The sequence below is a fragment of the Bacillus massiliigorillae genome (genome assembly GCF_000380245.2).
GTDB lineage: Bacteria > Bacillota > Bacilli > Bacillales > DSM-1321 > Bacillus_AD > Bacillus_AD massiliigorillae.
In genome coordinates this window covers 1,809,432-1,924,774 of sequence record NZ_HG428741.1, presented here as the reverse complement: position 1 = coordinate 1,924,774, position 115,343 = coordinate 1,809,432, and the positions used below count along the sequence as shown (strand labels likewise).

At 33.7% G+C, this 115,343-nt stretch carries 102 protein-coding genes, 1 other RNA gene, 5 pseudogenes and 1 riboswitch (2 of these 109 cut by a window edge); of the genes and pseudogenes, 62 read left to right on the top strand and 46 right to left on the bottom strand.

The features are described 5' to 3' along the window. Positions 1–114, bottom strand: the 5' portion of a protein-coding gene (locus TX86_RS08845) for a YjjI family glycine radical enzyme (protein ID WP_042348124.1). It extends 1,392 nt beyond the left edge of the window; the window shows 114 of its 1,506 coding nt (coding positions 1–114); it begins with the start codon at positions 112–114; its stop codon lies beyond the left edge, outside the window. A gap of 676 nt (positions 115–790) precedes the next feature. Between TX86_RS08845 and TX86_RS08835 the strand changes: the two genes are divergently transcribed. The 3 genes from TX86_RS08835 (at position 791) to TX86_RS08825 (ending at position 3,163) form a co-directional block, all read left to right on the top strand. After that, positions 791–1,228 carry a LytTR family DNA-binding domain-containing protein gene (locus tag TX86_RS08835; RefSeq protein WP_042348121.1) on the top strand — a complete coding sequence of 146 codons (438 nt, stop codon included), beginning with the start codon at positions 791–793 and terminating at the stop codon, positions 1,226–1,228. Between the two features lie 14 nt (positions 1,229–1,242). Then, positions 1,243–1,677 (top strand): DUF3021 family protein, encoded by a 435-nt coding sequence (locus TX86_RS08830; protein WP_042348120.1) that lies wholly within the window; start codon positions 1,243–1,245, stop codon positions 1,675–1,677. A gap of 184 nt (positions 1,678–1,861) precedes the next feature. After that, on the top strand, positions 1,862–3,163 hold the full coding sequence (locus TX86_RS08825) for an alpha/beta hydrolase family protein (protein ID WP_042348117.1): 1,302 nt from the start codon (positions 1,862–1,864) through the stop codon (positions 3,161–3,163). 96 nt (positions 3,164–3,259) lie between these two features. On the opposite strand, the pseudogene TX86_RS08820 reads toward TX86_RS08825, so the two are convergent. Together TX86_RS08820 and TX86_RS27230 are read right to left on the bottom strand one after the other, a co-directional pair. Beyond that, a pseudogene (locus TX86_RS08820) lies at positions 3,260–3,901 on the bottom strand (MFS transporter); the annotation flags it as partial. A 159-nt stretch (positions 3,902–4,060) separates the two neighbouring features. Continuing rightward, positions 4,061–4,223, bottom strand: a pseudogene (locus TX86_RS27230) (IS3-like element ISSwo1 family transposase); the annotation flags it as partial. 594 nt (positions 4,224–4,817) lie between these two features. Between TX86_RS27230 and TX86_RS27900 the strand changes: the two are divergent. From TX86_RS27900 to TX86_RS08805, 3 genes and pseudogenes are all read left to right on the top strand, one after another. Then, positions 4,818–6,005 (top strand): annotated as a pseudogene (locus tag TX86_RS27900) (methyl-accepting chemotaxis protein); the annotation flags it as partial. Between the two features lie 39 nt (positions 6,006–6,044). Next, positions 6,045–6,530 carry a CZB domain-containing protein gene (locus TX86_RS27795; protein WP_439096849.1) on the top strand — a complete coding sequence of 162 codons (486 nt, stop codon included), beginning with the start codon at positions 6,045–6,047 and terminating at the stop codon, positions 6,528–6,530. 683 nt (positions 6,531–7,213) lie between these two features. After that, positions 7,214–9,142: a peptidoglycan D,D-transpeptidase FtsI family protein gene (locus TX86_RS08805; RefSeq protein WP_230203601.1), complete on the top strand. Its 1,929-nt coding sequence runs from the start codon at positions 7,214–7,216 to the stop codon at positions 9,140–9,142. A 126-nt stretch (positions 9,143–9,268) separates the two neighbouring features. Here TX86_RS08805 and TX86_RS08800 read toward each other — a convergent pair whose 3' ends face one another. Further along, positions 9,269–10,186: a DMT family transporter gene (locus TX86_RS08800; RefSeq protein ID WP_042348113.1), complete on the bottom strand. Its 918-nt coding sequence runs from the start codon at positions 10,184–10,186 to the stop codon at positions 9,269–9,271. Next, positions 10,183–10,500 (bottom strand): annotated as a pseudogene (locus TX86_RS08795) (MerR family transcriptional regulator); the annotation flags it as partial. The gene TX86_RS08800 and the pseudogene TX86_RS08795, both read right to left, overlap by 4 nt. A 414-nt stretch (positions 10,501–10,914) precedes the next feature. On the opposite strand from TX86_RS08795, the gene TX86_RS08790 reads away from it, so the two are divergent. Then, positions 10,915–11,553 carry an HD domain-containing protein gene (locus TX86_RS08790; RefSeq protein ID WP_042348111.1) on the top strand — a complete coding sequence of 213 codons (639 nt, stop codon included), beginning with the start codon at positions 10,915–10,917 and terminating at the stop codon, positions 11,551–11,553. Positions 11,554–11,750: 197 nt separating this feature from the next. Here the strand turns inward: TX86_RS08790 and TX86_RS08785 are convergent, their stop codons facing one another. The 3 genes and pseudogenes from TX86_RS08785 to TX86_RS08775 all read right to left on the bottom strand — a co-directional run bounded on the left by TX86_RS08785 (position 11,751) and on the right by TX86_RS08775 (position 14,203). Next, entirely contained in the window at positions 11,751–12,689 is a 939-nt protein-coding gene (locus tag TX86_RS08785) for a LysR family transcriptional regulator (protein WP_042348110.1), read from the bottom strand. 65 nt (positions 12,690–12,754) lie between these two features. Next, a pseudogene (locus TX86_RS08780) lies at positions 12,755–13,082 on the bottom strand (GNAT family N-acetyltransferase); the annotation flags it as partial. Positions 13,083–13,291: 209 nt separating this feature from the next. After that, positions 13,292–14,203 (bottom strand): LysR family transcriptional regulator, encoded by a 912-nt coding sequence (locus TX86_RS08775; protein ID WP_042348109.1) that lies wholly within the window; start codon positions 14,201–14,203, stop codon positions 13,292–13,294. Positions 14,204–14,459: 256 nt separating this feature from the next. Here TX86_RS08775 and TX86_RS08770 point away from each other — a divergent pair, with 256 nt between their 5' ends. The 10 genes from TX86_RS08770 to TX86_RS08730 all read left to right on the top strand — a co-directional run bounded on the left by TX86_RS08770 (position 14,460) and on the right by TX86_RS08730 (position 25,531). Beyond that, positions 14,460–16,460 carry an oxidoreductase gene (locus tag TX86_RS08770; protein WP_042348107.1) on the top strand — a complete coding sequence of 667 codons (2,001 nt, stop codon included), beginning with the start codon at positions 14,460–14,462 and terminating at the stop codon, positions 16,458–16,460. A 277-nt stretch (positions 16,461–16,737) separates the two neighbouring features. Beyond that, on the top strand, positions 16,738–17,625 hold the full coding sequence (locus TX86_RS08765) for a shikimate dehydrogenase (RefSeq protein ID WP_042348105.1): 888 nt from the start codon (positions 16,738–16,740) through the stop codon (positions 17,623–17,625). Positions 17,626–17,655: 30 nt separating this feature from the next. Beyond that, entirely contained in the window at positions 17,656–18,417 is a 762-nt protein-coding gene (gene aroD / locus TX86_RS08760) for a type I 3-dehydroquinate dehydratase (protein ID WP_042348104.1), read from the top strand. A gap of 361 nt (positions 18,418–18,778) precedes the next feature. Further along, entirely contained in the window at positions 18,779–19,657 is an 879-nt protein-coding gene (locus TX86_RS08755) for a shikimate dehydrogenase (RefSeq protein ID WP_042348102.1), read from the top strand. A 90-nt stretch (positions 19,658–19,747) separates the two neighbouring features. Then, positions 19,748–20,968 (top strand): MFS transporter, encoded by a 1,221-nt coding sequence (locus TX86_RS08750; RefSeq protein ID WP_042348101.1) that lies wholly within the window; start codon positions 19,748–19,750, stop codon positions 20,966–20,968. Between the two features lie 181 nt (positions 20,969–21,149). Continuing rightward, a complete protein-coding gene (locus TX86_RS08745; RefSeq protein WP_042348099.1) occupies positions 21,150–22,358 on the top strand; it encodes an MFS transporter in 1,209 nt (402 codons plus the stop codon). A 165-nt stretch (positions 22,359–22,523) separates the two neighbouring features. After that, positions 22,524–23,384 (top strand): ABC transporter ATP-binding protein, encoded by an 861-nt coding sequence (locus TX86_RS08740; protein WP_042348098.1) that lies wholly within the window; start codon positions 22,524–22,526, stop codon positions 23,382–23,384. Positions 23,385–23,387: 3 nt separating this feature from the next. Continuing rightward, positions 23,388–23,708, top strand: coding sequence for a hypothetical protein (locus TX86_RS27225; protein ID WP_230203599.1), 321 nt, complete (start codon positions 23,388–23,390; stop codon positions 23,706–23,708). Positions 23,709–23,711: 3 nt separating this feature from the next. Continuing rightward, positions 23,712–24,104, top strand: a complete 393-nt coding sequence (locus TX86_RS27220; RefSeq protein WP_230203598.1) for an ABC transporter permease — start codon at positions 23,712–23,714, stop codon at positions 24,102–24,104. 383 nt (positions 24,105–24,487) lie between these two features. Beyond that, positions 24,488–25,531, top strand: coding sequence for an HD-GYP domain-containing protein (locus TX86_RS08730; RefSeq protein WP_052343602.1), 1,044 nt, complete (start codon positions 24,488–24,490; stop codon positions 25,529–25,531). 53 nt (positions 25,532–25,584) lie between these two features. Here TX86_RS08730 and TX86_RS27215 read toward each other — a convergent pair whose 3' ends face one another. After that, complete coding sequence (locus TX86_RS27215; RefSeq protein ID WP_230203597.1) at positions 25,585–25,968, bottom strand: CotD family spore coat protein; 384 nt, start codon at positions 25,966–25,968, stop codon at positions 25,585–25,587. Positions 25,969–26,188: 220 nt separating this feature from the next. Between TX86_RS27215 and TX86_RS08720 the strand changes: the two genes are divergently transcribed. The 4 genes from TX86_RS08720 (at position 26,189) to TX86_RS08710 (ending at position 30,013) form a co-directional block, all read left to right on the top strand. Further along, complete coding sequence (locus TX86_RS08720) at positions 26,189–26,377, top strand: hypothetical protein (RefSeq protein WP_042348097.1); 189 nt, start codon at positions 26,189–26,191, stop codon at positions 26,375–26,377. Between the two features lie 135 nt (positions 26,378–26,512). Continuing rightward, entirely contained in the window at positions 26,513–26,647 is a 135-nt protein-coding gene (locus tag TX86_RS27405; protein ID WP_268258241.1) for a hypothetical protein, read from the top strand. A gap of 94 nt (positions 26,648–26,741) precedes the next feature. After that, on the top strand, positions 26,742–27,569 hold the full coding sequence (locus TX86_RS08715) for a formamidopyrimidine-DNA glycosylase (RefSeq protein ID WP_042348096.1): 828 nt from the start codon (positions 26,742–26,744) through the stop codon (positions 27,567–27,569). Positions 27,570–28,000: 431 nt separating this feature from the next. After that, positions 28,001–30,013, top strand: a complete 2,013-nt coding sequence (locus tag TX86_RS08710; RefSeq protein WP_052343601.1) for a bifunctional 2',3'-cyclic-nucleotide 2'-phosphodiesterase/3'-nucleotidase — start codon at positions 28,001–28,003, stop codon at positions 30,011–30,013. 133 nt (positions 30,014–30,146) lie between these two features. Here the strand turns inward: TX86_RS08710 and lepB are convergent, their stop codons facing one another. The 4 genes from lepB to TX86_RS08690 all read right to left on the bottom strand — a co-directional run bounded on the left by lepB (position 30,147) and on the right by TX86_RS08690 (position 33,841). Next, positions 30,147–30,674 (bottom strand): signal peptidase I, encoded by a 528-nt coding sequence (lepB, locus tag TX86_RS08705; RefSeq protein WP_042348095.1) that lies wholly within the window; start codon positions 30,672–30,674, stop codon positions 30,147–30,149. Between the two features lie 203 nt (positions 30,675–30,877). After that, positions 30,878–31,285, bottom strand: a complete 408-nt coding sequence (locus TX86_RS08700; protein WP_042348093.1) for a YuzC family spore coat inner layer protein — start codon at positions 31,283–31,285, stop codon at positions 30,878–30,880. A 194-nt stretch (positions 31,286–31,479) separates the two neighbouring features. Next, a complete protein-coding gene (locus TX86_RS08695) occupies positions 31,480–33,174 on the bottom strand; it encodes an oleate hydratase (RefSeq protein ID WP_042348091.1) in 1,695 nt (564 codons plus the stop codon). A 109-nt stretch (positions 33,175–33,283) separates the two neighbouring features. Next, positions 33,284–33,841: a TetR/AcrR family transcriptional regulator C-terminal domain-containing protein gene (locus tag TX86_RS08690; protein ID WP_042348089.1), complete on the bottom strand. Its 558-nt coding sequence runs from the start codon at positions 33,839–33,841 to the stop codon at positions 33,284–33,286. Positions 33,842–34,040: 199 nt separating this feature from the next. On the opposite strand from TX86_RS08690, the gene TX86_RS08685 reads away from it, so the two are divergent. Beyond that, positions 34,041–34,382 carry a YolD-like family protein gene (locus TX86_RS08685; protein WP_042348087.1) on the top strand — a complete coding sequence of 114 codons (342 nt, stop codon included), beginning with the start codon at positions 34,041–34,043 and terminating at the stop codon, positions 34,380–34,382. A 211-nt stretch (positions 34,383–34,593) separates the two neighbouring features. Then, positions 34,594–35,163 (top strand): hypothetical protein, encoded by a 570-nt coding sequence (locus TX86_RS08680; RefSeq protein ID WP_042348086.1) that lies wholly within the window; start codon positions 34,594–34,596, stop codon positions 35,161–35,163. A gap of 224 nt (positions 35,164–35,387) precedes the next feature. On the opposite strand, the gene TX86_RS08675 is transcribed toward TX86_RS08680, so the two are convergent. Further along, on the bottom strand, positions 35,388–35,984 hold the full coding sequence (locus tag TX86_RS08675; protein WP_042348084.1) for a peroxidase-related enzyme: 597 nt from the start codon (positions 35,982–35,984) through the stop codon (positions 35,388–35,390). A gap of 10 nt (positions 35,985–35,994) precedes the next feature. Continuing rightward, on the bottom strand, positions 35,995–36,747 hold the full coding sequence (locus TX86_RS08670) for a cyclase family protein (RefSeq protein WP_042348083.1): 753 nt from the start codon (positions 36,745–36,747) through the stop codon (positions 35,995–35,997). Positions 36,748–37,023: 276 nt separating this feature from the next. Here TX86_RS08670 and TX86_RS08665 point away from each other — a divergent pair, with 276 nt between their 5' ends. The 11 genes from TX86_RS08665 (at position 37,024) to TX86_RS08620 (ending at position 48,158) form a co-directional block, all read left to right on the top strand. Then, the gene (locus tag TX86_RS08665; protein ID WP_042348081.1) at positions 37,024–38,583 is read left to right on the top strand and encodes a glycoside hydrolase family 10-like protein; all 1,560 of its coding nucleotides are present in this window, start codon (positions 37,024–37,026) and stop codon (positions 38,581–38,583) included. Positions 38,584–38,889: 306 nt separating this feature from the next. Next, complete coding sequence (locus tag TX86_RS08660; RefSeq protein ID WP_042348080.1) at positions 38,890–39,450, top strand: DJ-1/PfpI family protein; 561 nt, start codon at positions 38,890–38,892, stop codon at positions 39,448–39,450. Positions 39,451–39,530: 80 nt separating this feature from the next. Continuing rightward, positions 39,531–40,694 (top strand): CdaR family transcriptional regulator, encoded by a 1,164-nt coding sequence (locus TX86_RS08655; protein ID WP_042348078.1) that lies wholly within the window; start codon positions 39,531–39,533, stop codon positions 40,692–40,694. Positions 40,695–41,083: 389 nt separating this feature from the next. Next, entirely contained in the window at positions 41,084–42,082 is a 999-nt protein-coding gene (locus tag TX86_RS08650; RefSeq protein ID WP_042348075.1) for an inorganic phosphate transporter, read from the top strand. 90 nt (positions 42,083–42,172) lie between these two features. Further along, positions 42,173–42,368: non-coding RNA, 6S RNA (ssrS, locus tag TX86_RS26210), on the top strand. 143 nt (positions 42,369–42,511) lie between these two features. Next, on the top strand, positions 42,512–43,006 hold the full coding sequence (locus TX86_RS08645) for a hypothetical protein (RefSeq protein ID WP_042348073.1): 495 nt from the start codon (positions 42,512–42,514) through the stop codon (positions 43,004–43,006). Between the two features lie 381 nt (positions 43,007–43,387). After that, positions 43,388–44,587 (top strand): ABC transporter substrate-binding protein, encoded by a 1,200-nt coding sequence (locus TX86_RS08640; protein WP_042348070.1) that lies wholly within the window; start codon positions 43,388–43,390, stop codon positions 44,585–44,587. An 89-nt stretch (positions 44,588–44,676) separates the two neighbouring features. Continuing rightward, entirely contained in the window at positions 44,677–45,558 is an 882-nt protein-coding gene (locus tag TX86_RS08635; RefSeq protein WP_042348068.1) for a branched-chain amino acid ABC transporter permease, read from the top strand. A 14-nt stretch (positions 45,559–45,572) separates the two neighbouring features. Then, positions 45,573–46,631: a branched-chain amino acid ABC transporter permease gene (locus TX86_RS08630; RefSeq protein ID WP_042348065.1), complete on the top strand. Its 1,059-nt coding sequence runs from the start codon at positions 45,573–45,575 to the stop codon at positions 46,629–46,631. Continuing rightward, positions 46,628–47,413, top strand: coding sequence for an ABC transporter ATP-binding protein (locus tag TX86_RS08625; RefSeq protein ID WP_042348062.1), 786 nt, complete (start codon positions 46,628–46,630; stop codon positions 47,411–47,413). The genes TX86_RS08630 and TX86_RS08625 overlap by 4 nt, the downstream gene beginning before the upstream one ends. Beyond that, complete coding sequence (locus tag TX86_RS08620) at positions 47,406–48,158, top strand: ABC transporter ATP-binding protein (protein WP_042348060.1); 753 nt, start codon at positions 47,406–47,408, stop codon at positions 48,156–48,158. The genes TX86_RS08625 and TX86_RS08620 overlap by 8 nt, the downstream gene beginning before the upstream one ends. A gap of 884 nt (positions 48,159–49,042) precedes the next feature. Here the strand turns inward: TX86_RS08620 and scpC are convergent. The 4 genes from scpC to codB form a co-directional block, all read right to left on the bottom strand. Continuing rightward, entirely contained in the window at positions 49,043–50,563 is a 1,521-nt protein-coding gene (gene scpC / locus TX86_RS08615; protein ID WP_042348058.1) for a succinyl-CoA:acetate CoA-transferase ScpC, read from the bottom strand. Between the two features lie 126 nt (positions 50,564–50,689). After that, entirely contained in the window at positions 50,690–51,334 is a 645-nt protein-coding gene (locus TX86_RS08610) for a LytTR family DNA-binding domain-containing protein (protein ID WP_042348055.1), read from the bottom strand. A gap of 161 nt (positions 51,335–51,495) precedes the next feature. Continuing rightward, positions 51,496–52,770 carry a cytosine deaminase gene (gene codA / locus TX86_RS08605; RefSeq protein ID WP_042348052.1) on the bottom strand — a complete coding sequence of 425 codons (1,275 nt, stop codon included), beginning with the start codon at positions 52,768–52,770 and terminating at the stop codon, positions 51,496–51,498. Next, positions 52,748–54,025 carry a cytosine permease gene (codB, locus tag TX86_RS08600; protein WP_042348050.1) on the bottom strand — a complete coding sequence of 426 codons (1,278 nt, stop codon included), beginning with the start codon at positions 54,023–54,025 and terminating at the stop codon, positions 52,748–52,750. The genes codA and codB overlap by 23 nt, the downstream gene beginning before the upstream one ends. Before the next feature lie 1,080 nt (positions 54,026–55,105). Here codB and TX86_RS08595 point away from each other — a divergent pair. After that, positions 55,106–56,374, top strand: coding sequence for an MFS transporter (locus tag TX86_RS08595; RefSeq protein WP_042348049.1), 1,269 nt, complete (start codon positions 55,106–55,108; stop codon positions 56,372–56,374). Between the two features lie 330 nt (positions 56,375–56,704). Here the strand turns inward: TX86_RS08595 and TX86_RS08590 are convergent, their stop codons facing one another. From TX86_RS08590 to TX86_RS08580, 3 genes are read right to left on the bottom strand one after another with little or no spacing between them, the layout of a single operon-like run. Beyond that, the gene (locus TX86_RS08590) at positions 56,705–57,298 is read right to left on the bottom strand and encodes a DUF3156 family protein (RefSeq protein WP_042348047.1); all 594 of its coding nucleotides are present in this window, start codon (positions 57,296–57,298) and stop codon (positions 56,705–56,707) included. A gap of 11 nt (positions 57,299–57,309) precedes the next feature. Then, the gene (locus TX86_RS08585) at positions 57,310–58,740 is read right to left on the bottom strand and encodes an APC family permease (protein ID WP_042348044.1); all 1,431 of its coding nucleotides are present in this window, start codon (positions 58,738–58,740) and stop codon (positions 57,310–57,312) included. A gap of 14 nt (positions 58,741–58,754) precedes the next feature. Continuing rightward, on the bottom strand, positions 58,755–59,918 hold the full coding sequence (locus tag TX86_RS08580; RefSeq protein WP_042348041.1) for an iron-containing alcohol dehydrogenase: 1,164 nt from the start codon (positions 59,916–59,918) through the stop codon (positions 58,755–58,757). Positions 59,919–60,410: 492 nt separating this feature from the next. On the opposite strand from TX86_RS08580, the gene TX86_RS08575 reads away from it, so the two are divergent. The 3 genes from TX86_RS08575 to TX86_RS08565 are packed head-to-tail and all read left to right on the top strand — an operon-like array spanning position 60,411 to position 61,497. Then, the gene (locus tag TX86_RS08575) at positions 60,411–60,638 is read left to right on the top strand and encodes a spore coat associated protein CotJA (RefSeq protein WP_042348039.1); all 228 of its coding nucleotides are present in this window, start codon (positions 60,411–60,413) and stop codon (positions 60,636–60,638) included. A 12-nt stretch (positions 60,639–60,650) separates the two neighbouring features. Further along, on the top strand, positions 60,651–60,914 hold the full coding sequence (locus TX86_RS08570) for a spore coat protein CotJB (RefSeq protein WP_042348037.1): 264 nt from the start codon (positions 60,651–60,653) through the stop codon (positions 60,912–60,914). 13 nt (positions 60,915–60,927) lie between these two features. Further along, complete coding sequence (locus TX86_RS08565) at positions 60,928–61,497, top strand: manganese catalase family protein (protein WP_042348034.1); 570 nt, start codon at positions 60,928–60,930, stop codon at positions 61,495–61,497. 76 nt (positions 61,498–61,573) lie between these two features. Here the strand turns inward: TX86_RS08565 and fba are convergent, their stop codons facing one another. The 4 genes from fba to garR form a co-directional block, all read right to left on the bottom strand. Further along, entirely contained in the window at positions 61,574–62,431 is an 858-nt protein-coding gene (fba, locus tag TX86_RS08560) for a class II fructose-1,6-bisphosphate aldolase (protein WP_042348032.1), read from the bottom strand. Between the two features lie 81 nt (positions 62,432–62,512). Further along, a complete protein-coding gene (locus TX86_RS08555) occupies positions 62,513–63,832 on the bottom strand; it encodes a gluconate:H+ symporter (protein ID WP_042348030.1) in 1,320 nt (439 codons plus the stop codon). A 130-nt stretch (positions 63,833–63,962) separates the two neighbouring features. Then, positions 63,963–65,399: a four-carbon acid sugar kinase family protein gene (locus TX86_RS08550; RefSeq protein WP_042348029.1), complete on the bottom strand. Its 1,437-nt coding sequence runs from the start codon at positions 65,397–65,399 to the stop codon at positions 63,963–63,965. After that, positions 65,396–66,295, bottom strand: coding sequence for a 2-hydroxy-3-oxopropionate reductase (gene garR / locus TX86_RS08545; RefSeq protein WP_042348028.1), 900 nt, complete (start codon positions 66,293–66,295; stop codon positions 65,396–65,398). Before garR ends, TX86_RS08550 begins: the two co-directional genes overlap by 4 nt. 388 nt (positions 66,296–66,683) lie before the next feature. On the opposite strand from garR, the gene TX86_RS08540 reads away from it, so the two are divergent. The 5 genes from TX86_RS08540 (at position 66,684) to TX86_RS08520 (ending at position 72,170) form a co-directional block, all read left to right on the top strand. Beyond that, complete coding sequence (locus TX86_RS08540; RefSeq protein ID WP_042348027.1) at positions 66,684–67,301, top strand: GntR family transcriptional regulator; 618 nt, start codon at positions 66,684–66,686, stop codon at positions 67,299–67,301. Between the two features lie 352 nt (positions 67,302–67,653). Then, entirely contained in the window at positions 67,654–68,862 is a 1,209-nt protein-coding gene (locus tag TX86_RS08535; RefSeq protein WP_042348025.1) for an ankyrin repeat domain-containing protein, read from the top strand. 206 nt (positions 68,863–69,068) lie between these two features. Next, a complete protein-coding gene (locus TX86_RS08530; RefSeq protein ID WP_042348023.1) occupies positions 69,069–69,395 on the top strand; it encodes a hypothetical protein in 327 nt (108 codons plus the stop codon). Positions 69,396–69,887: 492 nt separating this feature from the next. Continuing rightward, positions 69,888–70,796 carry a VOC family protein gene (locus TX86_RS08525; RefSeq protein WP_042348021.1) on the top strand — a complete coding sequence of 303 codons (909 nt, stop codon included), beginning with the start codon at positions 69,888–69,890 and terminating at the stop codon, positions 70,794–70,796. Positions 70,797–70,805: 9 nt separating this feature from the next. Then, positions 70,806–72,170, top strand: a complete 1,365-nt coding sequence (locus TX86_RS08520) for an Asp-tRNA(Asn)/Glu-tRNA(Gln) amidotransferase GatCAB subunit A (protein ID WP_042348019.1) — start codon at positions 70,806–70,808, stop codon at positions 72,168–72,170. 268 nt (positions 72,171–72,438) lie between these two features. On the opposite strand, the gene TX86_RS08515 is transcribed toward TX86_RS08520, so the two are convergent. Further along, positions 72,439–73,863, bottom strand: coding sequence for a purine-cytosine permease family protein (locus tag TX86_RS08515; RefSeq protein WP_042348016.1), 1,425 nt, complete (start codon positions 73,861–73,863; stop codon positions 72,439–72,441). Positions 73,864–74,548: 685 nt separating this feature from the next. Here TX86_RS08515 and TX86_RS08510 point away from each other — a divergent pair. From TX86_RS08510 to TX86_RS08490, 5 genes are all read left to right on the top strand, one after another. Beyond that, the gene (locus tag TX86_RS08510; protein WP_042348014.1) at positions 74,549–76,045 is read left to right on the top strand and encodes an aldehyde dehydrogenase family protein; all 1,497 of its coding nucleotides are present in this window, start codon (positions 74,549–74,551) and stop codon (positions 76,043–76,045) included. 271 nt (positions 76,046–76,316) lie between these two features. After that, a complete protein-coding gene (locus TX86_RS08505) occupies positions 76,317–77,438 on the top strand; it encodes an LLM class flavin-dependent oxidoreductase (protein WP_042348013.1) in 1,122 nt (373 codons plus the stop codon). 381 nt (positions 77,439–77,819) lie between these two features. Beyond that, the gene (locus TX86_RS08500) at positions 77,820–78,587 is read left to right on the top strand and encodes an IclR family transcriptional regulator (protein WP_042348011.1); all 768 of its coding nucleotides are present in this window, start codon (positions 77,820–77,822) and stop codon (positions 78,585–78,587) included. A gap of 90 nt (positions 78,588–78,677) precedes the next feature. Then, positions 78,678–79,280 (top strand): Crp/Fnr family transcriptional regulator, encoded by a 603-nt coding sequence (locus TX86_RS08495; RefSeq protein WP_042348008.1) that lies wholly within the window; start codon positions 78,678–78,680, stop codon positions 79,278–79,280. Between the two features lie 58 nt (positions 79,281–79,338). Next, positions 79,339–79,962 (top strand): Crp/Fnr family transcriptional regulator, encoded by a 624-nt coding sequence (locus tag TX86_RS08490; RefSeq protein ID WP_052343600.1) that lies wholly within the window; start codon positions 79,339–79,341, stop codon positions 79,960–79,962. A 138-nt stretch (positions 79,963–80,100) separates the two neighbouring features. Here the strand turns inward: TX86_RS08490 and TX86_RS08485 are convergent, their stop codons facing one another. Together TX86_RS08485 and TX86_RS08480 are read right to left on the bottom strand one after the other, a co-directional pair. Beyond that, positions 80,101–80,892: a cyclase family protein gene (locus tag TX86_RS08485; RefSeq protein WP_042348006.1), complete on the bottom strand. Its 792-nt coding sequence runs from the start codon at positions 80,890–80,892 to the stop codon at positions 80,101–80,103. After that, complete coding sequence (locus tag TX86_RS08480; RefSeq protein WP_042348004.1) at positions 80,889–82,646, bottom strand: thiamine pyrophosphate-requiring protein; 1,758 nt, start codon at positions 82,644–82,646, stop codon at positions 80,889–80,891. Before TX86_RS08480 ends, TX86_RS08485 begins: the two co-directional genes overlap by 4 nt. Before the next feature lie 234 nt (positions 82,647–82,880). Here TX86_RS08480 and TX86_RS08475 point away from each other — a divergent pair, with 234 nt between their 5' ends. From TX86_RS08475 to TX86_RS08465, 3 genes are all read left to right on the top strand, one after another. Further along, positions 82,881–84,443 (top strand): phytoene desaturase family protein, encoded by a 1,563-nt coding sequence (locus TX86_RS08475; RefSeq protein WP_042348001.1) that lies wholly within the window; start codon positions 82,881–82,883, stop codon positions 84,441–84,443. An 18-nt stretch (positions 84,444–84,461) separates the two neighbouring features. Then, positions 84,462–84,974: a flavin reductase family protein gene (locus TX86_RS08470; RefSeq protein WP_042347999.1), complete on the top strand. Its 513-nt coding sequence runs from the start codon at positions 84,462–84,464 to the stop codon at positions 84,972–84,974. A 108-nt stretch (positions 84,975–85,082) separates the two neighbouring features. Then, a complete protein-coding gene (locus TX86_RS08465) occupies positions 85,083–85,949 on the top strand; it encodes a fumarylacetoacetate hydrolase family protein (RefSeq protein ID WP_042347997.1) in 867 nt (288 codons plus the stop codon). Between the two features lie 107 nt (positions 85,950–86,056). Here TX86_RS08465 and TX86_RS08460 read toward each other — a convergent pair whose 3' ends face one another. Further along, positions 86,057–86,491 (bottom strand): DUF2871 domain-containing protein, encoded by a 435-nt coding sequence (locus tag TX86_RS08460; RefSeq protein ID WP_195892877.1) that lies wholly within the window; start codon positions 86,489–86,491, stop codon positions 86,057–86,059. A 250-nt stretch (positions 86,492–86,741) separates the two neighbouring features. Here TX86_RS08460 and TX86_RS25710 point away from each other — a divergent pair, with 250 nt between their 5' ends. Next, positions 86,742–87,938: a DUF5050 domain-containing protein gene (locus TX86_RS25710; protein WP_052343599.1), complete on the top strand. Its 1,197-nt coding sequence runs from the start codon at positions 86,742–86,744 to the stop codon at positions 87,936–87,938. A 61-nt stretch (positions 87,939–87,999) separates the two neighbouring features. Here the strand turns inward: TX86_RS25710 and TX86_RS08450 are convergent, their stop codons facing one another. The 3 genes from TX86_RS08450 to TX86_RS08440 form a co-directional block, all read right to left on the bottom strand. Then, positions 88,000–88,197 (bottom strand): hypothetical protein, encoded by a 198-nt coding sequence (locus TX86_RS08450; RefSeq protein ID WP_042347993.1) that lies wholly within the window; start codon positions 88,195–88,197, stop codon positions 88,000–88,002. Positions 88,198–88,309: 112 nt separating this feature from the next. Further along, the gene (locus TX86_RS08445) at positions 88,310–88,732 is read right to left on the bottom strand and encodes a PaaI family thioesterase (protein WP_081707614.1); all 423 of its coding nucleotides are present in this window, start codon (positions 88,730–88,732) and stop codon (positions 88,310–88,312) included. Between the two features lie 88 nt (positions 88,733–88,820). Further along, entirely contained in the window at positions 88,821–89,594 is a 774-nt protein-coding gene (locus TX86_RS08440) for an SDR family NAD(P)-dependent oxidoreductase (protein ID WP_042347991.1), read from the bottom strand. Positions 89,595–89,875: 281 nt separating this feature from the next. Between TX86_RS08440 and mprF the strand changes: the two genes are divergently transcribed. The 4 genes from mprF to TX86_RS08425 all read left to right on the top strand — a co-directional run bounded on the left by mprF (position 89,876) and on the right by TX86_RS08425 (position 94,406). Then, on the top strand, positions 89,876–92,461 hold the full coding sequence (gene mprF, locus TX86_RS08435) for a bifunctional lysylphosphatidylglycerol flippase/synthetase MprF (RefSeq protein WP_052343597.1): 2,586 nt from the start codon (positions 89,876–89,878) through the stop codon (positions 92,459–92,461). An 83-nt stretch (positions 92,462–92,544) separates the two neighbouring features. After that, positions 92,545–92,919: a nucleotide excision repair endonuclease gene (locus TX86_RS08430; protein ID WP_042347988.1), complete on the top strand. Its 375-nt coding sequence runs from the start codon at positions 92,545–92,547 to the stop codon at positions 92,917–92,919. A 308-nt stretch (positions 92,920–93,227) separates the two neighbouring features. Further along, complete coding sequence (locus tag TX86_RS27400; protein WP_268258261.1) at positions 93,228–93,359, top strand: hypothetical protein; 132 nt, start codon at positions 93,228–93,230, stop codon at positions 93,357–93,359. 93 nt (positions 93,360–93,452) lie between these two features. Beyond that, positions 93,453–94,406: a DMT family transporter gene (locus TX86_RS08425; protein ID WP_042347986.1), complete on the top strand. Its 954-nt coding sequence runs from the start codon at positions 93,453–93,455 to the stop codon at positions 94,404–94,406. A gap of 32 nt (positions 94,407–94,438) precedes the next feature. Here the strand turns inward: TX86_RS08425 and TX86_RS08420 are convergent, their stop codons facing one another. Then, on the bottom strand, positions 94,439–95,461 hold the full coding sequence (locus TX86_RS08420) for a hypothetical protein (protein ID WP_042347984.1): 1,023 nt from the start codon (positions 95,459–95,461) through the stop codon (positions 94,439–94,441). Positions 95,462–95,659: 198 nt separating this feature from the next. Here TX86_RS08420 and TX86_RS08415 point away from each other — a divergent pair, with 198 nt between their 5' ends. Next, positions 95,660–96,124, top strand: coding sequence for a hypothetical protein (locus TX86_RS08415; protein WP_042347983.1), 465 nt, complete (start codon positions 95,660–95,662; stop codon positions 96,122–96,124). A 51-nt stretch (positions 96,125–96,175) separates the two neighbouring features. On the opposite strand, the gene TX86_RS08410 is transcribed toward TX86_RS08415, so the two are convergent. Continuing rightward, positions 96,176–96,490 carry a DUF6509 family protein gene (locus TX86_RS08410; protein ID WP_336469854.1) on the bottom strand — a complete coding sequence of 105 codons (315 nt, stop codon included), beginning with the start codon at positions 96,488–96,490 and terminating at the stop codon, positions 96,176–96,178. Positions 96,491–96,670: 180 nt separating this feature from the next. Continuing rightward, a riboswitch (Lysine riboswitch) is annotated at positions 96,671–96,850 on the top strand. A gap of 150 nt (positions 96,851–97,000) precedes the next feature. On the opposite strand from TX86_RS08410, the gene TX86_RS08405 reads away from it, so the two are divergent. Both TX86_RS08405 and TX86_RS08400 read left to right on the top strand, forming a co-directional pair. Further along, complete coding sequence (locus TX86_RS08405) at positions 97,001–98,434, top strand: amino acid permease (protein ID WP_042347979.1); 1,434 nt, start codon at positions 97,001–97,003, stop codon at positions 98,432–98,434. Between the two features lie 234 nt (positions 98,435–98,668). Beyond that, positions 98,669–99,325 carry a hypothetical protein gene (locus tag TX86_RS08400; RefSeq protein WP_042347977.1) on the top strand — a complete coding sequence of 219 codons (657 nt, stop codon included), beginning with the start codon at positions 98,669–98,671 and terminating at the stop codon, positions 99,323–99,325. A 659-nt stretch (positions 99,326–99,984) separates the two neighbouring features. Here TX86_RS08400 and TX86_RS27205 read toward each other — a convergent pair. Further along, the gene (locus tag TX86_RS27205; RefSeq protein ID WP_230203595.1) at positions 99,985–100,221 is read right to left on the bottom strand and encodes a hypothetical protein; all 237 of its coding nucleotides are present in this window, start codon (positions 100,219–100,221) and stop codon (positions 99,985–99,987) included. A gap of 870 nt (positions 100,222–101,091) precedes the next feature. On the opposite strand from TX86_RS27205, the gene TX86_RS08390 reads away from it, so the two are divergent. Beyond that, positions 101,092–101,379, top strand: a complete 288-nt coding sequence (locus TX86_RS08390; RefSeq protein WP_042347973.1) for a hypothetical protein — start codon at positions 101,092–101,094, stop codon at positions 101,377–101,379. Between the two features lie 202 nt (positions 101,380–101,581). Here the strand turns inward: TX86_RS08390 and TX86_RS08385 are convergent, their stop codons facing one another. After that, on the bottom strand, positions 101,582–102,451 hold the full coding sequence (locus TX86_RS08385) for a carbon-nitrogen hydrolase (RefSeq protein WP_042347971.1): 870 nt from the start codon (positions 102,449–102,451) through the stop codon (positions 101,582–101,584). A gap of 223 nt (positions 102,452–102,674) precedes the next feature. Here TX86_RS08385 and TX86_RS08380 point away from each other — a divergent pair, with 223 nt between their 5' ends. After that, positions 102,675–102,887: a hypothetical protein gene (locus TX86_RS08380; protein WP_154663084.1), complete on the top strand. Its 213-nt coding sequence runs from the start codon at positions 102,675–102,677 to the stop codon at positions 102,885–102,887. Positions 102,888–102,917: 30 nt separating this feature from the next. Here the strand turns inward: TX86_RS08380 and TX86_RS27600 are convergent, their stop codons facing one another. From TX86_RS27600 to TX86_RS08360, 5 genes are all read right to left on the bottom strand, one after another. Next, positions 102,918–103,013: a CoA transferase gene (locus TX86_RS27600; protein ID WP_369126215.1), complete on the bottom strand. Its 96-nt coding sequence runs from the start codon at positions 103,011–103,013 to the stop codon at positions 102,918–102,920. Positions 103,014–103,342: 329 nt separating this feature from the next. Continuing rightward, positions 103,343–103,891: a GNAT family N-acetyltransferase gene (locus tag TX86_RS08375; RefSeq protein ID WP_042347968.1), complete on the bottom strand. Its 549-nt coding sequence runs from the start codon at positions 103,889–103,891 to the stop codon at positions 103,343–103,345. Between the two features lie 153 nt (positions 103,892–104,044). Beyond that, the gene (locus TX86_RS08370) at positions 104,045–104,476 is read right to left on the bottom strand and encodes an immunoglobulin-like domain-containing protein (RefSeq protein ID WP_042347966.1); all 432 of its coding nucleotides are present in this window, start codon (positions 104,474–104,476) and stop codon (positions 104,045–104,047) included. A 272-nt stretch (positions 104,477–104,748) separates the two neighbouring features. Continuing rightward, entirely contained in the window at positions 104,749–105,000 is a 252-nt protein-coding gene (locus TX86_RS08365) for a DUF3006 family protein (RefSeq protein ID WP_042347964.1), read from the bottom strand. Then, a complete protein-coding gene (locus tag TX86_RS08360) occupies positions 105,000–106,667 on the bottom strand; it encodes an S-layer homology domain-containing protein (protein ID WP_052343596.1) in 1,668 nt (555 codons plus the stop codon). Before TX86_RS08360 ends, TX86_RS08365 begins: the two co-directional genes overlap by 1 nt. A gap of 346 nt (positions 106,668–107,013) precedes the next feature. On the opposite strand from TX86_RS08360, the gene TX86_RS08355 reads away from it, so the two are divergent. Next, positions 107,014–109,062: an alkaline phosphatase family protein gene (locus TX86_RS08355; RefSeq protein ID WP_052343595.1), complete on the top strand. Its 2,049-nt coding sequence runs from the start codon at positions 107,014–107,016 to the stop codon at positions 109,060–109,062. Between the two features lie 676 nt (positions 109,063–109,738). On the opposite strand, the gene TX86_RS08350 is transcribed toward TX86_RS08355, so the two are convergent. From TX86_RS08350 to TX86_RS08335, 4 genes are all read right to left on the bottom strand, one after another. Further along, positions 109,739–110,824, bottom strand: coding sequence for a Ger(x)C family spore germination protein (locus TX86_RS08350; RefSeq protein ID WP_042347963.1), 1,086 nt, complete (start codon positions 110,822–110,824; stop codon positions 109,739–109,741). Next, a complete protein-coding gene (locus tag TX86_RS08345) occupies positions 110,821–111,915 on the bottom strand; it encodes a GerAB/ArcD/ProY family transporter (RefSeq protein WP_042347962.1) in 1,095 nt (364 codons plus the stop codon). Before TX86_RS08345 ends, TX86_RS08350 begins: the two co-directional genes overlap by 4 nt. 18 nt (positions 111,916–111,933) lie before the next feature. Further along, positions 111,934–113,424 carry a spore germination protein gene (locus TX86_RS08340; RefSeq protein ID WP_439096848.1) on the bottom strand — a complete coding sequence of 497 codons (1,491 nt, stop codon included), beginning with the start codon at positions 113,422–113,424 and terminating at the stop codon, positions 111,934–111,936. A 727-nt stretch (positions 113,425–114,151) separates the two neighbouring features. Continuing rightward, on the bottom strand, positions 114,152–115,343 hold the 3' portion of the coding sequence (locus TX86_RS08335) for a hypothetical protein (RefSeq protein WP_042347961.1). It continues 1,073 nt past the right edge of the window; the window shows 1,192 of its 2,265 coding nt (coding positions 1,074–2,265); the start codon falls outside the window, past its right edge; its stop codon occupies positions 114,152–114,154.

The following is a 115,343-nucleotide window of genomic DNA, read 5'->3' as shown; positions in this document are numbered from 1 at the left end:
GATCTTCAATATATCCAAACCATTTTCAGCTATTCTAGCTAGATTCATCAGTTTCTGTTCATGTGTTAATTTGGTAGATGTTAGTACATCATAAGCTGCTTTTTTATCAAACATCTAAATTCTCTCCTTTGAGTTCGTGTAGTAGGTCTATCATGTTGTTTAGAAGATTAATTGAAAATGAAAGTTATCAAAGAAATATAACTTGTGAAAAATTCACGGTAATTATTATTTGTAAACTATTGAATGTAATTGGAATATTGTTTATTCAAATTACAAATCATTATATTGATATACCAATAGGAAATACGTTCAGTGTAACATATCCATTTTTCGTTATGTTAAATTCCACAATATTGTCACGAACCTTTGAGGGTGTATGAACTTAGTTTATTTAGAGGTACTTTAAACATTTAATTTACACTCACTTGTCTCTACTAATATATCTCTTTTTTTGATGAAGATTACGTGCTTCGAAGAAAAACTGGTTATCTCATGAATACTATGTATTTGGTACAAAAATATCTAAGGCTTTCATATGCATTAACTAAATTCTCAATGTTTTTTACTGAAGTATATAATTATTCAACGAACAAAGTTGTAAAACATGGTAAAATTACAAAAATAAGGGTATTTGGTATGTGAGAAAAATATCGATTTATAGAGTAAAGAAGAAGTGAATCGTATTCTTTCATGGACACAAGACCTACCATTCATATGCATGGTGCTAAACTATAATAAAAAGAAAGGATTAATAAGACCTAAGATCATTTGAATTGTCGTGGGTGATAATATGAAAATTTCTATAGAGGAAATAAGCAAAGAACGGGAAGAAGAAATTCTCATTAGGTGTCATGAGGTAGATGACGAAATATATGAAATCATAAACAAGTTGGAAAATGAAAATCTTATTGTACTCGGACATCAAAAAGATAAAGTTCACCGAATTAAGCTTAGTGAGATTTATTATTTTGAAGCAGTTGATGGAAAGGTTTTTGTTTACTGTAAGGACAACGTTTTTGAGGTAAAACAAAAGCTATATGAATTAGAGGCATTATGCAAAGAAAAGAACTGTTTTCGTGCATCCAAATCTACAATTTTGAACATAGCTAAAATTTCATACATAAATCCGTCCATAAGTGGCCGATTCGAAGCGGTGCTTGATAACGGGGAACGTACAGTTGTCTCAAGGCAGTATGTGCCTGTCCTTAAAAAAATGCTTGGATTGTAAAAGGAGAGATAAGCATGAAGATGTCTGAATTTGTACGAGAGATGATTAAGGATTTCTTGATTATCTTTGCATTCATCATCATTATGATTACAATTTTACGACAGATATATTATCCCAATATGGCCTTTGATTTGAAGTCGATTTATATCATTATGGCATTTTCATTTTTAAGTGCATTAACTGGGTTTATTGTGTATTCTCCTAATGATATAAGTGAAAAGAAAATGCGTATGAAAATTATCATTCATTTTTTGACTTTGGAGATTCTATTGATTGCCCTTAGTTTAATTTTGGGGATTGTGAATAGTGCATTAGATGTAATCATTCTTGCACTGGAAATTGCAGTAATCTATATCCTAGTTCGTCTGCTGTCATGGCAAAATGATAAAAAAGAAGCCCAAAAAATCAACGAAAAACTAAAGTCGTTTAAGAAAGACATTTATGAATAGTCAATAAGATCATAAAGCAGCAGTTATCTGCAACATAATATTATACGGTAAGTTTTATAGCTTACCGCTTTTTTTGCATCTTATTTGCTTGTGGATACAACTTACTGATTTTCTATGTACTTCTTTTTCAATAGTTTATTATGATGAGTTCATAAAAATATTCGAAAGAGAAGGAGTAACTAAAATGGATACTTTACTATTATTTATTACTTTGATTTTTGAGATTTCTTTTGCAATCTATTGCATGGTAACAAAGCAAAACCATAAAAAAATAAAGAATTGGATTAGGATTGCTATATTTATAGCATTTGTAATGTTCACACTTTCATCGGTGATTGTGTGGAGTTTACGCTGGGTAATGCTTGCCATACTACTTTTCATATTAGCGGTAAAGGGAACAGTTTCTCTTATTCGTAACAAAACAAATACCGACAAATACAAAACTTTTAAAATTGTGTGGAAATCGATTATTATGATATTGGCATTTGTAGTTGTACTTGCACCTGCAATTGTTTTTCCACAGCATAAATCACCAAAAGTGACAGGTGAATATGATGTCGCAACAGCTACTTACACATATGTTGATAAAAAACGTATGGAGGAATTTGCCGACACGGGGCAAAACAGATTTGTTAATGTGGAATTTTGGTATCCAAAAAACGCAGATGGAAGATACCCTCTTTTGGTGTTCTCACATGGAGCATATGGCATTAAGGCAAGTAATACCTCTACTTATATGGAGCTTGCAAGCCACGGTTATGTAGTCGTTTCAATCGATCATCCCTATCATTCTTTTTATACCCGTTCAGAGGACGGAACAGTGGTATTACTCAATACAGATTATAAGCGTGAAATTGATAATATGAATAAAGGAGCTTACACGAAGGAAAAACTCTTCGAACTCAATCAAAAATGGATGAAACTACGAACAGACGATATGAATTTTGTAATTAATACGATTCTTGAAAAAGCCAAAAGTGACAATAAACCTACTTATCAATGTATCAATACAGAGAAAATTGGTGTGTTCGGGCACTCAATGGGTGGTGCAGCAAGTGTTTGGCTAGGTAGAGAGCGTAATGATATACGTGCAGTTGTAAATATTGATGCTCCGTTCTTTAGTGAGCTTATTTATAAAAAAGAAATTGATGATTATGTAGCAAGCAGTGAAGCTTACACGACCCCACTTCTTAACATTTATTCTGACGATGTTTGGAGACAGCTCGAAAGCAACTCTACTTATGTAGCGAACAAACCGAATAATGAACAATTAAAAGAAGCATATACTGTTCATTTTAAAGGGGCAAAACATTTAAGTTTGACCGATTTACCACTTTTTTCTCCTATACTTGCAAATATTCTGCAAGGTGGAAAAGCCGACATTGATCCATATTACTGTATTGAAACTGAAAATGAACTAATTCTTAAATTTTTCGACTACGAATTAAAGGGAATTGGTCATTTCACTCCAAAAGGAACATATTAAATATAGTTCAGTCTTTTTTATTTTATCTAATTAAACAATATAACTGAAAATATCCATATTAAAGAACCTGAGCTCAAATAATTAAGCGAAGGTTCTTTAATATGGATTCTTTTTATTTGTCAGGAATAGACTTGGGATGAAGATTAACAAAAGAACAATCGTGGATACTAAAAATCCACCATGGTAACCTTTCAAACCATTGGAAATCGTTGGTTGCAATCCTTGTATGACAGTTGCGACAGTAGTTGCGATAATAGCCGAACCAAAACTTGCACCAAGGTTTTCTATAATATTAATACCGACACCTGCCTCTGGAAGTTGTTTACTGTCCAGTCCTGTATAAGCGTCACTCGTCAACGGAAGCATAATACCTCCAACACTGGTACCACGGATGAACAATACGATGGAAATCCAAATCATACTTGTTTTATCCGTGATAAAGATAAGCGGTATAGAACAGATAAGCGAAAGAACAAGGCTGACTATAACCACGTATTTTGCACCAATCTTATCAATCATTTTACCAATAAGTGATCGAGTAACGAGCATTCCAATTCCTTGAGGAATTAATGCAAACGCTGCTTCTATTGCTGTGAAATGACGGAAGTTTTGAAAGAACAATGGAAGTATTAACATAGGTCCTATGATGGCAATATTTGCCAGGAACAATCCGATGCTAGATGCTAAGAAGCTCTTGTGTGTAAATAAATTCATAGGAAGTACGGTTTGATTCTTTCTAACTATTTTTTGTATGTGAGATTATAGTTAATGAATGGAATAAATCTGACTATGGAGGTGGCTCGTCAACATAAAACTAGACAACTTTTTTGGACGTTCAAGTTTGTACTGAATAGGAGTCATGTAATCTAGTGTCTCATGAATCCGAATAAAGATTTACCAATGTACGTAATCAGCTAACTCTTGCTTTTTATTTTCTACTGCACTATAATCGATGATTTTTCTATTAAAGGAAATCGACAAATACGCATATATAATGCCATCTTTTATGGACTCTTACGCATGTCAGATCACTAACAACCACGGCTAATTCTTTATCTTGTTAACACACTCGATTTAAGTTGAGTAATCCATCGATCTCTAAAGCAGGAGCTGTTAACTCGTATTAACGAATAATGTCTTTACGTGGCTTTCCATTTAAATACAACTGTACCATTTGGTTTTTGAATTCGTCTATGGAATGTTCTTCTTTGTCTTTAGTCATGTAGATTCGCCTCTTTACCTAGTAGTTTTATTATTCTACTAGACTTTAAATTTTTATCTGAAATAGTGTAACCTATCAGACATTCTTACGTATTTCAAAAAGTTATTGGCAGAACGAATGCTATAAAAAAGGGGAGATAGAAAATGACAAAAAATTATCTATCTAAAGGATTCATATTGTCTGTGATGAGCGAGTTTATCTCAAAATTTAACTAAAAAAGATTTGAAGAGAATGGTTGTAAGATAGAGATTAAGGGTATATGTAAAGTAAGATTCATAGGTTGAGTTAAGGTGTAGAGGTATAAGAAGGTTCAAGTTTCATGATTGAATATACATTCTGCAAGATAGCGGTACATAATTTATTAACGATACTTTATATTCAAATTTTCACAATTATAATAGTGTAAAACTCGATAAAGGTGGAGGGAAATTAATGAGTATTTTTAGTAAGTTAAAACCAGTTGCTAGTACAGAATCAATGTTAGTTCACGAATCAGATTTATCTTGTGGTAGTCATCAAGAGGTACTATCATTTCACTCGTTCCAAAAAAGTGATATGGATAACTTCAAAGAAATTGCGACTCTTTTAGATAATTCAGTTGATGAAGGTGTAGCATTATTGGTACGCTATTTTGACCAAATAAATGATGATAAGGGGAGCGGTTTAAGTCAGAGGGAACTTAGTGACTATGTGAAAACGTTCTTACATTCTAAGAGAGATGAAAAGTACTTTGATAAGTTGTACAAGTTTATTGATAAGCTGTTAAACATGGAGGCTCCTATTTGCAAAGTGAATATAGCTTTTAATCAGTTGAATTTCTTTTTCACGACTGTACTGCTGTCTAAGGTAGGGTTGCATCCGAATAAATGTTTATTATTATTAACAAGTATACAGAAGGCGTTTAATATCGACCAACAGTTATTAATTAGGGAATCACATCTTCGATTATATGAAAATACTGCTATTAACATAACGAAGATAATCAATCAAAATACTGAAATCATGTTTATGAAAGATTTCTTGGATATGTTGCGACAAGAGGAGGGGGAAATTCAAAGTATAAAAGCGGCTAGTGAAGAATTAGCTGTGTCGGTTGATGATGTAGCGAACCATGCTGTATCAGTTGCTGAATCTACCGAGGAAGCGGTGGAGATGTCTAAGAAGGGGCAAAGTGTTGTTGGTACTGCTATAGGTGAAATTGTAACGACTAGCAAAGAATACGAGCAAGTTGTTGATAAAGTAAATGAACTTCAAGGTGCGGTAAGTCAGATCGAAGAAGTAGTTGAAGTGATTAATGGTATAGCTGACCAAACGAATCTATTAGCTTTGAATGCTGCAATTGAGGCGGCAAGAGCTGGAGAGGCAGGACGAGGATTTGCTGTAGTAGCAGATGAAGTTCGTAAGTTAAGTGATAATAATGTCCAGTCTCTCAAAAAAGTAATAGCCAATGTTGAAACGTTACAAACGGTTTCGAATGACATCTATAGACTTACGAATCATACGAAAGAAGTAATAGATAAGAGTGTGGAAGATGCTCAGGAAACAATTCCGATGATTTCCCGTATTATTACCAAAATGCAGGATATAAACGAACAAACGAATGGAACTGCGGCAACTGCAGAAGAACAATCAGCCGGAGTAAATGAAGTAGCTAATCGAATGACGAGTATTGCTGATATTTCTGTGTCTCTTAACAACTTAAGCCATGAAACCATTAATGCAATTCATAAATTAAGTGTAATGATAAATGATTATCGTAATAGCATTTTCTCTAGTAGAAGTAGCTTGACTACCCGAACAGTGCTTGAGTTAGCAAAGTCTGATCATGTACTATGGAAGTGGCGAATCTATAACATGTTACTTGGGGTAGAGACAGTTCGACCTACTGATGTGAATACACATATGGAATGTCGATTAGGTAAATGGTACTTTGCTCCTGAGACTCGGGAAGCTCTGAAACGGAATGAAAGTTACGTACAATTGGATGAGTACCATAAGAAAGTACATGATTATGCAAAAGAAGCTAGTAAAGCATATTTGGAAGGTGACGTGCACAAAGCAGAAGCCTTCTTTGAAGAGTTGGAAATTGCTTCCCATAAGGTTATCGAGTTAATTGATAAGATAATTAAAGAAACATGTGAATAAAGATGTAAATAACGTGTAGAAGAGATGGAGTACTCCCTAAAGACTTATAAGGGATACTCCATCTTTTTTAAAAAGATAAGAATGTATATAATTTTCATGGTGTCTAACCTTACACCTGCTATCTCGGAAATAAGCTAATCTGTTTTGAAAACCAAGTGCGGGTTTTCAAGAACAAATCGTCTTATTTCTGCCGCATAGTTCTTTCTAAAATGGGCGTAAAACAAGGAGCATAGACATTAATCAAAAAAGAACGGTGACAGTATTTCTCATGCCGAAGGGTTAAGACTGAAAAAAATAAAGTTGGAAGAAGCCTCTTTACAATGAATCCCTGATATGTAATTTAAAGAGACAGAAATAGGTATTATAGCTATGCTTAAATTAAACAATAAATCCAATTACGTTCATTATTTATGAAAGCTACGCATATAGGATGACAGTGCTTTTTCCTAGCTATATATTAATAGAATAGTAGAGAAAGACGCTCTTGTTCTGTACTATGAGAGCGTCTTTTTTTATATCTTCAACAAGGGTGGGGAGAGATTGGACAAAAAAGAAAAAAGAAAAACAAGCAACTACCCGTGCGAGTAACAATCCTTTTCTTTGCTATTTTCTTACTATTCACAACATTGGTCCTTCGTTTAGGAATCGTGCAGATTATCCATGGGGATGATTACAAACGTGAAGTGGAACGTACAGAAGATATTGAAGTCAGCAGCGGGATGCCTCGAGGTCGAATGTACGATAGATACGGTAGGGTAGTCGTTGATAACGTTGCTTTGGATTCTATCACCTTCACACGCGAGCAGAATACAACGACCGACGACATGCTTAAACTTGCTAGAAAGCTATCAGAGATGATCAAGGTTTCGACAGACAAAATTAGAGAGCGCGACAAGAAAGATTATTGGCTTTTGACGCATGAGAAAGCAGCTAAGAAGAAGATTACAAAAGAAGATGATAAGCAATTCAAAGCTGGCGAAATCGACGATATGGATATTTATCATCGTCAATTAGATCGAATTACGAAAGAAGAACTCAATTCACTCAGCAATAAGGATCTTCAGGTTCTTGCTATTTTCCGTGAGATGAACAGCGCTACTATTTTGACACCACAGCCCATTAAGAATAAAAATGTGACACGAGATGAAGTCGCTGAAGTAAGCGAACATTTGTCATCACTACCAGGCATCGACGTCATCGCGGATTGGGAACGAATGTATCCGTTTGATAAAACGCTTCGTACCGTTCTCGGCAATGTCAGCAAGCCGGGCCAAGGTATTCCTGCGGATAAACTAGACTACTATCTATCCCGTGACTACAGTCGGAACGATCGGGTAGGGACAAGCTACATCGAGGCCCAGTACGAAGATATGCTGAAAGGCCAAAAAGAAAAAGTCAAAAAAGTTACCGATAGAAGCGGGAATGTCGTCGATTCCGAAGTGGTTTCCACCGGACAGCCGGGGAACGATCTGGTGCTGACAATCGACATGGGTTTGCAAACAGCTGTTGATAAAATCGTAACCGACGAAATGATGAAAAAGAGAAATTTCATAATGGACAGGGCATTCGTCGTCATGATGAACCCAAACACGGGCGAAATCTTAGCCATGTCAGGTAAGCAGTTCGTGAAAGACAATGGTAAAACAGAGTTGCAGGACTATGCATTAGGTACTTTCACCTCTGCCTATGTAAGTGGGTCTGTCGTGAAAGGCGCCACCGTGCTAACAGGGTACCAGACGGGCGCGTTGCATATGGGCGATGTGAAGTACGATACACCTATTAAGATAAAGGGCACGCAAGTCAAGAAGTCGTGGAAGAACATGGGTAGCATTAGCGATCTTCAAGCACTCAAGCAATCGTCAAACGTGTACATGTTCAGAACGGCGATGGATATCGCAGGGGCCAATTATCGGCCGGGAGCTCCTCTGAACGTTGACCCGAAAACATTCGATACGATGCGGCGTTCTTACAATGCATTCGGTCTTGGGGTTCCAACGGGAATCGATTTGCCTAATGAAGCAACAGGGTATGTTGGCCACGATCTTGGACCTGGTAAATTGTTGGATTTCTCCATCGGGCAATTCGACACGTACACGCCTCTCCAACTGGTGCAATACGTCTCAACGATTGCTAACGGTGGGAAGCGCATCCAGCCGCATATCATGAGGGAGATTCGCGAGTCGAGTCATGATTCAAAGGAATCCGGAGCGGTATTGGAGAGCAACAATCCGAAAGTGTTGAATACGTTGGACATGAAAAAAAGCTGGATTGAGCGCGTCCAAAAGGGATTTGAAATGGTTATGCAACAGCCAGGTGGGACTGGCTACAATGCTTTTCATTCTGCGCCTTATAAAATGGCCGGTAAGACGGGAACCGCTCAAACGATGTATGCTGGACCGGATAAAAGTATCAATAAACGATTCGGTCCTTCGGATATCATGAACCTATCCATGATTGGATATGCTCCTGCGGATAACCCGGAAATTGCTATTTCCGTTGTTGTTCCATGGGCTTACGTGGGAAGTTCAGGACATAGCATGAACTTGGATATCGCTCGAAAAGCGATGGGTAAATACTTTGAATTGAAAAAAAGTAGAACTGATAATCAATAAAAAGGTGGGGTATTTGCTCCACCTTTTTATTGATATATTAATGATAGCTTTTGAATCAAACTTGATTAGTAATAACAAACACCATTATTTTTCAATTAATATAAACGTTCTCGATTGCGAAAGATATTACGTTATTAAATGTTTTTTTATATTTATTATTTGGTGTTTTATTATTCCCGAGGATAATAAAACACCAAATATCACTAAAATTGCTCCACTAATTTGAATAAATGTTATTTGTGAGCCTGTGACATATGAAATAATCATAGTAACTATGGGAACTAGGTTGAAAAATATAGAAGTATTACTTGCCCCAATAACTTTAATACCTTGGTTCCACCATAGATAACCTAAAACACTAGTAAAGATAGCCATAAATGCAATTGCTCCCCAAGTTTGAATCGGAATGTTATGTATTGGAACAGGGTTTTGAGTGGTTAAAGATACAATAATTAGACAAACAGCACCTACAATCATTGTATAGGTAGTTGTAGACAATGGACTTACATCCTTTATATATCGGCGTCCAAGTACACCATATAGAGCCCAGCAAGTATTACCAGCTAAAATGAATAAATCTCCAACAGAAATTGATAGGTTTTTAATAGTCTCAATATATCCCTGTGTTATGACTATTAACACACCGATGAAAGCAAAAAGAATACCAGCCAATTGCTTTTTTGAAATTTTATCTTTTAAAATAATTCTAGATAGTATAGTAGTTAATAAAGGATTCAGCCCCATAATTAAGGCACCGTTAACAGGAGAAGTATATTTTAATCCTACAAAAAATAAAGTGTTAAACCCAAAAATTCCTACCATTCCAAGAAAAATGTATATTAGGACATTTTGTTTTAAGACATTCTTCTTTATACCCTCTGTATATAATAAGATTATCAACATAATCACCGAAGCGATTCCGAATCTCCAAGCAGCAGCTGAAGCTGGTGAAAAATAGTCAACAGTATATTTTGCAAGGTTAAAGGTAGCACCAGTAAAAATAGAGAATCCAAGAAGCATTAGGTATATCTTTAAGTGCTTCATTTGTATTCCCCATCCTCTCTTAAAATCGAATAATAGGTATTCAATTTTGTCTTGGTTGTAGAAATTACTTCATCTAATTCCTTCTTTTTTCTTTCCATTTCTTCAAGATGCTTTTTTAAAATCTCAATGCGTTTATTTAATGAAGGTATTAACTTTGATGATTCAAGTCCTATATGTAATTTTTCTAAAATACAACCATCTTTTACAATCTCACTGATATCTTCTAATGACATACCTGTTTCTTTTAAGGTTTTTAGAAATTTCATAAATTGAATATCTGATTCTAAATAAAAACGGTTTCCATTCATTTTTCGGCTGCTTCACTTATTGACAACATTAACATCATCCTTTTCTTTAGAATAAAGCTAGTTTACAACTTAGAGATAACTCTAAGTCAATATTTTTTAAATATTTAATAATTTAATGTTAGTTTTGATATTTGAATGGGTACTAAAGGAGCAGTGGAGTTCAATAACAAGTGGGGGAAGTATGTTAAGATTAACAATTGTACGATAGTTATTTACTACATATTACAAAATCGTTCATCGATAATATAAGCGAACAAAGTCTTTTCTATTTTCGAACCAGAGGTGAAAGCATAGCAAAATCATTGATAAAATCTATCGTTATTATAGAAATCATTTAATTGATAAATAATCTGAATTGTTAATATAATTATAACAACCCATTGTAGTAGCTTTATTTTGGGTACATGAGGAGGGATTTGAATGTCTAACGAAATTGCTGGGATTATCATTCCTGATAGTCGCTTAGCTTTAGATGCACAGGATATTTTAAAAGAATACGGATCAGAACTATTGTGGAATCACTCAAATCGAGTGTATTTATTTGGGGCAATACAAGGAAAAAAAGTTAACAAAGCATATGATGAGGAACTTTTATATGTTAGTGCTTTATTTCACGATATGGGATTAACAAAGAAATTTAGTAGCAACGACCTTCGTTTTGAGGTAGATGGGGCGAATGCAGCTCGACAGTTTTTATCAACTTATAATATTGGAGAGGCATCCATGCAGCTTGTTTGGGATGCCATAGCTTTACACACTACACTTGGTATTGCTGAGCATAAAGAAAATGAAGTCGCTTTACTCTATGCAGGTGTTGGGTTAGACGTTATGGGAGATGGGTACCATGATTTATCGGATGCTGAGCGTGAGGCTATTGTACAAGCCTTTCCTCGTAATCAGTTTAAACAAGACATCTTACCTGCATTTTTTGAGGGCTTTAAGCATAAACCTGAAACGACTTTTGGAAATATTAAATCGGATGTATGCGCTCGTTATATCCCAAATTATAAACCTAAAAATTTCTGTGATTGTGTTTTACATTCGCCTTGGAAGGAGTAATAACAACTAGATGTTAGAGTAAGAAAAGATAAGAATAAGGCATCATGATTAATAGAAAATAATTGTAACAGCTGATGAAGCTGCTTTATGGATTAAAGATGGAATGGTGTCAGTTGAATAGAATAATAAATTTCGAATGTTGAAAAAAGTGTAAGAGGGTGTTCAAAAATGATTGAAAATCACTTTTGAACATCCTTTTATAACAATTGCAGTTGTTTCATACTAGTAGCAGGAACCTCTATTTTTAATTCTTTCAAATAAAGGATGAAAATAGGCATATATGCTTTCACACGCTTACTCATGAATTTATCTTTGCGATAAAGCAAAACAATCTGGCGTGTTAATTTATTATGATTAATAGAACGTGCACTAATTTCCTCACTTTTATGTAACTGATATAGTGTATTAGAAATAATGGTCACGCCTAAATGATTCTTTACAAAGTTAAAAATAGCTTCGATGCTTGAGGTTTCAAATATAGGCTGTAATGAAATCTTCTCCTGACGTGCCGCTGAATCAAGTGTTTGCCGACATTGTTGAATATCTGGAAAAGTTACTAATGGTTGCTCTAACACTTGCTGTAAGGTAATGGTTTCTAGCTGCATCAATGGATGCTCACGATGCGCTACGAGAAGCAGTTCCTCGGTGTATAGTGGAATTTCAATCAATTGCTCATCATTACTTTGCTTGTATTCACGGGCGAATGATATCGCAAAGTCGATTTTATTATCTTTCAATGGACCAAATAAATCATCTAAACTTAAAACAGCTACATGAACCTGAGGAAATTGTTTATGGTATTTTACTAAATTATTAGAGACTAGATTGGTTAATTCTCCTGGTAGGGCACCAATGTTCAGTGCTCCTCCTTGCATCATATCTAGATCATTTATCTGTACCTTTGTATTTTCAATGGCTCGAAAAATATGAAGACCTTGTTCATACAATATATGTCCGGCTTCAGTTAGCGATATTTTTTTCCCGATGCGATCAAACAAAAGACAGCCCATTTCTCCCTCTAATACCTTGATTTGATGGCTTAATGTGGGTTGAGAGATATGTAATTGTTCCGCAGCACGAGTAAAGTGCAAATCTTCACTCAACTTCATAAAGTACTCCAATTGTCTTAATTCCATCTACCATCCTCCACTCTTTATGTATATGCCTAGTATATCATTTTCAGAAAAATATAATTGTCACCAAGGGCTTCCGTTGCAAATCCATTACCCCAATATTCTTTACTAATTTCATAACCGATTTCTGTTTTTGAATTCTCATAATCTAATGAATTATAACCACAAGAGCCGATAATTTGCTTTGATTCTAAATGAACAATTGAATAGCGAATAGCTTTATTTTCTTGAGATAAATTATCAAGCATTTCAATCATCTGTATTGCCTGACTTTCATCAGTAAAACTATCGATATTCATAAATTTTGTAACTTCAGGTTCTGACCAAATTTTAAATATGCTAGGGGAGTCTGATACTTCCTTTTTTTAGCGTTAATCTTTCTGTTTGTAGTTCAGTCCCTTCACATTTTAAGAAGAATTATTATATACAATAGTAAAAGAATATCAAGTCATTTTAAAGATAGAGATTTGATTATGTCGTATCCTAGGTATGTAAATAATTGCATTAGAATGTAACTTAATAAAGGAGGGCAATTATATAAATGAGTACACCACTTTATCAAGTGATGTACTACATATTATGTATGACATTATGCTTTTTTTAAATTATATCAAGCTTTTAGAATGTGAATATTGCTCTTTTGCATATGAAATGACAAAATCACGGAAGTGACATACGGCTGGGGACAAGTAATGATTTTTGACACTAGCAAGGTATATATAGCGATGATAAGCGGGTTCTTCGATTTCAAGAATCTTTACATTATGGTGTTCCAGCGAGACAATTCGTGGCATGACAGCAATCCCGTAATTTACTGAAACTAAACCTGCAATAGCACTATCTTCTTCAACTTCACATACAATCTTCGGTTTAACATTCACTTGTTCAAATAAGTTATTAATAATAGGACGAATACCACTATCTGGATTAAAGAAAACAAAAGGATAAGGTGCTGTATCTTTTAAATTTACTGAATCATAATCAGCTAGTGGATGATTCTCTGGAACAATTAATACAAGTTCTTGCTGTGCAATTGGAGTGAACTCAATATCAGGTTCATTGTCGACCATTGAACAGAATGCTAAATCATATTTTTCATCTTTCAAACCCTGAATAATATTTTTTGTAATGCCCTGACTAAATGAAAAAGAAATATTTTTATATTGTTCTATATTTGAAAACGCTTGAATAATGTTCGGAATAAAACGAGATCCCAGAGTATAGATAAAGGCTAAGTCAATAACTCCTTCGGTGGGACTAGCTAGCTTTTTCATTTTTCTCTCGCCTTTTTCCAGTTCTTCTAATGCATTTTCAACGTATGTAAGAAAGTAACGACCGTATTTCGTTAAGCGCACGTTCCTTCCGTGCTTTTCAAATAAGTAAATTCCTAACTCTTTCTCTAATTCAGATATGGCATGACTTAAGCTTGGTTGGGTTATAGAAAGGTGGGAAGCGGCTTGTGTATAATGTTCCAACTTGGCAAGGGTTTTAAAATAGTACAGTTGTCTTAAATTCATCAATTATGTTCCTTTCTATAGAAAATACCTATAAATATAATGGTAAAAACCAATTAGATTATTAGTATAGTTGGGTCGTATAATTTTAAAGTGTAAGGCAGTAATGAAAGATAAGGAGAATGACTATTAAAGTTTGTGAAAAAAATCACATAAATTAATATGAACCATCGACCTAAATGAATAGGGAACTGAATTTACTGTATCAAATTTTTTTTTATTTTTCATTGGAAAAATTAGCTATAGGAAGGATATACACATGACTACTTATCAACATATTTTTGAACCACTAACTATAAAAAGCATGATGTTAAAAAACCGTATCGTTATGCCACCTATGGGAACGAACTTTGGTGGACAGCATGGAGAATTTAACGAGGATCATATTAGTTATTATGAGCAACGAGCTAAAGGAGGAACAGGATTAATTATCATTGAGAATGCGAATGTTGATTTTCCCCTAGGTTCTAATGGAACGACTCAAATCCGAATTGACCATGATAAATATATTCCTGGTTTATTTAACTTAACTGAAAGATTACATAAACATGGTGCGAATGTTTCCATTCAGATTAACCATGCTGGAGCATCGGCTATTCCAGATCGAATAGAAGGTTTAACTCCAGTATCGGCATCAAATATTCCTTCAAAAACAGGTGGCGTAACGCCAAGACCGCTAAGTAAGGAGGAGATTTTAGAAATCGTCGAGAAGTATGGGAAAGCAGCAAGACGTGCTCAAACAGCGGGATTTGATGCTGTTGAAATTCACGCAGGTCATTCTTATTTAATCTGCCAATTCTTATCACCACTATATAATAATCGTACAGATGAATTTGGTGGTAGCTATGAAAATAGAGCTCGCTTTGCACGTATGGTTATCGACCGTGTTCGTGCGGAAGTAGGTCCATTCTTCCCAATTAGTCTTCGTTTCAGTGCGGATGATTTTCTTGCAGGTGGAAATACATTAGAAGATACGTTGCAAATTCTTGAATATTTACATGAAGAAATAGATATTTTCAACGTATCCGCAGCTGTTAACGATTCTGTACAATATCAAATTGACCAAATGAATTTACCAGATGGTTGGCGTACATATATGGCGAAAGCAGTGAAAGAGAAGTTCGGAAAAGTGACAATGACAACTGGTAATATTCGTAACCCGCAAATCGCTGAGCAAGTATTAGCGGAAGGTCATGCTGATTTAATCGGTATGGGGCGTGGTCTTATTGCTGATCCTTATTGGGTGAAGAAAGTAGGAGAAGCAAATGAAGAGATGATTCGAAAATGTATCTCTTGTAATATTGGTTGTGCTGGACATCGTATTGGTTTAAATCGTCCAATTAGATGTACCATTAATCCTAACTTAATGGATGAAGAGGGATACAAAGAGAAGAAAGTAGCAGAAACAACAAATGTAGTAGTCATCGGTGGAGGTACAGCTGGTTTAGAAGCAGCATGTACAGCAGCTGAAGTGGGATGTACAACTTATTTATTTGAGCAAAAGCCATACTTAGGTGGTCTTGCACGAGAAATTGCTACTTTACCAGCGAAAAATAGAATTTCGGATTTTCCAGATTACTTAGTGAGAAGAGCAGATCAATTAAAGAACTTAATAACATTTACAAATACAAGAGCTGACATTGAAACTATTGAACAGTTCAAGCCAGATGTTGTTATTAATGCAACAGGTTCACAGCCATTATTACCACCTATACCTGGTTTATTAGAGCGTATTGATAAAGAAGAATCAAATCTTTATTCAATCAGGGGCTTATTAAATAATCTAGATGAATTTAACGAATTAGATGTAAAAGGCAAAAAGATTGCTGTTATTGGTGGAGGCGCTGTAGGCCTTGATGTCGTTGAATACTTCTCTGAAAAAGGAGCAGACGTTACAATCGTTGAGAGATTGCCTATGTTAGGTCGTGATTTAGATCATATTACTAAAATTTCAATGATGAGTATGATTAAAGAAAAAGATGTAACTGTTCATACAAATACGTCATTAATGCAAGTCGAGTCTAGTCACTTTAAGCTACAGTTTGAGGGTCAAGATTCAAATCTTGAATTTGATTATGGATTTGTTTGCTTAGGTATGAAACCAGTCAATGACCATGTTCAGTTATTACACAAACATTTTACAAAACAAGGAGTAGAATTTGTAAATATTGGAGACAGTCAACGTGCACGTAAAATCCTAGATGGTATTCGTGAAGGTAGAAATATTACAGATACATTGAAAAAAATCGGTGTCATTTAATAGAAATGATTCTATAGGTAAGTCAATAAATAATTTTGACTTACCTACTTAAAAGTATAGATGAAATCTATTAATATCAGTTGAATTTTCAATTAGATTTAATGATGAGTCTCTTTTATAATCAAGTAGTCATGAAAGATTATATTTATTTGTGAATAAGTTCACAAATGATATTGCTTAGAATAAAGTGGAACGTATTTGAGTTAGTCCCATTGAATTCTAATGCAAAAATCATTCATAATATGAACAACTATAAGTGATTGTGGGAGGGTTATTCATGTCAGATTCAGGTCGTATCGATGGGAGAACAAAGCTATTAGGTCTTTTAGCGACACCCATTGGACATTCGTTATCACCAGCTATGCATAATATGTCTCTGAAAAAGCTTGGATTAAACTATGTCTATATGGCATTTGAAGTTGGTAATCGAGAGTTAACAGATGTCGTAACAGGTATGCGGGCGCTTCAAATTCGGGGTTTTAATGTTTCAATGCCAAATAAAACAAAAATTCTTCCATTATTAGATGATCTTTCGCCGGCAGCACGCTTTGCAGGAGCAGTTAACACAGTGGTCAATGAAAAGGGTAAGTTAATTGGTCATAATACAGACGGCATTGGTTATATGTATGCTTTGAAAGAAGCGGGTATCGATGTTGTTGGTAAAAAAATGACGATAATAGGTGCAGGAGGAGCTGCGACGGCTATTGCCATTCAAGCAGCGTTAGATGGTGTTGCAGAAATTTCAATCTTTAATAATAATGATGAGTTCTTTGAAAGAGCCGTACATAATGCGCGCATTATTAATGAAGAAATGAAGGATTTACAATGCAAAGCAACGGCTTACACCCTTGAAGATGAATCAACATTTAAGGCTGAAATCGCCAGCAGCGATATTTTGACGAATGCAACAGGAGTTGGGATGAAGCCTTTAGAAAATAGTTGTTTAATTCCAGACCCTACATGTTTACGCTCTGATTTAATTGTATCTGATATTGTTTATATTCCCCGTAAAACGAAAATGTTAGAGATGGCTGAAAGTGCTGGCTGTCAAACAATTAACGGCTTAGGTATGATGCTTCATCAAGGAGCTAAAGCATTTGAAATTTGGACAGGTCAAAAAATGCCTGTTGAATATGTAAAGCAACAAATGTTTTCAAACATATAGATAGAATTTTTGATAAAGAGGAGAAATACAATGAGCATTTTAAAAATTAAAGATGTAACAATTGGCGAAGGAGCTTCGAAAATTATCGTTCCACTTGTTGGGAAGACAGAAGCTGAAATTCTACAAGAAGCTGAAATGGTAAAAGCACTTACTCCAGATGTAGTTGAATGGCGTGTAGATATTTACGAGCATGTAGAAAATCTTCAAGCTGTTACACAACTTATTGCGAAACTTAGAAAAGTATTTGCAGAAGAGTTATTGCTATTCACATTTAGAAGTCATAAAGAAGGCGGAAACAAAGAAATTAGCGATGCGTTCTATTTAGAGCTTAATCAAACGGCTATACGTACAAAGAATATTGATTTAGTAGACGTAGAGCTATTTAATGAAGAAGAAAATGTGAAAACATTATTAGCGACAGCAAAGGAAAATGGTGTATTTGTTATTATGTCAAATCATGATTTCTTCAAAACGCCCGCTAAAGAAGAAATTATTAATCGTCTTCGTAAAATGCAAGAGTTTGGTGCTGATATTCCAAAGATTGCTGTTATGCCAACAAGTGTAGCCGATGTTATTACATTATTAGATGCAACAAATACAATGAAAACGAAATATGCTGATCGTCCGATTATTACTATGTCAATGGGTGGTACAGGTGTAATCAGCCGCTTAGCTGGAGAAGTATTCGGTTCTGCATTCACATTTGGTGCTGGAAAAGAAGCTTCAGCTCCAGGACAAATTCCGGTTGAAGAACTTCGCACAGTGTTAAACATCTTACATAAGAGCCTGTAAGACTTCATACATTTAAGAAGGTAAAATGATTTTGTTTTGCCTTCTAATCGTACTTCACGATTTAAAATTACAGAAAAAACGATGTATAATCACGCTTTATATATAGAAAAAAACTATAAATAAGCATGATTAATTCAATTAGACGTAATAGGATAAAGCCTTTTATAATCAAGTGGTCAGGAAAAAACAGACGAAATACATAGTAGCAAAGATTAAGAGATTAATTTTCTATTTTAATGTGAAGTATTTCACATTATTAAGGCTGTTACATAGATGAATCAAATCAAAAGGTAACTATTGTTTGATCAGGCTACCTTTTTGTAAATCATTCTGACAGAGAAAAACAATTGGAGGTATTACAATGACAGATTTAGGACGCATCGATGGAAGAACGAAATTATTAGGATTATTGGCAACACCAATTGGTCATTCATTATCGCCAGCTATGCATAATATGTCACTTAGAAAACTAGGATTAAATTATGCTTACATGGCATTTGAAGTTGGTAATGAACAATTAGCGGATGTTGTAACAGGTATGCGTGCATTAGAGGTTCGTGGATTTAACGTTTCAATGCCAAATAAAACAAAAATTCTATCTTTACTTGATGAATTATCACCAGCTGCACAGTTTGCAGGAGCTGTTAATACAGTTGTTAATGAAAATGGCAAACTAATTGGTCATATTACAGATGGAACTGGTTATATGCGTGGGCTAAAAGAAGCTGGCGTAGATGTTATCGGTAAGAAAATGGTTCTAATGGGTGCGGGTGGAGCAGCAACCGCTATCGCAATTCAAGCAGCACTTGATGGAGTAGCTGAAATTTCCATCTTTAACCGTGATGATGAGTTCTATGCTCGTGCAGAGAAAAATGTTCAAATCATTAACGAAGAAATGAAAGATGTAAACTGTAAAGCAACCGTTCATAAGCTTAAAGATCTTGATGCATTGAAAGCAGCAATTGCTGAAGCAGATATTTTAACAAATGGTACAGGAGTTGGAATGAAGCCACTTCAAGATGAATGTCTAATTCCGGATGCTTCATGGCTTCGTCCAGAATTAATTGTGTCTGATGTTGTATACATTCCACGTAAAACAAAGATGCTAGAAATGGCTGAAGGTGCTGGATGTAAAACAATTAATGGCTTAGGCATGATGCTTTATCAAGGGGCAAAAGCATTTGAAATTTGGACAGGGGAAGAAATGCCTGTTAATTATGTGAAAGAGCAAATGTTTTAAAAATATGTAAAATCATCCGTTTAGCTCTGAAAGTATATGAAGAGCTAAACGGCAAACTAAATAAATAATGGCTGAAACGGAGTAATCATAATGAAAAATAAGTATTTGCCAACCGCAATGGCAATGTATATTAACTACTTTGTTCATGGTATGGGGGCTATCATTTTAGCTCAAAACATGACATTTTTAACTGGACAGTTACATACGGATAAAGCAGGTGTAGCTTATGTAATCTCTGCGCTTGGAATTGGACGTTTAATAGCTTTAGCAATCTCTGGCGTTCTATCTGATAAATTTGGCAGAAAACCAACTATTCTTGTGGGTATGATAGTATATGTTGCATTCTTTGTTTCGATTTTATTTGCACCAAATGTTCAGATCGCATTTGTATTTGCTTTGTTAGCAGGGATTGCAAATTCTGTATTAGATGCAGGTACTTATCCAGCATTAATGGAGTCATTCCCAACAGCAGCGGGTACTGCAAATATCATTATTAAAGCGTTTATTTCTGCAGGTCAGTTCTTATTACCAGTAATCATTGGTTTAGTTATTACAAACAATTGGTATTGGGGCGTGTCATTCCTAATCCCAGTTGCATTATTAGTACTAAATGCAATCTTTATTCTTAAATCACCGTTCCCAAATCACGTTGTGTCAAAAGTAAAAGATGGAAAAGAAGAAGGACAAGCGACAAAAGTATTTGCTTCAAAGCCTAAGTTCTGGGTTGAAGGTCTAGCTGTTATTATGATCGCTTTTACAGCAACAGCAACATTCTTAATCGTTCAAACTTGGTTACCGACTTATGGTGAAGAAGTAGTAGGTATGACAAACACTTCAGCTTTAAAATTAGTTTCTTATTATAGTGCAGGTTCTTTAGCATCTGTTTTCTTAACATCATACTTAGTTAAGAGTTTAATTAAGCCAGTATATGTTGTGTTCGTTTATCCATTAATGTCACTGTTTGTATTACTGGGAGTAGCGTTTATTCAAACACCGATTATGGTTGTTGCAGGTGCATTCTTAATTGGCTTCTTCGCAGCTGGTGGAGTACTTCAATTAGGATTAGTAGTAATGACTGAATTCTTTAATGGTAAAAAAGGAACAATGACAGGTATCTTCATGACAATGTCAAGTGTTGCTAGTGCAGTAATTCCAGCGGTTACAGGAATGCTTGCAGAATCAAATGTAACAAATATCATTTATTTTGGTGCAGCAGTAACTTTCGTTGGGGTATTGTTATCTGTAGTTGTACTAATCAGATACCGTATTGTTATGAAAGTGGAAAATACTAAGGGTAGTGTAGCTGCCTAGCAAAAGTTATAATATAGAAATAAATTATGGGGTTGTGCTAAAAGTGATTGAAATTCACTTTTGGTACGCCTTCAACGGCTTTATCATTTTTCGTAATAATTTATGTGAAATATTTCACTAATTGTAGAGTTTTGAAATAGCCTCATAATTTTTTCATTTATGTTAGTTGGAGGTAGGATTAATGAGAAGTAAATTTGCTGCATTAGGTTGTTATATCAATTATTTTGCATTTGGTATGGCATACATAATGATTGCTCAAAATATGTCATTTCTTTCGGAAAAATTGAATACTGATAATGCGGGTGTTTCATTTCTCATATCTGCATTTGGTGTTGGTAGGCTTCTTTCATTATATATAGCGGGAACATTATCTGATAGAATCGGTCGAAAGCCTTTCGTTATATTAGGAGCATTATTTTGTGCGCTTTTCTTAGTAGGGATCCCACTAAGCCCTAGTTATGAAGTTGCACTTATATTTGCCGTTTTAGGTGGATTATCAAATGCCTTTTTAGATGCAGGAACATATCCTACATTAATGGAATCATTTCCGAAATACGCTGGAGCAGCTACTGTTTCTCTTAAAGCGTTCATTTCTGTTGGATCGTTAATTCTACCATTTATGATAGCTTTCTTTCTTAATAATAATATCTTTTTTGGATGGTCTTTCTTTGTACCAGCTATTATTCTAATTATCAGTGCTGTGTCATTAATGACAGTTAAGTTCCCTTCTTTTAGGGTATCAAACGATGAGAAGAAAAATGAAATAGTTTCTTCTACTATTGTTGGTAAGCCTAAATTCAAACTGGAAGGAATGGCTCTTGTTGGAATTGGATTTACGGCACCTGCATTATTATATTTAATGCAAATTTGGATGCCAACATATGCGCAAGAAGTTATCGGTATGTCATTAACAAGCTCGTTAAAATTAATTAGCTATTATAATGTTGGTGCCTTTGTATCTGTAATCGCTGTTGCAATTGCACTACGAAAATGGGTGAAGGCAGTAGAGGTATTACTTGTGTACCCAATCATTACATTGGTTGCTACATTAGTTCTTATGTTTATTCAAGTACCAAGCGTTACTGTTGTGGCAGCTTTTATTATTGGTTTTTCATTAGCAGGTGTTATGCAATTAGCATTATCAGTTATGTGTGAAATGTTTTGGAAGAATAAAGGTAGAATGACTGGTATTCTATGTACAGCAACTAGTGCTGCAACGGCTGGTATTCCATTTGTCACGGGTCTTATTACAAGATTTACGGATGTTAGCGGCGTATTTATTTTTTCTTTAATGATTAATATCACAGGTATTTTGTTAGCGGTATTAGTAAATTATCGTTATCGAATGCTTACGAAAAAGACTGCAAATGTTCAACAAATGGCAGCGTAATTTGTTGTATAAAACAAATTTTCTGTAACTCTCTCTTTTGAATGATAAGAGAGAGTTTTTTTGTCATATTTTATTATTTTTATTGTGTTTATAGCCGCTTTTCGAAGGGTATTTGATTAAATCTATCGTTTTAAGAGAAATAGGTATGAATTGGGGGCAGGCAAAATGATTATAGCTCTTCAAGTTGAACAATTAACAAAAAGCTATGGTAATAATCAGGTTATTAAAGGAATATCATTTGAGGTAGAACGGGGTGAAATCTTTGGGCTTCTTGGTACAAATGGGGCAGGTAAAACGACCACGTTAGAATGCATTGAAGGGATTCGTAAGTATGATAGTGGAACAATTACTGTCTCAGGGAAAATGGGCGTTCAATTACAGTCTTCCTCCCTTCCTATTAATATACGAGTAATAGAAGCTATTACACTATTTTGTAAATGGAATAAGACTTCCTTTGATATGGCGTCTCTTCATAAATTTGGATTAGAGGAATTGAAAAACCGACAATACAAGGAATTGTCAACAGGTCAAAAACGACGGCTACATTTAGCACTTGCTTTAATTGGTGATCCAGATGTGTTGTTTCTTGATGAACCAACAGCGGGACTTGATGTTGAAGGAAAAGTATCTCTACATAATGAAATTCGAAAATTAAAACAGCAAGGCAAAACAATTATATTAGCAAGTCATGATATGGCAGAGGTAGAAAGTCTTTGCGACCGAATTGCTATATTAAAGGATGGGAGAATCGCATTTACAGGATCAGCTAATGAATTAACGCTGAAGATAGGGGGACAATGTAAGATTCATATAAAGACCACTCAACCGTTGAATATAAAAGGATTAGTTAATTGTTCTTATGCAGGAGAGAAGCATGGATACGCTATGTTTAACGGAACTAGCATAAGTGATGCACTACTAGAATTACTCACACTTGCTAAGCGACAAGAAAATATTATTCTTGATATAAAATTGGAGAGAGCTTCTTTAGAACAACGATTTATGGATATTGCGAAGGAGGGATAAAAGATGCGTGCTTTTTTATATGGTGTTTCATTACAATGGAAGCTTGATTTACGTAATAAAGGTGTATTACTAACCTATTATGTGGTTCCGTTAGTGTTTTTCTTTTTTATGGGAGGGGTATTCACTTCAATTGATCCATTAGCTAAGGAAACGCTAATTCAATCTATGACTATATTTGGAGTAACGATGGGTGCTTTCCTAGGAAGTCCTACACCGCTAATTGAGTTATTTGGGAGTGAAATAAAAAAAGCCTATAAGGTAGGCGGTATTCCTTTATGGACAGCAATTGTAAATAATTTTATATCAGCATTTATTCATTTATAAATAATGAGTCTAATCATTTTTTTTCTTGCTCCTATTACTTTTGATGCAAGTATTCCTAAAATATTACCAGTTTATTTTGTAATGCTTGCTATCTTTACTTTAACATGTTTAGCTGTTGGAAGTGTTCTCGGCTTGATGATTCAAAATATATCAAAACAAACAATGATTGCACAATTTATCTTTCTTCCTTCTATTATGTTATCAGGAATTATGTTTCCTGCTAATTTGCTTCCTAATTTTCTTCAAGGATTAGGGAAAATATTTCCAGTGACATGGGGATATGTGCTGATGAAACAAAATCACTTTGACTTTTCTAATCTTTTACCGCTTTTAGTTATCATGATTTGTTCTTTATGTATAGTAGCTTGGCGTATCCCTAATTTAGAACTCGACTAATATATATTTTTCGTAAAATCCACCTTGATTTTTATTGGTGGGTTTTAAAATTAGTCAATAATACAATGGAATTAAGAAAATGTACATGATTCTTCATATATTAACGCAATAAAAGGTATTTTGGACTATTTTGTATATATTACAATAAATGTTAAATTATTCAATATATACAACTTACAAAAATTATTTTTATTGAGGTGAGTGCGTATTGAAACATTCCGATAATGTATTAATCATAGAATTTTTAAATATAAGTAAAAATGATCATCTAGCTCTCATTCGTTATTGTTTTGAAAAACAAGTAGAATGTCGGGAGCAGCTATTGTATAGGTAACATTGTCAATTAAGCAACTGAAAAAAATAGAACATTGGAGGCAGTGATTATGATTACTAGTCTTAGAGATGTCAAAGATGGTTATATATTAGCTAAAGATGTAGAAGTAAAATCTAGTCGTCTAATCATGTTTAAAGATACCGTCTTAACGAAAGCAAAAATAGATTTATTACGCGCATTTTTAGTAGAAAGTGTGGATGTCATTATCCCAGCATCTAATCAAATGGATTCTATTAATGCAAGTAATAAAAAAAACTTTATTGAATTCTATTTACACTCTGTGAATGAATACAAGAAACTATTTTTAAATTGGCAATCAGGATTATCGACAAATGTTTCTGATGTAAGGGCTATTATTGTTCCTTTATTAGAACAAGCAATGAAAAATAATGAAGATGTTTTTAATCTACACACTTATTCTAGTTCAGACGATTATATGTATCATCACGCAGTATCGGTGGGACTATATAGTGGCATATTAGCTAAACATTTAGGATTAGCTAAAGGTGAAATATTGCAAATTGCTTTAGCAGGATGTCTATGTGATGTGGGAATGGCTAAAATGGCAGAAGGAATATTACAAAAAGAATCTAAATTATCAGCGGAAGAATACGGTGATGTAAAAAAACATCCGATATTAGGTTATCAAATGTTACAAGGCATGATGACCTTAAAGAAAGATGCACAAGTTGCCATTATTCAACATCATGAGAGGTTAGACGGTTCGGGTTATCCGTTGGGAGACAAAACGAATCATATACATTTTTATGCTAGGATTATTGCTGTGGCAGATACATATCACGCTATGACGACAGATAAAAATTATCAAGCTAGACAGTCACCTTTCAAAGTGCTGGACATAATTAAGTATGATCAATTTGGAAAATTTGATTTGAATGTTACCAATGCTTTAACTAGTAAAATCGCTAATATAGGAATTGGAAGTAAAGTAATACTTTCTAATTTATTATCAGGGGAGATTGTTTTCATGAATCCTCAATTTATAACTCGACCCATTGTGAAAATATTTGAGACGGGTGAGCTAATTGATTTGGATCGGGTTCGCTCCATATATATTGAGGAAGTTTATTGATGAAAAAAATGAATTGAAAGAAAAAAACCCCTTAATAAAAGGGGTTTTTCATGTTACCAGTAGTGTCCATGAGGTTTATGACAAGGATTTGGTGGACACATCATAGTAGGCTGTTGACAAAAAACATTTTCAGATTTACAAGTATTCACGACAGATTGTGAATGTGGGAAGAAATGTTGATTTTGAATAATGTGTTCATTTACAGTTGTTGTATGTGTTGGATGAACGTGAGGAACGATGTGTTTATAAATATTTTTGTTTACAACATTTTGTGTTGGACTTACTTGAGCTGGCATTACTTGTGTTGGGCAAACATTAACATTACCAGGTTTCATTTGAGCAGGCATCATTTGATTTGGAAATACATTTGCATGATGTGAAGTATGACTTGCGCCATGATGTTGTTGATGACAGCCGCAATTTCTTTGATTATACATGAAATCACCTCCTGTAACTTTTCTTAATACAGTGTATGACAACCTAATGATACTTGTACTGGTTGTATACCTAAATTATTTCACTAAATTTTTTTATGTCGAGGTCATGATAAAAAAATGTCTATAGTTAACCTTATTTGAAGTTAACCTTGTTCATTTTTCCTTGTCATATTTCCTCAACAAATGATATACTACCTTGAATATAAAGGAGAATGAAAACATGACGAAAGAACAGAATCAGACTGAAAAGAAAAAGCTCAGCTTACAAGAATTGATGAAACAACAGCTTGCAGCAAAAAAACAAGGTCAGAATAAGAATAATAAATCTAATTATTCCACAGCGACTAAAGGTCTTAAAAGTCAGCTAACAAAAAAAGCAAATAATCAGCGTAAAAGAACAGGCGTTTAATTAAACTAATTTATTATTCAAGAATTTTACAAGGAGTCTTGTGGATTCGATAACCAAAGCCACAGAATGGATTTCCGATTCATTCTGTGGCTTTTTCTATTAGTAATCAACATTCAGATTGAGGGGGAGATACATATGGATTTTATTAAAATGGCGGTTGAAAAAACAATTGATGGAATGAATCATAAATTTGGAGGACCATTTAAAATACAAAAGGGTAGGAATTCTAAGAGAATTTTTACCCTTTTTCTTTTGTGTCTACATTATTAAGAAGTATCTATAAAAAAGAGTGAGAATAATGTTTGTAATATGATTTTTAGGAAATAGAGAATAGGGAAATATACAAAGAGTAGAGGTGAATATTGTGTTAGAAATTCCAGAAAGTAATCATATAGCAAGGCAATTAACACAAATCATAAAAGGGAAAAAGTTGAAGAATGTATATGCAAATTCTTCAGCTCATCGTTTTGCGTTCTTTTTTGGTGATCCAAATCATTATCATAGCTTACTAGTAAATAAAACAGTAGATGATATTCAAGCGTATGGTGGTCTTATTGAAATGTCAATGAATGATACGAAACTAGTATTTGGTGACGGTGTGAATATAAGATATTTCGAACAAGGAGAGCAACTTCCAGAAAAACATCAACTTCATATAGAATTTGAAGATTTATCTTCTATTATATGTACAGTACAAATGTATGGAGGAATGTGGGCATTTGTTGATGGTGAAAATGATAATTTTTACTATCAGGTGGCTAAAGAAAAACCATCACCTTTAGTTGGTAAATTTGATATAACTTATTTTGAGAGTTTAATGCTTACCGTAAAAGAAAATGCGTGTGTCAAGGCATTTCTTGCAACAGAACAGCGTATACCAGGTTTAGGAAATGGAGTATTACAAGACATATTATTCAACGCAAGAATTAACCCGAAAAGAAAGTTAAAAACTTTAAATGAGATTGAGAATGAAAAGCTTTTTCATAGTATAAAAAACACGCTTATTGAAATGATAGAAAAGGGCGGAAGAGATACTGAAAAAGATATATTCAGTAGTTATGGAGATTATAGGACCATATTATCTAAAAAAACGTGGAAGAATCCATGTATTAATTGTGGAGATGATATTGTTAAACAGACTTATATGGGAGGGACTGTATATTATTGTCCTACTTGCCAACCAATTCTTTAAATTATTCATTTCTTAATTATGTACATCCATAAATGATTATTTGTTTTAGAAAAATTAACCGTTAAAATTTAGTTGAATACTTAATAGTTGGTAGATTTCAGCTTAATTTTAACGGTATATAAATATATGAGTTATCGATTCGAATAATTGCTATCATTAAATGAAAAATTGAACAACAGAGATTGTAAGCACCCAACTAAGAAACATACCTGCTAAAAATGATTTAAGATCTAACTTCATAAACTCACTCCTTCCATTTCTTCTTTAAGCAATTATAATATCTAATTATTAAAATATTATTAACAAACGAGCATTTATTATAAAATTATTATGTCTTTTCTTTTATTAATTATGTTTATTCTACGAATGATAATGATTTTTTTTCAAATACTATACGTTGTAATGAACTTAAATATAGAAAGGAAAATAGCATGAAGAAGATATTTTTCAGTAAAAGTATATTGTTTATTTTTTGTTTCGCAATTATTGGCAGCATCCTGGCAGGGTGTAATAAAAATAACAATGCGACAGACAATGTGAATAATCAAGATGCAATTGATTTAACTATTCTCTCAACAACGGATGTACATAATTATTTAATGAATTATGATTATTACACGACAACAGAAACGGATAATACAGGTCTTGTTAAAGTAAGTACTGTAATTAAGAAATATAAAGAAGATAGTAGTAAGAATAGTAAAAATAATGAAGTAAACAACGTGATTGTAGTGGATAATGGTGATTTAATACAAGGAAATCCGCTTGGTGATTTCTATGCAAGAGTGGAACCTGTGAAGAGCGGTGAAGAGCATCCAGTATATAAAGCTTTGCGTTTAGCAGGATTTGATGCTGCTACTTTAGGAAATCACGAATTTAACTATGGTTTAGATTATTTAAAACAAATTATGAAGGACTCTAAAGTTCCTATTGTAAATGCCAATATTTATAACGCACAAACAAATAAACCTGAGTTTGAGCAATATAAAATCATTAACAAAAAAGTAGTGGCTGAAAATGGTGAGCAAAAAGAAATAAAGATTGGTATTACGGGATTTGTTCCACCGCAAATTCTAAATTGGGATAAAATCAATTTAGAAGGTAAGGTAACAGTTAAAGATATTAAAGAAAGTGCAGAAGAAATAGTACCAAAAATGAAAGAAGCAGGGGCAGACTTAATCATTGCCTTATCGCATAGTGGATATGGTGATGGTTCATATGAAAAAGGTGAAGAAAATGAATCATATGAACTTACAAAGGTAAAAGGAATTGACGCAGTTATTGCTGGTCATTCTCATATAGTTTTCCCTGCAAAGGATGAGCAAGAAGTAAATACAGATTTAAAAAATTTAGATGTTCAAAAAGGAACTATGAACGGTGTGGCAACAGTTCAAGCGGGAAAATACGGTGAAGGTGTTGGAGTTATTAATTTAAAGGTTACTCCATCTGACAAAGGATATAAAGTGGTTGATTCGAACTCAGAATACGTAACATTGGAAAATGTGAAAAATGATCCCGAGTTTGAAAAAGAGCTAAAAGCAAATCACGAAAAAGTTGTAGCGTTTGTAAATTCACCAGTAGGAAATACAACAAAGGATATTAATACGTATTTTGCATTAGTTAGTGATAATAATGCTGTGCAATTAATTTCAAATGCACAATTAGAATATGCTAAGAAAAAGGTATCAGAAGAGGCGAGTTTAAGTAAATACAAAGATTTACCTATTTTATCGGCAGCAGCACCATTTAAAGCTGGACTTTCAAAGGATGGAACAAAAGCCGATGATTATGTAGAAGTTAAGGCAGGAAAGATTTCAATAAAGGATGTAGCGAGTATTTATAAATATCCAAATACAGCTGTAATTATGAAAGTAAGCGGGAAGGATATAAAAAACTGGCTTGAAATGAGTGCTGGTTTATTTAATACTATAGATCCAAATGGGAAAGATGGACAAGAACTTTTAAACAATAATTATCCTGCATTTAACTTTGATACCATTGATGGCGTAACGTATGAAATCGATGTATCAAAAGAACCGAAATATGATGTAGATGGTAAAGAAAATAAAGGTGATTCAAGTAGAATTGTAAATCTAAAATATAATGGTAAAGATTTAAAACCAGAAGATGAATTTTTAGTTGTAACAAATAACTACCGAGCAAGCGGTGGAGGAAACTTCCCGATTTTTGAAAATGATGATGCGGTTGCTTACATCTCAAGTGATGAAACAAGACAAATTGTAACTGACTACATTAAAGGCAAGAAAACTCTTGATCCAGCAGTCGATCATAATTGGAAATTGAAACCGATTGGAAGCACAGCAAAAGTTGTTTTCACATCTAATTCTAATGGAAAAGCATTACTACCTGAATACCCATTCCTTTCAGCAGGAGAATCGAAAGGTGATCAACTAACGGAATACATTTATGATTTGAATAAATAGTTGAAGTTCTGGCTAACTAAAGTTTATTTGCTTTAGTCAGCCTTTTATAAAATTGACTCATTAGTAAAAAAGAGAGCCTTAGTTAAAGGCTCTCTTTGATTGTTTATGATTAAGTATAGAAAAACTATTGTTACTATTTAGTTAAGCTAATTTTGTTGAATGGAAAATAACGAAGTTCGACTACTCCTACTACTGAATCGGAATTGATAGCTCCAAAAAATCTACTATCCTTACTATCTCGTCGATTATCTCCAAGGACAAAAATTTTATCTTTTGGAACATATTCATCAAAGTTTTCAGTTAAATTATCAATAGCTGGAATCATCTTTTTGTTTTCTGCTAAGTATGGTTCGTTATATTTTTTCCCATTGATTAACAATTGATCATTTAGCATTTGAACATGATCACCTGGTAGCCCGATTACTCTTTTAATATAATCTTCATCAGAATCAGGAGCATGAAAAATAATAATATCGAATCTTTTTGGTGTACTTAGTTTACTAACCATTACTTTATCACTTGTCTCATATGTAGGGTGCATAGACTCTCCAAGTACCTCTTTTGGCGTAAAGATAAAATATCTACATACAAAAACAAGAACTAATGCAAAAAGAATCGGTTTTACCCATGAAAGTAATTCTTGTTTTATTTTCTCATTCATTATATAGCCTCCTGTTTGAATTGTATGACGATTATATCATATTTCAGAGTAAATGTTTAAAAGAAGCTATTTTATCTTCTTTTGCTCTATTTTCTTGTTTGTCTTTACTATTCATTTTTTATCTTTATTCTATATTAATAAACGTTCAAAAATAAACCCATTCAATATTTAATGAATGGGGCATGTCATAAAATCTGCTGGCTTTAAAATGCTTCTTTCCAATTTAGGAACATAATGATATAACAACAATTATTTGACTCGTTAAGTGGAATTAGATTTATGGAGATACCTCCAGGGGAGAAGGAAACAAGGGCTCTATTTTTTATTAAATTGTTGATTAAATAATGAACAGTTTGATGATCAGAATTCTTTGCTGCTGTTGTTAATTGCAATGCAAATGCTGGTGATGTTCTAAATGTTTCATTAATGATTACTGCATCCTCTAAAAGTTGCTTTGTGTGTTCTGCAGAACTCATTAGGCTTTGGGGCTCGGCTGGTGGCAAAACTCTTTCATAAGTATACTGTTCATAAAATGGATTACTTTGATTATGAGTTATTGGTTGATTTGCTGAATTATTGTAGTTACTGGGCAAGTTATATGGATTATACATATTTTTTACCTCCTAATATGCTAAATCAATCTATATAGTGTATTGCACTAATATAGAATGGGTGAATGTAAGGGGGAGTCAATATTAAACTTGCTTTAGTAAAATGATAGAGTTCGAATGGTAAAGACAAGCGGAAAGGGGCGTCCTAAAAGTGATAGAAACTTGCTTTTAGGACAGCCCTTTATTATTGTGTTTTATCGAAACATTGTTTTTGTAGCTTTTGCAAGAACCTGTGGATTACGATTATATGGCGTTACTGGGCAAATTTCTTTATCAATATTAAATAGTGTGTAAATAGCTATACGTGCAGCTCGTACGGAATATTCTTCTGTAAATACCATATCATCTGGAATCTCAACAAATTGACTAATCATTGCAAAATTTGTACTGCCTTCAGGTACTACTTTTGGACGATCACTCATTTTCCGAGGCTGGAATTGAGCGTCTATATAAGGCATATAGCAAGGAATTACATTAATCACATCTTTTTTTATTTCCTCCCAATCCTCATCCCATTTTAAATGACAAATTAATTCATACAGAATTTCTTCACCAGAACATTCCTTCATTGGTTTTTTTACATAATCACCAATGCGGTCCGGATATAATCCGTAACCCCAAAAGATTGTAGTATTAGCGTCTTGAGCTTTGAAGTGTGGTTGGGCAGCTACAACAGTACTCATCAACCAATTTGAATCTTTGAATGTCATCAATGCACCACTACCTGGAATATTTCCAGTGAATTGTTCAATTCTTTTTAATAGTGCATCACCTTGGCAAGTTACAGTGAAGCTTTGCCAGTTTGTTTCGTTTTCATGATTAAAGAAAGGTTCAGGATTACCGAGATTTGGTTTTTTCTTAGCAACTTTATACCAAAGTTCACCTGAAATTGGACGTTCTACTGGTTTTGGTGCAGGTGTATGCAAATCTCCAAGTGTTGCACTATCTGTCATACAAGCATTTGTCATAATCACAACATCTTCTTCACCAAGCTCAATGATTGTTCCATTTGATAAATGGATGGCAGTTGCAGTAATGTTTGAGTCATCTTTAAAATCAATATCGGTTACAGTTTGATTTATTGTAAAATCAACATTATGATTGTCTAAATATGCTTTAAGAGGTAAGATAAGACTTTCGTATTGGTTGAAACGTGTTCTTGTAACACCTTCTAATGTATCTATTCGACTGAATTCCAGCATCATTCTATTCATATAACGACGGAATTCGAATAAGCTGCTCCATTTTTGGAAGGCGAAAGTAGTTTGCCACATATACCAGAAATTCGTCTCAAAAAAATGTGGCTCAAACCAATCTTGAATGGTCATATCATCTAATTTTTCTTCAGGTGTGGCAAGTAAACGTGTCATTGCCAGTCGATCACTATTATTAAATCCCATTGAATGAGTATTGATAATGTTTCTATCTTTATCAACCAATCTTGCTTGTGCATGTGTTGGGTGTAGATGATCAAAGTTTAAAATTTCCTCTGTTACACTTTGGCCAGGCATATCCAGGGAAGGGATACTACCGAATAGTTCCCAAAAATTTTCATATGTTTCTTCATTCAACATTCGACCTCCACGCACTACAAATCCTGTTTCTGGAGTGCCTGCACCGTCGTTGCTTCCACCTAATATATGCATTCCTTCAATAATATGTATATTCTCTCCGTTAAAGTGGGCATCACGAATTAAATAAGCTGCTCCTGCAAGGCTTGCAATCCCTCCACCAATAAAATAGACTTGCTTATCTCCGTAATAACGTGAACTAATTTCTTCATCTACTTGTTGTTCTTTTTCTATTGCTTTTTGTTTGCGTTTTTTGTTGACTACGTATGCTGCTCCAAGCGTTGTTCCTGCTGCTAGTAAAATAGTTCTTTTTTTCATAACTTATCTCCTCCAAGTTTGATTTACAGATAATATACCTCCTGCAATAAAACTTACTCTTTGCAATTTGCTATAGTTGTCTGTTTTTTTGACAAATCGGAGGATTTGTCTAGTTATTTTGTAGTTGTGATACTAAGAATTGGGTATCTTTTGCTAGTCGTATTATTTGTATAGCAATATCTTCAGCTGATTCTTTGAATCCTTCGATAATCCAGTTTACAAGGACACCACAACAGCCATAAGAAAAAAAGCGTGAATAAAACTCCCTATCTTTCAAACTTATTACATTATTCTCATCAAGACGTTTAAACAAGTCATGGAATAAAGTATTCGTCAAGTTTGAAAAACAACTGCTTAAAATGTTTTGATCAGTACTAACAGTATTATGATAAAATCTTTCATTGTTTTGAATTTGCTGTAACATCTTGAGAACATGTGCATCCCAGTTATCAAGTTTAACACCGTTTGTTAAATAGTGAAGGGCGTCTTGACGATATGTCCATTCGAGCAAATCATATTTATCCATAAAATGATAATAAAAAGATTGGCGCTTCAAACCACATTGATTTGTTATTTCAGCAACACTTAGCTTGTCAAAACGTTTAGATGCACATAAATCTACAAGTGCTTTGGAAAGAGCTTTTTTTGTGATCATTGATTCACTCATAGTTACGATTTGTACCGCCTTTCTTAATAATTTATTGAGGTATAAATGTATGATTATTATATCACTATACTTAATACTGGAATTTATTTTTCAGGTATTAAAAATAATATAAATTTCCTGTTCTTTTTTTGGTGTTGTAACAGAACGTATATTCGATGTATAATATTAGAACGAATGTTCTTAGAGAGTAGGAGTAAAAATGGGATTAGAAAAGTTAAAAGAAAGTGGCAAGATGATATGGCATTCCGCTTTCTCTACACCAAATCAGCAACAAATGATTAAAGTATATAAGGATTATGACCAATCTAAACTATTATTAGATGAATCTGAAATAGAAGAAATTGAAGCGAAAATTCATTATGCAATGGCTTTTGATTTAATTGTTAAAATATTTGTATGGACTGATGGTTTTGAAGAAATATATCGAGGTAAAGTTGACTACTTCGACAATATACATAAAAAGATTCGACTAATTGAAGCTGATGAGGATATAGCTTTTATTAGGTTAGAAGAGGTTATTATGGTAATCGTTGAAGAGTAGTTTTGTTATTTCATTTCTATATAATTTATCGATAAGGTATATGTACAATAAAAGTCCCTTCTCAAATGAGAGGGGACTTTTATTAATAAATTTTAAAGGATTTTATTAAAAATAATTTTTAAATCGTAACATTCCAATAATTTTGTTAAAAATTTGTATTATATGGGTTATTATGGAGATGAGAGAAGTTTACAATTTTGAGGAGGTTACTATGGAAAACGATGTAATTACTTTGAATATTTCTGATAATGAGTATATTAATATTAGATACACTAGTACTATTGATGAAGAGTTCCCAATTATTAATTGTCGCGCTGATATATACTTAGTTAACTTCAATAACCATTCTGAAAAGGAAATAGGTAATGCAAATTTTAATTTATATAATCTATCATTTTTTTCAGATGCGAATGACTTGGTAGAAGCTGCTGATGCTGATTCAGGTGATGAATATGTAACGATTTCGGCGTTTACGAAATTAATCCCGGTAGACGATTTTGTTGGGAAGCTTGTATCAATATATGACTTTAAAATTCTAGAAGAATATCAAGGAAATAGGATTGGTTCTTATGCAATGGAACAGTTTATTAAGTATTGGAGTATTAATGACGTTGACTATTTAGTATTAATCCCAGCACCTTTAGAAAAAGATCTTCAAGAGCTACAAAGAAAAAAATTAATAGATGATTTGGTTCGTTTCTATACGAAATTTGAATTTGAAAACATTAATTTTGAAGAAGGTGCAGAACCAATATTAATGAGAAATAAAAACACAATTTGATGGGTGTAGGTATTTAAGTTCTGTTAAGAAATTCAAGTAAGTCATGTAGAAGCATATTCGAAAAGTGGTTCAGAGAGATCACCTCTCTTGTACAATAATGGAATATTTAAGATGGATGTAGGTCCAATAGAGTTTAAATAGATAGAAGAAGTAGGCCCAAGTGTTAAAGAAATTCCACTTGGGCCTGGTTAGCGTGTGAAAAACATAGTAAAGGATTCAAAACGTTAACGATTGTGTTGATAGTGTCCTTTATTTGGAATAGGTGAAATAGTGCTTACCCATCGATTTGTAAAATTGAAAAACCCTGCTACAAAGGCAGCTTCTAATATTTCATGATCGTTAAATCCCACTGTTCGTAGTTTATCCACTTCATTTGTAGTAATTTCATTCGGATAAGCGGTAACAAAATAGGCATAATCACATAAAGCTCTTTGTTTATCCGATAATCTCGCACTACGATAATTATAAGTTAATTGATCAACCCATACTGGATCATTTGTCAATCCACGTAATGCATCGCTATGCGTTGTTAAGCAATAGCTACAAGAATTGGTACTAGATACGACTAAACCAATCATTTCCTTATCACTATTACTTAAATAGCAAGTTTCTGGGCTAAAAAGCGAGTTTTTTAAATCAAGAAAGCCTTTATATTGGTACGGGTTAAGAGGGAGTACTTTAAATAAATTATTAATAAATCCCCAATTTTTTTGTTGAAACTCTATATTTTCATCAAAGAGTGCTTGTAAGTCTTCGGGAATCTCTTTTTCATTTGGCTTTTCTAAGTAAGATAATTGTTCTGAGTATTTTTCGTTTACCATTATAAATCTCCTAATCTATTGGGCAAATTGCGAAGCAACGGGCTGGAAATCCAGTAGCATTTTTTGCTTTAGGAAATGTACAGAAAATGATTGCTCCTACTGGTGGCACTTGATCTAAGTTATTCATTACTTCTATTTGAAATTTGTCTTTTTGTAATACATAATCTTCACCAGCGAAGCCAATATCTACTTGAAGAAGAGGAGGATCAGTGTCGAATGGCTCGTGACCAATTGCCCCAACATTTCGCACTTCAAATAAGAATTGTAAAGCTTCTAAACTCCACCCAGGATACCTTGAAATCCCATTCTCATCTTTATTCAATGAAGCATCCTGATCTGGCCAACGCTTTGACCAATCACTTCGCATAGCAACAAAAGCTCCTTCTGGAATTTGTCCATAATTCTCTTCGAAATCTTTAATATCTTGTACTGTTAATGCATAATCATGATTTTCTTCTACTTTCTTGTGTACATCAATAACACATAACGGATAAGCAAATTCAGAAACGTTAATTTCATCTACTAATCTTCCATTTTGAACGAAATGGCCAGGCGCATCAACATGTGTACCATATTGTCCCGGAAAGGAAAAATGATTCACTTTCATTGGTGCGTTACTAAAGTCGAATAAAGTTTTGTTACCTAAAGGATCGAAACCAGGCCATCTAGGAGTATCTTCTCCAAATGTATGTGTTAAATCTATCCATTTATAATTTGGAGATTGTAAAGCTTTTAATTGTTCCCATAAAGGATAATTGCTCATAATATTTCCTCCTTAAATTATGAATATATGTGCATCATGTTAAGTCTTCATTATTCCAACCTAAAAACTTGGAATAAAAGATATAAATATATTTTACTACTAATTATTTAAAAAAATGTAACAAGATTTTACATATTAAGAAATATTTGTAGATTACACCATTGTTATGTCGAGTTTGTATTATAATAGAAAACGATTGCTAATTCCGAATTGTGGATAATTTGGAATTAGAGTAGATCTGTAAATACAATAATAATTGGAAGTGAGGTTTTAGAAATGAAGAAGCGAAGGCTGTTTATATACAGTTTGATTTTGATGCTCATTATGCCAATTTTAAGTTTGAGTGGTAAGAATACAGCACAAGCAGCGGTGGTTCAGCCTAAATATGAAATGCGAGCGGCTTGGATAGCGACTGTTCAAAATATTGACATGGCAAAAGGTATGAATAAAGCAACCTATACGACTTGGGCAAGGAAAACATTAGACTCATTAAAGAGCAAAGGGTTTAATACAGTAATTTTTCAAGTTAAACCAACAGGTGATGCTTTATATCCATCCGTATTAGCACCGTGGTCTAGCTATATTACAGGTAAGAAACAAGGCACTAACCCTGGATACGATCCTTTGAAAATTATGCTTGATGAAGCACATAGTCGAGGATTGGAACTTCATGCATGGGTTAATCCTTACCGTGTGACAATGGCGAGTGAGAAATTTACTAGTCTCGCAGAGAATAATGTTGCTAAAATGCATCCAGAATGGGTTGTTAAATATCGGAAGCAATATTATTTAAATCCTGGAATTCCAGAGGTGCAGGGCTATTTAATTCAAACAGTTCTGGAATTAGTGTCTAATTATGATATTGATGCGGTTCATATGGATGATTACTTCTATCCATATAAAATAAAAAATGAAGTTTTTGCTGATCAAAATACTTTTTTAAAGCATGGGACTAAATTTTCAAACATTAATGATTGGCGTAGAAATAATGTAAATGAACTTGTAGCTAATCTAAATGAAGCGATTAAAAATGTAAAACCATGGGTTCAGTTTGGTATTTCACCTTTTGGTGTATGGAGAAATATAGCGAATGATCCAACTGGAAGTAAGACAAAAGCTGGCGTACAAAACTATGATGATTTATATGCGGATACGAGACAATGGATTAAAGATGGTAGTATTGACTATATTACTCCACAACTCTACTGGTCTAGAAGTCTATCAGTAGCAAACTATACTGTTTTATTGAATTGGTGGAATCAAGAAGTAACCACTTATGCCACTAAACATCCTGTTAATTTGTATATTGGGTTAGCTGACTATAAAGTAGGGACGAAGGATGATAATGCTTGGTTAAAGCAATTGGAACTTCCGAGTCAAATTATAGCTAATCGTAATCAAAAAACAACGCAAGGACAAATGCACTTTTCATTAAGTGACATTAATAAAAATAAACTGAATTATGTAACATATATAACGAAAAATTTATATAATTATAAAGCTCTTACACCAGTGACAGCTTGGAATAATCCGATTGTACCTATGCAACCAATGAAAGTAGAAGCGAAAAATGAAAAAAATGGTGTGAAAATTACTATAGATCATAGTTTAGATAATGATGCTAGAAAATTTGTTATTTATCGCTTTGAAAATAATAATAAAGTAAACTATGATAGCCCGATTTCCATTGTAGATGTTGTCTATAGTAACAATGGTAAAGCAACGTTTGTGGATTTATCTGCTCAATTGAAGAAAACATATACGTATGGTATTAAATCACTCTCAGCAACAGGGGTAGAAAGTATAAATGCAACGACTGTTACTGTAAAAAGATAGAGGTGAGGCTGTCCTGAAAATTACTTTCAGGACAGCCTCTTTACGTTTTTAAGGTGCTTTGTTCTCGTTTACTTAAATAGATAGTTTACAAACAAAATAGATAAAAAAACAAATTTCAAGGTAGTAATTTGTGCACTTGCACAAAAGATATTTTGTTTTTTTATAGTATAATTTATATATATTTCCAATACATATGGTGTGAAAACTAGATTGACTCTATATGATGAAATATTAATTAAGAGCATCTTAGAATAACCGTTATCAGTAAGTACAAATAAAAAAATATATAAGGAATGGTGAGGTCATTTGAGTAAAAATGTGCTAATTCTAACTGGTGATGCTGTAGAAGCTTTAGAAGTGTTTTATCCTTATTATCGTTGTTTAGAGGAAAATCTTCGTTGTACAATTGCATCTCCTGTTAAAAAGAAACTTCAAACTGTTATTCATGATTTTATTCCTGAAGTTGAAACGTATACTGAGAAAGTTGGTTATCTATTGGAGTCACACGCTTCTGTTGATGAAATAAATCCCGCTGAATATGACGGATTAATTATCCCGGGCGGAAGAGCTCCTGAGTATATACGCATGAATACGAAAGTTCAAGAATTAACAGCACATTTTTTAACGGAGAATAAGCCTATTGGGGTAATTTGTCACGGTAGCTTAATTTTTACAACTATTAAAGAATATATCAAGGGAAGAGAGCTTACAGCTTATACAGCTTGCAGACCGGAAGTAGAGGCTTCAGGAGCTACATATATAGAAGAAATGCTTCATGTTGAAGGAAATATTGTTTCTGGACATGCATGGCCAGATCTTCCTGGATTTATGAGAGAATTCTTAAAAATCTTAAATGCGGCTAAATAATTAAGTATGTGATGGACTGAGATAACAGACCTTATAAGTGCATTGATGATAGGTGAATTTAGAGGCGGTGAATGTAAAAGGTGAATTTGTATCCAGAACTTGCAGAGAAAATTGTAAAAGAGGTTCGACAAATAATAAGCGATGATATTATTGTTGTGGATATCAATGGCTATATAATGGCATCCACCCAATTAAACAGGATAGGGTCCTTTCATGAAGGTGCTCAGCGAGTGTTACGTTCTAAACAAAAGCTTATCATTGACCAAGAGTTAGCTAAAGTATTGAAGGGTGTTCGAGAGGGTATCAATATGCCTATTATGTTTGAGGGAAGAGTCATTGGAGTAATTGGTGTTACAGGTAACCCTAAACAAGTAGAGCCTATTGCAGAATTAATACGTAGGATGACAGAATTAATTATCCAAGAGTCTTGTCATACGGAACAAATGGAATGGAAAACAAGGGGGGTAGAGTCGTATTTCTTTGAATGGGTGAATTTAACGACTGTAGATTCTGAATTTCTGAATCGGGGAGTATTGTTAAATATCCCTGTTCATAAGCCACATATTTGTTGTTTACTACAGTTTGATATGTCTAATACAAATGATATGGAATCTCATTGGATGCAAAGAGACATTCTTGACTTATTTCAAAAGATATTCTCAAACAATAATGACTTTATTATTATGTGGGGCCCAGGATTATACTTGTTATTAAAGAATTATAATAATGGCTATAATCGTTCTAGTTTTGTTTATCAATTAGAAGAATTTAAGAAGAATTTTGAATATCGTTATAAAACTCCATTATCTATTGGAGTTGGCAAAACCCCAGGCACACATGTTATTAATCGCTCGTATACAGAAGCTAAAAAAGCTTTGAAAGTATCCGTAAAGAAAAATAAGTTGATTTTTTATGAGGATCTCGTCATTGATGTCATTCTTGAAGAAGTTTCGCAAGAAATGAGAGATGAGTTTCTGGAAAATACAATGAGGAAATTATTACATCACTCAGAACTAGTTGATACTTTACAATGCTATATAAAGAATAATCAATCGATTAAGAAAACCGCGTTAGAAATGCATCTTCATATTAATACTCTTCATTATCGCCTTAAACAAATTAAAGAAATCACATCCATTGATCCAAAAGAAACTGCAGGCATTGTCTTGTTTTACTTATCCATTACTTTTCTTCAGGATATTTCTAAAGAAAAAAATAAAAAAGAAGAAGCTTATATTTTATAATGAATTAGGCTAAAAAAGGATGGAGCTATTCCGAAGCGATTTATCATCACTTCGGAATAGCTTTTTTTCTTTTTAGTCTTTTTGTACATGTACTTATGGAAAGTCTACCGATTAAATTAAGATAATATGAATAATCTAGCCGTTAAAATTTAACCATAATATAGTGAAGCTCTACTTAGATTAGAACTCATTGTTCCTTAAAATTGTTTAAATATGTATGTACTTAAATGAATTTTTGATGAAAATTCAAATAAAATGTGTATTTTTCGTAAATATAATTGAAATTACTTTATTCTACTAGAGGATAGGAGTAAACTTAGCTTGTTTATATATTTTGATTATTCAATAGATTTTTCGCGCATTTGAGAAATGCATAAGGAGTTTTTTATGTGGACAGTATATTAGTTTTAACGATTCTTATTGTAATAGGATCTTTAGCTTTTGATTTTATTAATGGTTTTCATGATACAGCTAATGCGATAGCAACTGCGGTTTCAACGAAAGCATTAAAACCAAGAAGGGCAATAATTTTAGCGGCTTCTATGAACTTTCTAGGAGCGATGTTATTTACTGGTGTTGCAAAAACGATCACAAAAGATATTGTGGATCCTTTTACATTAGAAAACGGTTCTGTCGTCATTTTAGCAGCTCTAATTGCGGCTATTCTATGGAACTTAATCACATGGTATTTTGGTATACCAAGTTCCTCGTCGCATGCCATAATAGGTAGTATAGCTGGTGCAGCAATTGCTTCTTCGGGTATAGCAGCTATTAAATGGTCAGGGTTTGGAAAAATTATTCAAGCTCTAATATTTTCACCTATTATAGCTTTTACACTGGGGTTTATTATTTACAGCATTTTTAAGGTTATATTTAAAAATAATAACTTAGCTAAAACGAATAAAAAGTTTCGTCATTTTCAAATTGTAACGGCTGCTATTCAATCCTTTACTCATGGAACGAATGACGCGCAAAAAACGATGGGAATCATTACAATGGCTTTAATTGCAAATGGCTATGTAGAGAGTTCTGATATTCAACTTTGGGTTCAGGCATCCTGTGCTTTAGCAATGGGACTTGGAACTTCCATAGGTGGATGGAAAATTATTAAAACAGTTGGCGGTAACATTATGAAAATACGCCCTGTAAATGGTGTAGCCGCAGATTTAACGGGGGCAACTATTATATTTGGTGCTACCACTATTGGTATGCCAGTTAGTACTACACACGTTATTTCATCAGCTATTCTTGGAGTTGGATCTGCACATCGATTGAAAGGGGTTAAATGGGATACTGCACAACGGATGCTTGTCACTTGGGTCATAACATTACCTATCTCAGCTATGCTCGCTGCTATTACATATTTTATTTTGAAATTATTTTTTTAAAACAAATTCATAGTTCAACGTATTTGTAGATGATTTTTTCTGGGTAAATTATACTATTGAATCTCAATGTAAACAGAGGTATTATAGTAATACGAGCTGCATTGTTCGTAATGATAACCTAAGTTTTAACCTTTATACGAGAATAGGGAGTTTTAATATCGAAATGCGAATGATAAGTCTCTGTCTATATGACAAGGAGAACATGCAGGAACATTTTTGCGAACACCCACTTTGTGAAGTGGTGGTCTAAAACTTACTTATATGTCTACGGCAACGCGGCTTGTTACTATGAGTGTATGAAACAGTTCCAATAGGGACTGTTTTTTTGTTGTAATTAACTATAGAATTATAGTAGAGAAGAAGGAAATGAATTTTTAGAAAACAACTTTTTACAATAGAAAAGCGTGTTGTAAGTTAAAGAGGGGTAAAATGAATACACTACATAAAGCGATTGATCAGTTAGAAGAATTTATGACTTCAACAGAAAAAACAGTGCTAATAAAAGGAACTCAACATTTTAAAAAACATCTATTAGCATTACATATTATTGGGAACGTTACAGAAAAATGTAATATATTATTTCGTTGTAATACGATTCACAACGCGGGCGATTTTTTAAAGACAAAAACGCCAGCTAGAGCTGGAAAAGCTTATTTATTTGACAATGAGCATTCAGTGTATATTGATACAAATAGCAGATTTACATGGGGGAAATCACCTAAAGAGGTAGACTATAGTATTGTGTATCCTATCGATTCTTTGTGTAAAGAATATAATAAAGAAGTAATTATTGAGGATATTATTCAGAGAACAAAGAAAAAAATATTTTTGATTTCATGTAAAGATGTTCATGATTATCAGTGGTTAAATCAATACGTGCAGAGGTATGTTATTTACGATCAGAAGCAAGCAAAATCTATATAAATGGAGAATTATCAGAAGCCTTTTTTTAAAGGCTTCTTTTTGTTTAATATCATTTTTATATATACGAATTAATAATTTATATATTTTTTAAATATGGATAACCAACCAAAATAGTATTTATCATGGTACTAAATACGTGATAATCTCAGAAGAAAGAATTGTTAAAATTTTTTGAATATTAATCCAAAGGTATTTTTTTAAAACAAAATCATACATCATTTCTCATCACTGAATGGTATGAAAGTATCATGTTTCATCTAATCTCCTTAAGAGAGATTTTTACAGTAGTACCTATGTAGTGTAACGAATTTATTTGTTTATTTCATTTATTGGTTATATTGCGTAGTAATAATATTTAAATAAAATGTAAGGGGTGTAGAAATGAAGAAATTAATGTTACTCGTATTCTTAGTAGGATGTATGCTAGCGATTTCAGCTTGTAGTTCTGATACCGCTTCAACTCCTGACAAAAAAGAAGGAAAGAAAGATGCTGATACTATCAAAATCGCAGGAATTTTCTCTTCCTCTGGAGGAGCTGCTCCACTTGGTGAACCAGAATTAGAAACATTAAAGATGTTAGTTGAAGAACAAAATAAAGCAGGCGGTATTGATGGGAAGAAGGTTGATTTAATTCCTTATGATGATAAATCTGACCAAAACGAAGCCGTTTTAGCTATGAAGAAAGCGGTTACACAAGATAAAGTAGCGGCGGTAATTGGAGGGACAATTAGCGGTAACTCATTGGCTATGCTTCCTTTAGCGGAACAAAATAAAGTTCCATATTTCTCTGTTGCAGCAAGTAAACAAATTCATCAAGATGATAATGGTAAGGCGAGAGAGTGGGTTTTTAAAACGCCACAAGATGATAAACATGCGGTTGAGAAAATTCTTGGCTACTTAAAGGAAAAAGGCTTAACTAAAGTAGCATGGTTAAACGTTGCGAACTCTTTTGGTACTGGAGCACATGATGAGTTTAAACAAATTGCTAAAGATTTCGGTGTAGAAGCTGTTATTGAAGATGAATTTGAAGCTACAGTTAAAGATGCAAAGCCAGTATTGACGAGAGTGAAGAAAGCAAAACCACAAGCAATTATTGTTTGGGGTACAGTACAAGAATCATCAGTTGTAGTTAAGAACATTAGAGAATTAGCTATTGACCTTCCTGTCTTAGCAAGTCATGGTGTGGCATCTAGCCAATTCTTAGACTTGACTGGTGAAGCCGGAAATGGCGTTGTATTACCAGCTGGTAAACTACTAATTGCGGAAGAATTAGCTGATTCAAATCCACAAAAAGAATTGTTACTTAAATATAAAGAGCAATTTACAGCTAAATATAATAAACCAGTTAGTACTTTTGGAGCACATGCTTGGGATGCATTTCAAATGATTGTGAAAGCTGTAGAAGCTGGTAACACTGATAGCGCTTCTATTAGAGACTATGTTGAAAATGATTTGGGTGAATTCGTTGGTTTGACAGGTGTATTTAATATTAATAAAGATAATCACAATGGTTTAACTGCAGATAGCTTTGCAATGGTTAAAATCGTTGATGGCAAATGGACTTTAGAAGATAAACAATAATAGTAAAAAAGATAATCAGTGGTGGGAAACCGCCACTGATTATCAATTAAGAGATAGAAAGAAGAATTTTTGATCTTGGAGGGATACAAATGGAAGTCATGAGTCAGATGTTACAGCTATTGTTTTCCGGTTTAACAATCGGTTCCATATATGCTTTGATTGCGATTGGCTTTGTAATCATTTATAACGTTACTGGAGTTCTCAACTTAGCACAGGGTGAATTTGCAATGTTTGGTGCTATGATTAGTATTTCTCTACTTAATGCTGGTTTACCATTATGGTTAGCGATTATTTGTAGTATTTTAATTGTTTCACTTATAGGAGGAATCTTTGAAAGAACAGCTATTCATACAGCACGTAAATCGTCTGTACCTACTCTAATTATCATCACAATTGGTGTTTCCATTGCATTCCGAGGAATTGCTATTTTAATATGGGGAACACAACCTAAGTCATTACCACCGTTTACTGATAATACACCTATTAAAATTATGGAAGCAGTATTATTACCTCAAAACTTATGGGCAATTGGAATTTCCATTGTCATCCTTTTCATCATGATTTATTTCTTTAATAAAACATTTATCGGTAAAGCATTAACTGCATGTGTAGTAAATCCATTTGCTGCGAGATTAATGGGTATTAATCCAGAAAAAATGTCTTTACTTGCTATTATGGTAAGTGCAGGTCTTGGTGCTTTGGCAGGAACAGTAATTGCTCCAATATCTGGTGCATCATATGATATGGGAATGATGCTTGGCTTAAAAGCATTCGTAGCCGCTGTTGTAGGTGGATTGACAAACGCTCCAGCTGCCATCGCAGGTGCCTTTCTAATTGGAATACTTGAATCATTCACTGAAGGATTATGGTCTTCTGGTTTGAAAGACGTAGTTAGCTTCTCTATGTTATTGTTAATTCTATTTATTAAGCCAGAAGGTTTGTTTGCTAAAGCCTCAGGTAAACGAGTATAGGAGGGCTGATTTGTATGGTGAAAAAAGATTTGAAGAAAATCTATCATAATAGTTTAGTAGGCCCTATTATATTTGCTTTAATTATATTTCTAATACCGATGGTCACTTCATCAAATTATATTTATACAATCTTTATTATGATTGGTTTTTATGCTTTAGTATGTAATGGCTTAACGATGTTAACAGGCTATGCCGGACAAATATCATTAGGGCATGCTGCATTTTATGGAATTGGAGCATATACGTCAGCTGTATTAACAGGTACTTATGGATTATCACCATGGTTTGCAATTATAGTTGGAATGATCCTAGCTGCTCTTATTGCTTTAATTGTTGGTATCCCTACTTTTAAACTGTCGGGGCACTATTTAGCACTTGCAACCCTTGGATTCGGAATTATTATTTTCACTGCCTTTAAAGAATTAAGTTCACTAACAGGTGGTTCCAACGGATTCTTTGGTATTCCAACTATCAGTCTATTTGGATTTGAGTTTAATAATGACTTTCGTTATTTTTATCTAGTATGGACCTTAGTTATTTTAGGAATTATTTTTTCACGAAATATCATTCATTCACGAATTGGACGCGGGTTACGTTCCATTGAAGGTAGTGAGATTGCTGCGGATGCAGTGGGTGTTAATATTATGAACTATAAGTTACAAGTGTTTATGTTAAGTGCAATGTTTACTTCCTTAGCAGGATCCCTTTTAGCTCATTATGTTTCTTTTATTAATCCAGAATTATTCGGTGCAAATACTTCTATTTATTTTCTTGTAATGGTTATTATCGGGGGAGCAAGTAGTATATGGGGCTCTATAGTAGGAGCTGCTACTTATGTTATGTTAGGTGAGCTCTTAAAGCACTTTATACCAATATTGCTGCCTAATGCTGGGGGGCAATTTGAAATTGTATTCTTTGGTGTATTGCTTGTCTTGACATTAATCTATATGCCTAATGGTTTGGCTCCACAATTCAGTAAAATTATTTCTAAATTCCGAAAGAATAAGAATGGAGTCCAAAATTCTGTAAATGTTAACGGTGGAGGTATTGCTTCTGGAGGTGAAAATAAATGACGGAGACTATCTTGCGTGTGGAAAGCTTAACAAAGCAATTCGGTGGTGTAGTAGCTGTTGATAAAGTGTCATTTGAAGTAAACAGAGGTGAAATCTTTGCTGTAATCGGACCAAACGGTGCGGGAAAAACAACGTTATTTAACATGATTACGGGGGTACTACCTAGTACTTCGGGTGATGTGTATTTTGAAGATAAACGATTAACAAAAAAGAAGCCGTATCAAATTGCTCAAGCTGGAGTTACTAGAACATTTCAGAACTTAGAGGTTTTTGATAATATGACGGTCATTGAGAATGTTATGACTGGTGCTCATATTACAATGAAAACCAATATGTTAACAGCAGGCTTACGACTGCCAGGAGTTGTAAAGGAAGAAGTAAAAACAATGTCTAGAGCGATTGAGTGTTTAGAGCATGTTGGTATTGCTCATCTAGCTTATGAAATGTCCAATACATTACCTTATGGGAGTCAAAGGTTATTGGAAATAGCACGGGCAGCCATTTCTAAACCTAAATTAATCCTCCTTGACGAACCGATGGCAGGGTTAAACTCAGAAGAATCAAGACAGCTTGTAGATGTTATCTTGAAAATGCGAGAGGAAGGCATGACGTTTATTTTTGTAGAACATGATATGGAAACGGTTATGTCTATTTCGGATCGACTAGTAGTAGTAGACAATGGTGTGAAGATTGGTGAAGGTACTCCAGATGAAGTATACAAAAACCCTAAAGTTGTTGCAGCCTATTTGGGGGATGAAGAGGAGGATACTATCTATGCTTAAGGTTGAAAATCTTCATACTTATCATGGCTTTTTACATGTTTTAGAAGGTATTGATTTTGAGTTATTAGAAGGAGAATTACTCGCAATTGTAGGTTCTAATGGAGCGGGGAAAAGTACACTTCTAGGTACACTTGCGGGTGTGTATTCACCAAAAGAAGGTACCATCAAGTATAAGGATCAGGATATAACAAAGGACGGCGTACAGAAGGTAGTTTCTAAAGGGATTTGTTTAGTCCCGGAACGTAGACAAATATTCTCATCACTTTCTGTAAAAGATAATTTATTATTAGGTTCATATCATCGATATCGTAAAGACAAAAAAAGTATTGAGCAAGATTATGAAAACATTGTGGAAATGTTTCCGAGATTGAAACAAATGCTTGATCGCTCTGGGGGATTGCTTTCAGGGGGAGAACAACAAATGCTAGCCATTGGCCGAGGGTTAATGGCTAAACCAAAAGTTCTCATGCTTGATGAACCTTCATTAGGTCTAGCTCCATTGATTGTAAAAGATATCATGTCTATCTTAAGAAAGCTTTGCGATGAAATGGGTACTACGATAATTTTAGTTGAGCAAAATGTAAAGGCGGCTTTAAAAGTTGCTGATCGTGCTTGTGTTTTAGCTCATGGAAAAATTGTTATTTCTGGTACGGCACAGGAGTTATTGAATAACCCTAAAGTACAAGAAGCTTATTTTGGCAAGTCTTCTAAACAAGTAGAAAATAAAGCCGTTATACCATTGTAGATAGGGAAAAGGCTTAAATAACTTTCAATAATTTCATTTTGTGTATGAATAGAAGAACTGAATATTATTCATAAAACATATCAAAAGGGTAGGGGTAAGAATTAAGTATTCTTACTCTTTTTTTATGTGTTCAGAATGAAGAAAGTATTATTTGAATAGTGGATTGTTTTTTAAGAAGACAAACAGCGAATTAGTATTATTGCGTAATGAAGGAACTTTCTGAATTTTTAAATAGATAGAGAGTTCTTTATTACGCTTAATATATATTTAACAGAATGAGAAGAAGAACAAGGACGAATGCAGTAATAGAAAGTAACCTTCCTAACTTAGCTCCATAATGTTCAATATATTTGATACTAATAAAGAAAGATAAGATCAGTAATCCGAGAGTAATCACAAGAGGGGGAATATAAATATGAAAATATCCTAAAAGCATTTCACCGATTGAATACTCTCCGAAATATGTAAATGAAAAAGAAATACCAATTATTAAGAACAATAAAGCGGATGTTCCAGTTCCAACTTTTTTTCGTATCTTAGCTTGGGTTATTATCGTTTTTCACCTCCGACATTATTATTTAGTAAAAAATATCTATTTGTTATTATTTTATATAATAATTCTACCTATTGCTATTCAGTGTAATAAATATATTTTTTTAGCTAATAACTAATGAGATAAAAAATGAAGAAGCGGGGGGGCTGTCTTAGATTTTATAAGTGATTCGTGGGATTTTATATTGATCAAAAGTTTTCAAAACTATCTTTTGCGCTATTAAGCATCATTAAGATTTAAATGAATACGACTTCGAATGGTAATAAAAGAATAAAAGACCTGTGAGAAAAACGATTAAAAATCACTTTTCTCACAGGTCTCTATTTAAGTATTACGCGTTTTGTTTTGAAAATTCTTCTTCTAACATAGTGCCGTTTTTAGCTAAGTTGATATGCATATTGAAAGCTTTTTCAAGAATGTGAGGTGTTTGACCACCACGAGTTAAAGCTTCAGTGTAGTATTCCCAAAGTTGTTTTTTATACATTGGGTGTACGCAGTTTTCAATAATTAATTCAACGCGTTCTCTTGGTGCTTTACCGCGTAGGTCAGCATATCCCTGCTCAGTAACGATTACATCAACATCGTGTTCTGTATGGTCCACGTGTGATACGAAAGGTACGATTGAAGAGATTTTACCGCCTTTAGCGATTGATTTAGTTACGAAAATAGCAAGACGAGCATTACGTGCGAAGTCTCCAGAACCACCGATACCATTCATCATTTTAGCGCCTGAAACGTGAGTAGAGTTTACATTTCCGTAAATATCTAATTCAAGTGCAGTGTTGATTGAAATTAATCCCATACGACGAATTAGCTCTGGGCTATTTGAGATTTCTTGTGGACGAAGCATAATTTTGTCTGCATATTTCTTAAAGTCACCGTATACTTGTTTCATTTTTTCTTCAGATAATGTAAATGAGCAACCTGAAGCGAATTTAACTTTACCAGCATCTATAAGATCGAATACTGCATCTTGAAGTACTTCAGAATATACTTCTAAATCTTCAAATTCTGAATCTAGCATTCCGTGTAAAACAGCGTTTGCTACTGACCCAACGCCTGATTGTAGTGGAGCAAGATTCTCAGTTAAACGACCTTCTTTAATATCATTACGTAAGAAATCTAGTAAATGGTTTGCCATGATTTGAGTTTCTTCATCTGGCGGTACAATCGCTGATGCAACATCAGGGATATCAGTAATTACAATACCTTTTACTTTTTCAATATCAACATAGAATCCAGGCTTGCCGATTCTATCAGAAGCATTTACTAAAGGAATTGGTTGTCTAGAGCCTTGTTCTTCTGGTGTATATACATCATGCAATCCTTCTAACATAGGAGATTGCGCTACGTTAACTTCTAAAATAATATTTTTTGCGTATTGAGCAAAGATTGCGTTGTTACCAACTGAAGTTGTTGGAATAACCATTCCATCTTCTGTAACGGCAACCGCTTCCAAAATCGCATAATCGATACCTTCAGTAATAGTGCGTTGACGAACTAGTTCTGCTAGGTGAGATAAATGTGTGTCGTAATATTGCATGTCCCCAGCATTGATGCTTTTACGCATAACTGAGTCCGCTTGGAAAGGTGAACGTTTGTTAACGATTCCTGCCTCAGCAAGGATTGTATCAACGTGTCCCATTGATGCACCAGTAAGTACGTTAACTTTAAATGCATCTGTTTTAGCTCTTTCTACTAAAGCTTCTGGAATGGCTTTTGCATCACCTGCTTTTGTAAATCCGCTTAAACCTAATGTCATCCCATCTTGTATCCATGATGCAGCCTCTTCAGCTGTTACAATTCGATCCAATAGTCTAGCATCTCTAATACGATCTGTATTGTTTTTCATCTTCCATCCCTCTTTCGTGAATATTAAGAATATTGTATCTTCTAAAGTTAACAAAATAGACAAAAACGGATAACTTTAGAAAAATTTAAGATAAAGCACGAAAAAATATGTTTGAAATAGCGATTATTAAAAAGCTAATAATTTCCTGAAATAACTAGAGTATGATTGACTTACTGGGATTTTTGTACCATCTTTCATTGCTAAAACAAATGTAGAATGCGTATCTGGATAGATTTCTTTAATTTGATTGACATTCACAATGTACGATCTGTGACAGCGGATAAAGAAATCTTTTGGTAGGATATATTCGAATTCTTGTAAAGAATATTTATGTGTTCCGACTTGATCGTTGGCATAAACAAAAGTTTTTCTTTCTTTTGCTTCAAGGTAGCTTACATTATTATAGGGAATAGGTACCCATCCATCGTTTGATTTGACTGTAATAACGGATTTTCCTTGTGTCATAGCAGGGTAGATGGCTGTTACACAACCTTGCAATTCTCCATCTTTAAAGTAGGGTTGTGATTGTCCATCGTATGGAATCCCTAGTATATCCCTATGGACAAAATCAGAAATTTTCTTTTTACTAGTTAAGGCTCTATGTGTAATAGTACCTTCGACAATTGGATCTCCAGCTTTAATTTTTAAGTTAATTCGTTTACTAGGACGATAGTAAATATATTTTTCTTTATCAGTTACCGCGATTGAAATCTCATCGGAAAATAGCTCGCTTATCACGTCTAGAAATGATTTCACCGTTAAATTCTCCATTTTAAGTCCCCTTTGTTTCAGACATCTTTTATATTTCAATCTTATTTTATTTCTTTTTTGAAATAGTTTCTATTGAAGTGACTCGAAAAAGGGAATTTTCTTAATATACTAATAAAAAAGCAACCCATTCGCGTGAAAACGAATGGGTTGCTTCTATTTTTTTACATAAAATTAATTGTTGAAGCTGTCTTATTTAATATGATTTCTGTTTCGCGTGGTTTTGTTTGAGCAATGATTTCACCATTGCGAACAGAATATAGAACTTCTGATTGAAGACGAAGTGCATGGTAACTATTTTCTGCATTTAAGACGATAAAGTTAGCAGAATTACCTTCTACGATTCCATAGTCCTGAATTTCGAGTGCTTTTGCACTGTTTTCAGTAATAAATTTTAATCCATTTGCAATTTCGCTATAGCCCATTAATTGTGCAGCGTGCAGTCCCATGTGTAATACTTGTAACATATTACCGTTTCCGATAGGATACCAAGGATCCATTATATCATCGTGACCGAAACATACATTTAATCCAGCTTCATTCAATTCTTTTACTCGTGTTAGACCACGGCGTTTTGGATAAGTATCGAAGCGACCTTGTAAATGAATATTAACTAGGGGATTAGCAACGAAATTCATCTCAGCCAACTTCAATGCGCGGAATAGCTTATACGTATAGGCATCATTATAAGATCCCATAGCTGTTGTGTGACTCGCTGTAACACGTCCTTGATAGCTATTGTGGATTGTTTCACGAGCAACTACTTCTAAATGACGTGATTGTTCATCATCAATTTCATCACAATGAATATCAATCGATTTGTCATATTTCATTGCAATTTTGAAAAGCTCACGAATGGAATCAGCGCCATCATCACGAGTAAATTCGAAATGAGGAATGCCACCAACTACATCAGCACCCATTTTCATCGCTTCTTCTAACAATTCTAAGCCGTTAGGGAAGGAGATAATGCCTTCTTGAGGAAACGCTACGATCTGTAAGTCGATAAAAGACTTCATTTCTTCTTTAACTTCTAACATTGCTTCTAAAGCAACAAGAGTCGGGTCAGTTGTATCAACATGTGTACGCACATGCCCGATTCCGTTAGCGATTTGCCATTTTAATGCTTTAGTTGCGCGTTCTTTTACATCTTCTTTTGTTAAAAATTCTTTTCGTTCAGACCAGCATTGAATACCTTCAAATAGTGTGCCACTTTCGTTCCAACGAGGTTGTCCAGCTGTTAACGTAGTGTCTAAGTGAATATGTGGTTCAACAAAAGGAGCACAAACTAGATGTCCTTTTAAATCAATTTTATGATCGATTGAGTAATTGTTCGTACCAGCTTTAGTTATTTGAGAAAAACGATTATTTTCGATAATAATATCCCATAAGCCTTCTCTACCAAAAATAGTGGCATTAGCCCACATTTTTATACTCATTGATGATTTCCTCCTCTTCATGTTCAGACACGATTGATGTCTTCATGATTTTTACTGATACTACATACACAATTCCGGCTACTAGCAATGTATTTAATGGTGCAATTCCAGGAAGTGTTAACCCTGCAATGACTCCTGCTAACCAAGCTATAATGGCTGGTATGTGTAAATTTTTAATATTTGCATTTTCATACGTAATATACTTGCGCTTCTTAATAAAGAAGAAATCTACAATAATAATGGCACCGATGGCAGGCAATGTTGATCCTAAGAATGTTAACCAGCTAACAAAGTTGTTGTATAACCATGTTGCTAACAGTGTCCCGATTACACCGTTTATCATAACCATAACTACTTTTGGCTTTTTAAACATTGTTGCGAATCCAAGACCAGAAGCGTATAAAGCATTATCATTTGTTGTCCAAATGTTTAAGCCAAGAACTAAAATAGCAGGTAAAATTAAACCTTGAGAAAACATAACATCTGAAATGTCATTGTGACCTGTTGCAATTGTTCCAATAGCTCCGAATAAAAACATTAATGTATTACCTAGGAAGAAGGCGATTACAGTTGTGATAACAGCATCTTTACCTGATTTAGCATAGCGAGCAAAGTCAGGTGTTAATGTTCCACCACTAATGAATGTTCCAATCGTAATCGTAAGTGCAGCGGCTAAAGTTAATGAAGAGTCTGGTGTATATTCAAATAATGCATTCATACCACCCATACCATCTACTGCCATAGAAGCACTCATTGAACCAAGAATTGCAATTGCTGGTACAGCAATCATACTTAAAATAGTTAAAGCTTTCATTCCGAAATACGCTGTTACTGTCATTAAAACACCAATTGAAATGATTAAAAGTGTTAATGGTACACCTGTTACTTTATGAACAGGATAAGCAAACATTCCAACACCAACGCCGAACCAACCAACTTGTGTAGCGCATAACATAAATGAACTGATATATGCGCCTTTTTTACCAAAAGCATATTGTGCAAGTAAGTGAGTTGATAATCCTGTTTTTGCGGCAATATAACCTAATGAACCTGTAAATGCACCTAAGATAATATTTCCTAGTAATACAATCAAAATTAGTCCTTTAAAAGTTAAGCCTTCGCCTAGAGAACCGCCTGCCCACATGCTAGCTGAGAAAAATGTGAATCCCAACATAACAGCTAGCATTTTAATAAAGCTGTTTCTCTTTCCTAATGGTACTGATTGAAATGAATAATCTTTGTCTGTCATTTTCATACTATTTCCTCCCAAGTTTTAAGCTTGGTGAGCAATGGTTTAGTAACAAAAGGGTTACTAAACGCAAAAAACCACTTATCAAATTTGACAAGTGGATTAACTCTAAAGGATGATCGAGACCGATGATAGAATTTTACCATCAAGAATCACGAATACCAAACAGAATATCGCCCACCTTGTCAGCCTCTCTGGACTGTTCTTAAAGGTTTTGTTTATTAAACTATCGTTATATTAGCAAACTATTTTCTTGAATAACAATGGTAATTTTTATCTATTTTTCTAAAGGGTACTATTAGAATATTCTGGGGATTAATTTTTTGTTTATACATAAAAATCGGTATTTTATGAAGGTAATACTGTGGGTGATTTAGAGTTAACAACTGAGGGGGAGGTGTGAATTTGATAAGGTTTTTATTTATATAGCTGATTTCATAATTCGAATAAATATTATTTTAATAGCGTAATAAAAGATGGAAACGATAAGTAGAAAACAAAAAGACGTCCAATAAGGACGTCTTTTTTCTCGAATTGAGGCGACTAACTACACTCCACATTTGTGTATTCTCAATTAAGAGTGTTAGTCGTCTTACACAATTTAGCTCATCGCTCGATAACTATAACATGAAATTGATTAACTATGCAAGTTGCTTTATAGTTACATTTTTATATTAATATAGTTTGATTGTGAATAATTATTACTGATTATTAAATGTTATAAAATAGTAAAAAATGTTCTTTTTTAGAATATAAAACGTTTAAATATGAATAAATGGGTATTTTTGTTTTTTAGTAATTTGTATTAATCACATTATTAGCGTGATAAATATTTTTACTATATAATATATTCGAAATGAAAAATATATTATTTCTCGAGAAAATGTGAGCTTTTATGAAGTTTTGTGCAAACCTTTTCATTTCATGGTTGTTTTCTAGAAACAATCTAAAATTGTTATTTCTAAAGTGAGATATATGCGCAATCAGGGGGAATCGTAAAGATTTATTGCGGCTATATCGTTAAGACATTTTAGGAATACTACCTTGCTTTATTCATACAGACAAAAGAGAATGGGGGAGTTTTCTATGAAACAAAAGAAAAAAATCCACTTTGCTTGGTGGGTATTACTAGGCTTAAGTATAATGATTGGTCTGGCACGTGGTGGAATTAACAATGCTGGTGGGTTATTTTTAACACCAGTTACTCAAGATTTAGGTATTGAAATGGGAACATTAACTTTATATTTTAGTATTTCATCAATTGTTACGATGATATTTTTACCGATTGCTGGTAAAATGATGGCGAAATACGATATTCGCTCTCTACTAATTGGCGGTATTATTTTACAAGCTGGATCATTTGCAATGTTTGGTTTAATGAATTCCGTTTGGGGTTGGTATATCTTTTCTATTCCAATGGCAGTCGGTTCAATTTTCGTCAACCAAATGGCAGGTCCAGTATTAATAAATAATTGGTTTAAGAAACATAATGGTTTAGCGTTAGGTATTATGATGGCTGCGGTTGGTGCTTTTGGTGCCGTAATTCAACCATTAGCCGGGAATTTAATCGCTAGCCAGGGGTGGCGTTATACTTATTTAATTCTTGGTATTGCCGTAATAGTAGTCGTTATTCCAGTAGTTCTATTATTAATTAGAATGGCTCCACAACAAAAAGGGCTACTTCCATATGGAATGACTGTATCTGATTCAAATGATGATAAAAAAGAGGAACATACGGAAGATATAAATAAAGGTGTAACTTTTGCAATAGCTAAAAAATCTTATGCATTTTATGCGTTATTTTTATTCTTTTTCTTTGTAACGGCAATTGGAAGTTTTGCTCAGCATATCGCGCCGTTTGCAATGGGAATTGGTTATGATATTAAATTTGCGGGTAGTGTTATGGGTGCATTTATGGTTGGTATGTTAGTTGGTGCGCTTGCTTTTGGATTCTTAACAGATAAAATTGGTTCTAAAAATACAGCACTTTTTGCAATGATTGTTGGCTTAGTATCAATGGTAATGCTATTAACAGCAGCGGATCACCCAACGATGTTTACTTTGGCAATTGGTATTTTCGGCTTCATAACAGCTTCAATTGGCACATTAACACCACTTCTTACAACTGAGTTATTTGGTATCAAGGAATATAGTCAAATCTTTGCTACAGCTGCATTAGGCTTGGCAATCGCTGGTATTGTTGCATTACCTGGATATGGATTTGTATATCAATTTACAGGAAGTTACACATATGTTCTATGGTCAATTATCGCAATGCTAATTATTAACATTGTTCTTATCCTAGTAGCATTTAAAGGGAAGAAAAAACTGGAAAAAGAAGGTTTGTGGAATTAATTCATATTCCGTGAATTAAGAGATTTATTGAATGGCTACCTATTTAGAGTAATAGATTCTGTTTTGATATGAGAAAACAGAATCTAAGGTGGATCAAGAACTATTTTAATACTCAATTTAATCTATTAATTTACTGTAGTTTTTGACAAATCAAATAAAACTAGAAAAAGCAACGAAATTTCTTTAGGGATTATTCGTTGCTTTTTTGTCATTTTGTCTTTTAGAATAAAATGAATGTTGTTACAAAACTCCATATTGAATAGTGTACGAAGAAGGATTTTATATGAATCTTTAGTTAGTGATAATATGGAAAATTATCTTAACTATTATTTACTGCTTCATTCCCACATTACTTACCTCGCTTCTAGAAATATACTGCCCAATTTTCTTGAATAATTGAATTGTCATTTCTATTTCTGTTTGATTAGGCCTTCTGCAATATCTTATAGGTGGAATTAAGATCCAGATAAAATCACCATAATTTGGCCAAACTTCAATCGTCCACATATTATCTTTTTTAGAATATGAAAGCGTTAATTTCTCAAAATCATTTTTTTGGCAGATAGATAGAATATCCTCATCCTTATTCAAAATTGCACTTAAATAATCATTTTGATTGGAAGTAAAGCTAGGTTTACTTTTTCTTTTAGATAAAATATCTCCACTATATTTCAAAGAAATAGTGATATCTTGAGTAGGTTTACAATCTTTGATTGAAAAATTCCAGCGGAAAATATAAATCCGTCCCATCCATTTATTAATCGTTTTATACGATGCTTTCATTTTTTCTAAACCTAATTTTTGCCCATCCAACTCAACCTGCTGATTACGAAAACTCTTTTTAGGTATGGATTGATTAAACTCATTTACAACCATATTTAAAGAATTATAAGCTCTGCTATCTACTATTGAATATATCCCCATGTTATCCTACCTTAAATTGTTTTATTAGTGTCTAATGACTGATTCTGATCACTAGATTCATATTCAAATTCGCTTCTTTTTTTAATACCTTCAAAAATTTTATCTAGAGGGACTGGAGAAAATAGTTTTTGATTGGTAGCCTTTAAATAGATGACTCCAAATAATAGAATAATAGGTATAACAAAGAGAGAAATCTTTAATACTGTTATGTCTACATACAAGGTATAAATCATATATATACAAGCTACAATTCCAACGATTTGTGGAAGGGGATATAACGGTGTTTTAAAAGGTCTATGTGCTTGAGGATATTTTTTTCTTAGTATAATAACATCTACCTGAGTAATGATGTAGGAAATTAACCAAGTTCCACAGGCTACTGAAATCATAGTTGTTATAAAGTCAATATTTGCATTATTCATAAAAGCATAGATCAAAACAATTAAAGTTAAACCAATTACAAAGAAAATTCCAACCCAAGGTGTACGTGTTTTTGGATGTAAATAGGAAAATGCTTTTGGTAAGAGACCTTCTTTGGAAAGACCATAAAGCATTCTAGGCACAGCGGCTAAATATGTGTCACAAGTTGTAATAGCTGCTATTATAGAAACGACTCCCATTAATACTAAACCAAATGATCCAAGCATAGCTTCTGCCCCTGCGATATGTGGAATAGTTGACTTTGCTAATTCATCAAGACTAATGTATTTTGTTACACCTAAACCAAATAATAAATCGACTAGCCAAATCGTAAAACAACCGAATAGCATTGCTAAGGGTATGTTTCGTCCAGGATTTTTAATTTCCTCTGCTAAAGGTGTTACAAATTCCATACCAATAAATAACCAAATGGCAATTCCAAGTGTTCCAATCTGTTGCTTCCAAGAAATTGGAGAAAATGGAGGTAATTCAGCAATTTGTTCTTGTGTACCTAAACCGATCAATCCAAGAATACCTAATGTAGCAAGTAAGAGCATCATAGAGATAGCAAGAACTGATTGAACCTTACCAAACACCGAAACACCTAACATATTAATTGCCGCTAAAAAACATAGAATGACTATTACGGCAATATACCATGGTATTCCTGTTAAAGTTTCAAATGATTGCCCTCCAATAATCATGTTTGTTCCACCATCTGTTCCTACAAGTACAATATAGCCAGCTATTACACCAAATAAAGCAGGTAATTTTCCTAAAGCTGGCATCGTATATTCTCCTACCATTCCTGCCCCTGGAATCATAGCAGCCATCTCCGAATAGGACAAAGCTACACATAATATAACAATTAAAGCTAAGAAAGCTATAATACTAAAAGCAGGTCCTCCTACTCCATAGCCATTTCCCAACACTACCATAGCCGAACCAGAAACTACTAAACCAACGGAAGCAGAATAAGCAGCCCAAAATCCAAGGGTTCTTTTTAATTTTACATCACCCATTTTATTCCTCCTTCTTAATTTCCATGGAATGCTTTCTCAAATAATAAGATATAATCTTCCTTTGAGGCTTTACGGGGATTGCTTGAAGCTGAAACATTTTGTGTGGCACCTTCCGCTAAGTAGTCAAAGTCAACTTGTTTTACATAAGATAGATCTTTCATTTTTGGAATGCCTATACCTTCTGCAAGTTTAGTTAATTTCTCTACACCTGCATATGCAATTTCTTCTTTTGATTTACCTTCTACATTGACTCCTAATAATTTTGAAACCATCATATGCTTTTCAATATTTGAGGGGATATTATATTCGAAAACATATGGTAAAATCATTGAATTAGCGACCCCATGAGGAGTATCATATAACCCTCCTAAAGCTTCAGCCATACAGTGAACTCCACCAACATCAGAATTACCAAAAGCTATTCCTGCAATTAAACTACCTATTAACATATTTTTTCTAGCTTCTAAATTTGTCCCATTGTGTACTGCCGATTCTAGATTATTAACTATCAAATCAATCGCATATAAAGCCAAAGCATCTGTAATAGGTTCAGCAACTGTACATGTGTATGCTTCAATAGCATGCGTTAAGGCATCCATCCCTGTAGATGCAGTAACAGATGGAGGTAAAGTAACCGTTAATTCTGGATCTAAAATAGCTATTTTAGGAGCTAATTTGTTATCTAAAATATTCATTTTTAACTTTGTCTCTGAATCTGTAATCACTGAAAAAAAAGTAATTTCACTTCCAGTGCCAGCGGTGGTGGGAATGCAAATAAGCGGAGTGATTGATTGTTGAAGGTTATTAAGTCCATACCAATCTTTGATTGTTCCTCCATGTGTTAATAGTGTACCTACAGCTTTTGCTGTATCCATACAACTTCCTCCACCAAGCCCAATTAATAAATCGACTTCTTCTTTTTTTGCCAACTCATAAGCAGTCATACAATCATAATCTCTTGGATTTGGTTTGATTTCATCAAAGGTAACATAATATATTTCTGCTTGATCCAATAGTTCCGTTACTTTTTCAACAATACCTGCTTCTTTTAACCCTGCGTCTGTTAGAAGCATTATTCTACTACCGTTTAATTCAGATATATAGTCTATTAGCCTTGCTATTTTTCCTATTCCAAATTCGATTCTGGTAGGAAGATTAAACGTATAATAATCTAACACAGATATTACCTCCTTTATAATATCTGAATATTACAGAATATTCAGATATTTTGTAAATGGACAAAATGTAAGAAATTTGCTCATTAACATTCACAATACGTCTATTTAAAGGACTATAGTCTATGTTTTGGTCTCAGAAACTTTATTTTCAATCTCTAAAGATGGTTCATACCTTGAATTAGGGTACAAAAGAATCAAAATGCCGATATTTCAACAAAGGTCGAAGTTCTATTCGTTGTCGAAACAAGAATCTAAATAGTTGGTTTTGTTGTTTTATAGTCTGTTGTGGAATCCCTTTTTATTTGAAGAAACAATGTTCTGAATATTCAATAGATATTAAGGGGTTAGTTAACAAGCAAATTAATATGCTTGAAATAAAAGGGGATATCACAAAAATGATATACGTTATTTAGAACATGCACTCATATTTTTGATAGGTGCTTAATAAATTTAACAGTAATACCACTTACGGAAGATAAGGAGGTGTTTGGAATGAGTGGAAAAGAGCAGAATTTTACACGAATTAAATCATATGTCCCTTTTCATAGTGTGTTTGATCCATGCCCTCCAATAGGGAAGAAATTTTATTATACACCACCACAACTCTATATGGGTTTTCAGCCTCCAGATTTAGAACAATTTCCAGCAAAGGAAGCATTGAGAAGAGGAACATTATGGCCGGCTTTTTACGATTATTATGAAAATCCATACAAAAAGTAGGTGAGTTTTTTTATGTCCAATGCTTTACCTGAAGAGTATTATCAAATTTTAGAAGATCTACAAGCAGCGGATTTTGTATTAGTTGAATTGACACTATACTTAGATACTCATCCGACTGATCAAAATGCGATTGCACAGTTTAACTCATATGTTCAACATCGTAACCAAATTAAATATGAATTCGAATCACGCTTTGGTCCACTTCAGCAGTTTGGGAATAGCTTTTCTGATGAAAAGTGGAGCTGGCATAGCTCACCATGGCCGTGGCAAGTATAGGAAGGAGAAGAATATGTGGATTTATGAAAAAAAATTACAATATCCGGTAAGAGTAAGTACATGTAATCCAAAGCTTGCAAAATTTTTAGTAGAACAATATGGTGGGGCAGATGGGGAATTAGCAGCAGCACTACGTTATCTAAATCAAAGATATACCATCCCTGAAAAAGTAATGGGTCTTCTTACGGATATTGGAACTGAAGAATTCGCCCACTTAGAAATGATTGCAACGATGATATATAAACTGACCAAAGATGCAACGCCAGAACAATTGAAAGAAGCGGGACTTGGAGATCATTATGTTGGTCATGATTCTGCTCTATACTATACAAATGCTAGTGGTGTTCCTTTTACTACTAGTTATATCACCGCTAAAGGAGACCCAATTGCTGATTTATATGAAGATATAGCAGCTGAAGAAAAAGCGCGTGCAACATATCAATGGATTATTGATATGTCTGATGATGTGGATTTAAATGATTCGTTAAGGTTCTTACGTGAACGAGAAATCGTTCATTCTCAAAGATTTAGGGAAGCAGTTGAAATTTTAAAAGAAGAGAGGGATAGGAAAAAGATTTTTTAAAGAAGAGCTACACAAAAGTGTAAGGGCTAAGCCAAGTGTGATTATTATCACTTTTGGCTTAGCCCTTTATTTTGACTTATGCTTTGTTACTAGAACCAAAAATTCGAATTTTATTAATAACGGTAGTCTTAATAGCATCTCGACCTGGTTGAATATATTTACGTGGGTCATACACGTTATTATCATTAGCTAATATTTCACGAACCTTTTTTGTAAATGCCATTTGATTTTCTGTGTTCACATTAATTTTTGAAGTACCTAAAGAGATAGATTTTTTAAGATCAGCAATTGAGATACCTGTACCACCATGTAAGGACAGTGGTATTTTCGTTGCGTTTTTGATGTCTTCCATTTCTTTAAAGCCAAGATTTGGTTCACCTTTGTAAGGACCATGTACAGATCCTAATGCAGGGGCTAGACAGTCTATATTTGTTGTTTGAACAAATAATGTACATTCTTCTGTATCTGCATAGATGATTCCTTCTGAAATGACACCATCTTCATGACCGCCAACTGAACCAAGTTCAGCTTCAACGGATACTCCATACGCATGAGCATAGTTGACCACTTTTCGCGTTATATCCATATTTTCTTTCAACGGAAGGTGAGATGCATCAATCATGACTGATGAATAACCAATATCTATCGCGGACTTACATTTATCAAAAGAAGCTCCATGATCTAAGTGAAGGACAACAGGAATGGTAATATTCATGTCTTCTATTAAACCTTTAATGGCCATGTAAATGGTTTTAAGTCCACCAAAATGTTGAATACCAGCTTCACCAATTCCTAAAATAACTGGTGATTTTTCTTCCTCTGCAGCAGCAAGAATGGCTTGTGCCCATTCAACATTGTATACATTGAATTGACCTACAGCATATTTTTCTAGTAATGCCTTGTTTAATAAGTTGGTCATGGAAACGAAAGTCATATTTTTTTCCTCCTTTAAATGAAAAGACCGCTCTACTTGTTAGAAAAGAGAGGCGGTCTTTTTTTGCTATCATTCTATGTTTTATATAAATAAATCTATAAGTAGTACGCCACCAAGTCCAACTAAAGAAATAATCGTAACCATGATTGACCATGTTTTGATTGTTTGTCCGATTGTTAAGTTGAAATATTCTTTATATATCCAGAAACCGGCATCATTAACGTGTGAGAAGGTAACACTACCAGCTCCTGCAGCTAAAACCATTAACTCTGGGCTTGCACCTGTTGTAGCGACAAGGGGTGCTGCAATTCCGGCTGCTGTCATACCAGCAACTGTTGCAGACCCAACTGCAACACGAAGAAGCGCTGCGATTAGCCAAGTTAAAAGTAAAGGTGAAAGCGTAGATCCAGCCATTATATCTGAAATATATTGATCAATATGACTATCAATTAATACTTGTTTGAATGCGCCACCAGCAGCAATAATTAATAGAATCATTGCAATTCCGCTAACGGATTCAGTAAGTGATTGCATAATTTGTGGCATTTTTCTACCACGGTTTATACCAAAGGTAAAGATTGCAACTATGACAGAAATCAATAAGGCAACATTGGCATTCCCAATAAAATCAACAACTGGCATAATAGCAGATTTTGGAGCGAAAATTTCAACGATAGCTTGTAATGCTATTAAGATAACAGGTAATAAAGCTGTAAAAAGGCTGATTCCGAATTTCGGCATTTCTTCTTCAGTGAATTCTTTCGGGTTAAATAATCCTTTTGGAATCTCAATTTCTAATGATTCCTTTTTAAATAATTTTGTATAAAGAGGACCAGCTAGAATAAGAGCTGGAATAGCTATAATGACACCGTATATCAACGTTTTTCCTATACTAGCTCCAAATACATCAGCGACAGCTGTAGGACCTGGATGAGGTGGCACGAAACCATGCATTGTAATAAGCGCAGCAATAACTGGCATTCCAATATAAAGAACAGGAACTCTAGCTGCTGTTGCAATAGTAAATACAAGTGGAATTAATACTACGACACCAGTCTCGAAAAATAGAGCAATTCCGACAATTGCAGCTGTAACAACGGCAGCTAACTGTACTCTTTTTTGTCCAAAGCCGTTAATGAGCGTAGTAGCAATTCGTTGTGCACCACCCGAATCAGTCATTAACTTACCAAGAACGCCCCCAAAAATAATTACCATTGTTAGGTTACCAAGTGTGGAACCTAATCCGCTTTGAATAGATGCCATCGCATCAAGAGGGGACATTCCTTCTAAAATCCCTACTACTAATGAAACTAGAATTAAAGAAACAAATGCATTTAATTTTAATACAACCATTAATAATAAAAGTAAAGCAACCCCTATAGTTACTGATATAATTGGCATTTTCTCCTCTTTTCCCTTACTTAAAAGGATGATGACTGACTCTTATGGAATATGCCTTTAAATGTCAAGTGAAGATGGCGCAATAAGTCAGGCATATACTTTTAAGTTCGTATGTTCTTGTTGTTAGTGTTTATTTTCTATTTAACATTTCAACTACATCTTTTAAATCAGTTATTGTTCCGACATTACCAGGAAAGATGATGTAGGCCATACCAGGAAATTTGCTTTCATCTCCAATTGTCCAAACGGGTATTCCCGGTTTAATCTGTCCAGCTACATTAGCTCTTTGTACCATTAAACCTTTTGTTCCTATATCACTTGAAGTAATACCACCTTTAGCAATAATAAAACTAGGTTTCACTTGTAGGCTTGTTACAATGCTAGTAACAGCATCGGAGATTTGTACGGAAAGCTTTAATTCTTCTTCTTTTTTGCCTTCGCCAAGATCTAGTCTTTCACGTTTTGTGTAGACTGCAACATTTTTTCCTTCACGAATGAGATGGTTTGTTTCTTCGACAATTCTATCAATCTCTTTTTGGAATAGTTCAGGTTGTAACACTAAATGGACGTTAAATTCAATAAACTGAACAATTTCAGATTTCATTAATTCATTTAGTTGCTCAGTTGTTTTCTTTACGTGTGAACCGATAATAATTAAACCGCCATTAGTTGATTCTTCGTGTATTAAATCTTCCCGCGTTAATAAGCTCTTATCACTAATTCCACCGATTACTTTGGTAAGAGCGGCAGCACTTCTAAACAAGAATTGTTTACCATGATTAATTGCTTTAATTAAGGCAGTTACGAATACCTTTACATCCACATAATCTACAGCATTCACAATAATTTTATTGAAGTTTTTAGCTTGTGAAAGTTGTTGTTCAATTAGATCGATGTCAATATTTCGAAGGCTTTCAATGGAAATATAAATCATTTGGTCTGTTTTATATTCACCTTCTGATTTTTCTTCGGCCCATTCTCCTAAATGTGATTTACTATATCCAAATGTACGATCTTTCGCAAATTCTGTTTCGCCTGCAGGTACCAAAAATTCATCATATTGTACATAATGTGTATTTCCGATAGTATAGCGACCGCCTTCTTTAAAGAATGGCAATATCACTTCACCATCAAAAGTGATATTCGTCAAAGATTCGATAGTGTCTTTCAATACTTTTGTTTCAAGTGGATAGTGACCTCGTAAAGTTGAATCACCACGGCTAATGATAATAAAATCTTGATTGAATTTTTTTGCTGCTTGAACTGCATTTTCTGCAATTTCTTTATGTACCGCTTCGGTCTCAGCAGCAGTAAATCCACGAGAATTAGTTAAAATAAAAAACATTGAGTTCTCTTCAGCAAAGCCTTTTTCAATGCTTTCTGGTGTCCAATCTGTATAGACAGAAATATCATGAACTGTTTGAACGCCAGTTGGATCATCATCCAGTACAATTATCTTTTTGTTTAACTGCTTTAATTCGTTTGTAATCATTTTATCAACAATTTTTTGATTAACAGCGGGGATGCTGTTGAATGCATCCTTTGCTACGATTCTATTTGAACTCATTTATTTACACCTCTTACTTCAACATTTGCTAATTTTTCATAATATTGAACAATGCCACCATGGTCATTCATGATTTTTCCGTCTACTTCTAAGGCATGAAATATTTCTAAAAGATTACTAGATAAAGGGAGAGGGACACCAATTTCATGAGCTGTATCCATCACATTAGTAATATCTTTCATATTGATTGCCATTGTCCCACCAGGTGCAAAGTTTCTTTCGAGAATTAAAGGAACTTTGGCGTCTAATACTGCACTACCAGCGAGGCCACCTCTAATTGCTTGATACATTTTTTCAATATCTATTCCTGCTTTTGCAGCTAGAACAAGCGCTTCCGACATAGCCGCAATGTTAAGGTTTACTATAATTTGATTAGCTAGTTTAGCTGTAACTCCACATCCATTGTCACCGACTAATGTTACATCTTTTCCCATATCATGAAGAATAGGTTTTACAGAATCGAAAATATCCTCTTTTCCACCAACCATAATTGCTAATGTCCCATCTATAGCTTTAGGTTCTCCACCACTTACAGGAGCGTCTAAGAAACCCACACCTACTTTTGCAGCTTCTTCAGCTAGCGATTTAGAAACAGTAGGTGTAATAGAGCTCATATCTACGATGATTGATCCTTCTTTAGCACCTGCTAATATTCCGTTTTCACCTAGTACAACTGCTTGTACATGCTTAGATGCTGGTAACATTGTAAAGATTACATCACTTTGTTCAGCAACTTCTTTTGCTGATTGGGCTGAGTTAGCACCAGCATCTTGTAGAGCTTTCACAGCATCTAAATTGAGATCGTTTACCGTTAGTGTATGGCCCGCTTTCATTAAATTTAAAGCCATTGGTTTTCCCATAATTCCTAATCCAATAAAACCAATATCTCTTGACATGTTTTTTCCCCCTTGATGTGTTATTTGATTTCATTCATTACATAATAAATTTGGTGTTAACGCTTACAAAATTCAATTGTGGGATTATTATATACAATTTATTTTAATTTGTATACAATAATGTATTTTTTGTATACAAATTTAGAAAAAGTGTATACTATTTTTTTGAGATTTGGTTCATTTTATGTTTTTTTGGATAAGGATTTGGTAATATAAGTAGGGCTTAGAAAAGGATTTAAGTTATTTTGTCGGCACTTTTAAGTAAAGTATTGTTTTTAAACTAATACACAGATATTCGTAAACATATATAGAAATCAGTTTAATGATTCAAATGCAACATTATATTGTACATAAATCAATTTGTAGAAAGCAGACTGAGGTGATTCTTATGCAGAATAGCAACCGTACTCAACCATCGTATCAACAATGTTATGAAATATTACGTGAAAAAATCCTTAATGGGGAAATTCCAGGGGGAACCAAAATAACAGAAGATAAATTAGCGAATGAACTAGGCGTTAGTCGAACTCCGGTAAGGGAATCAATTCGTAAGTTAGAACAGGAAGGATTAATCGTTAAAAAAAGAGTAGTCATTCCTACAGAGAAAGATTTACGTAATATGTTTCAAGTTCGTATTCTCATAGAAGGATATGCAGCGAATTGTGCGGCTACTTATTTGAAAGAAGATGAAATTAAAAAATTGTATGAATATATCAACTTAGGAAAAACAGGTACAAAAGATGAAATCATGGCTGCTAACGAATGTTTTCATAATGATATTGTAAAAGCCAGTAATAATCCAATCATGATTGATATAATTGATCGTATGCAATCAATCATTTACTTGTTTAGAAAGACTGTTGTGATTTACAATCGACCTTTATTAATAGAAGAGCATGAAGATATTTATAATGCGATTCTTGCTAGAGATGGTCAAAAAGCAGAATCACTTATGAAAAAACATTTAGAAGCGGATCTGAATTTTTATCTTCATACTATTAGTTAATCATTTTTATCTTTACTATAAGCTGGATCACGGACATTTGTAAATTTAGTATAAATAAAATGCCAAGTTTACATAAACATATTATGTAAACTTGGCATTTTGCGTATTTAAACTAGGAATAAAAGAAATATATATTTCTTCTAAAACAATGTTCTGAATTTTCAATAGTAAATAAACACCAGCACTTAAGTGAATATCTATTCTAATAATATAACAATCGCAAGTACTTATTTAAAAATTGAATAAGGTTAATTGTATAAATGAATAAAACTGGGAAGGTAAAGGTATGCAAATTATTCACAAAATAATGTATAGTAATTATTAAGATTATTTATTAAAGGAGCAAAAAGGGATGGATATAAAACAAGCAGTTAAAGAGGATGATGTCGAGTATTTACTCTTAAACTTAGAAAATGATCAAAAATATTGTTTAACTGACGATCCTTTATTATTAGCCGTTAAGCACAATAAACAAGATACCATTCGTTTTTTATTTGAAGAAAACTATCATTTAAATAGTACAGAAGAAACACAAGAGGAATTATTATATTTATTAAGTAGAAAAGGTAATAATGAATTCTTAATGAAAGTATTAAGAGAAATTACCTATACACCATATCAACTAAACAAAGCATTAGGAAAATCTGCATCTGGTGGAGATTTCATGACTGTAAGAATTTTAATTAATTCTGGTGCGCAACTTAATCAGAATAGCAGTTTAATAGAAGATGCTATCTCTCAGAATAATGTACAAGTGGCATTTAATCTGTTAACGTTCGCAGATGATATTTTTTATAAAGATCAAAATGACGATTCTTATATACATCATGCAGCATATTCGGGATGTAATCCTATTCTCCTACAATATCTCATTTTCAGAGGGTTAGATGTTAATATGCAGAATAAGTTTGGACATTCGCCAATCATGCTTGCGATACTAGGTGTAGAGCTTAATGGGGAATCTGATTTTTATGAAACAACAAAAGTATTATATCAAGCTGGAGCAGATGTTAACCTTCAAGATGTTGAAGGGTATACAGCTTTAATGCATGCTTGTTATTTTGAAAATTATAGTATGCACGGAGAAGAATATTTATTAAATTATATTCAATTCCTTTTAAGTATTGGGGCAGATATTCATATCAAAAATGTTGAAGGAAAGAATGCGTTAGAAATAGCAAAAGAACGTGGTTTTTATTCAGCAGCAGAAATATTGGCTGATTATTTGAATAATAATCAAGAAGGAATTCCACATATTACAATGAGGAGCAATTCTGAAAGTTCACCACAACGGAGCCATAACAACGACACTTCATTTCTGAGTGAAAATGGCTATTCCACTAAAATCAGCCGTATTGATCGATGGCAAATACTTGAGAAACGAATACTTAAACAATATTCCATCCAAGAAGTGATTGACAAATTGTCATGTATTATAAGTAGGTTTAAATCACAAAGAAATGGAACTGAACGCTATGATTATTGTATTGCAGAATGGCAATATGATATTGAGAGATTAATCGCTTTTCGTAAGAAGTGTGCATATCAACATAAAGAGTAATACGGCATCTATAGAAACTTTAGGTAAGTAAAAGGAAATTATATTTTAATATAGTTTTTGAAGTCAACTTTCTTTACAGAGTATTCTGACTAGTGTTATATTTACCTTAATAAATAGAAGTTTTGGATGAAAAATCATGAAGTTTAAGATAGTTGAATTCTCATTTAGTATTATTGAAAAATACGTTTTTTAGGGAGAGATTGTTCATGAACATCAATGGGATGACTAGAAATTATTTATCACTGAACTTAGGAGCAGAAGATTTTTTACAGCATGTTGCATCAACTATTGAACTTCAGTTACGTGAGTGGGATTCTTCATATGAAGTATTTGTTATGAAATTCAACGACTATCAACTATCTATTAAACTTAATGAAAAATATTATGATGTCCATATTAGTGAGAAAGAACTTAATGATTTGCATAAAAAAGGCGCATATGATTTAGATCGAAAAATTTGGTCCGAGTTAAAAAACAAAAAATTACCAGTTCAAAAAGGATTCGGTAATTATATTGAATATGTTTTAGAATAAAAAAGCACCTAATGGGGTGCTTTTTTTGATTTATAAATGAATGACTTAAATTGCTACTATTTGGCTCAATTATTATAACTACATACAATCTCAAAACCCTCATAAATCTCAATTTTGAATAATTCCTCTTAAAACTTTAGAACGTCGATTACCATTGAATTATATACTACATTTTAAGAAAATAATAATCCTACGTATCTAACCTAACTTTATAAAAGTTTGATGAATTGTTAGATGTACAAAATATTTGAAAATGTTAATTAGTTAGCATAAGAATATGTGATTTGTTGTGTAAAGTAATATTAACAAGAGGAAGAGTTTTACTGAAAAATTACGTTCACTACTTCTAAAAATTCTTATTATTAACTTAAAAATGGAGGAGATTTAATTTGGTAATGGTGTATTAGATTTTATTAGATTGGTAATTTTTGGAATGTAGATATTAACATTCTTCATTTTTATTTATTAACGAGATTGAAAGGGGACAAAAATATGATTAAGCCTAGTAAACTTGGCTATGCTGAACTTTTGGTGAAAGATATTGAGGGGATGGAAGAATATTATTCTAATGTAATGGGGCTTTCGTTAGTAGAAAAAGGAGATGATGGTAAAAGATATTTTAGTACAGGTCTTGATCATCATAATATTATTTTAACTCCTTCTAATGAAAGTAATTTATTTGGAATTGGCTTTCAATTAGATAGTCAAGTATCAATTCTCGACGTAAAAAAACAATTACAAGCTAAGGGGATTTCTGCTGAATTAAAAACAGATGCAGAACCAGGTATATCAGAAATGTTAGAATTTAAAGATCCTGATGGATTTGTATTACATCTTTATACAAATATAGATACACCAGCTCCACGCTTTAAAGAGAATGGAATAGTCCCAAACAAATTAGGTCATTTAGCTTTAGCTTCTATGGATCCAATAAAGACAGCTAAATTTTATCAAGAAGTATTGAATTTCTATTTTACTGATTGTATTGATGAGCGAGCGAATTTCCTTACGTGTAATAATGATCATCATGTGTTGAATGTGTCTAATCTTGGTAAGTTAGTTGGCCAATCCAATTTATATCATATTGCTTTTGAATTAAGAGATGCCAGTCATCAGTACCAAAGTTTCGATATATTAGCGAAAAATAATATTCCGATTGTCTGGGGTCCGACTAGACATACAGCAGGTCACAATATTGCAGCTTATCATCATGATCCAGATGGTAACTTAGTTGAGTTATTTATGGATATGGATCAATTAATTACTGGATTAGGTTATTTTGATCCACGACCATGGCATGAGGATTTTCCAATGAAGCCAAGATATTGGGATGATAATGCCGCGTGGGGTACAAAGTATGAAAAAACATTATTGGATTATGCTGCAAAGAAATTTCAATAAGGAGTTCCTATGAATCTATTATCATTATCTGAAGCATTGATTGAAAAGAAAATATCACCTATAGAAATTGTGAAACATTCTTTAAATTCAATTGAGAAGAAAAATTCCATTTACAATATTTTTATAACTGTTTGCGAAGAAGAAGCTCTAGAAGCTGCCACCCTTGCAGAGAAAGAAATAAGTAAAGGAATAGTTAAAGGACCATTTCATGGGATACCGGTCGCTATAAAAGATGTCATATTTACACAAGGAATACGAACTACTATGGGTTCTAAGCTATATAAGAATTTTGTTCCTTCTTATAATGCAACAGTCATTAATAAATTAATAGACGCTGGCGCTATCATTATTGGTAAAGCTAATAATCATGAATTCGCATACGGTCCAACTGGAGATAGATCCTTTATTGGACCTTGTAGAAATCCTTACAACCCAAATAAAATTACTGGAGGCTCAAGTAGTGGTTCTGCTGCAGCAATTGCAGCAGATATGGCTTTTGCTGCATTAGGAACAGATACTGGGGGGTCAATAAGAATACCCGCTTCAGCATGTGGAATTGTGGGAATGAAACCTACCTTTGGTTTAATCAGCAAATATGGCATATATAATACTGCATATACACTAGATCATCCTGGTCCTATGACGAAAACGGTAAAAGATAATGCTATAATGCTTAATTTATTGGCTGGATATGATTCAAAAGATGTTCACTCAATTAACAGAACAAGAGAAAACTATACACGTTTAATTGGACAGAGCATTGCTGGAAAAGTGATTGGATTGCCATCTTACTATTTTAATAACATTGATAAAGAAGTGAAAACAGCGATAGATAAGGTGATTAAGGTATTCCAAGAACAAGGTGCATTTATTAAAGAAATAGAACTTCGTGGAATAGAAGAAATTTCTGAATCACAGATAATTACGATCCAAGCCGAGGCTTATGCAGTACATGCTGAGAACATAAGAAAACATGGTATAGATTACGATTCTGAAGTTTATGAACGGTTACAATCCAGTAAGAATGTCCTTGGATATGAGTACGTTACAGCACAGCAAAAAAGACAACAATTAATCAATGGTTATAATAATGTATTTGAGGAAGTTGATATATTATTAACTCCCACCCTTCCAATCCTCCCTACAAATATTAATCAAAGGGAATTGGTCCTAGGTGATAATATAGAGCATGTTAGACATGCACTATTAAGGCTCACCTCTCCAACTAACTATACTGGTAATCCTAGTTTATCTGTACCATGTGGCTTGTCAACTAATGGTCTTCCTATAGGATTCCAATTAATTGGAATGCATGGTGAAGAATCTTTACTCTATCAATTCGGTTATTCGTATGAACAAAACACTCCACAATAATTATTTTCATTATCCTATAAATATAAGGTGCTTTTAAATGAGAAAATTTAAAATCAATATGTTAGGAACTATCTGAACAAGTTTTTTTAGGAAAAATAATAGTACCAAATGATTTAAAAATAATAACAATTCATAACAAATCTATAATGAAGAATTAATCATTAAATGAAAAGTTGAAATTTTTATGAATAGCAAATAGAACCGAGTAAATAGCCCTTTTCGATTAAGGTTATTATCTTGGTTCTATTTTTTCTTCCTATAAACTTAATTAACTGTTTATATCTTGATCAGTAATCTGATTCATGACTGATTTACGTTTAAATATGAATAGTCTCAACAAAGGATAGAGAATGATAGATAAAACAATTGAAGCTAAAACTGGTATAGGAAAAATTTTTGCGTAACTTAGATATAGAGAAAGAATAGAGGATAAAATGAGTGTTAAAATACCAGCTATGTTGATGGTTTCGATACTTTTTTCGTTATTGTTTAAAGGGATTCGTTTCTTAACAAAATAGAAATCAACAATTATAATGGTGGCCATACTTGTTGTTAATACACCAAGGGCGTCTAACCAGCTTTCAACGAGGCTTAGTATGTTAAAATAAATCATAATTAATGCCACGATATTAGCTAATACAACAAAAATTGCGCGATTTCCTTTCCAACCAATTGCAGCAAAAAGATTGGTTAGTGCTAGAGAACCACTATACGTATTTAAGACCTGAGCTTTTCCATTAGCCAAAAACATTAATATAAACCCGACAATTCCTCCAAGTATGATAAAGAATGAAGCCATATCGTCGAATGCAATTGCGTGAGCTTGTGCAGATGTCATTCCATCGTTGGTCATATAGTATTCAACAACGTATCCAATACCTACGTAAGCAACAATTCCTCCAGCGAGTAGTATCACAATATTCTGCATTAAATTGCCAAATAAACTTGTTAATATGACATCTTTTTTTGTACGAGCATATCGACTAGAATCCGCTGTAACTAAGGTTAAGGCACCTGTTGCACCAATCAAGATATTAATGGCAGCTATAAATTCAGATGTTCCTACTTTAGCGCTGAATTGAGGACCAAATGAAAGAAAATCCCCTACTGAATTATCACCAAAGAATATCGCATTGACGAGTATATATACTAATACAATTAAAAATCCAAAGATAGCTATAGAAGCCATTCGATAGACGATTTTTATTCCAAAAAGAGAAAGTAAAATCCAACATAGGGTGAAGATCCCATAAATAAGGATAGCATTAGGAATAGAAGGTTTTAGTTTGAAAAAGAACAAAACTCCGTGATAAAGTAAGGCGTTTTCCAAGGCTAACATCCCTAATATCATAAAGCAAAATACTAAAGATGATACGACAGAACCTTTAATTCCGAAACCATAATAACGTGTAAGTACAGTGCTAGACAATCCTTCTCTTTGTGCAATATTACCTAATAACGATCCAAAAATAGTTCCGAGGATGAGGCTAATAATACCTGCTAACAATCCGAACCACAAACCAGCTGTAAAGGTTGCGAGGGCACCAAAGAGCATAATAAGAATGGTCGAGCAGATACCCATAGTATTATTTGATAGTTGAATCCAAGATTTCCTTTCGTTTTCTGGTACTTGTTCTAATGCATGGTCATCCATTTTAGTTTTTAGATTAAAATCAGGCTCCTGAATCCCCATAAATATATTCCTCCTCTATGAACTTTTTGATTCTTTTTTCACTTGCCTCCTCATTGCTGTCTTTGTACTAATTAGCCTTTCAAAATAAGATGATAATGTATTTTTGAAGACTATAACTTTACTACCTTACTTGTAAATTGAATTTACAATATATAACCTCCAATCAATATACTTTTGGCTATTTCCACCTCCTTGTATACTGTGTTTTTTACTTATCTTCATTTTAAAAAAGCTCTTGTTGTTTTATATCATTTGAATAATGAAACATAATATTCAAATAAATATGATATGAATTTTATCGATTAAACTTCTATTTTCACGTTAATTCATTAACATTTCCTATAAAAATCAATTTTGCAAAATTAAATATTCTTAAATAAATAGACAAATTCTCAGAATCTATTTGTTTAAGAATATTTTCATTGAATGTATGAATACTTTACAAAAGTAAAACGAAAATATGTTAAATAGTTAGCATGAAAAAATTAAAAAATTATTTATACTATATCTAATTTAGGGCATGTTAGATGATCTTGATAGTGATCTCAATTTGATTAGGAATGATCAAACATTGCTAATAGATATAACTTAAGTATTTCCTCTTTAAATGGTAAAACTCACTATTAAGATGAAACTGAATCTGTAAAGTAGATTTATTAACTAAAGAATTTGGAGGAGATATTTGATGAGAACGATGGCTCAACTTAACCCTAGTGAAATTAAATTTGATGAAAAGTATGGTCCATTTATTAATGGACAATTAGTTGAAGCAACGAATGGTTACATTAATTCGATTAATGCAGCAACAGGGGCAGCTCTTTCAAAAATTGGTCGTGGCGGTAAAGAGGATATTGATTTAGCAGTTAAGGCAGCAAGAGCAGCTTTTCAAGAATGGTCGAATACAACAATTGAAAAACGATCAGCGCTAATGAATAAAATTGCGGATACGTTAGAAGCAAATCAAGAACGGTTGAAACTAATTGAATGTATGGATACGGGTAGAGCGCTTCATGAATTTGATTTAGATTATGAACTCGCTATTTACCAATTTCGCTATTTTGCATCTGCTATTTTGAATTACTATGAAGGTGCCTCTAGACCAACTCAAAATGGTTATTTAATGACGAAGAAAGAGCCCTTGGGCGTTTGTGCACAGATTATTCCTTGGAATGTACCGATGATTATGACAGCAGCTAAGATGGCTCCTGCACTGGCAGCCGGTAATACCATTGTTCTAAAGCCTGCAGAAGATGCATGTCTATCAGTAATGGAATTTGGTAAACTATTAGCCGATATTTTGCCAAAAGGTGTCGTAAATATTGTACCAGGTTACGGAAATGAGGCAGGTCAAGCGCTTATCGATCATCCAGATATTAATAAACTTACTTTTACAGGTAGTGTTGGTGTTGGTCGTTTAGTAGGAAAAACAGCAGGAGAAAGAATTCTTCCTGTTACGCTAGAGCTGGGAGGGAAATCACCACACATTGTTTTTCCTGATATAAATATCGATAGAGCAGTTGAAAATGCAACCCTTGGCTATACTTTCTTTAATGGTGAGAGTTGTGTTCTTGGATCACGTCTTTTAATTCATGATGACATCTATGACGAATTTGTAGAAAAACTTATTGAAAGAGCAAAACAAGTTAAAATTGGTCCTCCAACTGATCGCTCTACTCGTTTGGCTTCTATCATTAATGAGAAGCAAGGAAAACGAATACTAAATTATTTTGAAATTGCTAAAAATGAAGGGGCACAAATTCTTTATGGAGGAAATCGTGTTACTGTACCGGGACATGAACATGGTTATTTCATTGAGCCAACCATAATTGAAGCAGAAAATTCTATGAGAATTGCACAGGAGGAGATTTTTGGACCGGTAGTAACGGTGACACGCTGGAAGGATATAGATGCAGTAATTAAAATGGCAAATGCCGTCGATTATGGACTTGCTGCTGGAATAATGACAGAGAATCTTGAAAAAGCGCTAGATACCGCCAATAAGCTAGAAGCAGGAAGTGTTTGGATTAATTCATACTTTAACTTTCAATCAGGTGCACCATTCGGAGGATACAAAAATAGTGGAGTTGGTCGAGAACATAATAAAGAAGCATTAGATGCATATAGTCAGTCTAAGACAATCGCAGTTGCGTACCAACTTCCGCAGGTAGGACAATTTAAATAAATTGAAGAGCAATATAAATCTCTTATTCTAACAATGGATAGTTCGCGTTGAGGAATAGTAAATAAAGTTTATCCCGTTCAAACTGGTGCTAAGACTCCTACTTCAACATGGCAGTGATAACCATGTAGACGTGTAAGTTAGAGTTCAAGCACCAGTAAGAAATCGATTGGTTCAACTAATAATTGATAAGGGAAGAGTGAAAACCCCACCGATTAAAATTTTACTTTATCTAAATTGTAATTGATACAGATTACGAAGGGATGATTAAAAGATGAATATAGAAAAAATTATTTCAGAAAAAGACTTTCAATTAGGCATTTTTTCTGCGAATTGTTCCGGAGGATTCGCAGCTACTAAAATTCCTGAAAGATGGCCAGCTACCTGGGATGACAATGTACGTTTAGCTCAATTAGCTGATGAGGTAGGCATAGACTTTTTATTACCTATTTCACGTTGGATTGGTTACGGAGGAGAAACAGATTTTCACGGAAGTGTATTGGAACCTATTTCATGGGCTAGTGGTCTGCTTGCACTTACAAAACGTATAAACGTTTTTTCTACTGTAAATACAGCCTTTACGCATCCTGTTGTTGTCGCAAAACAACTAGCAACAGCAGATCAAATTGGGCATGGACGTGCTGGGATTAATATTGTAGCAGGATGGAATCAACCTGAGTATGAAACATTCGGTATAGATTTACCTTCTGATCATAATGATCGCTACGCATTAGCTCAAGAATGGTGGGATGTTGTTTCAAAAATTTGGATAAGTCAAGAAAGATTCGATTATGATGGCAAGTTTTACAAGTTGCAACATGTGGAAGGTATGCCAAAACCGTATCGAGGAACTATTCCTGTTTTAAATGCTGGTTCTTCAAGTCAAGGCAGAGGTTTTGCGACAAGAAACTCAAACTTTGTCCTTACTAGCGTTATGGGACCTGAAGACGGAGCGGAAATAGTAAAAACTTTAACTAATTTAGCTAAACAAAAATATCAACGAAATGTTGGCGTGTTTACAATAAGCCATGTCGTTTGTAGACAAACACGAAAAGAGGCATTGGATTATCTTCATTATTATGCAGAAGAAAACGCAGATTGGGAAGCGGTAGACAATTTAATGCGTCTTCAAAAATTACATGCTAAATCGTTCACTGAAGAAATGTTGCGGACGTATCGATCCCGTTTTGCAGCAGGACATGGAAGTATTCCACTAATTGGTACTCCAGATGAAATTGCAAATGAAATACGAAAATTTCATGAAGCAGGATTCTCTGGAATGACATTAGCTTTCGTAGATTATGTGAGTGAATTAGAATATTTCGCACAAGAAGTACTACCAAGACTAGAACGAATGGGAATTCGATTACCACGTTTATTGAAACAGGAAATCTAAATGATTGAATAAAAAATGACAGTGAATCTTTTAGAATCCTGTCATTTTTGATGTTTACCTGTAATGAATAACAAGCGTAAAGGTGTAAAAGGTATTATAGTCAAATGAGTTCTCATACTTAAAATCCTTAATTAGCTCGATAAGCGGATTTAATATAGTGAAATCATATAAAATAAATGAATGAAAAAATGATTTTTTGCTTAAGAGATATATAAAATAATGATTAATTTCATTATTTTAAACTTGATACTTGAGAATGAACTGTTTTGTTATTATAATTACAGTAATTTTTATATTTTTCATATAAATTTACATAATTGTAATTATTAGCATACGGATTAATATCTTGTCGTTTTTAGTTTAAATTGAAGGGGGAATTATATGATTTCTTCGGTAAAGAGAGCTTGTCAAATTTTAAGCAGCTTTACACAAGATAATCCTGTGCTGGGTAATGCAGAAATTGCGGAAAGGCTTGGATTGAGTAAGAGTACTACGCATCATTTAATCACAACCCTTTGTAATGAGGGTGTTTTGATGAGAGATGTAGAGAGGAAATATCGATTAAGTTGGAAGATACTTGAGTGGAACAACAATGTTATGTTTCAACAGGATTTTTATGATAAAGCAATGCCATTAGTTAAGGAATTGACAGAAACATTTAGAGGAACAGCACACATAAGTATGTTTGATATAGGAGATGTAGTTAACGTATTAAGGATTTCTTCGCAAGATTTCGATTCTCTACCAACATATTTGGGATCAAGAAAACCTGCATACTGTACGAGTGCAGGTAAGGCATTGCTTGTTTACAATGATAATTATCTACAAAAAACCATTGAAAAGGGCTTCTCTAGACAAGGACCCAATACAATTACGGATGTTGCGACACTTAAAAGAGAATTAGCAACAGTTCGTGGACAGGGCTACTCTATAAGTAATAATGAAAATGATACAAGTACTTATGCCATTGCCGCTCCAATATTGTCTTATTCAGGACAAACGATTGCTTCCGTTAACTTAGTAGGACCGATAAGCTATATGAAAGGACTTCATAGAGGTCATATTATTCGAAGTGTTATGAAAACAGCTAAAGCTATATCACGTGAACTAGGGTATATCGAAGTAAATAGTATCATTGGCAAAGCTTAATTTTTAAGTCATCTTTTAAGTTATTTAGTAATTTTTAATTGTCAGTTCATAATTATAAAATTTCTATATTAATTGAAGGTGGGAAATACTGTGGCAAACAAGTGGGAAGCTTATCTTGAATACGGTCATAAAAAGTGTTTATCTAGTGAAGAAAACTTATTTTTACAAGGAGAAAAAGGTACAGGATTTTACTACTTAGTAGAAGGAAAAATAAATCTAAGACTACTTTCTAAAGAGGGAAAAGAAAGAATAATTGATTATGTATTAGACGGCTCTTTATTAGGAGAACAAGGAATTTTTGAACAAGCTTATTCAACTTCGGCAGTGTGTAATGCTAATTCTGTTCTCTATCATTTTTCAAACGATACCTTTAAAAGAATTTGTCAAGAGTATCCAGAAGCTCGTAGTATTTTTTTAACGTCACTAAGTGGTAAAATAAGAATGCTGGCCAAAACGGTTACAATGATAAATACACCTTATGAAAAGCAAATGGCTTACTTTTTGGTTCAACTCCACAAGAAATACAACCACTCTTCCATTCCAATTACACAAATTTCCTTAGCTCAATATATTGGAACTTCCCGTATTACTGTATATAAAATAATGAAAAAATGGTCTGACAAAAGTTTGATTTTAATAGGGAATCAAAAGATTGATATATTAAATCTACCTGAAATGGAAATGTTGTTATAACAATGATTATGTCTTGATTTATGCTCGTTAAATACTATTGGCACAGGGGGAATGATATTTGGAAGCGCTAACAAATAATATCTTACTATCTTGGGAAGATTATCTAGAATACGGAAAAAGGTTATTTTTTAAAGAGAAGACAGTAATATTTGAACAAGGTGATATAGGATCAGGATTCTATTTTGTTAAAAAAGGATTAATTAAAATAAAATCGAAGAGAAACGATGAGAATTCGAGAATATTAGATATAGTAGGACCGGGGCGCATAATAGGGGAACAGACCATCGATCATTTACCTTATTATTCTACAGCAATTAGTCATGTAGACAGTATTCTATATTATTTCACGAACAATGATTTTGAAGAATTGACACAAAAATATCCTGAAGTTATTACATTATTAGTTCACTCACTGATATTAAAAGAAAAGCTACTTTTAAACAATATTAATGCCACAAGTACCGACACCCATCCTCAGATTGCATATTCACTACTCTATTTAATGGACTCATATAAAAGCCAAGAAATAAATTTAACTCAACAAGAACTCTCCCTTTTCGTTGGTGTAACGAGAATAACAATTTATAAAGTATTAAAACAATGGGTATCAGAAGGTATACTTTCTATTAATAATCGAAAGATATTCATAATTGATCCTCAATCGCTTTGGGAAAAATGTTAAATTATTAGCTAATCATTAGCCTGTTCATCAGTAATGATTTTGTGATATTAATAACTCTCCAAGATGTTGTTTAAAAGTATTTTCCCATACATCTTGGTGAGTTATTTTAATACAAGCTATTAAACGATAAGATCTTCATTATTCTTTCTCTACTAATGCGATTACTCTGAGGGGGCTCCCGCTACCATTTTCTATTTTTAACGGATTAACAATAAGCACGGAGCCTTTAGCAGGGAGTTTATCTATGTTTGTTAGTTGAGCGAGTCCGTATTTGTTTGCTCCAAGCATATAATAATGAACTGGTAGAGGAGGGTCAAAAGAATCTGCAATACCTGCATCTGTTCCAACAGTTTCTACACCTATTCCTAAAATATCTCGTTGCTCCACCAGAAAAAGTGTTGCTTCTTTTGTAACTCCAGGAGTATGTGAAAGACCATCTTCTCCAATGTTATAAAACTTCTCTAAATCATCTACGTACTTTGCCCATCCGGTATGGACCAATACCCAAGAATGCTTCTTTAACTTTCCATATTGTTTTTCAAATGATTGAATATCTTCTACCGTTAAACAATAATCTGGGTTTTCCTGGACTTTTTCTCTAATATCAATAACATTTGCTTCACCTATCATGTTTTTCGTAGGTATAGTGTCAACACTATCTAAACCTTTACCACTAATCCAGTGAACAGGTGCATCAAAATGTGTTCCACAATGTTCTCCAGCAACGAAATCATTCCAGTAAAAAGTTGGCCCCGTTTCATTGTACTTTGATAGTTGTTTTAACTTAAATCCACCCGTATTTGTAATGGGTTCTGGTAATTGAATTACAGGGGTGCTTTCGTTCAAAATTTGTGACATGTCTACAACTTCTATTTTTTCTTCGACAATGCTTCCTAATAGCTTCTCTAAAATACCTGTTTTAACCATCATTTTATTAGCTCCTTTTCAGTTGGGATTTCATTTTTATCTGAATACACGTGAGGGATATACACATCTATTACAGCTGAACGTCCTTCCTTAACTTGTCGTAAACCTTCTATTAATGCATTTTTTAAATCTGACTGTTTTTTTACTATCATAGAGTGGGCATCCCCTGCCGCGGAAGCAATCTCAGCTAGCTTTGCTGGTGGATCAAAACTTACATGGAAATCTTGGTTTTGATTGGCTATGCCATATGGATGAACACCTAAAGTAGAATGTTTAGGAGCTTTCCAGCCTTGATTGTTATAAATGACCGTTAAAAATGGTGTATTATACCTCTTAGCCATCCAATGAACAGTAGAAGGAATGCTAAATAAATATGAACCATCACCAGTAAGGTTAATAACCGTCTTGTCTGGATGAGCCAATTTCATGCCTATTGCTGCACCACCATTCCATCCAAGTGATCCAGCACCACTCCCATAGTAAGATTCGGGAATATCCACTTCAATATGATTGGAAATGACTCCATAATTAGTGATTCCTTCGTTCAAAACAATTGTGTTTTCATCCACCAGTTCTCTTACACAAGCAGTAAGATACTCTGGTGTTATCTGATTGTTTAGAGCTTTTTCTAAATTACGTCTTTCTTTTTTTTGACGGTTATGATAGTTGGAATAATGCTTCCAACGTGTAGATACCATATCTTGATTAATAACACACTTTTCCTCAATGTAATCATTGATTTGTTGAAGAGCTGTGTAAGAATCCACTTTAAAGAAATGCTTAGATGGTATATACCAAAGTGGCATCTCCTCTTTTAATGGGTCTACATCCATATAGTAAATGGTTGCATTGTCTGATGGCTTATTTTTCATTGGAACCCAAGGAACATCACTATCTAGTACAAGTATAAAATCAGCATCAGAAAGTAAATCAACTTGCTTATCTACATTCCAGTATGAGCCACAGTTCATTGGATGACTTGATGGGAAATTCATTTGATGAGGTATAGATTCAATAACAGGAATCGCCAAAGATTCGCTTAAACGAATAAGCTCATTAACTGCTTTTGCATTTCTTCCTAAATAAGAAGTGACAATCAGTGGTTTTTTTGACGTTAATAAATCATTCGTCAATTCTTTCATATTTTGTGGAGGAAGAGCTGCCGGAGAAATAGGCTCCCACAGTTCCTTGCGGATAGTAACAGGTTCTGTTTTTTCTTCCATAGCCTCTCTTGGTCCCATAAGATAGACAGGTCCCATAGGGTCACTCTTAGAAATTTGCAACGCTCGATGTACAAGTTGTTTAACATTTGCTCCTGTTCTAATTTCATTGTCATATTTCGTATAACCACGCATGATACCACGTTGATCAAAAACATCTTGAATCCAATGAATGAATTCATTTCTTCCTCCAATTAATTCATTCTCTTGGGTGTAAGGGGATGACCCTGCAAATATTAAAACTGGTACTCTACTTTTTGCTGCATTATGAATGGCTCCTCCCATGTTTTGTGTACCACATTCAACGTGAACAATCACAGCTTGTGGTTCTCCTGTTGCCTGAGCATAACCATGTGCAGCACTTAAAGCTACAAATTCATGAGGGCACGTAATCAACGTTGGTAATTTCTTATTTTCCTGTTTAGCAATAGCTAAACTTTCAATAATGGATGGATGGTCACTTCCTAAATTCGCAAATATATAGGAAACACCCGCTTCTTGTAAGGCTTCTAAAAAAGCTGTACTTGTAGTATACAATTTCACTCACTCCCAGATTCTGTTTTGTTATTTACATATATTTTAAAATGTTATCTACTCTTTGAAAGTTAATAAATTAACATATATATGTTTTATTTTGAAATTATTCTTAATAAAATATATTTCTTTAACGAAAATGCTTAATATAAATAAAAATGTTAATAAGTTAACATAAAAAATTAATCTAATTGTGTAGAGTTCTTATATGGAGTAAGCGGAATTGGGGGTGAATTAGTGAACCACTATGATGTAGTGATAATCGGCAGTGGAATAAATTCATTAACCGCGGCAGCAATCTTATCCAAAAAGAAACACAAAGTTTTAGTCTTAGAAAAAAATGATTGGATAGGAGGATGTATTAAAACAGAAGAGCTAATCGCACCAGGATTTAAGACAGATGTATTTTCGGGATGGCATCCTTTGTTTGTTTCCGGTCCTGCGTATGTTGAATTAAAGGAAGACTTGGAGCGGAATGGCCTCACCTATGTAAATACTACTATTCCAACTGGAGTCATTATGCCAAATAATGAAAGTGCCGTACTTTATACTAATCGAGAAAAAAATGTTCAATACTTTAATCAAATAGCTACTGGAGAAGGAGATAAATATCATCAATTAATGAACAATTTCGAGAATATTTCCGAGTTCGTCTTTCATATGTTGAATAATGAGCCTACAGCTTTGTCCTCTATAAGTAAACTATTAAAACTGGTAAGAAAAAATGGAATAAGAGAATTTAACGGACAAATTGGAAATATGCTTAAGTCAGCAGATCATTTACTAGATTACTTTGATAGTGATTTGATTAAGGCGCTATTTGCACCTTGGATATTACATACAGGACTTGGTCCGAATGATGCTGCAGGCAATATTATGATACAAGTTTTAATGTTTTCTCTTGAATCTGCTGGAAGTCCGATCCCTGTTGGAGGAGGAGACCAGCTAGTTAAGGCATTAATGACTATTGTTGTAAACAATGGCGGTACATTTATTACTAACGAGAATGTTGATGAAATTTTGGTTGAAGATGGCAATGTGAAGGGAGTTAAGACTTATAAGCAAAAGTATTTTGCGAAGTATGTTCTTGCAAATGTAACTCCTCATCAGTTATATGAAAAGCTATTGAGACGAACGTCAATACATGAGTCTGTGAGAGAAGACATTAAAAACTATAAGTACGGAAATGCGTCTATGCAAATACATTATGCATTAAATGCCCCTTTAAAATGGACAAATGACAATTTATCTAAGGCAGCCATGATTAATATAACAAGTGGGGTTAATGGAGTAAGTCAATCGTTCAATGAAGCTTATAATGGTCTTCTTCCAAAAGAAGCAACCATAGCTGTTGGACAACATACTGCGCTTGATCCTAGTCGAGCACCAAAAGGAAAACATACACTTTGGGTTCAATTGTTAGAAATGCCTCAAAAACTGAGAGGAGATGCTTTAGGTGAAATTGATACATCTAATGGCTATAACCAAAAGGTCATTGAAGCATATGTCGATAGGATTGAAAATCGTATAAGTAAACACGCTCCCAATTTTAAAGACATTATACTGAATAGAAAAATCATTTCTCCAACTGAATTAGAATCATCTAATGTTAATTTAGTAGGTGGTGATCCATACTCTGGTATAGCATCTCTTAATCAATCATTACTATGGAGACCCACTTCCAAATATAAAAAACACACTACGTCTGTTAAGAATTTGTTTCATATTGGAGCCTCCACTCATCCAGGTCCTGGGCTTGGTGGAACGTCCGGTTATTTAGCAGCTCAACAAATTAAATAAAAAAAGGAGTGTTATTGTATGCAAATAAGCGAGAAACAAGAAGTTTTCAAACAAATTATGGGTAATTATCCAACTGGGGTTACGATTATCACTACCACTAATGAGAATAGAGTTCCGGTTGGTTTAACTGTTAATTCATTTGCTTCTGTATCACTTGATCCTCTGCTCCTTCTTTGGTCAATTGATCATCGTTCATCTTCACTTAAAGCATTTACCGAATGTGGGAAATTTGCGGTCCATGTACTAGCACAAGAACAGCAAGAGCTTTGTAAAACATTTGCAAGTAAGCACGATGATCGTTTTAGTACATGTAATTGGAAGCTATCTAATAATGGGTTACCGATTATTGATGGTGCTTTTGGTGTATTTGAATGTGAAACATTTAAAGCAATTGAAGCAGGTGACCATACTATCTTAATTGGCGAAGTTGTGGATCTTAGAGTAGATATAGAAAAAGATCCAATGTTATATCACCGTAGAGTATTTGGAGCTATTCCTAAGGAATTCTATACTTCTAAACAATCTGTATAATGCTGTCTTTTAAATAGTTAAGATTTTAACTATTAAGTTATACGACTAATAAAAAAGTACAAAGTCGAATAAATAAGACATATCTAACTATTAAAGGAGCCGTTAAAAATGAAACTTACAAGCTTTATTTATAAAAATACTGAGAGTTTTGGAGTTCTTGTAGAAGAAGGTATTATCGATTTAAAGAAAAGATTTGGTAATAAATACAAGGACTTAAAATCATTCATCGAAACATATGAGATAGAGAAACTGAATATCGATGTTGATCATATCGACTATTCTACAGAGGAGATTTCGTTTTTACCGGTAATTCCTAATCCAGGTAAAATAATTTGTGTTGGACTTAATTATCACGAGCATCTAAAAGAAGTAGGTCGTGAAGAATCGGAATATCCAACTATCTTTTTCAGAGTAGCTGATTCTCAAATTGGTCATCAAGCTAATTTAGTCTTACCAAAAGAATCTAGCATGTTTGATTATGAAGGAGAAATTGCCGTTATTATTGGAAAAGGTGGAAGAAGAATTAAAGAAGAAGATGCTTTTGAATATGTAGCAGGATATTCTTGTTATAATGATGGCTCAATTAGAGATTGGCAACTTCGTACTGATCAATGGGGACCAGGTAAAAACTTTGATGGAACAGGTGCCTTTGGACCAGTTATGGTTACTAAGGATGAAATAAGTGATGGAGAGGTATTATCCATAGAAACTAGGGTGAACGGCGAAGTAATGCAGAAATCAACGACGGAAATGTTGATTTTCCCAATTCAAAAATTAGTTGCTTTTATTTCAACTTTTACTACTTTAAATCCTGGAGATGTTATCGTTACAGGAACACCTGGAGGGGTAGGCCTTAAACGAAATCCACAAGTCTTTTTAAAGGACGGCGACATTGTAGAAGTAGAGGTTAATAAGATCGGTACGCTTAGCAACAAAGTAAAAGCAGAAAAAAAACTGTTTGCAACACAATTGTAAGAGCCAATTCATTCTGCTGAAGATAATACTTTACAAACAGTATTTCAATAGATGACGAAAAAAAGTGCTATGTATGAAGGATAACCTGCCATACATAGCACTTTTTATTATGCTTTTTGATTTTCGATTTGTTTTTTTAAGATGAACATAAAAAGTACTAGACCAATTGTTAAGATAATATGTCCAAGCCCAGAAATACCAGAAATCGCAGCATCTAATCCATTTGATAGAGTTAATGATCCGTTAATTTCAAGTACGCTTGTAATACCTCTAGTAAGCATTGAAGCAACGCTGACTACTAAACCGATATGGTAGAGGATAAAAAATAAGTTGAAATTTTTAGCCTCTGAAAGTTTGAAGCACTTGTCAAGTACTAGGAAAATTAAGAACATCATAAATCCAAGTGTTAGCAGATGCCCATGAACTTTTCCTAATGCTGTTGTGTCAGTTACACCTAGAATTTTTGTAAACTCCCTAAATAATACACCACTAATTAACGCGACCACTAAATAAATAAAAGCGGAATTAAATAACTTTTTCATGATGAAAGCTCTCCCTTATATGTATATTCTATATTAATAGTATATAGTATTTATTCCCACAACTATATCTACAAAAACATTCTGATATAATCATAGCCTACTTTTATGAACGAAACATGAACAATAGGTTACAAATATTTTATTTTAATAATATTTGTAAAGTATTACATAAATAATTACGCAGAAACAAACAAGTAATTATTTCTATATGGTATTATTAAACTGTAATAGGATTTATTGGAGGTGGCTTGTGCGATTTTTAATAAAGGTAGTTACAATATTATGTTTGAGTTTATCATATATCTTTTTATTTGATTTTCCTATTGAAGCGAGAAATATTGATGATACAGCACATTTATCTCAAGGAACTCCTACAGTAAACATAAATGGGAAAAAGACAGCGGTTAGCAATCAATCCGCTTATGATATAGCATATACTAATATATTAAATGCATTAAAGAATTATCAAGATACTACAACTTTTCCTTCAAAAAATATTTCTTATAAGGAAGTTGGGCCTATTTTAACGAAGGTATTAGCTGACCATCCAGAAATATTTTATTTCCAGTATAAAGGGACACTTTTTTATTCAAGCGGGAAAATTGAATTAAAGTATAAGTATTCTAAAGCCACGATTAAAAAAATGGTTCAGCAATTAAATATGCAGGTTGAATCTATTATTGACTCTACGATAAATGACCGTGCATCTGATTTTGAAAAAGTGAAAGCTATTCATGATTATGTTGTATTAAATAGTGCATACGATTATGCGAATTTTGTAAATAATACTATTCCGGATGCTTCTTACAATGCGTATGGTTTGTTAATTAATAAAATCGCAGTTTGTGATGGATACGCGAAAGCGATGAAATTATTATTAGAACGTGTAGGAATCAAAACATATTATGTGACTGGAACGGTGAATACAGGACTGCATGCGTGGAATTTAGTAAATATTGATGGGGAGTACTATTATATAGATACAACATGGGATGATCCAGTACCAAATCGAAAAGGGAGAATTAGTTACAAGTATTTCTTAGTTCCAACTTCTTATTTGAAAAAAGACCATGCTTGGAAAAGTAATGAGTTTCCAAATGCAAACGTAGATAAGTACGCTTACTTACGAGAAATGAGTAGCTTTCAAGAAACTGAGAATTACTATTATTATAGTAACAGTAATGATAGTGAAAAATTATATAGAATAAACAAAGATGGAAGCGGGAAAGTGAAAATCTTGAATGCAAGAGCGCCGTATTTTGTTATTAAAGATAAAACCATTTATTTTAGTAATTACTCTCAAGGTGGATATTTATATAAAGCAACTATTCAAGGAACGGGCTTAACAAAGATGAATAAAGTGCATTCCATCGATTTGTATATACAAGAAAGCTATTTATACTACACGAATAAAGACAAGGGTCGGTTAGAAAAGATACGTATTTAAATCTTATTGAACATTAAAAGAAGCTCCTTATTGATAAAAAGACATAAGGAGCTTCTTTTATTTATTCTGCTTTACCAGTACCATTGCATTCTGGACAATCCTTAACAGCTGGGTAAAGTCTTGTCGCTCGTTTAAATGCAGCATAGTAGGAGAATTGACCACCATCAATTAAACGAATTAATTCTTGGTCTAACGTATCATAATCTGGATGTTGTTCATCAATTATTTTGCCATCAAAGCATTCTTTACAATGTGTCATGATATACCCCCATGTTTGTATTACTTTATTAATCATACTACCTTTGTAAGAAAGGGGCATGAAAAATGATTGATGTTTTAGGTTAATAAGTTGTAGGTGTGTACTAGAGGAGTTAATTATTGATAATAATGACGGAAGAAACGACACTGGCAACTTTTTTATCTTGCTGATATAAATCGGCGAGTACATAGGCTATTTGTTTTCCCATTCGCTCAACCTTTGCTTCAACTAATACTTCTCCTTGAGAAACGGGTTTGTGAAATGTGGTATGTAAATCTATTGAAGCAAATGATTGATTATCTTGGAGTTTAGAAGCAATTGCATAGGCCATCATAATATCGGCAGCTGATGAAATAAATCCTCCCATAGCCACGCCAATCCCATTAATAAATTTCTCGTCCACTTTCCAAATTCCTCGAGCGGTTCCTTCGTATGCATAGTTCGCTTGAATTTGTAGGGTTATATCACAATTAGGAGCAGGAACACCATCTGAGATTACTTTCATTAAATCTTTTGCTTTATATATTTCTCCCAAAATAATATCTCCTTTCATATTTAGATAAAAACAGCCCGCTTCCGTTTTAAATTGGAAATGGGCTGATTGTTATATATGTTTAGTCTAATTAGTTGAAAATTTCTCCGCCAGCACAGTTTACAATTGTTCCGTTTAACATATTAGCTCCTGTTGTTAATGCGAAAATGACTGTATCAGCAACATCTTCAGGGGTTGCAGGAATATTAGGTCCTGTAGAAGCTTGTAGTTTAGCTAAACGATTTTGATCTAAGGTTGTTACAGCTTTAGATCCGATAGCAGTGAGCATTGTGTTAGGTGCAACACCTACTGCGCGAATTCCTAAATCTTGATAATCTTGTCCAATTGATTTAGTTAGAGCGGCTACACCGTGTTTTGTTGCAGAGTATAGACCGTTGAAAGCTGTTGGTTTATAGCTATTTGAAGAAGCAGTATTAACAATATTACCGCCACCGTTTTCTAGCATAACAGGAATAACGTATTTTAAACCAAGGAATACACCTTTTAAGTTAACGCTAACAACTCGATCAAATTCACTTGAATCATATTCATGAACTAATCGCATTGGAACCATTAGACCAGCGTTATTAACGAAGTAATCAATTGTGCCAAACTGTTCAACTGTTTTATTTACATAATTTTGTACTTCTTCTTCATTAGCAACATTTGCTTTAATAAAGATTGCTTCAGCACCTTGTTGTTGAACAAGTGATAATGTTTCTTGACCCGCTTCTTCATTGAAGTCAACAAGAGAAAGGCGATAGCCTTGACTTGCTAGTTTAATGGATAATGAACGACCTAATCCCGTAGCCGTTCCAGTAATTAATACTACTTTGTTTTGCCATAGTATTCTCCCTCTTCCCATTGCATTTAGTAATACTTAATAATAGAATGAAAGCGTTTAACTTTTATTGGAAAGTGTTTGCTTTCGAGAAACAAATATAGAATAATAGTCGCTTGGTAAAAATTAAATACAACTATTATATAAATATTTGTTAAAATTTATGTATTACTTATTTAAAGTTTAGCACGCTTGGTATTCATTAGCGAAACTTTTGATTAAAAGTAGAAAAGATTTGCATTCGTGCAATTTTTATATCTCTTAGTAATGAAGTAAATGTTTAACAATTAAGAAAGGACGAGTGTATGGACAAAATTAAGAAAATAGGAAAAATAGCAATACCTTTACTAGTCATCTTGTATGTTATATATCATGCGAAAACGGAATTGCAATCTATTTCTATACGAGAAGCTATTCGGACGATTCATCTTCTTTCAAGTGCTGAATTAACTTTATTGATAATTCTTGGGCTTCTCTCAGTATTTGTTATGGCATTTTATGATGTTGCTATGATTAAAGGTCTAGGATTAGCGGTTCCATTGAAGAAATGTTTACGAATAGGATTTATTGCAAACAGCTTGAATATTGTGCTCGGCTTCGGGGGGCTGGCAGGTGCTACAGTTAGACATGCTATTTACCGATCATATACGAAAGATACAAAAAAATTACTATTTGGAATCACATGGGCGACTACTGCAACTTTAATGGGTTTATCAATATTAGCACTTTTAATTTTAATCAATTTAATCCCAGATAATAATTTGATGCAAAATAAACCATGGATGTTTCCCGTTATAATCGGAATGGCTTTGCTTATGCCAATTTACTTTGCTACATCCTTTGTTAGAGAAAAGAAGAACCCTTCGTCAAGAACATTTAATAATCCTATCAAGACAGTAAGTGCTCTAACTATTGTTTCATTATTAGAATGGTTGTGTGCTGGTAGTATTCTTTTTCTATTGCTAGAAATGTTTCAAATCGATACGTCATATAGTGTAGTTCTAGGGGTATTCGTTATCGCATCTATTCTTGGTGTTATAAGCTTTGTTCCGGGAGGTTTTGGTTCATTTGATTTAACCTTTTTAATAGGAATGAGCTCTTATGGTTATCATGAAGAAACTATTCTTTCTGTCTTATTGGTGTATCGTATTGTATATTTCTTTATTCCATTTTTGTTATCGTTACTGTTAACGGTGTTGGAGTTTTCTAGTAGTACTTTACGTAAAATCGAAAGTAAACCAATTATTGGACCTGCTCTTGAAACAACAGGTGTCGTATGGGCTTTATATAGAGAATTGTTAACAAAGCTTTGGGATTGGGCGTTATGTATTTTACTCTTCGTCACAGCATGGATAAACATCGCGTCTGTTCTGATTCTTCCGTTTCAAACGCCATTAATTTCAAAAGGCGTATCTAATTTTAGCTATAATCTTATTTTTACGTTTTCTGTTATTATTTTATTAAACTTACGAGGTATCTTTAATAGAACAAAGAAATCCTACTATTTTGTTATGGTTGGATTAATAGGTTCCTGTATAGCACATTTATTAAAATCTTTTGATTATGAAGAAGCGATTATTTTAGCCGTTATTATAGGTATTTTAATAATCATACGTAAACAATTTCAAATTGAAAGTGTGTTAATTTCATTTTTTTATTATATTTTCTCTGCTATTATCGGAGCGGGTGTCATTCTATTGTATTACGTGATGGGAACTAGTATAACTACCATTGAAAATGCTTCTGATTTCCGTAGTTTTCCACAAGTATTAGAAACATCCATTTTCGCACTTTGTTTTGTACCGATTCTAATAGGTTTAGGTACTTATATATTCCGAAAGATTCGTGTGAAAGATCTTGGCATACCTTACGATAGAGAAAAGTTGCATTCATTTTTACAGCAGTATAAGGGGAATTCATTAACTCACCTAGGTTATATGGGTGATAAAAGAATGTTCTTCTCTAGCAACGGAAAAGCTTTAATTTTATTTAGAAAATATCGAAACAGATTAGTTGTTTTAGGTGATCCAAGTGGTGAGCATTCTTCTTATTCATTAGTTTTAAATGAATTTATGAATGAAGCAAATAATTATGGATATGTAGTTGTTTTTTATCAAATCGATCAATCAACTATGCACTTATATCATGATTTTGGTTATCAGTTTTTTAAATTAGGAGAAGAAGCTTGTGTGAATATTGATACTTTCTCAATATCTGGCAAGAAACAATCTAACTTTAGAGCTAATTATAATCGTTTTAATCGAGAGGGCTATACATTTGAATTATTCAATTGTGTGACAGATGAACAGTTGAAGGAAATGGAAATTGTCTCAAATCAATGGCTAGGAAAAAGAAAAGAAAAAGGTTTCTCAATGGGAGTATTTTGCAAAGACTATGTTAAAGAAGGCCCTATTTGCTTAGTAAGAGATGTAAATGGTACATTATTAGCATTTGCCTCACTAATGCCCGCTTATGATGAGAACAAGATTTCAATCGATTTAATGAGGCATCTACCTGAAGCGCCTGTCGGAACGATGGATACTTTATTTTTACATTTAATCTTCTGGGCTAAAGAACAGGGATATCATACCTTTAATTTAGGCATGGCTCCACTATCTAATGTAGGAACACAAAATGAATCTTTCTTAGCAGAAAGGATAGCGGGTACGATCTTTAATAATGTTCGTTATATGTACAGCTTTAGTGGTTTAAGACGATTTAAAGGGAAGTACCATCCTAAGTGGCAAGGTAAATACTTAGCGTTTCGGAAAAACAAAACTTTATTTGCATCAATCATTCTTGTTACGAGAATGATTGGAAAAGGCAATCCAATAGAGAAAACGAAAAAAGTTCATAAGAAAGTTCAAGAAAAGCAATCCTTACCAAGTTGAATGAATTATTTTAAAACCATATTAGCTTTTCTTTCATTCATATGTTACTATTTAGCTTGATATATAAAGAGGAAGTGACACAAGTGATTAAAATTGAAATACCAAATCCAGATTTAACAATTACACAACGTAAACAAGTATTAAAACCAGGCGATATTGAAATTAAAGACATTTACGGATTTATTGATTTTCACCTTATCCCACGCGATAAAGGCGGAATCTTTATGTTTTATAATATTAATGACGAATTGCTATTCGTTGGTAAAGCTCGTAAGCTAAGACAACGAATTAAGAAGCATTTTGAAGACAATGTATCTCCAATGAAGAAACATCGTGATGAAGTATATACAATTGAGGTATGTTACGTAGAAGATTCAATGGAAAGAGAAATTTACGAAACTTATATCGTGAATACACTAGAAGCGAAGTATAATATCGATAAAGTGTTTTATAAATAATGTTGTATAGAAGCTGGCTACTAACGTAGTCAGCTTTTTTTATTATTCTGGAAAATTGGGTATGATTAACATAGAATGAAAAAGAGAGATATAAGAATGTGGAGTACGTAAATGAACTTTATTCGGAATGAATGGAAAGAAAACTCTCTTAATAAATTAGATCAAATAGTACCTAATTTTTCTGCAAGAGCTTATCAATTAGATGAAACAAGAGACTTTTCCGTTTGAAAATGTGAAAGAGCTTCAAGAGGCAGACTATACTTAATTAACGCTTCCATAAGCCTTTGGAGGAAGTGAACAAGGTCTTTATGAAAATTAACTATGCCAGGAAAGTGGCGGGGAAATATTACCGTGATGTTAGAGCGGGACTACATAATCCACCAATGGATGATGCAACAACTATATTACTAGCAAAGACAGTTCTTTCTATTAAATTATAATAGTACAATAACTTTTAAGTTATATATCTATGAAATTTTGCAAATGTATTGTATGATGAATCTCGGGTTTTACTAAAAGAGTGAGGTTTTATTATGCGTGCAGAAGCATTTTTTCGTCATCCAGCGGGAATGGCACTTTCAGCAATTATAGCAACTTTTTTATGGGGAAGTGCATTCCCAGTTATCAAGCTAAGTTATAAATACTTAGAAATTGGCCCGAATGATATCGGTGAACAAATTTTATTTGCTGGTTATCGATTCTTTTTGGCTGGTGTGCTTATTTTTATCTTCTATGCAATAATCGGTAGAAAGAGTGAAATGAAGTATCAAGCTTCCTCATTAAAGATACTAGTGGTATTAGCGCTTCTAATGACATTTTTTCAATATTTATTCTTTTATATTGGTTTAAGTGGAGCAACTGGGACACATGGAAGTATTATTTCAGGAACAGGATCATTCTTTCAAATCATTTTTGCCCATTTCTTATTGAAGAATGACAGATTGAGCCTACCGAAAGTAATTGGACTCTTAATTGGTTTTGCTGGTGTAATGATTACTTTCATCCCTAAAGGAGATGTCACTTTCACAATCGGTTATGGGGAATGGTTTGTATTAGCATCTACTGTTGTTGCGGCATATGGAAATATTGTAACAAAACGAGCTTTAACAAACTTAAGTGCCCATTATTTATTAGGGTACGGCATGATTATTGGATCTAGCTTATTATTGCTAGTAGGCGTAATCATGACAGACTTTACGTTCTTTGCTTTTTCACTAAAAGATCTCTTGATGCTAATTTATTTAGCCTTTCTGTCAGCAACAGGTTTCTTACTTTGGAATAACATTCTTAAATATCATCCAGTAGGGAAAGTTACATTATTTAACTTCTTAATTCCTGTCTTCGGTGTAATGTTAAGTGGGGCATTCCTAAATGAGGCTGTAGGTATGACTGCATTAATAGGGCTTGTTTTAGTGGCAGCAGGTATTATTATTGTCAATATTGTCGATGTGATAAAAGTAAAAATCAATGAAAAGAGATATTCCTGATCCGGGAATATCTCTTTTTGTATCATTTGTTATCAATTATCGTACCCGCGTCCAGGTAAAAATGAATTTGCTACATCAGTTACGACTTCATCATATTTTTCTTTCCCATTAGTAGGGTATTTGATGACCAGTGTATTAATGGCGTCGTTCGCAAAAATTCCTTTTTGATACGTAATAATCCCATTACTTTCATAAGAGACAACATACCAATTACCACTAACTTTTTGATAGGCAATAGGTGCTGAGATATCAGAAAGAGCACGATTATAATACGTTTGAATCGTTTCGTTTTCTTCTAGGAGATTAATATGTCCAGCAGATGCTGTGATTTCAAGTTCTCCGTTCGAAAATCTTCTTCCGTCGTTATTTGTTGGCGCCTCTCCCATAGTAGAAAGGTAACTCGGATATTTGAAAGAAAAGCCAAAGCGAGTATTTCTATATGATGTATAGGTATCAGTATCTGTTCTGCGACTATCCGTGTTAGTTACCGTTTCTTGTTGTTCTGTGTTTTTAATAGCCGTTACTTGTGCAGCATCTTTTTTCTCTATTAGCAAATTAGCTACTTCATCTATTTTTTTTGACATATTACTATTTGGCTCGATTAGGTTTTTTAAAGTATCTAATTTACTTTCAGCGGTTTCAAATTCTTTATCTGCAATTAATGTTCGGATTGTATCTAATTCTTGTTGATAACTTAATTCATTTTTTCCTTTTTTTATTTGTGCTTCCATATCAGTTAAGTCAACATTTACGTAATCTAAGTTAATATCTTTCATATTTTTAACTGTTTCTAATAAAGAGGTGGCTTTGTCATAATCACCACTGTTAGTGGCTTGCTTTGCTTGAATAATTAATTCAGTTTGTTTTATGTATAAGTTCGCAGTTTGCTTATCCTCTTTATCATGAGCGGCATCTTCAAAATATGCTGTCGCTTCCGAGTATTTCTTTTCCTTTAAAAGGTCTAAACCTTTTTGTAATGCGTTATCTTTCTCTGAACAACCCGACAGCAATGCTAAAGAAAGGCTTGCGCAAATTATTCCTATGAAAATTTTCATTTTGATCCTCCAATGTTTGTATTGAACTATAACAATATTGTGTAATAGGTCCAATATATAATTATCATATAACCTTAAAAAGGAGCAACGAAAATTTAAAATATAAAAATTATTCAATTTTTAATACTTATTCTCATAATGCGTTTGAGAGCTTATTTTATGGATATATAATAAGTAAAAATAATGGGAGGACTCTAAATGAATGCAATAATCAAAGCAATTATTCATAAGTTTAAGCACCATGAAAAAGAGAAAAAACCATATGATAAACAATCAGTAAATGAGAATGAAAGAAAAGATAAATCTATTGTAAAGAAAGAACTTCTTGACCCAGAGTTATATCGCTATGCCCAAGGAGCGGTTATATATATGTACCAAACTACTTTATTAATCCCTGATGTAGATGGGATAATGTACGAAAAGTATAAGAGTAAATACATGAAAAAAAATCAAATCTTCCCATCAGATGTTAATGGAGAACTGATGAAAGAAATAAAACTTTTGGATGTGTATTTCAATACATTCCTGCTTAGTAAACAAGGCATTGAAAGAGGATATGATTTTAGCGAAGAAGAAATTCAAAAAAACATCGAGAATGTCATATTACAATGCATGGAGATAGAACGAAGATTTGGCATTAATTATATGTCAGCTACAGCTTAAACTAATTATAATAAAAAGCACCAGAAGACAAATTGTCACTGGCGCTTTTTATTATTCTTCATCTTGATAATGTTCCATACAAAACGTTGTAATTAATTGAAGCTCATCATCTTCTAACTCAAAATCTAAATATGTATTTTCACCTTGTTCAAATAAATCATATTTAACTAATTCTTTTTTATCTTCATCGACAACAAAAATAACTTTTGCCATAACCCCATTTTCATGAAATAGTTCATCATCTTCTGGAATATTTAAATAAAGAATAAATTCATATCGATTACCTGGTAAAATACCAAATGCATCATTAATTAATTCCACTTCATATTCGTTAATAGAAATCATCATAATCATCCTTTCATCCATTGCATTACTCATTATAGCGATAAAATGCTTATAAGAAAAGCGGGTCTGCCTTTTAAAATCTTATAATTACATAAAACTAAAATAAAGTAAAAAAAGAGCTAAAATTCAAAAACTTGACGTAATCGTATTCATATTCTAATATATTTACATATTCTAAATAAAAGATTCCTCATCAGACAAAGATGAGGTAGAGGTTGCGATTTTTAAGAGTAAATAAACCGAGAGACAGAAAACTTGATGACGTTTATTGAAAGGAAACATCGCCGAAGCGCTATAGGATTTCTGACTATAGTAAAGCTGGGACTGTATCGAATAGGTGCAGGACTGTCATAGCAAAAGCTATGATGAACTATCCAATGAAGTCTGGTGCAGCATATTATGCGTCTTCAACACACCAACTTTCTCGGTGTGTTTTTTATTTTATGCTATTCTAGAAAAACTCTACCCATCACTTATAAACATCTGGTGAAAAGACATCTCATGAAAAACAAACTAGAGGAGAGCTTCCAGGTGGGAAAAAATCAAAAATTAGGTATTTGGATCTTAACATCATTAGTAGTCGGTAACATGGTCGGGTCAGGCATTTTCATGCTACCACGTTCTCTTGCAGAAGCGGCTAGTCCAGCTGGAGTTATTTTAGCATGGTTATTCACCGGTTTAGGCGTACTATTCGTTTCATTTGTATTCGGAAACTTAGGGCGAAGAAAACCTGAACTGAGCGGGGGCCCACAAATTTACGCTAAAGAATTATTTAAAAAAGGATCACAAGCGGCTACGTTATCAGGCTTTATGGCAACATGGGGATATTGGATTGGGAACTTAGCAGGAAACATCGCAATCATTACAACATTTGCAAGTTATTTATCAACGTTCTTCCCAATCATGACCAACCAAGCAGTACTAGTAACGATAGGTAGCTTTGATTTAAAAGTAGGTAATGCACTAACATTTTTAGTTTGTACAATTGTATTGTGGGGAACACATGCCCTTGTACATAAAGGTATTGAAGGTGCTGGTAAAGTAAACTTAGCTGCAACAGCTGCTAAAGTGACTGGATTTTTTATCTTTATCATCATTGGACTTTCAGCCTTTCAAGCTGCCAATGTAACGCCATTTATTGCTGATAAGACGAATGAAGTAGGACAGTCAGTAGGAATGTTAGGGCAAATAAATGCAGCCGCTGTAGCTACGTTATGGGCCTTTATCGGGGTCGAATCGGCAGTTGTATTCTCATCAAGAGCTAAGAAGCAATCAGATGTAAAACGAGCTACAATTCTTGGACTATTAATCACATTAGCTATCTATATTGGAATTAGTACACTTGTAATGGGCTTATTACCGCAAGATGTACTGGTAACATCAGAAAAACCTTTAATTGATGCTATAGAAACTGTATTAGGGCCTATTGGTGGTAAACTACTAGCAGCTTTAGGATTAGTTTCATTGATTGGTTCAACAATCGGTTGGGTAATGCTAGCTGCTGAAGTACCAAGTGCTGCAGCAAAACAAGGATTATTCATTCCTCGTTTTATGAAAGAAAACAGCAAGGGTATACCAACTTTTTCATTATTATGTACTAATATTTTAGGACAATTATTTATTTTCTCAACGATATCTAATACAATATCAGATGCATTTAATTTTATTATTTACATTGCAACGTTATCGTATTTAATACCTTACTTAATATCATCTACATTCCAAGTGAAGCTAGTATTTACAGGTGAAACGTATGAAAATGGTAAGGGAAGAGTAATGGATGGTATTATTGGTATTCTAGCAACATTGTATGCTGTATATGTTTTATTAGCTGGTACATCAGATCTTAAAACATTCATGCTAGGTATGGCATTATTAGCAAGTGGAATACTATTCTATGGTTTTGTTCGTAAAGAAGAATCAGCAACCATTCCAATTAAAAATGCTGTAAGTAAAAAAAATTAATCCATTAAATTGAGAAAGGCACCTAGTTGGGTGTTTTTCTTTTTTATACAATAAGAACATACGTTCTGTATAAGGGAAACGAGCACTAACAGATTTTTATGAGTGTTTTACAAAAATTAGGTTAAATTAAAAGCTGAATAGCATATATATGTGGTAATTTCATCATAAAAAGTGCCGTTTTCTTAGGTGTAGAACGTTTGTTCTGTTTGGTTTAAAGAAAGAGGAGGGAGATATATGATAGATATACAAAACTGTAAAGCAAAAGGTTACCGAGACTTTGATATTTCTTACACGCTAATGAGAGGGAATTGTGATACAAAGCGATTAGCAATTCTTTTACCAGGTGCCGAATATTCAATAGAGAAACCATTATTTCATTACATTACCTCCGTATATATCAACAGCAATATTGATGTTCTCCACATAAAGTATTGCTATGATCAAGAACATTTTAACGCAAAAACGAAAGAAGACCTATTAAAAGCTTTAAAACATGATGTTAATACGGTTATTACAATTGTTTTAAAACAATACAATTATGAAAGTTTTCAATTAATTAGCAAATCATTAGGAACAATAGCTTTAAGCAGCTTAATATCTAAAAAGGAATTTAAAACAGCGAAATTAATATGGTTAACACCGTTATTAAAAAATGATGAAGTATTTTTAACAATGAGAAACTGTTCACATAGAAGTTTAAGCATTATTGGAAATGTAGATCCAAACTATAATGAAAAACGATTTAACTTAGTAAAAGAAAATCAAAACATGATTGCAAAACTTATCACTGGAACAAATCAAAGTCTGGAACGATCAGATAATATTATTGAATCATTAAATATACTTAAAAAAATTATGATTGAAATTACGAAATTTATTGATGAAGATTAATTTCTTGTGGATGATTTATAAAGTTATAAGTTAATGCTCATTTAAATAAAAAATTCCTGTTTTGTCTCACTATCAATAGTATACTTTTTATTTGAGACGGAATTTTCTTTTTGATACATAGCTTCTTATAATATATATTATGTAAACTAGAATGAAATCTAAACAGAACAATAACTCTAGGTTCTTTGTTCTCATAATAATCATTATAGTAAAGCACCCCTCTATACGGACAAATAATTGACGATTTAATATACATAATCTTCAATGATGCTCTTTTAAGTGTTAGGTACGGTCTATAATTAGCGGTTCAGTCTTTATAATCAACTTTTTTGGAGGTCATGTACATGCATATGCAAAATGCAATTGATGAGTATTTGTCGTATATTCAAATTGAAAAAAAACTTATCTGTCAACACGATTCAAGTTGCTTCCTCTTCCTTATCATCTACTTTCTTCTTAGAAAAGGAATAGTTCAAATTCTTAATTGATTTATTTTTTCTTATTCCTTCTTAAATAATATTTGATATGGTCTTTTTTACTGTGCCCTAATAGAAATTTAATAGCATCATGTCGATATTTCCTCTTTCATCTATACTTTTTATATTGTTCGTATTTTACAACATAATTGTTTTATCCAGTCGCTGAAGAACGTTCATTTTTTATGAAATAATACGAATGTTAATTTGTTTTAAACCATAAGTGTTCGTATTATTGAGAAATGAAACAAAAAAAACGAAATAGAACTTGTCTCCTTCGTTTTCATTAGGTTTTCTAGTGAATCTGTACCATGATAATCGTCTCTTATCCGCTGTACGTTCACTTGTAAAATCGACAAGACCATCCGCCTTTCGTTTTTGAATATTTAGTCTACCATGTTGATATTCATAGTCCTTCACAAGCTGATAAACGTCTTTTGGAATGATACGACCTAATTTTGTTCTACTTTTATACTGGTTCTAAAATGAGTTGAGCAAGCCTTTTTGAATACTGTGTTTTCTGACGATATCTTTTAAATGTTCTTTTTGTGAGTACGTTTGAATAATTAAGGCACTGTTCCTGTTGTCAAAGTTATTTTGTCGATAGTGCGTTAAACGATCTTGCAGAGTCATCATTTGCTCATCAAATTATTTACGTAAATAGACAATCTTTTTATTGACGTAATCGTTCCTTTTCATTTGAACGCCTTGTAAGAGTCTGTACAGTTGAGAAATTAATTGTGTTTTAAATGAAGAATCTTTAATCCCTCTCCAAAATAGCTACTTTATTAGGTAACATTTGAAATAGGAAGCATAGAACAGCAACATTACCCAGAGCTATCAACCCAATTTGAACCATATAATTTAAAGTTAAAAGTGTGCTATCAAAGAATCCAATTCCTTGAACAAAATTATTAGCTACACCCACTAAGCAATCAACCCAAAAAGAAACACGCCTATCCCTTTCCAAATGATATTTATCCGAATATGGTAGTTCAATCAATAAACTTCTAAGATAAGTAAGTTGCTATGACTCTATCAAAGGTATTCAATTGGAGATATCCAAGGATTATCTAGTCAATATTCCTCGCATACAATCTATTTTTTGAATATAATTAAAATTACACATTCTAATTAAGTTCATTTATCAATTGGTGGACAGCGACACTAAGTTAGAGGAGGTTTTATATGAAATCGAACCTATTTCTAAGCATAAAATAGTCTGCCTGTAAGGGAGTACTACCCTTGAACCCTTCCAGGCAGACGTTCCATTCAAGGGAGTGTGCTTAGATGAAAAATCGTTCAAGAGCTTATTTTAGACACCAAAGAAATCGTATTGTGCGTAGTCGCTACAAAATGCATTACAACCATTTTGATGAGACGTTAGAGGAACTATTACCTAATTCTGCTTTACTGCGTGAACCCGGACGTTTCTCTAAATATAATTTGAGTTGTAATTGTATGATGTGCAAATACGCTAAACATTTCGATGTGAAAACATTTCAAAATCGTAGAAGTCTACTGTCCTTTAAGGAGCAGTTAGAGGAATACGAACAAGATAATCCTTATACACGTTGATATCTATATAATTAAAGCATATAAGCAGGAAATATTCCTTTTCTGCTTATAAAACGTCCATGATTGTTGTCCCCATTCGCTTCGATTCAGTTATCACACGGTATATTGTGTCTTCGAAGTTTTCAAAAGATATCCTATTCAATAATGAAACTCTATCTTCTTTTACTTTTTACAGAACACTTATTGGTCGTCTTACAATTTTCTATTCAATTACGCGCTTTAACAATTCACTATAGCTATCCGGACGACGGTCACGGTGAAATTGCAAAATATTGCGGGCACGCGTTACTTCTGTGAAATCAATCTCAGCCATTATAATTTCATCTTCTTTTGTTTCAGCTTCTTTTATTACTGTTCCCCAAGGGTCACTTATAAAACTGCGGCCATAAAATGTCATAAATCCTTCTTCACTATCTTCTTGTCCTACTCGATTGACCGCTGCGATGAACATATTATTGTGAATTCCATGTGCACGAATGGCATCCATCCATGTTTGTGACGTATCCAAATCAGGATTGTCCGGTTCTGAACCGATAGCAGATGGATAAAATACAACATCAGCACCTTTTAAAGCAAGGATGCGAGATGGCTCAGGGAACCACTCATCCCAACAAATTAGTACGCCGATCGTTCCATACTTTGTTTTAAATACGGGATAGCCAGTATCTCCTTCTGTAAAATAGAATTTCTCCATATATTGTGGACCTTCAGGTATGTGGTGCTTTCTGTATTTTCCTAAACAGTTTCCATCCTCATAAACAACAACTGTATTGAAATATAAACCATCGCGGGCATATTCATAAAGAGAAACGATGATTACTACTTTAAGTTCTTCAGAAAGCTTTTGCATACGATTTGATATAGGTCCTGGTATAGGTTCCGCCCATTCATATTTACTCACATCAATTGTTTGTGGAAAATATTTACCACCAAATAGTTCTTCTGTACAAATAACTTGTGCTCCATTTACTGCTGCATCACGGATTAATTTCTCAGCCGTTGTAACATTCTGCTCACGATTCTCTACACACCTATGTTGGATTAGTGCTATTTTCATTTTTCCCTTTTCCATTTTTTATCTCCCTTTCTTAGATCAATCATTTACTTTCTAATGACAAATCAGAAGTTGATTGCTTCCATTTTTGAAGGAAGACTGTAAGTTTTAGGCCTACGATCTCTAAAAAATTGATTAGTAGTTCGTACTTCCTCTATTTCGTTCTAATTCGACAGTTTAAATTGAAATCCCTGCTTGATTACCTAAAATTATACAACTTAACCAAATAATTTGAAATTAAATGTTGTTTTATCAAACAGCTATTGGTATTCCTCATTCTGACCGTCCAGCTGACCGTCCAGAAAATCTATTTGATTCATCTTGGGAAACTGTTATGAGAGGTCACGCAATAGCGAATGATATTTTTCTTACAGCGGTCAGTCGAGTAGGAGTAAAAGATATAAAAAATATCTATTCCCTTGTTTTTAAATTGATTGTGATACTACGCTTGTAACGATTAGAAGATAGATACTAACAACTTTCCCTATTCCAAGATGATGGGAGTGAAATGCCTTGACTCCTCCCCTACTCTAGGTTGCTCAATCTTGATGATATCTGCTCCCATGTCACAGAGCAGCATGCTACTATAATGACCTGCTGGAGTTCTAGATAAATCAAGCACTTTGATGTCTTCCAAAGCCTGCATAATTATCACCCTTTTCTTAAAGGCTTTCATACACCGTTAAATGATGTTGAGCGACACAAAAGTACTAAATCCTAAATTAAACGAGTTAAAGGAAAAATATTAAGGAGTTTTGTGTCAATAATCGTCCTATCTATAAAGTTGCCTAGACGATCTTTCCTTATAGAGCTATCCTGCATCGTTTGTCCAATAAGGACTTCAACAGAAAAAGGCATTAATCCTTCTTGAATTAATGCCTCCTAGCTTCTCGATTAAAGAAGAAATACTTATTCTGTTATACAATCACTAATCTTTATTCTCCAAATCATATGGTCATTCCCATAACCCCAGTAATCCTTAAACAAGTAATTGGGGTCTCCAAATTTCTTTTTCCAAATTCTTTGTGCACTATTATATCCACTATCTAAACAAAATTCTTCGATTTTATTTTTTTGCAAAATATCATAAATTGCCTTCAATAATAAATTCCCTACTCCATTTCTTTGGGAGTCAGGATGAACAAATACTGTACCTACCTCAATCAGTCCTTTGTAAGCATTGTTTGTACATTTTTTTATGAGATTACTTACTGGGCCATATTCAATTGACCCTATTATTTTGTCTCCATTTAAAGCAATTAAGAAAAATCTTTTCTCACCATTGCTTTCAAAATCACTTTCTATGTATTTTTTCTTAGTTTCTATTTCATCATTAATATCATTCAATTTTTCTCCTATGCCTTCTTTGATAAACGTATCAGTAATCACTGTTTTAAAAAAATCATTTAACTGTTTAATGTCGTCAATTTTAGGTCTTCTAATTCCCACATTGAGCATCCAAAATTCCTCCAAGCTTTCATACATACTACAGTAATCCTTCTTAAATTAAACTGCTCCGTTAGCTGCATAACGAGTTCTGATTTTCTGCTATTGTTCGCAGCCTCTTTAAAATTCTTTCTTAACAGACATAAAATTTTTGTAATCGAAATCTTAATCCTTAACTTCAAATGGGGCAGCAAGCTCATTAATAGTAGCCCGATACTTACCTGATGTTAATTTATATCTCAAATCATCTACTTTCAAACTTAATGACGACAATTCGCCTGAAGGATGAAGCCTGCCTTGTTCCGTAAAATCGTTTGTTTTCATTGGTACTTCATACCATAAATCACCTACTTTCTTCTCGAGAAAAATATGTATGCCTGTTGTATATGTTTTATTACTGTTATTTTGAATCAAAACCGTAATTATCTCCGATGATGTGGAGTATTTCACTTTTTCGGTTGATATAGTGATTCCATTAACCGAATTTGGACGTATTTGAGTAGACACTTCTTCCGTAAGAGAATCATTCGATTGACAACCTATTAGTATAAGAAATAACGCTATAAAGCAAAAAATAACTAAATAATGCTTTATCATTAATAATGTCTCCTCTCATAATATTAGATGATTTATTAGACGAGAAATATATTATCTAAGTTTCTAAAGATCAGGATAAATAAACTGATTTTTGCATAAAACCATTTTGATATGAATCTTATTAATTAAATTAAGGAGTAACAATCTCTACAGACCATAAAAAAGAGCTTATATCTTTTATTACTTAGTAATTAAAGATATAAGCTATCCTATCAAGTCCACAAGGGCTCAATGTATATTTAATTAAATTCGCTGTACGTTTACGTATTGTATTACTGCTGCTTTCGATTTAATAGTTGTTCGCGCAATGATTTGACGTAAGCTTTAACGTCTTCGGTTTCTTTTTGAAGATAGGTGATGCATCGTTTTCCGTCCTTTAATTGGATGGAGATGAGATCGCCTTCTTTGATGGCAAAATCAAAGCTTGCAACAGGAAGTAATTCTTCGATAAGCTCGTCTTTCCTATACAGCAATTTGACTTGCCCATTTTCAATGGATTCGACGGTATAGGCACCTGTTTTCATTAATTCATCTCACTCACTTTCACACCATTCTCATTATACAATTCGGCTTTATCGCCACTGTTCGCCCAAATGTTTCCTGTAGACCATCTGTAATAAGGTGGCGTATTTTTCGCATTCGGTCCAGATGTGATGTAAATCGTTTTTCCTGCATCGATTGTGATATTCCCAAAGGTATACGTTTGATTTCCTTGGACGCTGACTAATTTCCAACCAGACAAGTTAACGCTTGTTGTGCCGGTATTTTGGATACCGACAATTTCACCAGCCAAGTCTTTGCTGACAATTTTAACAGAAGCCGTTGGTGTCACTGTTCCACCACCGTTTACCGTTAAAGTTCGACCGTTCGTTGAAGTATTAATAGGTCCTTTGACTGTATCCAAAATAGTAGCATTGACGGCTTTCAGACGATTGACAACCGTTGAATTCGGATGACCGTAGCTATTATTTTCGCCATACGATAAAATCGCATACTTCGGTTTCACTTCATTCAGGAACGCTTGTGATGATCCAGTTGATGATCCGTGATGCGACACTTTCAACACTTCGGCTTGTAGATTATACTTCGCTACCAGCTTGGCTTCTACCTCTGTGCCTGCATCACCTGTCAATAAATAATCGATGTTGCCGTATGTCACCATCAACACAATCGACCCATCATTCAATTCAGACGCCTTGTTGTCGACATATAGCACTTTCACATCTATATCAGAATCCAAGGTAATATTTTGCCCAATCACCGCCTCCTTAAAGGTGGAACCTGCTGCGTCAATGGCTTCTAAATAATCAATATATGTTTGTGTTGTATGTTCTTGTCCGGAATCGATGACGGTTTTAACATTATAATTTTTAATAACATAATCGGCACCACCGATATGATCGGCATCCGGATGCGTAGCCACGAACGTATCAATCGACTTTACACCCAACGCATTTAATTCCTTAGCCACTGCATTATCTGAGCGACCGGCATCGACTAACATTGTTTTGTCATTCGGGAATTTAATGAAAATCGAATCCCCTTGTCCAACATTTAAAAATGACACATCCATCTTATTTGTCCCCGGCAAAAAGGCTGGATTTAACGCACGTGCCATGAAAGCCGAGAATTGACCGCGTGTCACGGCAATATTCGGTCGATACGTATTATCTGAATAACCGGTAGTAATTTTTGCAGCTAACAGCTTGCCAATATACGGATAAGCAGCTGAATTCATTGAAACGTCCTTAAAGGTAACGTCCGTTGTTTCTTCCAACCCAAAAGCACGGACTAAGAAAATCGCTACTTGACCACGTGTAACGGATTCATTCGGTCGGAATGTGCCATCCGTGAATCCAGAAATAATGCCCGCTTCTACAGACGATTGAATGTAACCCGAAGCAACACTGCTCTTGCTTACATCCGCAAATTTCGTTGGTCGCTGTGCACCGTCCAATCCGAGCGCACGCCCAATCATAATCACTGCCGCCGCACGTGTTACAGTCTCATTCGGTTTGAATGTACCATCCGAATAACCAGTGATAATGCCCTTACTTGTTAAATAATTAATTTCTTCGTAAAATGTGTAACTAGTTGACACATCCTTGAACGTTGCCGCCTGTCCATTCGGCACAGCAAAACACGTTAATAAAAGAAAACTCAAGAAAATCGATGTGAATTTTTTCTTCATGCTTCTGTTCCCCTCTTTGATATTCTGTGATCTACTTTTTAATTAACGAAAAATTTAAAGCCAGACCCTCACAGTCATTTTACATCATTCAAATAATAAGGATAAAGTGAAAAATCATTTGTGAAATATAGGAATTAAACCTTTTTTCCATAATTAGTTGTTCTTGAACTGTAATATCAAGAACAACATAAAAGATTAAATTTTTAAGGGGATTAATGCCCATTTATATGGTTTATTGTGCTTTTTTACTTATTCTTAAAAAAATTTTTACAAAAACCCTCCTATTTATTTACATCAATTTCTTAAAATTGATTTGTTCGAATATTCTAAAAAAGGATGGTATTTTATGAAAACTAGTATTTTTAAAAAAGTGATAGTCGGTACAACATTAACCGTAGCAATGTCGTTTGCTACAACTACTACAGATATTCCATATAACGTCTTATCCCAAAGTACGTCTTCTGTTGCATTTGCTAATGAAGGAAGTGTGCTCGACTTAAAATTCGACAACAATACGAGTGATAGCTCGACTAGCGCCATAAACGCTTCAATCTTTGGTAATCCTGAATTTGTTAAGGGTAGGATTGGACAAGCTATCAAATTTGCTTCTCAAGGACAATATGTGGACCTCGGTAATAGGGACGAGTTTCGTTTCGGTGAAAGTACCGACTTTACTGTTGCATTCTGGATTAAATCAGAAGGAATCAAGGGTGATCCTTCCATCATTTCAAATAAGAACTGGAATTCTGGAAGCAATACTGGGTGGATTTTGGCCATGAACAGTTCCGGTGATCTTATCTGGAATTACAAAACTTCTCAGAGTGACCGAGTAGATTACCGCATATCAAGTGTATCTGATAATTATTGGCATCATATCGTCGTTTCACATGACCGAAAAAACGGAGGGGTAAGCTTTTATAAAGACGGAAACCTGATTAAAACAGTGGATATCTCGAACATGAAAGGAACGATTGACTCTGGTTATACAACTAAACTTGGTCAAGATGGTACAGGAAAATACGGTTCTACATTAACTGCACAGCTTGATGAATTACAGATTTATCGAAATAGCTTGACCGAAACAGAAGTTCGCGCTATTTACGATAGAGCTCCTTCTTTACCACCAACTCCAGTAGAATCCATCACGTTGGATCAGACTGAGCTCAATCTGAAAAGCGGTGCGCCTCTCCCTTTATCAGCGACCATCTCTCCAATAGATGCGACAGTGAAAGAGGTTGAATGGTTTTCCAGTAATGACACAGTAGCAAAGATAGAAATAATTAATGAGCGTCCAACTATTGTAGCTGGGAAGCCCGGGAATGCAACAATCACAGTCAAAAGCGTTGATGGCGGTAAAATAGCGAAAGCTAAGGTGCATGTATCGAACTCCTTGGATGTGTCAGGAGATGGGTTGTTAACGGAAGATGATTTAAAAATCATCCGGAAATACACAAACAGTCGTGAAGGTGATAAACGTTGGGAACAAGCCCAAAAAGCAGATATTAACAATGATAAAAAGGTTGATCGCTCCGATGTGAAAATAATGGAGGGTAAGCTAGCTCCTTATAAGAAAGATTTTCTTTACAAGCGAGTAGTATTTATCGGAATCGATGGAGCTGGGAATGGAGTAAAAGATCCGCAAGCAAACGCTATAAATATACAGAAATTAATGAGTCAAGGAGCTGGAACATATGAAGCCAAAGCTATGATGCCAACGATTAGTGGACAAAATTGGGGTTCTATGTTCCATGGAGTTGAACCTTCAAAACATGGTCTGAACAACGAAAACGTAGGTAATCCTTATCCTGAAAAAAATCCTTATCCATCTTATATGAAATTGTTGAAACAAGAGCGTCCTATGCTTAATCAAGCTTCCTTTACTACATGGTCACCGATTAATAAAGGAATTATTGAAGATTCTTCTGGTGCATATAAAGTAAATGGTGCTAACGATAATATTACGATTCAAAAAACGTTGGACTATATCAAAGAAGAAGGTAAAAACAGTCGTAATATTTTTGTTCATTTAGATGAAGTTGATGGTGCCGGTCACAATAATGGCTATGGTAGCTCGAATTGGCATGAGGCATTACAGAAAGCTGATCAGCACGTTGGGCAAATCGTCCAAACGATAAAAGAAGAAGGACTTCTGGAAGATACTCTAATCATAGTTACAACGGATCATGGCGGGAAAGGTTCTAATCATGGTGGTGCCACCCTTGAAGAACAGACGATCTTCTGGGTTGCTAATGGAAAAACAATTACTCCCGGAACCGTATTGTCCGATGTGAGAAATATGGATACTGCTGCTGTCATTGCTCATGCACTGCGTCTAGATATCCCAGATAATTGGAATGCGAAAATTCCGACAGGACTATTTAAAGGGAAAAATTAAAAGATAAGTAAACAGATGCTGTTTCTTTAAGTGTATATAGATTAATGAACTAACACTTTTAATTAGTAATTTATTGAACGATTATATTTAATTGAAGATAAAACAGAGATCGATATGATTGTATACACTTTTGTGTCATTTATCGAAAAAGTATACACTTTCGTGTCAAAATTCTTAGACACAAAAGTGTATACTTTTTGATTGAAATACTATTATATTTGGATTTTATCTGTATATACATATATACATTTGTGTCACTCGTCAAGAAATCTCCCTACTGTTTTGACACAAAAGTCCCTACCGCATTTTTATAGAGAGCTTTGTGTCAAAATATAATCTATATGTTTTATCATCATTAACGAATTCTAACTAAACATTAGGAATTATTCGATCAAAATCATTGAGTTCATAACAAACTATATTTGATTTTCGGTTATTAGTAATCAACTTTTGTACTTCTGCATAAAACACTAACAGCAACCAAGCGTATTATTTAATAATAAGATTTATTCTTGCATTATAATCCAGATTTATTTTAAAAATAGCGCTAAAAATATCATTTAAATAATTATCATAGTTTTTTGTAGCAAAAGTTAGAGGTGTTGTACCTTCTCTTCTCTTTCTTTTACCATTATCAATTGTAGAATAATTACTATCTTGCGCAAAAAAACATCGTCTATCTAGAAACACCCATATGAATAATTTTCGCTTCTGATTCTACTTTAATCTTCATTTTCGGATAGATGTTGTTCCATTCTTCATCCCGTATATGGGTTTGCTTCGCCAAAAATTTATTTTTTAATTTTAATGGATCAAGACCTTGCTTTTGAAAATTTATCAATATATCGTATGCTTGTTTATTCACTTCTCTCTCCATGTCTTTGTTTAAGTGTTTTAACATCTCTTTAGTCATTATGCCTTCGCTCTGCGACATTTTTTTAATTTCTCCTTTAACATTCAGCTTTACAAGCATACTATAGGAATTCTTCTCTTTCTTAAAAGTATATTTAGCCGCTCCTGTTATATTTTCTATTACTGCATCTCTATTTTTAGAATGATTAGTTGTAAATTGAAAGATACCGTGTTTGTGTTTTTCTTTTAATGTTTTCAAAATAAACATTCGATTTGTTGAAACACGTCCTACCATCTTATTCTTATGTAAGACTGCAACTCCAGAAACGGTAATTTCGTCTTTCTCTTTCTTTACATATGGTAAAAAAGCATCACCGTTATCCTGGAAAGAGTCCTTCATATAAAAATGCAGATTAGTTGGTATGCCATTATAATTCACATAATTTTGCACTATCATATTAGTTATATAGATACCGATATTAAGATTGGATTGCGGTGATTTAGTCATAATAAGATCATTCACCTTTCCTTTAACTATAGCTACCAATACTCTGTCCCCAACAGTCGGGTCTCGATAACTATAATCTATTATATCTCTGACTCCAAATTCCTTCGCTATTTCTTCACTAATTAATAAAATCCTTAATTGCCCTACTACTACTGGAAAAGCAGATTTTTTAGAAGCGTGACCTAGTAAATCACCTGATAATTTGGATTCAGCTCTTAATACAAGGCTCTCGCCTTTTGTTTCAGGTTTAAAGACTGGAATGATAAAAATCCCTTCAATCTTTTCTTTACCTATTTTGTCATAACCAACAGCTTGGGCCATATTTACATCATCAATTACTCTTGGATCTGCACAACCAGTGAGTAATAGTAGAAAACACACTGATAAGACGATTTGTTTCATGTTTTTTTCCTCACCTTATGTTTAATCCATATAATTACTAGAAGGATGGGTAAATAAAAATAAATAATGATACTCCCAACAGGTGTTATCCATTTTACGATATGAGATGTAATATCGTAGTAATTAAAAATGATTAAAATGAAAAACAGCAAAGCCATCATTACTAATAAAGGGTATTTTTGTTGAATGTTTGCTGCTCGTTTCACAATGCGACTTGCTGACCAAAGCGTAAGAACTAAATTAGGTATGATTACAAAAACCCACCAAGATACAATGATGATTTCAAATCTTTGAAGAAAAGAAAATTCAACGATAGCTGCTAACGATAAAGTAGGCCAAATATGAAGTAAAAGCTGTTGTAGCGAATAAAAAGAAAGAGTAACCATGTATACAAATATTAATAATACAGTGGTACAAAGGACGCCTATTTGAGCATACTTTTGAGATGATTTCGCATTCTTTATAAATGGATAAAACACAATTAATGTTTCGAAACCCATCATGGTGAAAACCTGTTGCTTACTTTCTTTGGCAATCTCTAATAAACTATGATCAACTATTGGATGAAGCTGGCTAAGATCAGCATATTTAAAGACATATATTGCAAGAAAAAGCAGCCAATAGGATAGTGTAATACTAAAGAAAGCAATCCCGTTAACGGTGCGAAATCCTCCCGAAATAATATAGTACGACAAGAGTAATAATGCGAAAGCAATACACCAAGACGGTACTTCTTGAAACATCCATACATGAACTATATCTGTATAACTTGAAATAGTGATTAAACTCAATCCTAAGAAATGTAAAACCAATATAAGATTAAGTATATTTCCTATCCATTTACCAAAGACATAACGATTAACAGTGACAATATCTCCCGGCACCAAACTAAATATTTTATAAATAACCCAAATGATGAGGTTTATACTAAACCCTGCTATAATCAAGGAAAGCCAACCACTAGTACCGGCTGCCTTAGCTAATGGTGCTTGGAAATTTAAGATGCTTATTCCAATTTGAACGGAATGTATTAAAAAAAGGACATAGAAAGAAGATACTTGGTACTTTTCATTTACTTCACCTTGTTTCATTCCGAAGCCCTCCTCTTATTACTCATAAAAATCATTTGTACTCTTTTTTGTTTTTTTAAGCTTAGTCTGATGTCTTAAATTGTCTCTGGTTCTTAGATTTTCCGGCCTTTTCTTAAAAAGAGAATAAGGTAATCTAATAAAGCTATCTTTAAAATCTTGTATACGAGTTGGATAAATAGGCTCCAAATAAGGGGAATTCACGGATTGCAATTTAATGAGATGTGTTAATACAAATATTGCAATCACCATAATACCTAATCCTCCCCATAACTGTGCTCCTATTAAAAAAGGAAATCGTAGCAATCTGATAGCATTACCCATCTTATAAACAGGTGGAACAAATGAAGCAAGTGCTGATAATGCAACTATAATTAATAAAATATTACTAGTTAATCCTGCAGCTACTGATGCTTGCCCAATAACAATCCCACCTACAATACCTATCGTCTGTCCAATTTTTGTAGGTAGTCTCGCTGCCGCCTCTCTCAATAATTCAATTGAAATCTCTAAAAAAAATGCTTCTATGATTGGTGAGAAAGGAATCATTGTTCTGGAAGCAACAACGGTTTCTAACAAATCTTTAGGCATCAATTCATAATGAAAAGTAAGTACCGCTACATAAGCAGGTGTTGCAAAAATTGAAAAAAGGATAGCGAACATACGTAAAAGGCGAAAAGCTGAAGCTTGTAACCAAGGCATCTCATAATCTTCTATTGCTTGAAAATACTCAATTGCTGTAGTAGGAGTAATAAGAATTGAGGGGGAACGATCGACGAAAATTGTAACTTTTCCTTCGGCTAAGGAAGCTGCTACTCTGTCAGGCCGTTCAGTATTTAAAAATAATGGAAAAATCGTATATGAATTATCATAGAGCATTTGGCCAAGGTAGGAACTATCCAAAATTTGATCAAACTCGATATCATTAATTCTGTGAATTAGTTCAGAAACTCGCTTTGTGTCTACAATGTCCTCTATATACATAATTGAAATTTTAGTTTTAGATAATGTTCCTATATCTAATTCTTTTGTTTTTAATTTTGAAGTAGGTAGCCTTTTTCTCACTAAATTAATATTGACTGTAATATCTTCAACAAAAGCTTCTTGAGCACCTATGACTCCAAACTCTACTTCTGGCGTACCAACTTGTCTACCTTGTTGGGCGGCAGCATTAATCAATAGACATGTATGCAAATCATTGTCTAGTCGGATTGCAACATGACCTGTCATAACCTTGGATTCAATTTCCTTCGAATCACTTGTAATAATCGTCGAATCTATGGGTATTTTCGCTTTAAAGCTTTCCAGAGAATATTCAGCCTCAAGTAGATAAGGAAGTATGCTTTCGTGAAGCACTTTACCATCTATCAAATCTCTATAGTAAGAAATCCAATATATATTTTTTCGATGATAAGATTTATAGTTGATAAAATCATCCGAACTAGAAAATATGATAAATAGCTCATCTTCATCAGTAATTGGCTTATCAACCTCTTCTTCCTGTTCTTGCACTTGTGTGTTTTCTATCTTTTTTCTTTTTTTAAACAATCCAACTCCCTCCTTTATCACATATTGAAAGTTAGTATGAATCTCTTTCTTACTTATTATGCGAAAGGATATGAAATCGTAATTTGTTCGTAACAAATACAAAAAAGAGTCCTCAATGGAAGGATTGTTGCCTGTAAGCTGCATAAGAAAAAGCCGTCTAAATGACAGCTTCTGCTATTGCACTCGATAGTTTAGGTACATCGTTTCACAATATTTAGGTAAGTAAATCAAAATAATAAAAAACTCATTCTCGGCTTTCAATAATTTTTAATTTCCGAATAAGATGCCTCAAATTAATGAAGCATCTTATTCAATTTTGTGTTTTCTTAGATATTTTCCTAAAACCTTTATTCCACTAAACCCGTTTGTGCAATAAGAAGTCGTATTAACTTAAAAGCTAATTCGAACTTTATCAAACATTTTTTATAAATGGTCAAACTTTGTTATATTTTATCAAGCTTTATTTTAGAGTTACATTTACCCTATTAATTGAAGATTAAAGCGTTAATAAAGTTTAAATTTATTTAGCCAAAACGGACACTTTAAACTCTATGACACTTTATAGATTTTCTTGTTTTTTAATTTCACCAACCAGATTTTAATATGAATTTAACGAGACAGTAGGGATTTTTGTGTCACTAGTCACGAAATGACGGGCTTATTTGACTCTATTTTAGCTCTAGTTTTCAAGTTATCTTATAGAATAATTAATAATCAAAGCTTCTTTCGTACTTTCATCGTAAGCAATCCACAACTCATCTCCAACAACTACACCATATACGGGTTCAATAGTCTGATTAATGTGGTAGGTAATGCCGTCTTTTTCAACGGTAATATTGGCTAATGGCCGCTCCCCTCGAGTACCGTCAAAATGAACGGAGAGCACTTTAGCCGCGCCCTTCTTACCTTGAAGTAATCGAGTTTCTTTCTGTAAATCGGCTATTTCCATAGTGACTGGAAGGACTGTACCTACATTCACAGACTGGTTTTCTGGCGCAAAGATACTATTGACTTTACGGATTCTATCCGACCCGCTAGTAATCATGACTTCCATAATCATCAGCTGCTTATTTTCAATAATGATTGGCATTTTCTGCACATGGATTACTTCACCCTGCAGGGAGAGTTGGTCCGATGCCTTAACTGTACTTACATTGCCGTAACTGAAGATTCTTGCCATCCCCTGAATCAGAATAAGGTTCGCTCGTTCACCAGTACGATATTCAAATCCGAAAGATTGAACGACAGGTATTGTATAATCGCGTCCTTCGGCTGTGAAGCGAAGTTGAAGGGCTTGTCCCCGGTTTACATTTCCATAACTTTCGATACGGGTGAGGATTGCATCTTTAATATGTACCGGTGTAGACTCCTGGGCCGCATGTTTAAGATCCTCTTCTGTGATGAACACAGCCTTGTGTTTTTTTCGGTTATAACTGATCATTACCAAATCGCCAATGTGAATAGGGTTCAGATAGGAGATGACCTGCTTGATTTCAACCTCTTTCATTTGACCTTCATCCTCAAACTGAACGATAAACCGGACCTGCGGACGTTCATTCACATATAAACCCGTTTCTTCCATATTAATAATTCTGCCCTGAACATGCTGACCATCTCTCATTTTTTTCATACTTGATTTCGCCAACATACGAGGGGCAAATGCGAAGCCAAAGAATAAGACTAGGACAATGAAGACCCAAGCCCCCCAGTTAATAACGATCGCTCCGCCTTGTTTTACATAATTCAAGAAACTTTGAATTGAGACTTTGTTTTCTTCTTCTTTGAGCATCCATCCTTCGATTTGCTCGCTCGAAAGTACCTTAGCCTCTTGGTTTTCCATATTGATATAGCCTGACGCAAGGTCTCCACCGCGATAGTAAAGG

Bases quoted from the DNA above. Each gene is read 5' to 3' on its own strand.
- TX86_RS08690 (WP_042348089.1), bottom strand. From the start codon at position 33,841: ATGAGTGAATCAATGATCACAAAAAAAGCTCTTTCCAAAGCACTTGTA.
- TX86_RS08425 (WP_042347986.1), top strand. From the start codon at position 93,453: ATGCGTGCAGAAGCATTTTTTCGTCATCCAGCGGGAATGGCACTTTCA.
- TX86_RS08370 (WP_042347966.1), bottom strand. From the start codon at position 104,476: ATGATAAAGCATTATTTAGTTATTTTTTGCTTTATAGCGTTATTTCTT.
- TX86_RS08695 (WP_042348091.1), bottom strand. From the start codon at position 33,174: ATGAAAAAAAGAACTATTTTACTAGCAGCAGGAACAACGCTTGGAGCA.
- TX86_RS08415 (WP_042347983.1), top strand. From the start codon at position 95,660: ATGAATGCAATAATCAAAGCAATTATTCATAAGTTTAAGCACCATGAA.
- TX86_RS08350 (WP_042347963.1), bottom strand. From the start codon at position 110,824: ATGAAACAAATCGTCTTATCAGTGTGTTTTCTACTATTACTCACTGGT.
- TX86_RS08410 (WP_336469854.1), bottom strand. From the start codon at position 96,490: ATGGATGAAAGGATGATTATGATGATTTCTATTAACGAATATGAAGTG.
- TX86_RS08450 (WP_042347993.1), bottom strand. From the start codon at position 88,197: ATGACACATTGTAAAGAATGCTTTGATGGCAAAATAATTGATGAACAA.
- fba (WP_042348032.1), bottom strand. From the start codon at position 62,431: ATGACTTTCGTTTCCATGACCAACTTATTAAACAAGGCATTACTAGAA.
- codB (WP_042348050.1), bottom strand. From the start codon at position 54,025: ATGAAAATGACAGACAAAGATTATTCATTTCAATCAGTACCATTAGGA.
- TX86_RS08675 (WP_042348084.1), bottom strand. From the start codon at position 35,984: ATGGTAAACGAAAAATACTCAGAACAATTATCTTACTTAGAAAAGCCA.
- TX86_RS27795 (WP_439096849.1), top strand. From the start codon at position 6,045: ATGACGAGTATTGCTGATATTTCTGTGTCTCTTAACAACTTAAGCCAT.
- TX86_RS08830 (WP_042348120.1), top strand. From the start codon at position 1,243: ATGAAGATGTCTGAATTTGTACGAGAGATGATTAAGGATTTCTTGATT.
- TX86_RS08375 (WP_042347968.1), bottom strand. From the start codon at position 103,891: ATGCTCAATGTGGGAATTAGAAGACCTAAAATTGACGACATTAAACAG.
- TX86_RS08630 (WP_042348065.1), top strand. From the start codon at position 45,573: ATGGTGAAAAAAGATTTGAAGAAAATCTATCATAATAGTTTAGTAGGC.
- TX86_RS08700 (WP_042348093.1), bottom strand. From the start codon at position 31,285: ATGTATAATCCATATAACTTGCCCAGTAACTACAATAATTCAGCAAAT.
- TX86_RS08550 (WP_042348029.1), bottom strand. From the start codon at position 65,399: ATGAGTTCAAATAGAATCGTAGCAAAGGATGCATTCAACAGCATCCCC.
- TX86_RS08740 (WP_042348098.1), top strand. From the start codon at position 22,524: ATGATTATAGCTCTTCAAGTTGAACAATTAACAAAAAGCTATGGTAAT.
- TX86_RS08465 (WP_042347997.1), top strand. From the start codon at position 85,083: ATGAAACTTACAAGCTTTATTTATAAAAATACTGAGAGTTTTGGAGTT.
- TX86_RS08775 (WP_042348109.1), bottom strand. From the start codon at position 14,203: ATGAATTTAAGACAACTGTACTATTTTAAAACCCTTGCCAAGTTGGAA.
- TX86_RS27400 (WP_268258261.1), top strand. From the start codon at position 93,228: ATGAAAATTAACTATGCCAGGAAAGTGGCGGGGAAATATTACCGTGAT.
- TX86_RS08540 (WP_042348027.1), top strand. From the start codon at position 66,684: ATGCAGAATAGCAACCGTACTCAACCATCGTATCAACAATGTTATGAA.
- codA (WP_042348052.1), bottom strand. From the start codon at position 52,770: ATGAGTATAAAAATGTGGGCTAATGCCACTATTTTTGGTAGAGAAGGC.
- TX86_RS08835 (WP_042348121.1), top strand. From the start codon at position 791: ATGAAAATTTCTATAGAGGAAATAAGCAAAGAACGGGAAGAAGAAATT.
- TX86_RS08610 (WP_042348055.1), bottom strand. From the start codon at position 51,334: ATGGAGAATTTAACGGTGAAATCATTTCTAGACGTGATAAGCGAGCTA.
- TX86_RS08755 (WP_042348102.1), top strand. From the start codon at position 18,779: ATGACAGATTTAGGACGCATCGATGGAAGAACGAAATTATTAGGATTA.
- TX86_RS08640 (WP_042348070.1), top strand. From the start codon at position 43,388: ATGAAGAAATTAATGTTACTCGTATTCTTAGTAGGATGTATGCTAGCG.
- TX86_RS08745 (WP_042348099.1), top strand. From the start codon at position 21,150: ATGAGAAGTAAATTTGCTGCATTAGGTTGTTATATCAATTATTTTGCA.
- TX86_RS08525 (WP_042348021.1), top strand. From the start codon at position 69,888: ATGATTAAGCCTAGTAAACTTGGCTATGCTGAACTTTTGGTGAAAGAT.
- TX86_RS08565 (WP_042348034.1), top strand. From the start codon at position 60,928: ATGTGGATTTATGAAAAAAAATTACAATATCCGGTAAGAGTAAGTACA.
- scpC (WP_042348058.1), bottom strand. From the start codon at position 50,563: ATGAAAAACAATACAGATCGTATTAGAGATGCTAGACTATTGGATCGA.
- TX86_RS08400 (WP_042347977.1), top strand. From the start codon at position 98,669: ATGATAGATATACAAAACTGTAAAGCAAAAGGTTACCGAGACTTTGAT.
- TX86_RS08520 (WP_042348019.1), top strand. From the start codon at position 70,806: ATGAATCTATTATCATTATCTGAAGCATTGATTGAAAAGAAAATATCA.
- TX86_RS27225 (WP_230203599.1), top strand. From the start codon at position 23,388: ATGCGTGCTTTTTTATATGGTGTTTCATTACAATGGAAGCTTGATTTA.
- mprF (WP_052343597.1), top strand. From the start codon at position 89,876: ATGGACAAAATTAAGAAAATAGGAAAAATAGCAATACCTTTACTAGTC.
- TX86_RS08590 (WP_042348047.1), bottom strand. From the start codon at position 57,298: ATGGGGATATATTCAATAGTAGATAGCAGAGCTTATAATTCTTTAAAT.
- TX86_RS08595 (WP_042348049.1), top strand. From the start codon at position 55,106: ATGAAACAAAAGAAAAAAATCCACTTTGCTTGGTGGGTATTACTAGGC.
- TX86_RS27220 (WP_230203598.1), top strand. From the start codon at position 23,712: ATGAGTCTAATCATTTTTTTTCTTGCTCCTATTACTTTTGATGCAAGT.
- TX86_RS08390 (WP_042347973.1), top strand. From the start codon at position 101,092: ATGAAAAATCGTTCAAGAGCTTATTTTAGACACCAAAGAAATCGTATT.
- TX86_RS08720 (WP_042348097.1), top strand. From the start codon at position 26,189: ATGACGAAAGAACAGAATCAGACTGAAAAGAAAAAGCTCAGCTTACAA.
- TX86_RS08555 (WP_042348030.1), bottom strand. From the start codon at position 63,832: ATGCCAATTATATCAGTAACTATAGGGGTTGCTTTACTTTTATTATTA.
- TX86_RS08645 (WP_042348073.1), top strand. From the start codon at position 42,512: ATGAATACACTACATAAAGCGATTGATCAGTTAGAAGAATTTATGACT.
- TX86_RS08685 (WP_042348087.1), top strand. From the start codon at position 34,041: ATGGGATTAGAAAAGTTAAAAGAAAGTGGCAAGATGATATGGCATTCC.
- TX86_RS08510 (WP_042348014.1), top strand. From the start codon at position 74,549: ATGAGAACGATGGCTCAACTTAACCCTAGTGAAATTAAATTTGATGAA.
- TX86_RS08420 (WP_042347984.1), bottom strand. From the start codon at position 95,461: ATGAAAATTTTCATAGGAATAATTTGCGCAAGCCTTTCTTTAGCATTG.
- TX86_RS08515 (WP_042348016.1), bottom strand. From the start codon at position 73,863: ATGGGGATTCAGGAGCCTGATTTTAATCTAAAAACTAAAATGGATGAC.
- TX86_RS08535 (WP_042348025.1), top strand. From the start codon at position 67,654: ATGGATATAAAACAAGCAGTTAAAGAGGATGATGTCGAGTATTTACTC.
- TX86_RS27600 (WP_369126215.1), bottom strand. From the start codon at position 103,013: ATGCTGCTCTGTGACATGGGAGCAGATATCATCAAGATTGAGCAACCT.
- TX86_RS08710 (WP_052343601.1), top strand. From the start codon at position 28,001: ATGAAGAAGATATTTTTCAGTAAAAGTATATTGTTTATTTTTTGTTTC.
- TX86_RS27215 (WP_230203597.1), bottom strand. From the start codon at position 25,968: ATGTATAATCAAAGAAATTGCGGCTGTCATCAACAACATCATGGCGCA.
- TX86_RS27405 (WP_268258241.1), top strand. From the start codon at position 26,513: ATGGATTTTATTAAAATGGCGGTTGAAAAAACAATTGATGGAATGAAT.
- TX86_RS08360 (WP_052343596.1), bottom strand. From the start codon at position 106,667: ATGAAGAAAAAATTCACATCGATTTTCTTGAGTTTTCTTTTATTAACG.
- TX86_RS08620 (WP_042348060.1), top strand. From the start codon at position 47,406: ATGCTTAAGGTTGAAAATCTTCATACTTATCATGGCTTTTTACATGTT.
- TX86_RS08345 (WP_042347962.1), bottom strand. From the start codon at position 111,915: ATGAAACAAGGTGAAGTAAATGAAAAGTACCAAGTATCTTCTTTCTAT.
- aroD (WP_042348104.1), top strand. From the start codon at position 17,656: ATGAGCATTTTAAAAATTAAAGATGTAACAATTGGCGAAGGAGCTTCG.
- TX86_RS08635 (WP_042348068.1), top strand. From the start codon at position 44,677: ATGGAAGTCATGAGTCAGATGTTACAGCTATTGTTTTCCGGTTTAACA.
- TX86_RS08765 (WP_042348105.1), top strand. From the start codon at position 16,738: ATGTCAGATTCAGGTCGTATCGATGGGAGAACAAAGCTATTAGGTCTT.
- lepB (WP_042348095.1), bottom strand. From the start codon at position 30,674: ATGAATGAGAAAATAAAACAAGAATTACTTTCATGGGTAAAACCGATT.
- TX86_RS08365 (WP_042347964.1), bottom strand. From the start codon at position 105,000: ATGAAAACAGGTGCCTATACCGTCGAATCCATTGAAAATGGGCAAGTC.
- TX86_RS08355 (WP_052343595.1), top strand. From the start codon at position 107,014: ATGAAAACTAGTATTTTTAAAAAAGTGATAGTCGGTACAACATTAACC.
- TX86_RS08585 (WP_042348044.1), bottom strand. From the start codon at position 58,740: ATGGGTGATGTAAAATTAAAAAGAACCCTTGGATTTTGGGCTGCTTAT.
- TX86_RS08505 (WP_042348013.1), top strand. From the start codon at position 76,317: ATGAATATAGAAAAAATTATTTCAGAAAAAGACTTTCAATTAGGCATT.
- TX86_RS08770 (WP_042348107.1), top strand. From the start codon at position 14,460: ATGACTACTTATCAACATATTTTTGAACCACTAACTATAAAAAGCATG.
- TX86_RS08385 (WP_042347971.1), bottom strand. From the start codon at position 102,451: ATGGAAAAGGGAAAAATGAAAATAGCACTAATCCAACATAGGTGTGTA.
- TX86_RS08800 (WP_042348113.1), bottom strand. From the start codon at position 10,186: ATGAAGCACTTAAAGATATACCTAATGCTTCTTGGATTCTCTATTTTT.
- TX86_RS08730 (WP_052343602.1), top strand. From the start codon at position 24,488: ATGATTACTAGTCTTAGAGATGTCAAAGATGGTTATATATTAGCTAAA.
- TX86_RS08440 (WP_042347991.1), bottom strand. From the start codon at position 89,594: ATGGGAAGAGGGAGAATACTATGGCAAAACAAAGTAGTATTAATTACT.
- TX86_RS08670 (WP_042348083.1), bottom strand. From the start codon at position 36,747: ATGAGCAATTATCCTTTATGGGAACAATTAAAAGCTTTACAATCTCCA.
- garR (WP_042348028.1), bottom strand. From the start codon at position 66,295: ATGTCAAGAGATATTGGTTTTATTGGATTAGGAATTATGGGAAAACCA.
- TX86_RS08625 (WP_042348062.1), top strand. From the start codon at position 46,628: ATGACGGAGACTATCTTGCGTGTGGAAAGCTTAACAAAGCAATTCGGT.
- TX86_RS08530 (WP_042348023.1), top strand. From the start codon at position 69,069: ATGAACATCAATGGGATGACTAGAAATTATTTATCACTGAACTTAGGA.
- TX86_RS08680 (WP_042348086.1), top strand. From the start codon at position 34,594: ATGGAAAACGATGTAATTACTTTGAATATTTCTGATAATGAGTATATT.
- TX86_RS08470 (WP_042347999.1), top strand. From the start codon at position 84,462: ATGCAAATAAGCGAGAAACAAGAAGTTTTCAAACAAATTATGGGTAAT.
- TX86_RS08380 (WP_154663084.1), top strand. From the start codon at position 102,675: ATGTTGTTTTATCAAACAGCTATTGGTATTCCTCATTCTGACCGTCCA.
- TX86_RS08785 (WP_042348110.1), bottom strand. From the start codon at position 12,689: ATGGAATTAAGACAATTGGAGTACTTTATGAAGTTGAGTGAAGATTTG.
- TX86_RS08460 (WP_195892877.1), bottom strand. From the start codon at position 86,491: ATGAAAAAGTTATTTAATTCCGCTTTTATTTATTTAGTGGTCGCGTTA.
- TX86_RS08570 (WP_042348037.1), top strand. From the start codon at position 60,651: ATGTCCAATGCTTTACCTGAAGAGTATTATCAAATTTTAGAAGATCTA.
- TX86_RS08825 (WP_042348117.1), top strand. From the start codon at position 1,862: ATGGATACTTTACTATTATTTATTACTTTGATTTTTGAGATTTCTTTT.
- TX86_RS08485 (WP_042348006.1), bottom strand. From the start codon at position 80,892: ATGATGGTTAAAACAGGTATTTTAGAGAAGCTATTAGGAAGCATTGTC.
- TX86_RS08500 (WP_042348011.1), top strand. From the start codon at position 77,820: ATGATTTCTTCGGTAAAGAGAGCTTGTCAAATTTTAAGCAGCTTTACA.
- TX86_RS08790 (WP_042348111.1), top strand. From the start codon at position 10,915: ATGTCTAACGAAATTGCTGGGATTATCATTCCTGATAGTCGCTTAGCT.
- TX86_RS08575 (WP_042348039.1), top strand. From the start codon at position 60,411: ATGAGTGGAAAAGAGCAGAATTTTACACGAATTAAATCATATGTCCCT.
- TX86_RS08750 (WP_042348101.1), top strand. From the start codon at position 19,748: ATGAAAAATAAGTATTTGCCAACCGCAATGGCAATGTATATTAACTAC.
- TX86_RS08665 (WP_042348081.1), top strand. From the start codon at position 37,024: ATGAAGAAGCGAAGGCTGTTTATATACAGTTTGATTTTGATGCTCATT.